Raw genomic sequence first — 82,838 nt, forward strand, 5'->3', positions numbered from 1 at the left:
GCACTCATGCCTCTCCCAACAAGCAAGAACTTTCCGGCCCTGTGCTGACCAATATCCATCAACGCTATGTTGATGGCTTCAAACATCCGATTCCAGATAAGTTTGAACGCCAGAAAATGACTGACGGCAACTAAGGAGCCTCATCATGCGATCTCCCGGGGGGGAATTGAAGTCTCAGCGTGGGGCAATCGGCATCATGGCCGCATTGACCCTGTTCATGGTGATATTGTTTGCAGTTCTGGCAGTTGACAGTGGCCGTCTCTGGCTTGAGCAACGCAGACTACAGAATGTGGCCGACATGGCGGCGATTGAGGCTAGCCAAATTGGTGGATGTAAAGATAATGTAGATATAGCTGCAGCGCGAGAAGCCGCAGAGCGTGCAGCACTGGCGAACGAACCCTCTCTGAACGGTCTGCTGAGTACAGCTAATGCTGTACAGTTAGGCAGCATTGCAACAGTGAGCGGTGAACGAATTTTTACTGCAGGAGGAAGTCCAGAAGCCGTCAAAGTTATTGCCTCTAGAGCTGTACCTGCAAGCCTGGTCGCCGGTGGGTTTTTTGGGCAGAATATTAATCTGCAAGCTGAGGCTGTTGCGCCAATTCGTACTGCTTGGGCTGCGTTTAGTGCCGGTTCTACGACGTTAAATTTAGATACTAATGACTCATGGTTGTTAAATTCTTTGCTGACGAAGGTATTGGGCACATCAATTTCTTTGCCTGTTGCTTCTTGGCAAGGGTTAGCAAACTCCAGTATTAAATTATTGAATTTGGTTAAGGCGAGTGCCTTGATCGGTTCAGTCGATGATTTGCTTGATGCAAATGTTACGGTCGGTGAGTTCCTGACATTGCTGGAAGCAGCTGCCAGAGCAGATGGCAACCAACTGGATGCTGTTAATCAGACTATTGTGCTGGATGGATTATTGAATTTGGCACAAGGAGCAGTAAATAATACGACAATAAAAATTGGTGATGTGTTGAATGTTACCAATCCAGACCCTAATGCAGTGTTGGCTACACAAGTCAATTTGTTGCAATTGATTAATACCGCCGTCATTGTGGCGAATGGGAAAAATTTTATCGACATACCGTTAGGCATTCCTTCGCTGTTAGGTCTTAGCGTGACAACTCGAATTGGTATTATCGAGGCACCACAAATCGCAGTAGGTGGTCCGGGAGAGGTAAATGGTTCCGCCTGTACCGAGGCGAAACCGGCGGCAGTGCGAGTAGTGACTATCTTGGAGGGAGGCTTGCTAGGCCTTGTTGCAAGTACGAAATTACAATTACTTGTAAAAATTGCGCCAGGTTATGCCAAATTACAGGCAATTAAGGTTGGAGAGCAAACTACAGACGTTGAGATTGACGCAAAATCGGGATTGGCTGAAGTATTTCTTACGAGTATAAATCCTAGTTGTAAACCTCTTGGAGCTAATCCAGAGAATTGCGATCGTGGCTCTGAAGATGGGGAAATTATTGTGTTGAATGCGTTGGGGCTTGTTCAAGTGGGCGGTGCAAGAGTACGCCTTGATTTACCAGCTGTTACTTCTGAAGACACACTGGTTTTCCATGTTAACCGCCCAACTACTTATAGCAATACACCAACCAATGAATGTGAAGAGGATGGCATTTTGCCGGATTGCAAGACGACGTATGCCGGACTAGGAAAGAGTTTGCAAGGTGCAACAGAGGGGGCATTAAGAATTAGACTTGTGACTGTATGTGTGTTGGGAGCGTGTATTCTTAGTCCTGTAGATACTGCATTGAATGCAGTTACTGGTGTAGTTAGTGAGGTGTTGTATAAGGTTGTTGTACCATTACTTGCTAATGTGAGCCGGATGGTGCTAGATCCCTTGCTGAAATTACTTGGTATCAATACTGCTGGCCTGACAGTGGTATTAGATGATGTTCAGTCTGCCAACCGGCAGTCTCTGCTGAGGGGTGATAGGCAGCAGCAAGAGTAATATCCAGCCCAAGTTATCTCAATAAAACCCGATCATGTGAGAATACATGATCGGGTTTTTCTTTTTCCACTCCCGCGTAATTCTTGTTACCTTATTGATCTGGTGGGGCGCAGGTTATGTTGCCAGGCGTTGCCGATTCTACCGCTCAGAAACAGCGCTATAGCCTGCCGCTGCTTGTAGATGTTATTGGCTCATTTGTCATCTCAACCCTGACCCAGTGTCGTGTGAATCATGGCTGTGTTGGAACACCGCAAGATACCGGATTACGTCCGGCATGGCATGAGCTGTCAGGCACGTACGTGTGTAGTACGCCAGATGAAAAGAGTTAGCCCAGGCATTTTTCTGCTGCTCAGCTTAATTTGAGCCCGATAATCCCGGCGATGATGAGGCCCAGGCTGACGATGCGCAGCATGGTGGTGGGTTCGTTGAACAGGATGATGCTCATGATGGCGGTACCGACTGCGCCTATGCCTACCCAGACGGCGTAGGCTGTGCCCACAGGCAGGGAACGCATGGCAAAACTCAGCAGGACGACGCTCAGCACCATGGCGATGATGGTGGCGACGCTGGGCCAGAGACGGCTGAAGCCATCGGTATATTTAAGCCCGATTGCCCAGACAACTTCGAGCACGCCTGCGATGGTGAGAATAAGCCAAGCCATGAAATATCCTTGAGTATGCAACGCTATGATTGCTGTTGAGTGTTGTTGTAGGTGAGGATTTTATCGCATTGGTTTACTGTGCGTCTTGAGGATAGAGATTAACAGCGCCTTTTCTTTCAGGCCATTACCTTAAGGCGGGAGGCTGATTGGTTAGGCTCCGTTAACAGTAGCCGCAGCTGGGCTATCACCATACTTTACTTCTTACTTCGATTGAGCCACATCTGCTTCCAGCAGCATCCGTACATAACGGGTATATGGCACGCCTTTACGTTCTGCTTTTGCTTTGATGGTTGTTGGGGTTTTCTGGCATTAACGCCACACGGTACATCTTTGCCTTCTGTCCTGCCCGATAGAAATTCCTACATTGATATCAGGCATCCCTGTCAGATTCTTGTTTTCCCGGGAGGTAGTATGGAGTTCATGCTCACGCTGAAGGCGTGATTTCACATGAATCCTTACCGGAGGAGCCTGTCATGGGAACTTGTAGCTTATGTGGTAATGAATACGATAAGTCTTTCACTATCCAGAAGGGTGGCGAAAGCCGTGTTTTTGACAGTTTTGAGTGTGCGATTCAGGCCATGGCACCTGTCTGTGCGCATTGTCATTGCCGCATTATCGGACATGGTGTTGAGGCTGGCGGGGTGTTCTATTGCTGCGCGCATTGCGCAGGAAAGGCCGGACATCAGGAGATCAGGGATCGGGCGTAGTAGCGTGGTTTATCTTGAAGGAGTTCATCATGCCAGCAAAATCACAGGCACAGCAAAAGGCGGCGGGTGCTGCTTTGGCGGCAAAACGCGGGGATATCAAGAAAAGCGAGCTTCAGGGGGCTTCGCGCTCCATGGAGAAATCAATGACTGAGGAAGAATTGCGCGAGTTGGCCTCCACCTCGCGCAAGGGCAAGCCTGAACATAGCAGCAAGAAATAGGCGGTGTGTGGTTGCTGGCTTCCGTGTTATACCTCGTTGCGCTTCTCAAACCGGCCCAGGTGCAGCATGAGGGTGGGCATGATCAGCAGGTTGAGGATGGTGGAGGTGACCAGGCCACCGACGATGATGGTGGCCATGGGGCCTTCGATTTCGCGGCCTGGTTCTCCGCTGCCGATTGCCAGTGGCAGCAGGCCAAGCCCTGTAACCAGTGCAGTCATGAGGATGGAGGGCAGCCGCTCGGAAGCACCACGGATGGCGGTTTCGAGGTTCCAGGCCAGGCCTTCATGGTCGACCAGGTGCTGGTAGTGGGATAGCAGCATGATGGAGTTGCGCAGGGTGATGCCAAACAGGGTGACGAAGCCGACCATGGAGCCTATGGATATCCAGCCGCCTGCCATGATGACGGCAAAGATGCCGCCTATCAGGGCGAATGGCAGGTTCAGGAAGGTGAGGGCCAGGTTGCGCAGGTTGCCCAGTGCCATATACAGCATGAGGAATACGCCGCCGAATGCCAGCAGGGAATGGATGATGAGTTCCTGGCGCGATTCACCGCCTGCCTGGGCTTCACCGCTGAAGGCCAGGTAGTTGCCGGGTGAGAGGGTGACGTCGGTTTTGATTTTCTGCCGGGCGCGTTCGTAAAATGCTTGTACGTCACCATCCTTCAGGTTGGCTGTGACGGTCTGGATGCGTTTTCCGCCTTGATGCAGAATTTTGGATTGGCCGTTTTCCTGGCGGATATCGGCAATGTCCTTGAGTTGCAACATGCGGCCTTCGATGTTGCGCAGAGGCAGTTTTCCGACTTGCAGGATATTGGCACGTGCTTCCGGTGCCAACACCACGGCGACGCCAATAACGCGATTGCCTTGGTAAACCTGGGTGAGAGGCAGGCTTTCATAGGCAAGGCGGATGGTATCCAGCACATCATTGGGGTGCAGGCCGAATTGTAGTAGTTTTTCCGGCAGCAGGCGGATGACGAGTTGAGGGGCGCCAGGCGGTGACTGGATCATGACATCGGTTGCTCCCGGTGTCTGGGAGAGGGCTGCTGCTACTGCTGTTGCGTCCCGGCTCAGGCTGTCGAGGTCACGCCCGAAAATGTTGATGACCAAGGCAGCGGCATAGCCGGAAATGGTTTCTTCTATACGTTCGGTGAGGAAGGTATTGATGGCAAAATTGACGCCGACAAAGCCAGGGTAACCCGGGCCATCGTCATCTGCGCCGGACAGTTTTTCCCGGATATCTTCGAGAATGCGGCGTTGCTCTGCTCCTGAGGCCGGGCCGAGCTCAATTTCAAATTCGCTATAGTGGGTGCCAAAGGTATCTGCTGCATTGGGCGCGCGACCTACCCATTGGGCGACTGAGCGTATGCCTTCTATGCTTCTCAGGACTTCCGTGACTTTCTGCCCGATACGCAGCGATTCTTTTTCCGAGGTGCCGGGTACGGCGGTCATGTGCATGATGTAATGACCTTCGTACAGGCTGGGAATGAATTCTGTCTTGAACAGCGGCAGTGTGGTCAGCCCAAGTGCGATGAACATCAGGGTGGCGCCCAGCAGCATTTTGTAATGTTGCTCTATGTGCTGCAGGCAGCGTATGTAGTAGCGCTTGATAATGCGAATCAGCGGGGAATCCTCGGTTTTGAGGTTGGCTGATGCTCCCATCATCAGGTAGCAGAGAGCTGGGGTGATGGTCAGGGCAATGACCAGGGAGGCCATGATGGCGGTAATGTAGGCCATGCCTAGCGGGGCAAACAGTTTTCCGGCCACGCCGCCTATGGTCAGTAATGGCACGAATACAAGGGTAACGATAAAGGTGGCGTAGACCACGGAGCTGCGCACTTCCATGGATGCCTTGAACACGACTTCATGCAGTGGGGCAGGGGTCGGCAGCAGGCGGTTCTCGCGGATGCGGCGGAAGATGTTTTCCGAATCGATGATGGCATCATCCACGACTTCACCCAGGGCAATGGCCAGCCCACCCAGCACCATGATGTTGAGACCGATGCCAAAGTGCTGCAGCACGATGATGGCTGCCAGCAGTGACAGGGGAATGGCCGTGGCGGAAATAAAGGCGGCGCGGACATTGAACAGAAACAGGAATAATACGGTAATCACCAGCAGCGAACCGATGAGGATGTCGATCTTGACGCTGGAAATGGCTACCTCGATAAAGTTGGCCGGGCGGAAGAGTTGCGGGTGCAGGATGACTTCCTTGCCATCCAATATGGGGCCAAGTTCTTCCAGTGCTGCTTCGACGGCCTGTGTGACGCCTCTGGTGTTGGCTCCCAGTTGTGATTGTATGGAGAGATAAATGCCGGTTTTGCCATCAATGGCCGCTGCGCTGATGGAAGGGACGGCGCCTTCCACGACATTGCCGATATCGGCAACACGCAAGGTTTGACCAGAGGCATGCAGCAGGGTAGTGCGTGCAAGCTGTTGTGGTGTGGTTGACTGGCCCTCGGTGTTGATGATGATGCGCTGGTTGTTGTTTTCAATAAAGCCTGCACCGCGAATGCCCGTGCTGAGGCTGATGGCGCTGGCGACTTCCTGCAGGGAGAGGTTGTAGCGCACCAGTTTAGCAGGGTCTACCTGGATCTGGAGCTGGCGGACTTCGCCGCCGAATACGTTGACGTCAGCCACGCCTTCCACTGCCATCAAGTGCGGCTTGATGCTCCAGTCCACCAGTGTGCGCAGTTCGTTCAGGGATCTGACATCTGAAGTCAGGCCGATGCCCAGCACAGTGCTGGCAGATGAGGTCAAGGGCGTGATATTGGGGACAATGCCTGCAGGCAGTACGGTGCTTGTGGTGGCGAGGCGTTCTGCAACGACCTGGCGATTGCGGTAGATATCCGTGGATTCGTCGAAAATGACGGTGATGACTGACAGGCCAGGAATGGATTGCGAACGCAGGCTGTTGATCCCTACGGTGCCGGCAATGCTGTGTTCCAGTGGCTGGGTGACCAGCGCTTCCACCAGTTCGGCGGAGAGACCGGGAGATTCTGTCTGGATGACCAGTTGTGTCGGGGCGAACTCCGGGAATACGTCCAGGTGGCTGTGCACGGTTTTATACACGCCGTAGAGGACGATCATGAGCGCGAGGACGATCATGACGCCGCTATGACGGATGGAAAAGCGGATCAGGGCTGACATCATGATTTCAGTTCCTAATCATCGTTTTCATTGGTGATCTGGTATTTCAACTCTTCTGATAACAAGAGCTGGGCGCCATTGATGACAATGGTCTGGCCGATTTTGCCCTTGTCAGGGTCAAACCAGCCATTGTTGCTCTCAAGCTCGGTGCTGATAGGTTCGCGCGTGAATTTTTCACCTTCCTGCTGGCGGTAAACCCAGGCTTTGCCGCCATACCAAACCAGTGCATTGTTGGGCACGAGCACGCCAGTCATGGCTTTGCTTGTATCCAGCTCCTGTGTGCCCAGGCGCATGCCCGCCCGCAGGTTGGCTGATGGGGCCATATAGAAATAGGTTTTGCCTTGTAATAGCGGATCGGCCTGTGGCGATACGGCCAGCAGGCGTGCCGTCACCGGAGGCAACTCGCTGCCGATGGGCGTGACGTTCAGGCTGGATGTGGGTTCTGCCTGCTGTGGCGGCAGCACAATACGCAGTAATACCTGTTTATATTCCAGCAGTGCGGTGATGTCAGGTGTCGGTTGGGGCGTGAGCATCCCGAGGCCCAGACGTTCTCCCCATTGTTGGCGGGCAGTATGGCGCAGGTTTTCCAGCGTGGCTTCGTGGGCTTGCAGTTTTGCCTGGTCGCTTTTATACAAGGCTTCTGCTGCGATCAGCATGCGATCGGAAATATTACGGTCGCTCTGGTTCAGCAACGCAAGACGCTCATAATCATTTTTGCTGTTATTGAGCGCGGCCTTGGCAACTGCCAGCTCGCCCAGGGTGTTCATGTAACGTGTGCGTAAATCCAGCAGGCCATCCAGTGCGACCACGCTGCCCAGCCCTGCCATGGTAGGCAGGTATTTTGATTCAGTCAGGGTTGCGGTACGGATGTCGCTTTGCTGTTGTGTTTCCGCGCTCAGGGTGATGGTGCTGATACCGTCTTCCGTGTTGACGCGCAGCGGGCTTTCAATTTCCTCTTCCTCATTGAATGCTTCAAACTCGTCTTCGCTGAACAGCACCAGCAGCCACAGCAGTATGACGATCAGGCAGGCCTGAATAATGATGATGGCAACGGCTTTTTTATTCATGAAGTGGTTTCCTGAGAGTGCGCAGGCTGACGAGGCGGATTGCTGAGGGGGTCCGGCATCGGTGCGAGGTTTTCCAGAGGCAGTTGCATACTGTCCTCAAGCGCGGCGGCATTGCGTTGTACCTGGTATTCGGCAATAAGCAGGCGTTGGCGGGCGATGACGTTCTCCAGCTGGAAAGTCACCAGTTCCAGGCGGTCCGCGAATCCGTGCTCAAAGCGGGTTTGGGCCTGGGCGGTTTGTGACTGCTGGGTCTCGTATGCCTGCTGTGCCTGGGCAAGTGCTTCCAGGCTGGTGCGATAACGACTTTTGCTGCTGTCCATGGCAGCAATGACGCTGGCTTGCAAGGCCTCGAAGCGGGCAGCCTCGGTTTCGCGCAGTGCTGTTGCTTCGGCCACTGGCCCCTGATTTCTGTGCATGACATTCAGCAGGCTGTTGATGCCCAGTGACCAGATATGGAAGCCCTCTTCATAATTATAGGAAGGGAGGAGGTTGATATCAGGGTACTGCCGGGCAATTTCCAGTCTCAGTTTTGCTTCGCTGGCAGCGTAATTGGCAAGGCTGGCGCGGATATCCACGCGGTTGAGCAGGGCAGCATCCTGCGCGGCAGGGTTGAGGCTATTGCCAATATCCACGCTGTGCGTGGCATTGAGCAATTGTTCTGTTGTGTGCCATTGCAGCCTGAGCTGCCGGAATTTTTCCAGAGAAAGACCGCTGTTGCTGGCCAGTTGAGTTTCCAGTTCACTGACCCGGCCCTGTGTTTCCACCAGGGTTTGTTTCAATTGCTGTGATTGCAGCCTGGCGTTGCTCAGCTCTACGCTGGAAATCATGCCGGCTTGCAGCCTGAGCGAGAGCATGGCGACAATTTCCTCGCGCAAGGTTGATTCCTGCTCCAATGCCAGTAATTGCTGCTGGGCGGCATTAAGTTCAATCCAGCTGGAAAGTAATTGATAGCGCAGGTTCCAGGCTGTCTGGGCAATATGAAGCCTGGCGCTTTCCGACATATTGGTGGCGAGGTCGATTCGTGCCTGACGCTTGCCTGCGGTTTCTATCGGGATGCTGAAGCTGAGGCTGTAGACCTCGGGTACATCAGGCTCATTCCTGCGCCCGGCGCCTGCGGATATGCTGGGGTTGGGGCGTTGTGATGCCGTGGTGATGGTGGCGAGCGCCTGGCCAAGTTGCGCGCGAGCTACATCCAGGGATGGATGAAAATACAGTGCGCACAGCATCAGTTCGCGCCATCCCCATGTATCAGGCAAATCAGCATAACCTTCCTCGCGCATATAGGCGAGAAAGCCAGCATCCCCTGTGTCGTGCGCCCGCAACGAAACCTCTCCCTGCTTTGTTGCTAGCGGGTGAGGCTGATATTGCTGATAGCCGCACCCTGTTACCAACAAACTGCAAAGGATTGCCTTGGTCCATAATCCGGGCGGTTGTTTTATTTTTTTCATCACGCCGCCGTTGTCCACTCCAATGGCAGATACTAACCGGTATAGTCCTGATGAGCAATTGACCCGCCGGAGGAAATCAGCAAAATGCAGTGGAAAGTACTTCCAGAATTGAGCGGGACTGCGCTATAATGCGCACCCTTGGTTGGATATGGCAAGTTTTGCTATCTGTCCGGGAAAGCGAAAGTGGCGGAATTGGTAGACGCACTGGATTTAGGTTCCAGCGCCGCGAGGCGTGAGAGTTCGAGTCTCTCCTTTCGCACCATCTACGGTGGTGTAAAATAGCAATAAAATCAATGAAAACAAGGCGCAATCTATCGGTTGGCGCCTTTTTTTACGTCCTGTTAATGTGGGCTGGTAGTATTACGCGAGAACTGGCACTGGCATAAAGCAAACGCTCCAATAAAACTTTGGACGATTTCTCGTAATACTCTCTACTATCATCATGCACAGATTTTCATCACTTTCATTAAGTGAAATCATCTCCTACATCCATTGCTGAATTCACCCACGCCTGAAACCGGGGATTGCTGACATATTATTCTGCAATCACTCCTTACCATGAAGCTTCGAATTGCTCTCATGTAAAAAGGAGATGGATGATGAAAATCCCTGGATTATTGCTTTCTATGTCGATGATTGTCCTGGCGCCAGCGACTTATGCTGCAGACACAGCCGTTGATGCGCCTCCGGTACATCAGCAAAAACAGGATATGCCTGACTCTACAGAGCATGGCGATTATCTGGAGCCTCAGGATCAAAGCACGCAAGGGGAGGAGAGTTCGCGTGATGGAGCTTCTTCTGGCAATGCGCAGGAAAAAAGCAAACGCTTTGAGCAGGAGCCGGAACAGGGAGGCACCGAGGTTCACCAACAACCGAAGTAGTTGCCGAGGTTCTGTGGCTGGCAGGCGCTGGTGGCCTGCGTTGCTATTGCTTTGCTCTTACAACGGCCTGCGGTAGAGAGCGGAGGTTGTGATGGATGTCGCGTATTCAGCGGCGGACACAACCACCAGTTCGTCGCTGGGGCCAATGTATTGGGCAAAGTATTCGTTGATCTTTTTTGCCGATGGTACCGGGATGTTCAAGCTCCAGATGGCATCGGAAAGTTGTTGCGCTCCGGCCCTGTCCAGTTCGAGCAGTAGGGCGTCATAGGCATGATCTTGTTTCAGATCGAAGTAAAGATAGTATGCAGTCATGATCAAACCTCTCTGAAGTAGGGTGAATCAAAGACTTTCTCTGGCAATGGGATTGCCAACGCTGTTCTGTATCCGAAGGAAGATTTCAACATGAATGCCGGGATATTTCAATTGGGAATTTCTCCCTGATCCCGCATCTGAAGCGTACAGTGCTGTTTCTGGATATGTGCTTGAAAGTGCAGGAAGAATAACTGTGGAAAAGAAGCGATGGCGCAGCGTCAGGCCGCAGAAAACCCGCTATAAGCGGGTCTGGTTTCTAACGGTTTTTATGACTCTGGCTACCCGCTTTCACATGTTGCTCATGAGTGCCGCCACGGGAGCTGCTACCCGCTGACTGAGGTTGGTTTTTGTGGCTTTGACTCCCGGCTTTCACATGCTGCTCATGGGTGCCACCTTGCTTGTGTTGCGTAGTATTTGCCATGCTTGGTCTCCTTTGGAGCCCTGTCCATACCATACGTTGCTGGATGAGTGATTGATATGAAGGCAGGGCCCAGTGGTTGAAAGCAACGTCAGTCCAGCTTATGCCACCCATAGTGAATCATTGATCCGTCATTGACTGAGAATGTTGTCAGACTTTCTATCTGCATAAGCCGGGCCAATATTTGGATTCAATCGGGTCGGATGTTTCTGACATCTAATCAGGATAAATGCGGCATGCCAAAGAGCAGCTGGCGTTCTACCATATACCGGAAGCTCATTGACGACTGGGAGAAACCGGATGTTTAAAGTTGGCTTGGTAGAAATTACAATTGTTTCTTTCGCTTTCTTATGGCTGGCCTATAACTACACATGGTTGTAGGCGGAACCAGGTCTTTAAATCCGAGGCCGCCCCTGGCATGGTGAAACGCTGGATGCCCTCCTGCTGCTTGCTGCATGAATGACCGCACTTATCTTGAGTACAGTCATCCGCATGTCACAATAAGGCGATAGCCTTGCATGATGAACGGACATTTGCTGCCAGGCAGGTTGTATTGATCCCCGCAGGCCCTGTGGGAATTTTCCGTGCTCTCGAAGTCTCTGCTACCTTAAGAATAGTGGCATGGTTGGAAAACCATATCAGCAGTTGGTGATATTTGGGATGGTGCCATCAAATCCTGTTACTATGTCCGCATTCTGGAGGGCTCTGCCATGGGGTACATTTTCAGGTACGAACTGGCTGCGGTGAAAGCTGCCTTATTGGGGTAAATGAACGTTATGCGGGGGAAAATAGACACAAAAAAACCAGCAGTTTCGGGCTTAATGCCGTATCAATGCTGGTTTTCAAGGTGTTTTCTTTGGTGCCCAGAAGAGGACTCGAACCTCCACAGTGTTACCACCACTAGGACCTGAACCTAGCGCGTCTACCAATTCCGCCATCTGGGCTTCGTCGTTTGTTCAACGACAGAAGCCGCGCATTTTATAGGAAAGTTATACTTTGTCAACGAAAAAGAACAAATTAAAAAAAACAAATGTGCAGAAGGCTGCACCAGTGCGTAAAAGCAGGGGGGGGAGGGCTAGCGACCCCCATGCGGCGCGTGAGCAGGAGAAATATGCTAACCCCTTGCCCAGCCGGGAATTTATTCTCGCGGCAATGGAAGAACAAGGCGTGCCAGTGACGGTAGAGCAGCTCTATAAACTGGTGAGCATCAAAAAATCCGAACAGGAAATTTTCTGGCGACGGTTGTCGGCCATGGAGCGTGACGGACAGATTATCCAGAATCGTAAAGGCGCGCTCTGTATTGCGAACAAGGTCAACCTGCTGGCGGGCAAGGTGCAAGGTCACGCGGATGGGTTTGGTTTCTTCATTCCAGATAGTGGCGGCGATGACTTGTTTCTTTCCCCGCGCGAGATGGCGCAGGTGATTCATGGGGATCGGGTCATGGTGCGGCCGGCTGGTGTGGATCGGCGCGGCAGGCCGGAAGGGCGGATTGTTGAAGTACTGGAACGCGGCACCAGAACCTTGGTCGGGCGCGTGATCAGTAGCCATGGCGTGACGATTGTTGCCGCTGAGGATAAGCGGGTGAACCAGGATATCCTGATTCCATACCATATGGATATGGGCGCCAAGGATGGGCAGGTGGTCATGGTCGAGCTGACTGAGCAGCCGTCCCCTCATGCAAAACCGGTTGGTAAGGTGATTGAGGTGCTGGGCAATTATGCGGATTCCGGTATGGAAATCGAGATTGCCTTGCGCAAGCACCACTTGCCTCATGAGTTTTCCGAAGCTGCGCTCAAGCAGGCGAAAAAATACCCTGTGCAAGTGCGGGCATCAGACTGGAAAGGGCGGGTGGATTTACGTGATCTGCCCCTGATTACGATTGATGGCGAGACTGCGCGGGACTTTGATGATGCGGTCTATTGTGAGCCGCAAGGCAAAGGATGGCGCCTGGTGGTGGCGATTGCTGATGTGAGCTTCTATGTCAGGCCCGGGGATGGGCTGGATAAGGACGCTTACGAGCGGGGCAATTCTGTCTATTTTCCGCGTCGCGTGATTCCCATGCTGCCTGAAGCGTTATCCAACGGCCTGTGTTCACTCAACCCGGATGTCGAGCGTCTGTGTATGGTCTGCGATATGCAGGTGAGCAGTACTGGCAGCATCAAGCAATACAAGTTTTATCCCTCCGTGATGCGATCCAAGGCGCGTATGACCTATACCAAGGTCTTTGACATGATCAGCAATCCTGAGGGCGAGTTGGCAGTTGAGTACGCCTGGTTGATGCCGCATGTGCAGCACTTGTACACGCTGTACAAAACTATGCTGGCTGCCCGTGAAAAGCGCGGCGCGATTGAGTTTGAAAGTAATGAAACCCTGATGGTGTTCAATGACAATGGCAAGATAGAGCGCATTGATGCCGTGGTGCGCAATGAGGCACATCGCCTGATTGAGGAGTGCATGCTGGCAGCTAACGTCTGTGCGGCGGATTTTCTCGGCAAGAATGAACATCCTGCCTTGTATCGAATCCATGATGGACCAACCGAGGAAAAACTGGAGGCGCTACGTACTTTCATGGGCGAGTTCGGTTTTGGCCTGGGTGGTGGAGATACACCGCATGCCAAGGATTATGGCAGGCTGCTGGCCCAGATCAAGGGACGGCCTGATGAGCAGTTATTGCAGACTGTCTTGCTGCGCTCCATGCAGCAGGCTGTTTACAGTCCTGACAATATAGGCCACTTCGGCCTGGCTTATGAAGCCTATGCACACTTCACTTCACCGATCCGTCGCTATCCCGATCTGCTGATTCATCGTGCTATCAAGGCCGTACTGAATGGCGAGAAATACAAGGCAGGTGACTGGCAGGAGCTGGGCAAGCATTGCTCCATGACCGAGCGGCGTGCAGATGATGCGACGCGGGATGTGGAAGCTTGGCTCAAGTGTTATTACATGCAGGACAAGATTGGTGAGGAGTTCGACGGCACAGTGGCTGGCGTCACCAGTTTTGGCTTGTTTGTGGCACTGGATGGTGTCTACGTCGAAGGTTTGTTGCATGTGACCGAACTTGGTAATGATTATTTCAATTACGACAAGGTCAGGCATGAAATGCTGGGCGAAAGGACAGGCGTCCGCTATCGCCTGGGTGACCGCTTGCGTGTCAAAGTGAACCGGGTTGACCTGGAAACCAGTCGTGTGGATTTCAGCCTGGTTGCCAGGAAGGGGGAATTGCAGGCATCATCCGCACCTGCCGCGAAATCTGCCGGACGCCGCCCTGTGAAGGAAGAAAAAACAGCGGGGGCTGCGAAAACCACGCGCCGGAAGGTTGCAGTGCAGGAAGAGGTGCCGCAGGAGATATTCGTTGAGCCGGAAGCACGGCCTGCAGTACGCAAGGCAACGGCCAAGCCCGCCAGCAAGACCAAGACTGCAGGCCGGCCGCCGCGTGCCAGTAATGGGAAATCCCGGGCTAAAGTAACAACCAAGGTAAAGAAAGCTAGTTGATTGAATGAGTGACTCACGTATTTTATTTGGCTTTCATGCAGTATTGAGCCGTTTGCGCCAGCATGGTGCCAGCATCCAGGAAATCCTGATCGATAAGGATAGGGTGGATGCGCGTATGAAGGATTTACTGCAGATGGCGGAAAACGCCAATGTGCGCGTGATGCAGGTGGAGCGCACACGCCTGGATGGGATGGCGGGTGGTAATGCGCGTCACCAGGGCGTGATTGCCAGGGTGGTGGATACGCCGATCCCGTACAAGGATATTCATGACATTCTTGAGTCTGACCTCAAGGAACCGCCGTTTTTCCTGGTGCTGGACGGCGTGGAAGACCCGCATAACCTGGGTGCATGCCTGCGTGTTGCAGATGCCATGGGTGTGCATGCCGTGATTGCGCCCAAGGACAGGGCGGCCGGCCTGAATGCCACTGTGCGCAAAGTGGCATGCGGCGCTGCCGAAACCGTGCCGTTTATCGCGGTGACCAACCTGGCACGTACCCTGCGCGAACTGCAGGAAGCTGGTGTGTTCGTGGTGGGGGCTGCTGCAGAGGCACCTGCTGATTTGATCAGTACCGATTTGTCTGGCCCTTTGGCACTGGTGCTGGGAGCTGAAGGTAGTGGCTTGCGCCGCCTGACGCAGGAAACCTGCGATGCCCTGATCAATATTCCCATGTATGGGTCAGTGGAGAGTCTGAACGTCTCTGTGGCCAGCGGAATCTGCCTGTATGAGGCACGCAGGCAGCGCAATACACAATAATCCAGGCTTGGGATTGGACAGGAAACCCGCATGAAGGTGCGGGTTTATTTGTTTTTTGCTGTGTGACGCATCACGGCATTGTCATCAAGCCGGTTTAATCTGAATTTGCAGGATGCATGCAATCATGCAGGTTTACTGTGCATTATTGCGGCTTAGCTTTATTTTAGGCTGCTAAAATGTTATTTTATCGGTCTTTCTGTCGTTGTTTTTATCTTTAAATATCTTTGGAGTCATTATGGCTGTTGAACGTACCCTTTCCATTATCAAACCCGATGCAGTTGCCAAGAACGTAATCGGCAAAATCTACACTCGTTTTGAAGATGCTGGCCTCAAGATCATCGCTTCCAAGCAAGTACAACTGTCTCAGGCTGATGCAGAGGGTTTTTACGCGGTTCACAAAGAGCGTCCTTTCTTCAATGACCTGGTCAAGTTCATGATTTCCGGCCCAGTTGTTGTGCAAGTGCTGGAAGGCGAGAACGCTGTGCTGAAGCACCGTGACCTGATGGGCGCAACTGACCCCAAGAAGGCTGATGCAGGTACTATCCGTGCTGACTTTGCTGACAGCATCGATGCAAACGCTGTGCACGGTTCTGACTCTCTGGAAAATGCTGCGATTGAAATTGCTTATTTCTTCGCGCAATCTAACGTTTACAGCCGCTAAGGTGTAACTGCATGACAGTCAATCTTCTCAATCTCAACCAGGCAGCACTGGCTGAATACTTCCAGAGTATCGGCGAGAAGCCTTTTCGTGCCAAGCAGATGATGCGTTGGATGCATCACTTTGGCGTGAATGAGTTCGGGGAGATGACTGATATTGCCAAGGCGTTGCGTGAAAAGCTCGCCAAGGAGGCCGTGATTGTGCCTCCGTCAGTTCATCTCGAGCAGATATCGGAAGACGGTACGCGCAAGTGGTTGATTGACGTAGGTGCAGGCAATGGCGTTGAAACCGTGTTTATTCCTGAGGATGAGCGTGGCACGCTCTGTGTGTCTTCCCAGGTGGGATGTGCGCTGGACTGTACATTCTGTTCAACAGGTCGTCAAGGGTTCAACCGCAATCTCAGCGTATCCGAGATTATCGGGCAGCTGTGGGTGGCGAATAAGGCGCTCGGGCGTGATCCCAAGGGTGACCGCATCATCAGTAATGTGGTGATGATGGGCATGGGAGAACCGTTAGCCAATTTCGATAATGTGGTCACGGCGATGAATATCATGCTGGATGATTCGGCCTATGGGTTGAGCCGCCGGCGTGTGACTTTGTCTACTTCCGGCATGGTGCCGGCAATGGACAGATTGCGTGAAGAGTGCCCGGTAGCATTGGCGGTTTCCCTGCATGCGCCCAATGATGCGCTGCGCGATGAAATCGTGCCGATCAACCGCAAGTATCCGATTGCAGCACTGATGGCTGCCTGCCAGCGTTATCTGGAAAAGGCGCCACGTGATTTCGTCACTTTTGAATATGTGATGCTGGACGGTGTCAACGACACTGTCGAGCATGCCAGGCAGTTGCTGGACATCGTCAAGGATGTGCCATGCAAGTTCAACCTGATTCCCTTCAATCCTTTCCCTAACAGCGGCTATGATACTTCCAAGCCGGACAATATCCGCCGCTTCCGGGACATTCTCATGCAGGCAGGCTATATCGTGACGACGCGCAAGACGCGCGGGGAAGATATTGATGCTGCATGTGGGCAACTGGCGGGGAAAGTCCAGGATAAAACCAAACGTTCACTGCGCCGCATCAAGGTGGAGGCCATTGCGTGAAAATATGCCTGGTGCTGGTTGCCGGGATATTATTTACTGCCTGTGCTGGTGCAGTTGCCGGGCAGGATGCCAGGGCAGTGCGCATATACAACACTTCAGGTGTCAATAGCCTGGAAGTTGGTCATGACGGTACTTTGCCGTATTCACGTCTGCGTATGCAGGCGGCACAATATTTTCAGCATGTTCTGCAGTCGCAGTCAGATATTCCCCATACGCGTTACCAATTGGCGATGCTTGCCAATGACGGTGAGGGTGATACTACTGCACGTGCCTACGCGTCTTCAGTCGTGGAGGCTTATGCGCCAACTGCAGCCATGTTATGGTTAGGGGTCAAGTCAGCTCATCAGAATGGGAATAATGATGGCGGCGGATTTGGCTATGGAGCGCAGTTGAGGAAGCATCTTCCTCACTCGGAACAGACAGAACGATTATTGTCAGGACAATTACGATGAGTGAGCAATTTCATCCTGATCAGGAATTACAGACGTCACAAACTTATATTGACCGGATCGGACCGGTGCTGGTGGCTGTGCGTGAGCAACATGGATTGACTGTGGAGGACATCTCCCAGCGCTTGCGCCTCAGCATACGCCAGATACTTGCTCTGGAAAGCGATGATTTCGCGGTATTGCCAGAGGCGGTGATTACCCGGGGCTTTATCCGAAATTATGCACGCTTGTTGCAGATTGATGCAGCACCGTTGCTGGAAGTTTACAGCCGGTATACCCCTGCGCAGAATAGCCAGGCGATCAGCATTCCTTCTGCAAATGTGGTGATCTCCACCCAGACTGCCACTTCGTGGCGGCCATTTGCATGGTTTTGTGCCGGATTGGCCTTGCTGCTATGTGGGTGGGCGTTTTATGCGGATCTTTTTTCCCGGCCGGGTGCAGATATTGCAACTGGGCCGGAAACCCAGTTGTCTGCTGACGCGGCAATGGATGCCGGCACGATTGCGCGTGAGCATATATTGCCATCAGCTCCGGATGAGCCGGTAACAGCCCAACAGGGTCTGGATACAGTGCCTGCACCATCTGCCAGCGAAGCTCCTGCCGTAGCGGAATCGAGCGCTCCTGCTCTGCCGGCAGAAAATCCTTCTGCAGTCATGGGGCCGACCTTGAAGTTCTCATCGACAGCAGAAAGCTGGGTGAGTGTCACTGATGCGAGTGGCAAGCAGGTATTGAACAAGATATTGCCGGCCAATAGCGAGGAAACCGTGGAAGGCAAGCCGCCGTTCAGAATCGTGGTTGGCAATGCCAATGCGACCAGACTTGAATACAATAGCAATCCGGTTGACTTGGCACCTTATACCAAGGTCACAGTGGCGCGTTTAACGTTGGAGTAGTACTTGGATTCCCAGAATATCCTTAATCGGCGCAATACACGAACAGTCATGATCGGCCATGTGCCTGTCGGCAGCAGTTCTCATGTGGTGGTGCAGTCGATGACCAATACCGATACTGCTGATGCGGCAGCGACGGTGCAACAGGTTTATGAGCTTTGGAGGGCAGGGTCGGAAGTTGTGCGTATTACTGTCAACTCGCCGGAAGCCGCAGCCCAGGTCAGCACGATCAGGCGCAGGCTTGATGATATGGGATGTAATGCGCCGCTGGTCGGGGATTTCCATTTCAATGGCCATCGCCTGTTGGCGCAATACCCTGATTGTGCAGAAGCACTGGCAAAATACCGTATCAATCCCGGCAATGTAGGCAAAGGCTCGAAGCGGGATGAACAGTTTTCTGCCATGATCAAGGCGGCGATTGACTACAACAAGCCTGTACGTATAGGCGTGAACTGGGGCAGCCTGGATCAGGCCAAGATGGCTCGCATGATGGATGAAAATTCCAAGCGGGCTGCGCCTTTGAGTTCAGAAGCATTGATGCGTGAAATGCTGATCCAGTCAGCGCTGGAAAATGCAGAGGAAGCGGAAGCGCTAGGCTTGCCGGGCGACCGTATCATTATTTCCTGTAAGGTCAGTGCAGTTCAGGACCTGATCAAGGTGTATCGCGATCTTGGCAGCCGTTGCGATTATCCATTGCACCTTGGCCTGACTGAAGCGGGTATGGGCTCCAAGGGGATTGTGGCCTCCACCGCAGCCTTGTCTATCCTGATGCAGGATGGCATCGGCGATACCATCCGGGTTTCCCTGACACCGGAGCCAGGTGAGCCGCGCACCAAGGAAGTGGTGGTAGCACAGGAAATCCTGCAGACCATGGGGATACGCTCCTTTACACCATTGGTAACGGCTTGTCCGGGTTGCGGACGTACAACCTCCACCTTTTTCCAGGAACTGGCACAGAAGATCCAGCATTACCTGCGTGACCAGATGCCGGTATGGCGTAATCAGTATCCCGGTGTAGAGAATATGAGTGTTGCTGTGATGGGCTGTGTAGTGAATGGCCCCGGCGAATCCAAGCTAGCCAATATCGGCATCAGCCTGCCAGGAACAGGAGAAGTCCCGGTTGCGCCTGTCTATGTGGATGGTGAAAAAACCGTGACACTCAAGGGTGAGGCCATCGCTGATGACTTCAAGACCATTGTTGAGGAGTACGTGCGTGTTCATTATGCCGAAGGTGGGCGGCTACGCCAGCAGGATTCTGGCAAAAGCCCGAAAACGATCCCACTCAAAGCCATCTGAAATTTTAATAAGAATTAAATCGTTATGTCTGACAAGTTTCAAAGTATCAAGGGTTTTTACGATATTCTGCCAGTGGATACTGCACTGTGGCAAAGGCTCGAAGATGGCGCCAGGCGTGTGCTGGCCCAATATGGGTACCGCAATATCCGTTTGCCTATCGTAGAGCCGACAGAGTTATTCATCCGCGGCGTGGGAGAGCATACCGATATTGTCGAAAAGGAAATGTATTCCTGGGAAGACAAGCTGAATGGTGATCGCCTGACGCTACGTCCAGAAGGTACGGCAGGATGCGTACGTGCTGTGGTAGAGCACAGCCTGACTTACAATGGTCCGCAACGCCTGTGGTATATGGGGCCGATGTTCCGTCATGAGAATGTGCAGAAAGGACGCCAGCGCCAGTTTCACCAGATCGGGGCTGAAGCATTCGGTTATAACGGCCCGGATGTGGATGCAGAGCAAATTGCCATGCTGGCGCGCTTGTGGCGCGAGCTGGGAGTGGCTGATGCAGTGGAACTGCAACTGAATACAATAGGAGATGCGGCAGAGCGCGCAGAGTACCGCCAGGTGCTGATTGCCTATTTTGAACAGCATGCCAACTTGCTGGACGAAGATGCCAAACGCCGCCTGCACGCTAACCCGTTGCGGATTCTGGATAGTAAGAATCCAACAATGCAGGCCATGATAGAAGCTGCTCCCAAACTGCTGGACAGCCTGGGAGAGGAGAGCCGAGCCCATTTTGATGGTCTGACACGCTTGCTGGACCAGATTGGCGTGCGATGGAAACTGAATACCCGCCTGGTGCGCGGGCTGGATTATTACAACCGTACCGTATTTGAGTGGGTGACTGACAAGCTGGGCAGCCAGGGCACGATAGCCGGTGGTGGTCGTTATGACACGCTGGTGCAGCGTCTGGGTGGCAAGGAAACACCTGCCTGTGGTTTTGGCATCGGTCTGGAGCGCGTGTTCCTGTTGATGCAGGAGTGTGGCGTGAGCGCGGCACAAAGTCCGGATGTTTACCTGGTCAATGTTGGCGATATTGCGGCGGCAGCGGCGTTGCCGATTGCAGAGACACTGCGTGACAGTGGTCTGACAGTAAACCTGCATGCGGGCGGTGGCAGCTTTAAATCCCAGATGAAAAAGGCAGACCAGAGTGGTGCGCCTTATGCCTTGATTCTGGGAGAGGATGAAGTGGCAGCCAATGAAATTTGTCTGAAGCCATTGCGTGAAAATGGGGAGCAAAGCAGAATGTCCCTTTCCCAAGCCATTGAGATATTGCATAGATGACCGAACTCCTGCGCATCGAGAATCTCACCATTACGCCAAAGGCAGAGCCGGGGCGTGCATTGGTCAGCCAGGTTTCGTTTGCGCTGGAGGCAGGCAAGACAACCTGCATCGTCGGTGAATCAGGCAGCGGAAAAAGCCTGACCGCACTGGCAGTGATGGGGCTGTTGTCTGACCAGTTGCAGCTTGGTCAAGGCAATATTGTCTTCAAGGGTTTCAATATTACGCATGCGAGTCATGCCGAGTTGCAGAGAATCCGTGGCAAGGAAATCGGCATGATTTTCCAGGAGCCCATGACCTCGCTCAACCCTGTGCTGACAATTGGATACCAGATAGGGGAAAGCCTGGCACAACACCTGAAGCTGACAGGTGCTGCACTGAAAGCCAGGGTGGCTGATCTGTTGCAGCAGGTTGGTATCCCCCCGGAGCGGGCAGGAAGCTATCCTGATGAGTTGTCAGGTGGGCAACGGCAACGGGTCATGATTGCCATGAGCATTGCCTGCGAACCGGCCATGCTGATTGCGGATGAGCCGACAACTGCACTGGATGTGACGGTGCAGGCGCAGATTCTCAAGCTGCTCGACGATCTCAAGACACGCATGCATATGGGTATGCTGTTCATTACCCACGATTTTGGCGTGGTGACGGATATTGCGGACAACGTGGTGGTCATGTTCCGCGGGGAAATTGTGGAGTCCGGGCCCGTACAGGATGTATTGCTCAATCCTAGGCATCCTTATACTCGTGCCTTGCTGGATTGTGTTCCGGATGCTGATGGCAAGAAGCCATTGAAGCCGATAGATTATGCCTGGTTGAATGCAGGAGCCGCATAAAATGGAGAAAGCAGCAGAGCAGCATATCCTTGTTGCCCGCAACCTGAATAAAACCTACTCCCAACGCAGTGGGAGATTCGGTTTCGGCAGTACCAAGATCAAGGCGCTGGATGATGTGAGCCTGGCATTGCGGGCAGGATCGACCCTGGCTGTGGTGGGAGAGTCCGGTAGTGGTAAATCCACTTTGGCGCGTTGTCTGCTACAATTGCAGCCCCTGGATAGTGGAGAAGTCATTTTTCAGGACAAGAACCTGGCGCGTCTTTCAGTGCATCATTTGCGTATGAAGCGACGTTATTTGCAAATGATTTTCCAGGACCCTTTTGCTTCGTTGAATCCACGCATGAAAGTGTGCGATATTGTAGCGGAAGGATTGGTGATTCATGGGCTCGGGACCGGCCGTGAACAACAGGATAAAGTGGTGCAGATGCTCGAGCGAGTCGGGCTGAGCGCCGCGGATATGAATAAATATCCCCACCAGTTTTCCGGTGGTCAGCGTCAGCGTATCGGTATTGCACGTGCGTTGGTGCTAGAGCCCAAGGTAGTGGTGTGTGATGAACCGGTTTCTGCCTTGGATGTATCTGTCCAGGCACAAATATTGTTGTTGTTGCGAAGTCTGCAGCAGGAAATGGACCTGAGTTATATTTTTATCAGCCATGACTTGCGTGTAGTGCGCCACATCGCAGATGATATTGCGGTGATGTACAAGGGGCGTATTGTGGAGCAGGGGAAGGTTGAGGAAATATACTCCGCCCCGACTCAGGACTATACCCGTAATTTGTTAAATTCTATCCCTGGACGCAAGTCCTTGGCTGCGTAATCTTAGGAAACGAAACGGCATGGCATACGATTTGGAAGAACAGGATCAGCTTGATGCATTCAAGAGCTGGTGGAAGCATAACGGTAATTTTGTAATGGGGATTGCCGCCTTGGCGATCGTGGGTTTTGGCGGCTACGAAGGCTGGAAGTATTATCAATACCAGCAATCAGCTGCTGCCTCTGCGCAATACCAGGCCATGGCAAATACTGATATCAAGGATGCTGCCAAAATCCGTACCTTGTCTGCCGAGCTGATGGATAAATACTCTTCCACACCTTATGCTGCGCGTGCAGCCATTGCCGCAGCCAAGCTGAATTATCAGGAGCAGGATATTGAAAGTGCCAAGGCACAGCTTGGCTGGGCATCGAAAAATGCCAAGGAAGATGCAATCCGTGCAATTGCCCTGCTGCAATTGGCTTCCGTTCAATATGAAGAAAAAGCCTATGATGATGCCTTGAAAACATTGGCTGAAAAGCACGATGAAGGGTATGCAGGCCTGTTTGCTGATCTCAAGGGCGATATCCTGGCTGCCCAGGGCAAGACTGCCGATGCCAAGGCTGCTTACAAGGAAGCACTCGTCAAACTGGATATGCAGGGCGATTATTACAAATATACTGAACACAAGCTGGACGCGTTAGGGAGCTAGGGTTGCGTTTAATTCCATTACTGGTTGCAGCGTCATTTGCCGTAAGCGCTTGCACAACACTGACAGACCTTAAGACTGATATTTCCGAACGCATGTTCGGGCGTGATGAGGCGGATCCTCCTGCAGAGTTGGTGGATTTTAAAGCTACCCTCACCCCCAAGGTTGTCTGGTCTTATAAACTTGGTGAGTCAGGTACTGCTGACTTTATGCCTGCTATTGCAGAGGGTTTTATTTATGCTGCCAGTGGTGACGGGACAATTGCCAGAGTTGACGCGCTCAATGGCAAGCAAGCCTGGAAGATCAACGCTGGTGAGCGGCTCACCGGTGGCGTTGGCCTTGGTGACCAATTAGTGCTCGTTGGTACGCCATCAGGCTACGTGCTGGCATATGATCTGAATGGCAAATTAGTATGGAAGTCCAAGGTCAGCAGTGAAGTGCTGAGTGCGCCTCAGGTAAACAATGGTGTGGTGGTGGTACGTTGCGGAGACAGCCGTATTTTTGGACTGAATGTCAAAGATGGGGCCCGTAAATGGGTGTATGAGCGTACTACGCCAACCCTGGCTCTGCGCAGCAGCGCAGGAGTGACTATTGCGGATGACACGGTGTATGCCGGTTTTGCCGGTGGCAAACTGGTAGCCCTGCGCGCGGATGATGGCAACACATTATGGGAAGCCTCTGTCGCGTTGCCCAAGGGAACCACTGAGCTGGAACGAATTGCCGATATCACTAGCCTGCCAGTCGTGGATGGGCCTTTGGTATATGCTGCTGCCTATCAAGGCCGTGTAGCTGCAGTTGACCGCAAGACAGGGCATGTAGCCTGGACGCGAGATATCTCAAGCTATACCGGATTGGGCGTTGAAGAGGCCCGCGTGTATGTCTCGCATGTCACAGGTGCTGTATTTGCGTTGGATTATTCGAGTGGACGTACTTTCTGGCGTCAGCCAGATCTCAAGAATCGCCAGCTTAGTGCTCCCTTGCCCATGGGGGGTGTCGTCGCTGTAGGTGATGTGGAAGGCTATGTCCATTTTATGGACAGGGAAGAGGGTCAATTCGTTGCCAGACTGCAAACTGGCAAAAGTGCCATCATGCCACAGCCGGTTGCACTGGGTACCAATGGATTCCTGGTTCAAACCCGCAAGGGCGAACTGTACGCTGTTTCAGTAAAGTAATTTATGTTACCCACCATTGCTCTGGTAGGCCGGCCTAATGTCGGCAAATCCACCTTATTCAACCGCCTGACCAAAACACGTGATGCGTTGGTCGCTGATCTGCCGGGGCTGACACGTGACCGGCACTATGGCCGTGGCGTGATAGGAAGTAAACCTTATCTCGTTGTTGACACTGGCGGTTTTGAACCGCTGGTGGATAGTGGCATTCTCAAGGAAATGGCGCGCCAGACTCTGTTGGCAATTGATGAGGCTGATGTGGTTATTTTCCTGGTGGATGGGCGTAATGGCCTGGCACCACAGGATAAAGTCATCGCTGACCGTCTGCGCAAAAGCCAGCGTCCTGTCCTGCTTGCGGTGAATAAGACAGAAGGCATGCAGCGTGCAATTGCCAGTGCTGAGTTTCACGAGCTTGCGCTGGGTGATCCACTCTCAATTTCTTCCGCGCATGGTGAAGGTGTACGTGATCTGGTGGAGCTTGCTCTGGAGCACTTTCCTGAGCCAGAGGACGAAGAAGAAACGAGTGCCGGCAAAACGCCTAAAGTTGCTATTGTCGGGCGGCCTAATGTAGGAAAATCTACCCTGGTCAATGCCTTGCTGGGTGAGGAACGCGTGATTGCGTTTGATCAGCCCGGAACTACACGTGACTCCATTTATCTTGATCTGGAGCGCAATGGCAAGCATTACACCATTATTGATACTGCTGGGGTACGCAAGCGCGGCAAGGTATTTGAGGCAGTGGAGAAGTTCTCTGTCATCAAGACCATGCAGGCAATTGAGGAGGCAAATGTTGCGATTCTTGTGGTTGATGCACAGGAAGGCATCACTGAACAGGATGCGCACGTTTCAGCCTATATTCTCGAGAGCGGACGGGCATTGGTTGTAGCAGTGAATAAATGGGATGGTCTGGAAGAGGATAAGCGGGAATGGGTCAAGCGGGAAATTGACCGTAAACTGCAATTCCTGGATTTTGCCAAATTCCACTATATCTCCGCCTTACGGAAAAAAGGCCTGGGCGAACTGTTCACGTCTGTTGATGGCGCGTACAAGGCCGCCATGGCCAAGCTTTCAACACCGCAGCTTACTAGAGTGCTGGAGGATGCCACCATGCAACACCAGCCGCCAATCAGTAAAGGCATCAGGCCCAAGCTGCGCTACGCACACCAGGGGGGCAGTAATCCTCCCATCGTGGTCATTCATGGCAACCATGTTGATGGCATCAAGGATAGTTACAGGCGTTATCTTGCAGGTGTGTTCCGCAAGGCATTCCAGTTGACTGGTACGCCATTGCGCGTGCAGTTTAACCAGGGAGCTAACCCGTTTGCTGAGCCTGAAGAGCGTAAACAGGGTGAGGGTATCGTGAGCATGCGCCGCCGCAAAACAGCTGAGCGTGCTGTCATGAATGCCCGGCGTAACGAAGAGATGGGCCGCAAGACCAAGAAAACGCCAGGAGTTGTGGCGAGTGCGCGTACGCTGAAAAAAAAGCCGACGCTCAAGAAGTAAATTGAACGTTGGCTTGTTGCCGTATTATTAGCCGGGGATCTGCCCGGCTAAATTTTTTGTAGTTCAGAACAGGCCTTCCCAGATTTTCCACCAGCTGCTTTTATTCTTGGACACATGGTTGCTGAGCATGACGCTGTTCGGGTAGTTTTGTGCGAGGATGCGGTTGGCATCGTCGCGTAAATCTGTCATGCCCATGGCATCGTAGGCGCTGATCAGGATAACCAGGGCTTCTTCGATTTCAGGAGTGTCAGGATAGAATTCCATCACGTATTTGCAGCGGTTTGCAGCGGCCAGATAGGCTTGGCGCTTCATGTAGTAACGTGCAACGTGCAGTTCATGCTGGGCAAGCGAGTTGACCAGGTAACTCATGCGCAGTGTGGCATCTTTGACATAACGGCTATTGGGGTAGCGGTTCACCAGCTCCTTGAGGGCGAGGAAGGATTCGCGCAATGATTTCGGGTCGCGGTCACTGATCTGCTGCTTGGTCAGTTTTTCTACCATGCCGCGCTCGTTGAATGTGGCCAGGCCTTTCATGTAGTAGGCGTAGTCTACATTGGGATGATTCGGGTGTAGTTTGATGAAACGATCCGCGGCTGCCATGGCAGCTGCTGGTTCGCTCTTCTTGTAATGAGCGTAAATTACCTCGAGCTGAGACTGGGTTGCGTAACGACCATGAGGATAGCGGGATTCCAGAATCTGGAAATACTTGAGGGCTTTATCATAGTCGCGGGTTTTCATATTTTCTTCCGCTGCTGCGTAGATACGCTGTACGGGCCAGCCTTTGGTTTCATCCAGTTCAGTAGGCGCACCGAAAATCGCGCAGCCTGTGAGCCAGAGTACTGCAATTAACGCTAAACTATGCTTCATTTACAAAATCCATGATTAAGGTTGTGGATGCCGATTAACAAATGCAACAGCCCTTGCTTCAAGGGCTACATTTTCTGATTATAACCGATGACTAACTCCACAACGCCTATTACTCTCATAATTACCCAAGAGCTTGGAGGTATGCGCCTTGATCAGGCATTGCAACGCCTGATGCCTGAGCATTCACGTTCACGTATTCAGGGCTGGATCAAGGATGGCCTGGTCACTATTGCAGATGAAACCCCGACTGCCAAATTCAAGGTCTGGGGCGGTGAGCAAGTACAGATCATTCCCCAGGCAGCACCAGAAGCGCAGGCTTTTGAGCCGGAAAATATTCCGTTGGATGTGGTGTTCGAGGATGAGCATATTCTTGTCATTAATAAACCTGCAGGCCTTGTGGTTCATCCTGCCGCTGGTAACTGGAGCGGAACCCTGCTGAATGCGTTGCTCTATCACGCGCCGCAGCTCAAGGATGTTCCAAGGGCGGGGATTGTGCATAGACTGGATAAAGACACTAGTGGGTTATTGGTAGTTGCCAAGACGCTTGCTGCACAGACTAATCTGGTGCGTCAGTTGCAGGCAAGGACTGTGAAACGCGAATACCGGACTATCGTCTGGGGGCAAGTCTGGCGGAATGGCAAGGTAGACCAGCCAATCGGACGTCACCCACATGCCAGGACCAAGATGGCGGTCAATCGCATGGGAAAGCCTGCGGTAACGCATTATGAAGTGCTGGATCGTTTTGCTGTGCATACGTATATGCGTTGCCTGCTGGAAACCGGACGTACACATCAGATTCGTGTGCATATGCAGCATCTCAAGGCGCCGATTGCTGGTGATCCGGTATATGGCATTCGCGGTATCCTGCCATTGCGCCATATGTCAGATCACTTGAGGACAGTATTGTTGAATTTCAAGCGCCAGGCATTGCATGCCATCCGGCTGGGGCTCAAGCATCCGGTGACTGGCGTACAAATGGAATGGCAGATTGAGCTGGCAGCAGACATGAAAATACTGCTGGAGGCGATCCGGGCTGAGAACGTGCCGCCAGAGGAAGCAGACGCGTTCTATGTGCACGATGATGATTTTGCATATGAATATGACGACGAGGAAGATGAGGACTGGATAGAGGAAGATGACGATGCTGAGTGAGCAGGATGTTATTATTCCGGACTGGCCTGCACCCTCAAATGTCAGGGCATTGCAGACTACGCGCCATGGTGGCATCAGCCAGTCACCTTACGATAGCCTGAACCTCGGGATGCATGTAAATGATATTGGTGTGAATGTGGCTGCTAACCGCCAGCGCTTGAACCAGTGGGTGCCAACGGAGCCTGTATGGCTCAATCAAGTGCATGGTATTGCTGTCGTGGATGCCAGCGTGGCCAGTTGTGTGCCGGATGCGGATGCTGCCTATGCCGAGACGCGGCATACGGTATGTGCTGTCATGACGGCGGATTGCCTACCTGTCCTGGTCTGTGACAAGGCAGGTACTATCGTGGCAGCTGTGCATGCTGGCTGGCGCAGCCTGCTGGATGGTGTGATTGAAACCACAGTGGCTGCAATGGCGCGGCCTGGCGAGGAGCTACTTGCCTGGCTCGGACCTGCGATAGGGCCAGATGCCTTTGAAGTGGGCGATGAAGTCAGGAGTGCGTTTATGGCACATGATGCACGTGCCGAGCAAGCGTTCCGCTCATCTTCCGCCGCAGGGAAGTGGTTGGGAGATATCTTCATGCTGGGGCGGCAGCGCCTGGAAAGCGTTGGCGTTAACGCTGTGTATGGGGGTGGCATATGTACTTATCAGGATGCCGAGCGTTTCTTTTCCTTTCGTCGTGATGATGTGACTGGCCGTATGGCCAGCCTGATCTGGCTCGAATAAGTCCCGGTTATTGTTCCTCCAAAAGGGGAATGCCTTCACCACCTGCATAAAACACAATCACTACGGCCGGGCTGTCACCTGTGTAACCACGGTGCACGGCATGCACCATTTCGGGGAGCGCCTGGCCTGGGCCAAGGTGCATGGTTTCTCCAGTGCCCTGTTTTTCCACGGTGATTTCTCCGGAAAGAATATAAGCGACATTGGGCACCGGGTTGCTGTGCCATGGCAGGGAAGTGTTGGGCGGAATGGTAAAACGCAGCACGCTCAATTCGGGCTTTCCACCTGGGTAGTTGGCGTAGCTCTTGCCATCCCAGGCTTTGACACTTCTCAGGACAGGCTCAACCTGTAATGATTGTTCAGTCGCTGCAATGGCCGATGTATTGAATACATGCAGTCCGGCGAGACAGCATAATGTCCAGAAGGCTTTCATAAGGCAGCATCCTTTGCTCAGGTCACAATGACATAACGCTTGTTAATCAAGCAAAGAATAGGCCAGGAGCTTCGCTAGATATTCTGGCCGATGCGCCAGAGTACGCCGCTCGGGTCGTTGAAGACAAAATCGCGCATACGCCAGGGTTGGTCAGTCAAGTCGGATATTGTGCTGCCATATTTTTCGACAATGCCGGATTGTTGGATTCGCGCATGCCAGGCATCTGCATCTTCCACCAGCAAATGCATCATGAAGTTCTCGGCATAGGGCTGTACGTAGAAATCCTGTAGAAGAAAAGCACAATGCTCAAAACAAAAATAGGCGACACCACCACCTTCTGAGCGTTTTTCAAAACCGATATCCTGATAGAACTGCTGGGAAAGCCTGAAATCCCTGGCTGGCACAAATGCCTTGATTTCGACGGTTTTAAGGGTGCTCATCTTGATGTCTCCATGGTTCAATGATGACGGCGCGCGGCGATCATGGGTGTGCCGCCATCAGGGTGTTTGAGCAATACGCAAGGCAGGTCAAAACAGGCTTCTACCATGGCGGGTGTCATAATGGTTTCTACTGTATCCACGGCCTGTAAGCGGCCATCACGCAGCAAGGCAATGCGGTCGGCATACTGGGCGGCGAGGTTAAGGTCGTGCACGATGGCGACCACGGTGATATCGCCTTTATTGGCCCAGTTGCGGGCGATGGTGAGCATGCGGTGCTGCTGAAGCGGGTCAAGGGCCGCAGTTGGTTCATCGAGCAACAACAGACGAGGGCCTGCCGTGGCTTCCCATATCTGGGCTAGCACGCGGGCCATGTGTATACGCGCCTGTTCTCCCCCCGATAGCGTGGAATATACCTGATGGGCCAGGTGGATTGCGTCGACTTCCTCCATGGCTGCCATGGCAATGTGATAATCCTGTGTCCGGTGTGCACCTTGATGGTGAGGATGACGTCCCAACAGGATGATTTCCAGAGCGGTATAGGCAAAGCCTACTTCAGCATGTTGCTGCATCAGTGCGCGTTGCCGCGCAAGTTGGAGCAGGTTCCATTGCCTGAGTGGCATGCCTGCCCAGATGATTTCACCAGAGCTGGGTTTCAGTTCGCCACAGAGCAGGCGGATCAGTGAGCTTTTTCCAGCGCCATTGGGGCCGCAGATTGCCAGCAATTCCCCGGGCGAGATCGTCAGGTTGATATCTTCCAGCAGAGTTTTGTCACCTATGGACAGGCTAGTGTTGATAACTTGTAACATACGCCTACAGTCCGATCTTGCGCCGCATGCGGAACAACAGCGCCAGGAAGAAGGGGACCCCCAGCAGGGCAGTGATGATGCCAACCGGCACTTCTGTTGGCGCTGCAATCGTGCGGGCAAGCAGGTCTGACAGCAGTACCAGTATGGCACCGACCAGTGCTGCCGCTGGCATCACCAGTCGTTGATCCGGCCCGACAGCCAATCGTACCAGATGCGGCGCAACCAGACCGATGAAGCCGATGATGCCTGTGACGGAGACCACGGCTCCCACTGCCAGTGCGATTGCGGCAATACAGGTCTGGTTCAAGCGGCGAACCGAGACTCCCAGCAGGCTGGCTTGCACTTCACCCAGCGCCAATGTGTTGAGTGCGCTGGATTGCTTCAGTAACAGGCATATTGCACCGCCGCTCAGGCAGGTCACCATGGTGACCATGGGCCAGGTGGCAGCGCCCAGGCTGCCTAATGACCAGAAATTGAGGGAGCGCATCTGTAAGTCAGAGGCAATAAACGTCATGAGGCCAATCAGGGCGCCACACAGGGCGCCAATGGCAATGCCTGCCAGCAGCATAAGGGCAATGGAAGTCCGGCCTTGGCGTGTAGCGATGGCAAAAATCAGGATGGTAGCAATCAGACTGCCGATAAAGGCAAAGATGGGAAGGGCAAACTCGCCAATCAGCTGTTGTAATGCCAGCATCCAGCTTCCGCCCAGGACGATGGCAAGCGCGGCAAATAGTGCCGCCCCTCCGGACACGCCAACCAGGCTGGGTTCGGCGAGTGGATTACGCAGTAGCGCCTGCATCGCTGCGCCGGAGACGGCCAGCGCCATTCCAGTCAATATTCCGAGTGCCAGGCGGGGCAGGCGGATATTCCACAATACCATGGCCTGCTGTAGATACTCTCCTGACAGATCCTGCCATGCCGCGCTACCAGGAGGAGTCATCAAGAGTTTAATGACGTCGGCAGGTGCAATCCTGACTGCGCCTATGCCTGCCGCCATCACGATGAGGGCACACAATGCGATACCCAGGCCGATCAATATATTGCGGCGCAACTGCAAAGGATGACCAGCGGGATAAAGAGGCTGCATGGTGGAAGTTTGCTGCATTACTTGCGTATGGCCTGTCCCAGCTCCATGGCCGCCGCCGGCAGTCGTGGGGTGAAGCCAAGTAGATACTGTGTGTCCATGCTGATGATGCGCTGGTTCTTGCCTGCAGGTGTCATGCTGATACCCGGTGTCTTGAGGAAGTTCTGCAAGCCGCCGCTGGCTTCCAGCCCTTCACTGGTCGTGATAATGACATCCGGTGCAGCAGCAACCAGAGCCTCAGCTGTGAGTGGGCGATAGTCTTTGTATTGATTGGCCATGACATTGTCGGCACGGGCCAGTTTGATGACCGCTGCTGCTGCCGTTTCATCGCCGGCAACCTGCGCGCCACGGCCAGCGTTATTCATGACGAACAGCACCCGGGGACGGTCAGGGAGGCTATTCAGCTTGGCATCTGCTGCCTGCCAGGCGTGTTCAAAATCCCTGGCTACCTGTTCCGTGGATTCTGCATTCAATTGTTTGCCAATGATGCGTATGTCGGCAGCGATTTGTTGCGGCGTATGGGTGTTGTCCTGCAATTGCAGGACTTTGAGGCCGGCACGATTAACCTGTTCAAGTACATTGCGTGGCCCTGCGCCAGCTTCGGCGATGACCAAGGTGGCTCCGGTGGAAATCAGGCCTTCTGCGGATAATGTGCGCATGTAGCCGATTTTGGGTTTATTGGCAGCGGCTTCCGGGTAATTGCTGGTAATGTCATTGGCAATCACCAGATCACCTTTCCCCAGCGCATAGACAATTTCAGTGACAGAGCCACCAATGGTCAGGAGTTTTTCATCTGCGTGGGCAGCAAGGCTGCTGACTACGAGCCCGATGGAGAGCAGCAGGGTGTGGATCTTCATTGCCAACCCTTTATTGTTGTGCTGGAAGCTGGGACACGATGTGGCGCCAGGTTTCCAGCTCAGGTTTGCCTGGTTTTCGCTCGCCAAAGAACTGCGCCATGATGCTGCCATCGGCTGCGAATACTTCCAGCGATGTCACAATGCCATCATCTGTTGGCTTCTTCACCACCCAGGATTCCGCAATCAAGTCTGTACGTAAATGCAGGTTGAAGGTCTCATCCAGTACATTGATCCATGGCCCCAATGCCTTCACGTTCCTGATCGGACCAGTGTGGATCTGGATATTGCCGGGGTTGCCTACAAAACACATGATGCTGGTGCCATCGGCAGCGGCAGTTTCCAGCATCTGCCTGGTGGCATGGTTATCCACTTTGTAGGCATGACCCTCAGGTGCCAGGCGCAGGCCTTGTGTGCGGCCCACGCTGAACTTGCGTAAGAGTATGAAAAAATCGTGGGTATCTTTCATTGCCAGCCAGGCTGCCTGGAAGCCTGCCTGATCGATTTCATGGTCTGCCTTGAGTGCAGGCGGGGCAGGTGCAGTTTCCACCGTTTGCCCTGGGCTCTGGTCATCGCTGCGGTATTTTTGGACTAACGCATTCCAGCCATCTATATTGCTGTAATCCTTGAGGTGGATCTTGTGGATGGCCGTGCCCGTGGCATCATAGAATTGCAGGCTGCGTTGTGTGCCTTTGTCAGAAACCTCGGTGACGGCATAGCCGTGTTTCCATTGTGAGTAGAAAATACGCAGGTCGATATCCGGCCCTACAACCAGGCCGACATGATCGAAGGATATATTCTGATAAGTGCCGATTTTTTCATGGACGGTACTTTCATTGCGCGTGAGCGCCATGACACGCCCTAGGCTGGGTACTTCCGCGATGATTTCGTGAAAAGGGCCTTTCAGGCGCAAAGCCTCGCGGCCAATCGCATTGGCAATGGCCTGGCCTTCGCTGATACCTATGGCTTCTGCTGCTTCACGGTTGCGCAGTTTCTGTTCTTTCTTTGCCGTGTGGAACGCGTGGTACTGTTGTTCTGAAATAGCCAGCTGATTCATGAGAACTCCTTTACTTATTTCAGTTATCGGGAATCCTTCCAATAACTTTTACTATGGATGATACGCGATATGCAGCTTGTGATGAAAATGATAATTGTTTGCTAATTGGAGCAAGATTTCAATCTCTAAATCACTGCTGGAAATTCACGGCTTTGTTATTTAGGACGGATAAGTCGGCACAAGGTTTCAACAATAAAAAAACGGCTATGGATTAAGCATAGCCGTTGTGTGAGTTAGTTATTGTGCTGCCGTTGCCGGTTTGCTGTCTGGCATCTGCGCGATGATCTGGCAGGCCAGGGTGCTCCAGTAGGGCAGGGATTGCAGGGTCAGCATGGTGACCCAGAGCTGGGCATCCAGGTTATTGAAACCGCGGGCATATAGCATGGTGCCTGCGGCAGTGATCAAGGCCAGCAACAGGAGTACCTCTTCACGGATGGGTGACAATATCCTGAAGATGCTGCCCTTGGCAGCCTTGCCTTTATTGGTGGTCTTGAAAACGCCGCGCTTCTGGATCAGGCCCATCATGATGCCTCTTGCGATGGCATGAGAAAGACCAAGCCCGGCCAGCGAGGCACCGAAAATATCAGCCCACTTGCATTTCATGGTCTTGCGGTAGAGGATGGGTCCCAGGGCGCCTTTCACTACCAGGAAGCACAATACCGGGGTCAGCATGATGGAAACTGGCAGGCTGAATGACTTGGGGAACGTCAGCATTGCCAGTGTCCAGCCAATCGAACTCAAGGTGAAGATCAGTTGCAGGGCATCACCAAGCCAGCCCAGCCATCCGGTGAGGAAGTGATAGCGTTGGCCAAAGCTCAGGGTTGATTTCCCCATCAGCTTGGGCATGTGATGCTTGAGGATCTGCATGGCACCGAATGCCCAGCGGAAGCGCTGGGATTTCAGTGCTTCAAAATTGGCAGGCGTCAGGCCACGGCCAAACACACGGTCAATATAGCGTAGCTCATATCCACCCTCCAGCAGGCGCAGGCCGAGTTCGGTATCTTCGCAGATGCACCATTCAGACCAGCCGCCAAGGTCAACCAGCGACTTCCGGCGTACCAATGTCATGGTGCCGTGCTGGATCAGGGCGTTACGTTCATGGCGATGATGCATGCCGATACGGAAGAAGCCTTCGAACTCCCAGTTGCTCATGCGGCGGAAGAAATTGTTCTCGAACTCGCGATGTGCCTGTGGTGCCTGGACGACGGCTACACCTTGATCGGAGAAGTGGGGGATGAGTACAGAGAGCCAATCGCGTGTAACCACGTAATCAGCATCTACCACCCCGATCACTTCTGCTCTCGGGTCGGTTTCCTGCAAGGCAAAATTCAGAGCGCCAGCCTTGAAGCCCGGCCATTGCGGCAGGTGGTAGAACTTGAAATTGTCCGGCAATCCGGCCATATAGGCTTCGACTGGTTTCCACTTGCTTTCATCCTTGGTGTTGTTGTCGATCACCAGGACTTCAAAATTGGTGTATTCAAGCTGTACCAGGCTTTCGATGGTAGCAATCACCATTTCTGGTGGCTCGTTGTAGCAGGCAAGATGGATGGAGACAAACGCCTCTTTATCGGTAGGAACTGGAGTGGCAGGTTTATATGCGCGTACCCAGTATCCTTTGAACATGACTTCACTGAACTCTATGGCGTAAGACATCAGCACCGCAGAAGTCATGAGCAAAGCCATGATCAGGGCGACAAGAATAATCATGTCACGTAGTGAATAGTAGTAATCCCCCGGCAGGTTCCAGGTCACGACCAGTACAGTAATACAAGCTTGCAGCAGGACGGCCAGGGAGATCTGCGCGCCGGTTCCCCAGCTGCGGAAGCGGACAGCAATGATGAAGATCGGGAGAAAGGCGAGGAGAGAGCCCCAGAGTGCTTTGGATACCCAGCGCAAATCCCTGGGCACTGCGCCGTGCAGCGAGTATTTTTCATGGCGCTCAGCGTCAAACATGCCCCAATAGGGGCCAGCCCAACCTTCAATCTTGACTTTCCAGGGCTGGTCGATGGCTTCCATCAGGTAGTAGTCGTAATTCTCGTGCGCGGTCTTGGCAAGGAATTCACGGACAAAGCGTGCCTGGTTGACATTGGACGCCACAGAAGCATCAAGCGTCGGTCCCTTGCTTGGCCATCCAACTTCGCCGATGACAATTTTCTTGCGGGGATACTTGTCCATGAGCTCGTGATAACGCTCAAGAGCGTAGTCCACAGCTTTTTCTGCAGGCAGGCCTTCATGATACGGCAGCAAATGCACGGTAATGAAATCCACATGCTTGACCAATTGCGGGTAGCGAAGCCAGACATGCCATGGCTCTGCAGTGGAGACGGGAACAGGTGAGGTGCGGCGGGCCTCTTCCAGATAGGAAATCATGTCTTCCACGTTGACATCGGCGCGCAGGATAGCCTCGTTGCCCACGATGATGCGCTCTATGTTCGGGTAGACCGCTGCACGTGCCAGCAGGGCATCCAATTCTCTCTTGTTATCCTCCGCATTAGGGCCCAGCCAGGCACCGGCTGTGACCTTGAGGCCCAGTCGAGCAGCAAGAGCGGTAGTTTCAGGATTTTCCAGGGCGCCGTAGATACGAATACGGTTGGTATATTCCTTCATTAGCTCCAGATCTTTCAGGATTTCACTGGTGCTGGGGTATTTCTGCTCCTGTGGACTCTGGTCAATCTGATAGCCACTGTAAGCGAAACCATTGACGATAGGGGGTGCATCAATGAGAGGCAGGGCGCGGTTGATGATTTCCCATATGCCAAAATGCAGCAAGGCAACTACCAGGGCGATGATCAGGGCTTTGCTGTACGTATTGATAAATTTCATAGCGTGTTATCTTTTTATCCGTTTTCGGGTCTCAGTTCCTGCGCTCTGTAAGTGGCCAGCTTGCATAGGCCAGCAATAGCACGACACCCAGCCATAGGAGAGCATGAGTGTTCAGTGGCTCCAGGATAAGGCAGAGCAGGGCAGCTGCAATGGCGATGATATTCAATCTGCGATAACGTGCAAAAGTCGTACGATGCAGAATACCCAGCAAGGCAAAACCGATGGAAAATTGCAGGGCAGGAAGGGCATACAATGCCAGTGGGAAGTTGCGATAGCGACCGTCCATCATATAGATGAGATATCCAATCATGGGGTGTAGTTCAATATCACGCGGGATAAAGCTCATCTTGGGTATCAACAGGAAACTGGTCACCATGGCTGCCAGCACCAGTATGAACAGCAGGCTGTGTGCCAACCGGTTCTGTCCGCGCGCCAGTAGCGTCGGCATGTTGAGCATGGCCAATACTCCTGTCACGGTGATGCCGATCAGCACCAGCCACTCACTCAAGTCGCGGCAGGCAGCCACGAGATAATCCCATTGTATATAAGCAGTAGCACCAGTCAGCACGCCCAGTGAACCCATGGCGACAAGAGCTGGCAACCTGCGCTCCCGGCGCAGCAGCGTCAGGATGATGAAAACGACGAAACCGGCAAATCCCCAGCACACAGGGGCAAAACCGTCATGACGTTCCGCGACTGGGCCGGTGAACGAGAATTTGCTATTGAGCTCTGTGTCATACAAGCCCCAATAGCCGCCTACCGTGCCTTCCAGGTCGCGCTTCCATGGCTGGTCCACGGCTTCGATCAGGTTGTAGTGCCAGCCTTTGTCGTGGGCAGTCTGTACAAATTGGCGAATATAGCCCGCCTGGTTCACCAGGCTAGGAACAGAGTCATTACGATGCTTGCCGACTGAAGGCCAGCCTGTTTCGCCGATGAACAGCGGTTTGGAGAATGTGGTGCCCAGCTTTTCCATGACGGTCTCGGCATGATGAATCGCCTTGTCCACGCTTTGTGGATTATCCTCCCAATAGGGCAGGATATGCACGGTAATATAGTCTACAGCCTGTTCCAGCTTTGGATGCTTGAGCCAGAATTCCCATACGTCAGCATAGGTGACCGGCACTTCCGTACGGCGTTGGGCTTCTTCCAGGTAAGCCAGCATGACATCTTCAGTCTGCTCCTTGCGGAGTAGTACTTCATTGCCGATGATCAGGCCTTTTACTGTATCCGGATAACGGTTTGCCAGCTCAATGGCGGATTCGAATTCCTTGTCGTTCTCGGGCTTGAGGTAACCGATCCAGGCTCCCAGCAATACTTTCATGCCCAGTGCTTCAGCCACTTCAGGAACATGATTCAGGCCTTGTTTGACAGAATAGGTGCGAACGCAATCGAATCGTTCTGACAATAGGCGCAGGTCTTTTTCTATCCTGGATTTTTCTGCGACGGTGGATGCGATGAAAGGGGTTTCTCCCTTGCCATAATAAGGGGCATAGGAGACACAATGAAGTTTGCCGTTGGCCGGAAGTTCAGGCTCCGCCAATGGCACGGCCTGGTTTTGTTGCCAGAACCAGAGGGCGAGCAGCGCAAGCAGGATAAGGTTGAAAATACTATAACGCCATAGGGCAGCAGGTTTGAGCATAATTGGGTATGAATTGTTATTTGTATGGACTGACATATTGGACACTGCATCACCGGTGCTGGCTGGGATGCAATGATTTTTCGGACAGGCCTAATATTAAAGCACCTATCACCAAATACAAAATCCCATGGATTTCAGGGAAAATGGCCCTCATGCAGATGCTCTTTAGTGAATTCTGCATGAAATTTTCCCCTTGTCTTGTCGAGATGGTGCATATAGGCGTTACAATAGATTGTTATTGCTACAACAATCCGAGTTTCCCCTAATGAAAAAAATAGTTGTTGTTTCGGCCATGCTGGCGTTTTCCAGCCTGGTGCAAGCTAAACCTACGTTTACTGGAGTGAATTACACTGGCCTTTATGAGTGCAAAGGTGAGAACTCTTCAATTGGTGCTTATGACGTGGTGGTGGCATTAAGATTGAACCGTGTCAGCAGCCATGGCAAATTTGGCGCCTATTATTATGAAACTGAAACCGTGAATTCCACGGTATATCACGGGCAGGCTGTTGTGGTGGGTAACCGCATGGCGATCAGCTTCAATATTCGTGATAAAAAGAACAATGTTGACCATAGCACAGGCATTGCTACGATCAAGAAAATAGGCAAGGACAGATGGAGCTTCCGCAAGGAATATTTCGAGCCTGATGATAGCGGCGGCAGTTATGGCACCGAAACCTGCGTCATGAAAGTGCTGACAGCTGAAGAGAAGCAGGCTCTGGAAAAAAAGAACGCAAACCCCAAGCCAGCCGCAGTACCACAGCGCACCAGCAAGACACAATAATGATCAAAGGCCCTTCAGGGCCTTTTTCTTTTGATGGCTACCTTTCAATTGCAAGGTGGCACAATCGATACCCCGAGCTTGAAACCAGTCTCATGACTGGATTTCATGCTGTTTCAATGCCCAGGCTACGTGCTCCCGTACCAGCTCAGAAGGATCATGGCGGCGATCTTCCAGGGCCTGTACCACTTCGGGCGTTGTCCTGGCATTGCCCAGGCCAACAGCGATATTGCGCAACCACTGGACGTGGCCGATGCGGTAGATTGCACTGCCTGCCATCCTGTCCTTGAATGTGGCTTCGTCCCAGCTGAACAGCTCCACCAGGCTGATATTGTCCAGGCCGTGGCGCACCTGGAAATCAGGTTGTTCCGTGAGGTGAGAGAAGCGGTTCCAGGGGCAAGTCAGCTGACAGTCATCACATCCATAAACGCGATTGCCTATCAGGGGGCGCAATTGTTCGGGAATACTATCCTTCAATTCGATGGTGAGATACGAAATACACCGGCGCGCATCCACCTGGTAGGGCGCGACAATGGCCTGGGTCGGGCATATGTCGATGCATGCGGTACACTTGCCGCAATGGCCGGAACTGGGTTCATCCACGGGCAATGGCAGATCAATATAGATTTCGCCGAGAAAAAACCAGGACCCGGCGCTGCGTGACAGCAGCAAGGTATGCTTGCCGCGCCAGCCCAGCCCGGCTTTCTGTGCCAGTTCCACTTCCAGCACAGGCGCACTATCGGTGAAGACACGATAGCCAAACGGGCCTATGGCTTCGGCAATTTTTTCACTGAGCTTCTGCAAGCGATTGCGTAGTACCTTGTGATAATCACGCCCGAGTGCATAGCGAGAGATAAAGGCCAGGTTGGAGTCCTGTATGACTTCTTCGCTGTCGCGTGCTTCGGGCGGCATATAGTCCATGCGTGCAGAGATGATCCGCACTGTGCCGGGTACCAATTCTGCCGGTCGAGTGCGTTTCTCGCCGTGTTTTGCCATATAATCCATGGCGCCGTGGAAACCTTTTTCCAGCCACTCGCGGTGGCGTGGTTCGGCAGCTGAGAGGTCGGTATCAGTGATTCCGATCTGGCCAAAACCAAGTTCCAGCCCCCAGCGTTTGATATCAGCCGCGAGAGTTTGCAAATTGTTTAGAATTTGAGACATATGCCTGACGATTTTACACTGACCTTGCCGGATGAAGCAGCTACACTTGCATTGGGCGCAAAACTGGCTCAAGTACTGGTGCCGGGACTGAACATCTACCTGCACGGTGATCTTGGAGCGGGCAAAACCACGCTGGTGCGGGGGGTGCTGCATGCTCTGGGACACACAGGCCGGGTGAAAAGCCCAACCTATACACTGGTTGAACCTTATGTGGTTTCTACATTAAACTTATATCACTTTGATTTATACAGATTTATTGATCCGGAAGAATGGGATGCTGCCGGATTCAGAGATTATTTCAACCCGGAATCCCTATGTCTGGTCGAATGGCCAGAAAAGGCGCAGTCATTATTACCTGCTCCTGATATTGATATCCACCTGCATGCTGAAGGGCAAGGCAGGCGGGTGCTGATCACTGCCAATACTGATTCAGGAAACCAATGTATCGCTACACTCAATACCGTTTCTTAGCCTGCTTGCTTGCTCTGGTGCTGTTATTCAGCCACTTGTCCGGCAGCGCAGCAGAAACCATACAAGTATCCGCAGTCCGCGTATGGCCGGCTGCGGATTACACACGCATGACCCTGGAAACCAGTAAATCCGTGAACCACCAGATGGTGATGCTGAAGGATCCGTCACGCTTGGTACTGGACCTGGAGAATGTTGAACTGGGCACTGTACTCAAGAGTATCAGCGACAAAATCAGTCCCAATGATCCTTATATCCAACAGGTACGCGTGGGCAACTTCAAACCGGGCGTCGTGCGCATCGTGGTGGACCTCAAGGCTGAAATCAAGCCCCAGGTTTTTACTTTGCCTCCGGCAGGTGATTATCAGCATAGGCTGGTGTTGGATATTTATCCGGTACAAGACCCGGTGATGGCAATGCTGGAACAACGTGACAAGCCAGACAGCATCGCTGCGCCAGTGCCCGAGGTTTCTGTTGTGCCGGAAACATCGACGATGACAGAAGTGGTGCCGGAGTTGCCAGGTACGTCCAACCCCGCTGCGGTTGTGGCGCCATCCGTCAATAAAAAACCAGATGCACGCATGATTACGATCGCGGTGGATGCCGGTCATGGTGGTGAAGACCCAGGCGCGAAGGGCGCGAGAGGGTCATATGAGAAGAATGTCACACTGGCAATCGCCAAGAAGCTCAAGGCTGCGATTGATGCGGAACCGAACCTGCGTGGTGTACTGACCCGTGATGGCGATTATTTTATTCCCTTGCATGGCCGGGTGGTGAAAGCACGTAACCTGAAGGCTGATCTGTTTGTGTCTATCCATGCAGATGCAGCCTTGAGTGCGCAGGCGCGAGGCTCATCCGTATTCGCATTGTCGGAAAACGGTGCTACCAGTGCCATGGCGCGTTTGCTTGCCCAGCGGGAAAATGAATCTGACCTGATCGGGGGCGTCAGTTTCGGGGTGAAGGACCCTTACCTTGCGCGTACCTTGCTTGATTTGTCGCAGACTGCCACGATCAATGACAGCCTCAAAATGGGTAAGCTGGTGCTTGACCATATGGGAACCATCAACCCGTTGCATAAACGCCATGTCGAGCAGGCAGGCTTTGCTGTGCTGAAGTCGCCAGATGTGCCTTCGATTCTGGTGGAAACTGCCTTTATCACCAATCCGGAGGAAGAGCGTAAACTGAATGACAGTGCACATCAGGACAAACTGGTGCGTTCCATATTGTCCGGGATAAAAAAATATCTGGCTGCCAATCCGCCTCTGGCCAAAACTAGGGTTGTCGAGAAGTAGGGCTGGATCAGTGAGTAAAACTTTTTGCTGCAAAAGCACTCAGATATGAGAGTGACAATACAAGAGAAATGGAATATCCATTGTCCCCGGCGATTTACACAAAGTCAGGGCGTGATGGAAATTCCCGGCCAGTAACCCAAGCTGGCATAAAAGGTGCGTACCAAAAGTACGCGAATGCGGTAACCAAGGAAGATAGCAATGAGTAAATATGCGCTGTACATCAAGCTGGAAGCACGTCCGGAAAAACGCCAGGAGCTTGAAAGTTTTCTGAAACAAACCCTGCCTGTGGTCAAGGATGAGGATGAAACCAAAACCTGGTATGCCTTCAAGGCGGCAGAAAACCTCTATGTGATTTTTGATACATTTGGCAGCGAAGCAGGGCGCGATGCACATTTAGAGGGCAAAGCGGTAGAAGCCCTGCGTCAGGTTGCTGATGATTTGCTGGTAGCGCCGCCCGAGTTTGTCCCCGTGGACCTGCTGGCACAAAAAGTCGGTCTTGAGTCAGAGGTGGTGGCCGATACCGATGTCAAGAAATATGGCCTGCGCTTTATTGATGGACTCTAGATTGGCGTAGTATGGCGTGCAGGAGGTAGAATAGGGCGCTTGATAGTCTTCAAGCCCCGGTGCTTCCCAGTATGCCATCCATCAAGCTACTCCCCGATCAGTTAATCAGCCAGATTGCCGCAGGCGAAGTTGTCGAGCGCCCGGCTTCTGCGCTCAAGGAAATCCTGGAAAACAGCCTGGATGCAGGCAGCACGGATATTGCAGTTGTCCTGCAATCTGGCGGAATCAAGCAAATGCGGGTCAGCGACAATGGCTGCGGGATTGCGCGCGAAGAGTTGCAGCTGGCATTGACCCGCCACGCCACCAGCAAGATTGCCAGCCTGGAAGACCTGGAAAGTGTAGCCAGCCTGGGGTTTCGTGGTGAAGCGCTTGCCAGTATCGCAGCGATTTCCCGCGCCCAGCTCATCAGCGCGCACGCCAGTGAGAAGCATGCCTGGCGTATTACTTCTGAAGGATCGTTCATTACAGAAATAGAGCCTGCTGCACTGGATGCAGGCACTCTCGTTGATATCCAGGACCTGTATTTCAACACGCCTGCGCGGCGCAAATTTCTCAAGACTGAAAATACCGAATTCGGGCATTGCGAGGAAACTTTCCGCCGCATCGCGCTTTCACGCCCGGATGTCAGCTTCCTCTTGCAGCATAACGGTCGTGCCACTATGCGCCTGGCAGCAGCAGAAGCGCAAAAACGCTTTGAGGATGTGCTGGGCAAGGAGTTTGCTGCAAAAGCATTTTATCTGGATGAATCGGCAGCAGGGCTGAGATTCTGGGGCATGGCTGCCAAACCCACGTTTTCCCGCCATGCGCGGGATACGCAATATGTCTATGTCAACGGACGTTTTGTTCGAGACAAACTCATCAGTCACGCCATACGCCAGGCATACCAGGATGTATTGCACCACGATCGTCACCCGGTGTTTGTGTTGTTCCTGGAGCTTGATCCGGCGCTGGTGGATGTCAATGTTCATCCCAGCAAGACAGAAGTACGCTTCCGTGATGGGCAATCCGTACACCGTTTCATTTTTCATGCACTGAACAAGGTGCTGGCTGCCCCTGTCGGGATTGCCAGCTCACTGGCACCCGAATTAGCCATGATAAGCGAGACGGAGGCTATCAGTACTGCCGCTAGCTACCCACGCTTCCAGAGCAATATGGATTTACGCGCGAGCGAGTCATCCGGTAGTTTCTACCAGACATTGTTTGGTACTCCAGCCTCATCTCCTGAAGCACTGCGGGCCAATACCGCTGATGTGCTACCTATGCCACCACAGGTTGGTGTATCACCAGCACTGCATGACGCTGGACAGGATTTCCCGCTTGGCTTTGCCGTGGCGCAGATTCATGGTGTTTATATTCTTGCCCAGAATAAGCTGGGCCTGATCGTGGTGGATATGCATGCAGCGCACGAGCGCATCATGTACGAAAAACTCAAGAATGCACTGGATGCCAGCCGCGTTCCTACACAGCCGTTGTTGCTGCCTGTCAGTTTCCATGCGGATCGACTGGAGGTTGCCACTGTGCAGGAGCAACAATCACTGCCGGATAATGGGCTGACGCAACTGGGGTTTGATATTGCCGTGCTGTCCCCGACGACGTTGGCGGTACGCTCGGTGCCGCTGATGCTCAAAGATGCGGATGCAGTTGCATTGGCAAGAGATGTGCTGAATGACTTGCGTCAGTATGGTGCGAGCCGGGCATTGGCGGAGCGGCGCAACGAATTGCTTGGCACCATGGCGTGTCATGCCGCTGTCCGTGCTAATCGTATCCTCGCCATTCCCGAGATGAATGCACTGTTGCGAGATATGGAAGCGACTGAACGTTCAGGACAATGCAATCACGGGCGTCCTACCTGGTTTCAGGTCACCATGGCTGAGCTGGACAAGATGTTCATGCGTGGCAAGTAGGGTAGCCATGTCATCCATATCGAACCCTTTGCCTCTTGCCATTTTCCTCATGGGGCCGACCGCCAGTGGCAAGACCGGCCTCGCGGTAGAGCTGGTGCAATCCCTGCCGCTGGAAATCATCAGTGTGGATTCCGCATTGGTTTACCGGGACATGAATATCGGCACAGCCAAGCCTGAGCCGGAAATATTGCAACGCGCGCCGCACCACCTGATCGATGTGATTGACCCCTTGCAGGCCTATTCCGCCGCGCAGTTCCGTGCCGATGCCTTGTGCCTGATGGCGGAGATTACCGCCCGGGGCAAAGTGCCATTGCTTGTCGGCGGCACCATGCTGTACTTTCGCGCCTTGCAGCAAGGCCTGAGCGGCCTGCCGGAGGCTGATGCCGGCATACGCGCAGCACTGGACAAAGAGGCGGAGCAAATCGGTTGGCCAGCCATGCATGCCAAACTGGCTGCCATCGACCCGGAAACCGCCGCACGTTTGCAGCCAGCAGATTCGCAACGCATACAACGCGCGCTGGAAGTCTATCGGCTGACCGGGCAGACCATGGCCGCCCTGCACCAGCAGCAATCGCTGGAAACCCTGCCTTACCAATTACTCAAGATCGCCCTGCAACCTTCCGAGCGTGCCGTGCTGCATGCTCGCATTGCCGAACGCTTTATCGCCATGATGCAAGGTGGTTTGCTGGAAGAAGTACAAGGCTTATTGAAAAAATATCCCGACCTGCACCCGGATATGACCTCCATGCGCTGCGTGGGTTACCGGCAGACGCTGGAATATATCGCAGGCAATATTGACGCAGATGAATGGCGGGAGCAGGGCATCGCCGCGACAAGGCAGCTTGCCAAACGCCAGCTCACCTGGCTGCGAGGCATGGACGACACCATGATGCTGGATTGCCTGAGTGAGAGCCTATATGCGCAAGCAGGGCGGATGATTGAGGAGTTCCTGATAGCTAGTAAAGCTAGCTGATAGTACAACTCTTGGTATATGAGATCGAACAAATCCGACTCTTTGGCTATGTCGATTAGCTGTAATATCTTTGTCATCCCAGCCCCTGAGCCGGAATCTCGTGGATATGCTGGAATACAGAAAGATGCCGAATCAAGTCCGGCATGACAAGGGTCGCAGGAGAAATTGAGTCTGATCCCATTATTTCACAAGGCTGACAAATAACGAAAACAACGAGACTGGGATGGCCGAACCATCCACGGCTTACTGGAACATGTTCTACATCGCAGGTGTTTCCTAACGTTTGGTTAAGGGGCGGGCTTTAGCCCGTCCCAGCGAGCGAAGCGAGTGATTTGAACCAGTTGTTATGTGCCTTTTAGCAGGCCGGAATAGACAAAAGATAAGCTATTAATCAGCTCGGTAACGAGGCCATCCAGAGCTGAGGCGGCACTTTGAAGTTTCTCAAGTGAGTCAGCTATTACGAGTTCTTTGATGTCGTCGTATGACATTGTGTCTGTAATTTGCTTTATTGAAATAGACTCAATTTTTGAATTTTCAATTGCTTGTAAAATGCATAGATTTTTACTGGAATAACCGGCTTGGTGAGCCACTTTGTTTCTAGGCTCTCGCAGATGGCCTATAGCATCTTCCATGTTTTTTAATATCTCAGAAGAGCTTGGAGAGAAATCCTTTAGCTCTTTATACACTCTCCCATTTCCTCCAAGTCGTTCAATGTTGCTGTTTTCCATGAGCATGGTTGATCCGGCTAATAGGTAGGAGCGGTCTACCACACTAGTTAGCCTAAGTAAAAAATTCTCGACGTGTAGTGCATGATGCTCGGAAAAGCTATATTCGGAATTTGTGTATGTATTTTTACCAAGGTACTCAAGTGTGATATTTATATTTTTAAACGCATTGTCAATTTCTGCAACCCGTCCAAATATATCTTGGGAGTATTTCTCCATGGCCGATGCACTATAAGTACTTTTTCCATTGGCAAGGGCGGATAAGCCTTTAGCAAGTGATGCGGTAACCAGTACAAACAGTTGCTTGATATGTGGGTTCTCGGAATGAATAGCGATACTCCTTTGGCACATAACGTTGGAATTCAGAGGCCGCCGTAGGCGGTCCGCTGCAATGACGGGTTGGGCATCAGGCGCTTGGCGCGTGCCGCTTCGGACCGTGCCACTTGAAAAGAGATAGCAACTCGTGAAGAACAGATTGCAAACGTTGCATTGATTCTGGCGAGACATCAACTTCCCCGTAGTGCCCATCGGCCATAGTGGAACCATATTTGGAGCCATTCAGGCAATTAAGCACAAGTGCGCCTCCTGGAGCATTGATGAGATTGTTTGCAATGGGCTTCAGCTCAAGCGGTTGTGGGTTTCTTCCTGCTCCGAGCCCTCTTGAGCGGTCTTCAAGGTGCTGAGATGTATTACGGACTCCACGAAGATCCGGAAAGTTTGCGGCGATCTGCTCGTGTAGTTCAGCAACCCTCAGGGGGACATCCGGCTCCTTTGCTAGCACGCCAAGAAACTTATCGAATGCATCGAGGGCGTACAGAAACGCGCGCGCATAGATAAACGGCAGGTTGTGTTCAAACTCACGAGGGATGCCACCGTTAGACCACTTTTCCCGCTTGAAGCGGACCTCTGCCTCGAAGTGAATCGCCTCCCAATCTTCATGAGACATGCGACCGCCAAGTTCTTGTTCGACTGCGCGTTGAATCTCTGCACGACGCTGCGAGTCACGCTCCCAAACTTCTCGACCTGCGAAGGAGGGGCGGATCGACTGGACACTGGCGAACAAATTGAGCGCCGCGTTGGCCTCAAAGAACTGAGACTCGAGAGAGCGAAGCTGTCCCTCAACTCGCCAAGCCCAGTCTCTGTCATCCGAGTCGAGCCATGTGCCAGGGATGGTGATCTCAAAAACAAACATGGTCTCTTCCTGATGCCCAACTAAAAGTAGACACCCTAAAAATGCACGAGAAATGCACCTCTGGGGTGTATAAACTGGTTGTTGTTTTGTAAATGATTGATTTCATTATTTTTAAATATTATGGCGCACCCTAATTTTGCAGATAATGACACTACATAATAAATCTCAAAAGTTACTGTAAATCATTAGGAGCGGAGCGAGCTACTCCAGCTCCAGCTTTCTCAAACAGTAAAATTAAACTGCATCATATAACCGTTTCATTTCGTCTGGGGTACTGAATCAAATAGTCAAACTTGATTGATTGCCTACTTTCTATGATTGCAGCATGTGCCGGATACGCTCGGCGGCTTCTACGCATTCTGCCAATGATGCTACCAGCGCAATGCGGACAAATCCTTGTCCTGGATTGACGCCATGTGCTTCACGCGCGAGGAAGCTGCCGGGCAGCACGGTGACGTTATAGTCGCGATACAACTGCAAGGCAAAATCAGTGTCTGACTGGTTGGTGTAGGCCCAGAGGTAGAAGGCAGCATCTGGCAGTTCGACATCCAGCACTTCCTGCAGTATCGGCGTGACGGTGGCGAATTTTTCTGCATACAGGCGGCGGTTTTCCACCACGTGCACTTCGTCCTGCCATGCTGCTGCGCTGGCAGCCTGCACTGCCGGGTTCATGGCGCAGCCGTGATAAGTGCGGTAGAGCAGGAATTTTTCCAGCAGCTGGGCATCGCCTGCGACAAAACCGGAACGCATGCCGGGTACGTTGGAGCGTTTGGAGAGCGAGCTGAATACCACCAGCCGTGTATAGTCGCGGCCGAGCAGGCGGGCGGCCTGCAATGCGCCCAGTGGTGGGTTGGTTTCATCAAAATAGATTTCTGAATAGCATTCATCGGCTGCAATGACAAAGCCATAACGATCAGACAGCGAGAAGATTTCACGCCACTGATCCAGTGTCAGTACTTTGCCGGAAGGGTTGCCGGGGGAGCAGACATACACCAGTTGCGTGCGTTGCAGCACACTTTCCGGGACGGTGTTGAACTCCATGGCAAAGTCGTTGCCAGGCAATGTGTTGAGAAAATAAGGCTCTGCACCGGCAAGAAAGGCTGCACCCTCATAAATCTGGTAGAAAGGGTTGGGGCTGATGACGATGGGTTGTGGACGGCTGCTGTCTATCACTGTCTGGGCAAATGCGAACAGTGCTTCCCGGCTGCCGTTGACTGGGATGATTTCAGTCTCTGCATTCAATGCCGGAATCTGGTAACGCCTGGACAGCCACTGGGCAATGGTGTTGCGCAGGGAGGCTATGCCCAGGGTGGTCGGGTAGCTGGCGAGCCCGGCAAGATTGTCTGCGAGTGCAGAGGAAATCAGCGCTGGTGTCGCATGCTTGGGTTCACCGATGGAGAGATTGATGTGGGCATATTCCGCATTGGGCGTTACGCCTGCAAACAGGTCGCGTAATCGCTGGAAAGGATAGGGCTGTAATTTGTTCAGGTCTGGATTCATGTTGAGTATTATAAACTGTGTCTTTATCCGGTAGTAAGGCTGAATGCCTGGGTTTCAGGTGTTGCAGTGCGCCTGCCACCATGTGCGATAGAGCGTTTCCAGGTCGCGTGTGAAGCCGGGAGTATCAAACAGGGGTGATGAAGTGCGGGCAGCCAGCAGGTGCTGGCGATATTGCTGTAGCAGCGCAGGGGATGAGGCAAGTTTCCGCGCCAGGGCTTCGTAGTCTGCCAGGCTGCTGGTGATGAGTTCCGGCAGGCCTGCAGCGTGCAGCAGGCTGGCTGCCACACGGCTGGCGAATGATGTTCCCTGGCAGGTCAGGAGCGGGACACCCATCCACAAGGCGTCGCTGGCTGTGGTATGGGCGTTATACGGCTGTGTGTCCAGGAACAGATCGGCATGGGCATGGCGTGCAAGGTGCTGATCGAGCGGGATGCGCGGGGCGAATATCAGCCGCCCTGGGTCAATGCCGTGCGATGTCGCTGTCTGGCGCAAGTTTGCACTGGCAGTTGTATTACTCTCCAGCAACCAGAGAACGCTACCAGGCTGGTGGTGCAGCAGGCGCATCCAGCAGGCAAACACTTCGGGCGTGATCTTGAAGCTCTGGTTGAAGCAGCAATAGACAAAACCCTGTTCCGGCAGGCCACAGGCCGCGCGGCTGGGAGTGTCGGCGACTGGTCGTTGGGTGTCGTTGGGCTGGTAGGCGTGCGGCAACAATGCCAGTTTTTCTGCATAGTCTGCTTGTGCTGTGGCTGGCGTCAGTATGGCATCTGAGATCAGGTAATCCACGAAAGTGGCGCCCATAGTACCGGGAAAGCCCAGCCAGGATGCCTGGATGGAAGCCGGACGCAAGGCCAGGATGGCGCTGCGGCTGGCCTGTGTATAACCGGTCAGGTCGATCAGGATGTCTACATGGTCAGCATGGATGCGTTGTGCTGCCTGCTGGATTGATAGCGGGCGGATATCGACAAAATTGTCGACTGCTTGCATCAGGCGCCTACGTGCTGGTGTTCCATCATCTATGCCATAGGAGTAGGCGCTGATACTGAAGTTGTCCCTGTTGTGTCGTTCCAGCATTTCAGTCACAAGCGAGGCCAGCGGGTGCAGGCGGAAATCGCAGGACAGATAGCCGATATGCAGCTTGTCCTTGTTGCGTGTAGTCCTGCTGGAAAGAGGGGGGCTGCCTAACAGTTTGCCATGGCGTGACTGGGTCCATTGTTTGGCACATTGCAATTGTTCCTGTGGGGTAGTCCCGGGCATCGCGAGAAAGGCAAAAGGAGAAACCTGCGCATCGGGAAATTCGCGTACCCAGCGCCTGATTTCGTGGATGTCTTCATCAAGTGTACGCCAGTCACAAGCGTGCTGGCGCTGGTGGAGCAGATGTACTCTGGCATGGAATAGTTCTGGATTGAGTTCAAGCGCGCGTTCATAGCAGGCAATCGCTTCGGGTAGTTGCTGTAATTCCCGCAATACATTGCCCAGATTGTTATGAATATCCGCATCTGCGGGGGCCAGAATTAGGGCCTGGCGGTAGCAGGCGGCGGCCTGCATTGCCTGTCCCTGCTCCCGCCATGCGTTGCCCAGGTTGTAATGCCACGCAGCATTTCCGGGCTCCAGTTGCATCAGCTCCTGAAAGCATTGCGCTGCCTGGGGAAAATTGCCTGATTTCTGGGCATGGTTGCCCAGCGCTTGCAATGCGTGGTGCAGGCCAGTCCTGATGTCTGCATCCTGAGGGGCGCATCGCAGTGCTTCACGATAAGTGAGGAGCGCTGCTTCGGGTTGGTCGGCAGCAAGTTGTGTTGCTGCCAGGTTCTGCCGCAAATCGTTATCATCGGGGGCCAATTTTAGCCCCTGTTGGAATTGATGAATGGCAGCTTCAAGCTGTCCACTGGCACGCAGCGCCAGCCCGAGATTGTTGTGCTGGTCCGGATTGCCGGGCAGCAGGCGGATAGCGGCGCTGATATGTTCAATGGCCTCCTGATATCGTTCGCACTGATGGCAAAGCACACCTAAATAGTGCTGGCCATGGGCATGTTGCGGCATGGCTGCCAGCAACTGACGATAAAGACGTTCTGCCTGGGGGAGCTGACCCTGGCGATGGGCTTCCAGGGCGGAGTGAAATAGCTGGTCTGGGTTCATGGCAGCATTAAACCATAGAAGGGTAGTGCCGGATAAGGCAGTCTAGATTGAGGCATCCTGCTGGCATTCCATGATGTGGGCAGGATAGCAGGCAAGGCCCTGTACCAGGCGTTTCAGCCCATACTGGCGCAGCGCAAAACGGTTGGGGTCCAGGGCAGCCAGCAAAGCTGTATCCACGGGAGCAGGTTCGCCACTGATGGCACAAGCCAGTATCTCGGCTGCGAGAGGGGCTGTGGTCAGGCCCTTGGAGCCATGACCGGTATTGACGTATAAGCCGGGTAGCCAGGGCAGGCTGGAAACGGGGTCGGCTGTGTAGCGCGGCGGCCTGGCTTGCAGTTGCGCATAGTCAAACAGAGGGCCGACCAGGGGCAGGTAGTCGGGGCTGGTGCAGCGTATGGCCGCGCGACCTTGAGGAATCTGCGGCATCAGGCTTGCATACAGCTCAGGCGCAGTGCGTGCCAGCATGGCGAGGTTCAGTTCGTGGTCTGCCGCGCGCACGGATGTGTCATGGTCATCCGGTGTAAAAGTTGCGCCCAGGCAATAGCCATCCGGCAGTAGTGGACCAATATAGCCATCGGAGCAAAGGAGGGTGCGCAGGGGTGGCGTATCGGTCAGCGGCTGTAATTGACTGACCTGGCCGCGTACTGCGGACAAGGGAAGGTGGGCGCTCTGTGAGAAGTCCATGATCTGGTTTGCGTTGGCAAGAATGACGATTTCTGCTTCGGCTAATAGAGTGTGCTGGCTCCAGACTTGCCATCCATCCGGGGTCTGTTGCAGCCTGCTGGCATGGGTCGTGAACATGGTTGTGATGCTGGGGTGGCTGGCCAGGGCCTCGCAATAGGCACGCGGCCTGACCCAAGCTGCTTCGGGGAAATACAGCGCATCATGGAGTAGGGCAGTGCCGGCAAGCTGGCTGGCTTCTTCAGCATTGACGCGGCGCAATAACTCCGGCGTATAACCCTGGGCTGCGATAGTGTCGCAGCGCTCCTGTTCCCGCTCATCATAGGCCAGTTGCAGCATGCCGCAGCGATCATGCTGTCCTTGTTGCTGCAGGCCCAGAAGCTGTAGCAGGCGCAGGCTGTGCAAATAACCGTTGAGCGACAAGCGTCCCAATGGCACATCCTGCCGGGTGAGCTTGGGATAGAGCACGCCTAGTGGGTTGCCGGAGGCTTTTTGACCCACGGTATTTTCCTGCTCCATGAGTGTCACCTGCCAACCGCGTTCAGCCAACGCGCGACTGGTGGCCGTTCCGGCAATGCCGCCACCGATGACGATGGCTCGTCCGGGCTGTGGTGCCAATCTTTTATTTTTCGTGAAGCGTCCGCACAACATTTCGCGCTTGCGGCCATGGCCTGCTACCTTATGCACCTCAAAACCGGCTGCCTGCAAACCTCGCTTGACTATGCCGGCGCTGGTGAAGGTGGCAAAGGTAGTCTCGGCATGTGAATGGGCAGCCATGTTGCTGAATAATGCCGGCTGCCACATGTCGGGATTGCGGGATGGGGCGAAGCCGTCCAGGAACCAGGCATCCGCATGAGCACCCAGTCGCGGTAGGCAGTCCAGCACATCTCCCACAATCAGGATGAGCTGAACCTTGCCTGATGCAAACACCAGCCGCTGCCATCCGGGCACGATCTGCTTGTATTGCGCGAGCAGGGCGTCACGATAACTGCCCAGTGACGGCCATAAAGCCAGGGCGCGTGCCAGGTCTTCATGAGAAAGTGGATATTTTTCCACGCTGACAAAATGCAGGCGTGCATCGGCTGGTGCCGTTTGTTCCCATAATTGCCAGGCGCAAAGAAAATTCAGGCCGGTGCCGAAACCTGTTTCCACAATCGTGAAACAGGGTTGTTGCAGGCATTGCCAGCGTTCTTGCAGCTGGTTATGTTGCAGGAATACATGGCGTGTTTCATCCAGGCCGCTGTCGCGGGAAAAATAGACATCCCCGAAAACCGGGGAATAGGGTTGTCCTTCGCGCCATTCCAGGGTTGCCTGGTGATGAAGGGTATCTGCATGCGTCGACATATTTTCTACTGGTCAGCTTATATATTTTTCGTTATATTTCTTGGTAAATAATGCGGGTGCTGATTATTTAATCATCTCATTTCCATCAAGTGAAAGCATATATCATGAAATCCTTGGCTTTATGCCTGTTATTGTCATTTGGCCTGGTACTGACCCAGGCTGCCCAAGCTGAACCTGCTCGTGTGGCTGCTGCAGCGGATCTCAAGTTTGCACTGGAAGCGTTATCCCAGGTATATGAAAAACAAGGCAATGAAAAACCTGCCATCACGTATGCGGCATCAGGTGCGATTACTACGCAGATCAGCAATGGCGCACCATTTGAGCTGTTCCTCTCTGCTGATGAAGATTATGTGCTCAGGTTGAATTCGGGCGGCTTCACGCAGGATGAGGGGGTATTGTACGCGACAGGGCACCTGGTGATTGTGGCACCTAAGCAGTCATCCCTGGATGTTGATGCTGAACTCAAGGGATTACAGGCAGCCCTGAACGCTGGCAAGCTGCAGCGTTTTGCGATTGCCAATCCCGAGCATGCGCCTTATGGACGCCGTGCCGTAGAAGTACTCAAACATGCCGGCGTGTGGGAGCAGATTCAACCCAGGCTGGTGCTGGGAGAGAATGTGGCCCAAGCGACACAATTTGCCATCAGCGGTTCTACTGACGGTGGTATCGTGGCGCTTTCTCTCGTCAAGTCTCCTCAACTGGCCAATACCGTGAAATATGCAGAAATTCCGGAAAGCTGGCATAGTCCGCAACGTCAGCGCATGGTACTGCTGAAAAACGCCAAGGCTGGTGCCAAGGCATTCTATGAATTCCTGCAGCAGCCAGCTGCACGCGAAGTGTTCCGTCAATACGGTTTTGCGTTGCCGGGAGAGTAGAGCGGCATGGACTGGATTGCCCTCGGACTGTCACTCAAGCTTGGCATCATGACAATTCTGGTGCTGGTGCCATTGGCCCTGCTGGTGGCGCGTTGGTTGGCCTATCGCCAATGTGTGGGCAAACCCGTGATCGAAGCGTTACTTGCTGTGCCGTTGGTGCTGCCACCTACGGTGGTTGGTTATTACCTCCTTGTCGGGCTGGGCAGCCAATCCTGGCTTGGACAATGGCTGATGCAGTGGACTGGCCATTTGCTGGTATTTCATTTTTCCGGACTGTTGGTGGCCTCCATCATTGTCAATATTCCCTTTGCCGTGCAGCCTATCCAGCGGGGGTTTGAATCCATCCCGCAGGAGGTGCGTGATGCCGCTGCATGTTGCGGCATGTCGCCGTTACGCAGCCTGCTGACGGTGGAATTGCCGCTGGCCTGGCCTGGGATTGTGACTGCGATTGTGCTGACGTTTGCCCATACGCTGGGAGAGTTTGGGGTCGTATTGATGGTGGGGGGCAGCCTGCCAGGAGAAACCAAGACTATTGCCATCAGTATTTATGACCGGGTCCAGGCCCTGGATTTTGCAGCAGCAGGCAATATGTCGCTGATGCTGCTGGTGTTCTCCATTATTGTCCTGGCATTGGCCAACAGTCTTTCCCGGCGCTTTGGACGCCGAGGCAGTTATCATGACCTCTGAATTCAGGCTGGATATCAGCCAGGCTCGTCCTTTTGCGCTGGAAGTAGCGTTGGATTGTGTGGCCGGGGAGTTGCTTGCCATTGTCGGGCCATCCGGCTGTGGTAAATCTACACTGCTGCGCATGATTGCAGGTTTACAACATGCGGCTTCGGGTGAAATCAGCCTCAATGGCATGACCTGGTTCAGTGGCAAGACAGCATTGTCTCCACGGCAACGCAGTATCGGCTATGTGCCGCAACACTACGGATTGTTTCCCCACATGACGGCGCTGGATAATGTGCGGGCAGCGCTGCATACATTACCCAGGCAGGAGCAGATCAACCGGGCTGGCGAATGGCTGGAAAAAGTGCAGCTTGCCTCATTGGCCCGGCGCAAACCGTCCGAGCTTTCCGGAGGGCAGCAGCAGCGTGTGGCCCTGGCGCGGGCGCTGGCAGCCCAACCCAGCATTTTGTTGCTGGATGAACCTTTCTCTGCGCTCGACAGTATCACGCGCGAAGGACTGTATCTCACGCTGGCTGAACTCAAGCCACAGCTGGGTATCCCAATGATCCTGGTCACGCATAATCTCGCTGAGGCCAGCTTGCTGGCAGACCGGCTGGCAGTAATGGACAACGGCCGGATATTGCAGCATGGCACGCCAGCAGAAGTATTGCAGTTTCCACGCAATCGCCGCGTGGCTGAGTTCATGGGTGTTCGCAATATATTGACGGGTAGGGTGCTGAGTAGTGCGTCCGGGCAGGCCGTCATTGCGTTGGGGGAGCAGACGTTGTCATTGCCACGCGCGCTTCCTTTGGGCAGCGTGCAGCGTTGGTGCCTGCCACAGACTGCATTGGCACTGCAGCCATCCCAGCAGGCAGACAGTACGCTCAGGGGAACGGTTCACAACCTGATTCGCCTCGGTGATGAGTGGCTGGTGACGGTTGCGTTACCCGGTACAGAAGACATGCTGGCATTGCAATATCCCGCTACCGAGCCGCTGGCAATTCAACAGCCGGTTGGTATCCGCTTGCAGTCCCGCCATATCCATATATTAGAGGATTGAGATGCAGCCTCTTTCACCACCTTCTGCCTGGCTTGTGCAGCATATTCATCATGTCAGGCCGGGAGGGCGGATATTGGATCTTGCCGCAGGGCACGGCCGCAATGCAAGCTGGTTGGCGGGGCAGGGGTACAGTGTGGAAGCGGTAGACCGGGATGCAGATGCCTTACATGCGCTCAAGCAGGCAAGCCCGTCCGTGTGCATCAAGGTTGCTGACCTGGAAACCGGCCAGTGGCCATATCCTGGCCAGCTGTTTGATGCTATTCTGGTTTGTCGTTACCTGCATCGGCCTTTGTTGCCAGTCTTGGCTTCCAGCCTTGCTGAGGGTGGCATCTTGATTTACGAAACCTTTATGCAAGGTCATGAACAGTACGGCCGTCCAGCCAACCCGGATTTCCTGTTGCAGGATAATGAGCTGGTGGAGGTGTTTGCACCCATGCTGAATGTGCTGGCTTATGAAGCTGGCATGCTGCAATTGCCGCCAAATCCGGCAATATTGCAGCGGATTGTGGCAGTCAGGCATGCTGATGTCCCAGGTTGACGGGTAGTTGTCCTGATACTTGTCAGGCGGTTATAGTGCTGATTGAGCTATTCAGTATCAGGAATCAACATGTTATTTACCCGATTTTCTACTAGTGCCATGACAGGTGTCATGATGGCGCTTTGTTCGTGGTCTGCATTGGCGGACGATCAATGGATGATGGCCTCGGAGGGCGAGGCGATCAATATTGGGCAGAGTCTTGGCTTCAGGCTTGTGAAACCCGAGAGTGTTGCGCAATGGCCGGCTACGGTGAAACTTCACCTTGCTGGAAGCGGCGCTTCAGATGAAGTGGAGCTGGTCTTGCAGGAGACTGACAATGCTAGTGCCAGCAGCCGTGTTTATCGAGGTACCCCCAAGCAGGATTTTGCCGGCATAGTGCGCGCCGAGCTGGTGGAGCAGCCTTCCAATACTGTGCTCCTGCTCGCGAGTACAAACTCGGGGACAGCTGCCATCGTGCAATCCAAGGATCTACAGGCAGAAGAATCCCAGCCAGATGATGGCGGCAGCCAGAATGCCGCGCCGCAGGTGGTAATTGCGGCACCGGATGATGAGCCTGCCCTGAGCCCGGAGGAGCCGATTTATTTCCTGTTCGGGCACGGGGATGACCATGGCGCCGACGCGCGCTTCCAGATCAGCTTCAAATACCGGCCATTCGAACCCAAGGGATCAATTGCGCAATATGCGCCTTTCCTCAGTAACCTTTACTTCAGCTATACCCAGACTACGCTATGGGATATTGGGGGCGATTCCAGCCCGTTCCGCGACACCAGTTACCGCCCCGGAATTTTTTACCGCTGGGCTGGCGCATCGCGTGGCGTGTTACCGGATGTATGGCGGATCGGGGTGGAGCATGAGTCCAACGGGCAGGGCGGAGTGGATTCGCGTTCGCTCAATATCGCTTATGTACGTCCAAGCTGGGATATTGACCTTGCCAATGGCAAGCGCCTGACATTTTCTCCCAAGATTTATACGTATCTCGACAAGGATGAGAACCCGGACATTACCCATTATCGCGGCTATGTGGATTGGCAATTGCGTTATGGGCGGGAAGATGGCCTGATGCTGACTGGTCTTTATCGCCAGGGAACACGAGGGTATGCAACAGGACAACTGGATATTTCATACCCATTGAGTGACCGTATTTTGTCACGCACCGGTACTTTTGCACATTTGCAGCTTTTCTCTGGCTATGGCGAAACCTTGCTGGATTACAACAAGGACAGGGATACGCAGATCAGGTTGGGTATTTCGATAACACGGTAAATAAAAAACCCGATGCAGATTGCATCGGGTTTTTTATTTTGGCGTCCCCACGGGGATTCGAACCCCGGTTACCGCCGTGAAAGGGCGATGTCCTAGGCCTCTAGACGATGGGGACTTATCGTCGACACTTGTACAAGTACAAATGTCTTTTTTTGGTGGAGATAAGCGGGATCGAACCGCTGACCTCTTGCATGCCATGCAAGCGCTCTCCCAGCTGAGCTATACCCCCGAAAAAGAGCCGCTATATTAATGATCCGTCTTATGCCTGTCAACGCTTTCCGGACATATTCTCGAAATAAACCTCATTTTTTCTTGAACAGGCGTTTCAGGGCTTTACGGCCAACACGTTTTTTCATGCCTACCTTGAAATCATACAGGTGGAATGGCAAGCGCTGACGCCAGCCGAATTCCAGACCCAGTGCCTTGAGGTATAGGCCTACCAGTTGGTGGCGACTGCTCCAGGGCAGTTTGACGCATACCCGTGTCAGGTCAGAAAGCCGTTGGGCAAGGGGAGTGGCATGATTGTAGAAATGCGCGCGGTTGGTATCAATGAGCGAGAAGTCCAGGGTGCCGTCAGTTTGTTTCGTGACCAGAATGTTGCCACCGGACAGGTCACGGAAAAACACGCCGCGTGTGTGCATGTTCAGCAAGTAATTGGTTAGTGCTGGGTAGATATGCTCTGCAGTGACGCCTTTATAAGAGTTTTGGCCTTCATTGAAGGCACCAAAGATGTCGCGAATGGAAAAATCGGTGTCGACGAATTCGCAGATGTAGTAGTTCTGCAGCAATGTCCTATCTCCATGCTTTTCGAGGTAGGCGACAGGAGGGGCTGCACTGATACCACGTCTCAGCAGCTCATTGGTGCCGTTCCAGCTGCGTTTGGCCTTGGATAGCTTGAATTGGTCAAACAGCTTTTTATGCAGATGCATCTTTACCGGCTGCTTGACGACCAGTTTTTGGGATGGATCGCGCGGATCGGGAATTGTCCAGATGGCATTACGTGCTTTGCGCAGGATGGATTCCTTGGGGGGAGCTCCCAATTGGGAAGGATGCAACGCCTGCTGCAGTAGGGTTACCTCGTTATCACTGCCTGCGACAAAAATACCACGCCATTCGGCATCCTGATAGACATGATGATTGCGGTTTTCTGCATGTCGCTGGATGGACAGATTGGCAAATAGTTTTTTTTCTGTTTTCAAGCTGATTTTCCTTCCCAGGGGCCAGGAGATATAAATCGGGGATTCGCTGGCAAGGCCGGGCTGGCTGGCCAGCAATTCGCCATCACGGCTGGTATATTGCGCAAGCTGCAGGTCTTCCAGATGATAATGATCTGCCAGTACAGCACCCTTGCCGTTAGTGGTCCATACGGCATGCAGCACGGTTTCATTGTTGCTGAATACATGAATTTCCAGTCCGTGCTTGTTGCGCAACAAGCCTGCATAATGCCGCCCCGGGATCAGGTGGGCAAAGGTCTTCATTGCATGGAAACTGGGGCGCGGACGGAAATTTTCCATCTGGCCGGTCACGCTGGCATAGTGCGTGATGCGTTCGAGCGCCGGGTAGCTGTTGCTGCCATCATCGATCAATCCTTCCCGGTAACAGATCAGCGGCCCCCAGAATGCCTGGCGTAATGCCCCGGATGCGGCACAGAGAATCATGTAGCGGGCAAGATAGTCTGCCTGTTTCTGTTCTCCGTCAGGAAGCAGGCGCAGAATGCGGGGCAGGGTCCAGAACGCAGCGGGAGATACCATTTCCTGCACGCCGTGGTCGCGAGTGATCTTGTGCAGCAGGCGGGCTTTCTTGATCAGGTTGAACTTGAGAGCCGTGGCCTTGGGAACTTTGAGGATGCGATGATCGTAGCGTTCAGGTTCTGTCGTACGTTCACAGAACAAGTTGTTGGTATGCACATCCGGCAATTGCTTGCGTTGCTGGAAGATATCCAGCAGGCCGATATTGTATAGCGGTTCAAAATCGCTGATATTGGGGCCGGCAAGCTTGATTTTGTATTTCCTGACTTCCTCATGCGCGATTTCCCAGGCCTTGAGAAAACCCTGAGGGGTATATCCGGCCCAGCGCTTGCGATTGATCGTTGAGCCGATTTCAACCATGGCGATCTGATGGCCATACAGCGCCAGCACTTGTTGCAGGAATGTCCGCCATGTCTCCTGGGCGGCAATGTCCTCCATGTTGATGGCGGCATCAAATGGCTGAACCAGGTGCAACAGGACGTTGAAACCATTTTTCAACAGGGCATCCAGCAAGCGCGCGGCATGATGGTCAATATCAGCATAGCTGAAGTCCAGTCGTACTTGTCGTATGCCGAGTTCAGTGAGGTGTTGCAGGATATAGTGGTCTACCGCAGGATCATCGGAAGCAGCTACGCCAACACCGGCAAAGTCCAGCGGAATATCATGTGCCACCAGCGGTAAATGGCTGTCATGCAGGACCATTTTGCCTTTCAGGATATAGCTCAACCCCTTGCGGATGATCTCCCAGGTCAACATGCGTGGTTGAGGCTGGCGAGTTAGGTTACCGGAAGCATGTGAGGCTTCTCGGCCTGGATTTTTATGATCGATATTCATAGAGCGAGTGGTTATTCTGTGCCTGGTGAGTCTTCGAGAAGATGGTAACGACGCTCTCGGTAAAGCAGGGAAGGCAGAAGCGAGTTGGCCAGTGCCCGGGTTTCAAACTCCAGGTCCTGACTGGCTGGCTCGTGCTGGCTGAAGTGCCTGGCTGCAAGATCCCAGGTGCCATGGGTCGGTGTTTTGCCGGGACGCAATACAACGACCTTATTGCCTTCCATCCAGGCGAAGTTGTTCTCGAACTGCATCATTGCGCGGCCCTGTGTGTCGCCATGCTCTCGGCTCAGGTCTCTCCCAGTCATGGGATGCTGCGCTGTAATCCCCATCAGGGATAATGCCGTGACAGGTAAGTCGATCTGGCTGGCCACTGACTTGATTTTACGTGGTTCTATATCCGCCCCCAGTATCAATGCCGGAATATGGAAATGTTCAATTGGGACCATATTGTGACCGTGGACACGAATGTCATGGTCTGCCACTACAATGAACAGGGTGTCTTTCCAGTAGGCGCTTTTCTGTGCTTTGTCAAAGAACTGTCCCAACGCATAGTCTGCATATTTCACGGCATTGTTGTCTGTTGCCTTGACCGGGTCATATAACTCTATCCGGCCATCCGGGAACTCGAACGGAGCATGGTTGGAGGAGGTAAACACCAGGGTGAAGAATGGCTTGCCACTGGCATGACTGGCACTGATTTCCTCATGGGCTTTGTTGAGCAAGTCTTCATCCGATGCTCCCCAGCTACCGACAAAGACAGGATCGACATAATCCTTCTGCTCCTGCACACGTTGGAAACCATTGCCCATGAAAAAGCCGCTCATGTTGTCGAAATGAGACTCGCCACCGTAGATGAACTCAGTATCGTAGCCGCGTTGCTTCAATAATGACGCCAGGCTGAAAAAGTGCCGTTGGGAGAGCGATAGTTTGACCACACTCTGTGCAGGGGTGGGCTGGAAGCCAGTGACTACGGCTTCAATCCCGCGCACGGAGCGAGTTCCAGTGGCGTAGAGTTGTTCAAACCACCAGCCTTGCTCCTTCAGGCGCTCTAGATTGGGGGTGACCGGTACTCCACCCAGGGATTCTACAAATGTCGCACCAAGGCTTTCTTCGAGGATGATGACGAGGTTAAGCGGGCGTTCTCGCGTACGTGTAGGTGTCAATTGCGCCAAAGTTGGCAAATCTGCATTGGGAACCGGGGTGAAAGCGGGATCAAATTGTGCTCGTGTTTCCCGTACGATGCGATACACATCCTCATCCGGCAACTCGCCATATATTTCGCTGGATTTGTTCTCATGCTTGAGGCTATAGACGGCGTGGATGAGCGACCATGGCGAATCCAGGATCAGGTTATTGACCATGGAGTCTGTCGTCAGCGCAAACATGGCCGGGTTGGCTGGGCGATGACTGATCGTGCCGCGTATCACCAATGCTGCCAGCAGGAAAATGACAGGCCATGTGATCCAGGTCGCGACATTGCTCCAGCGCTGTTCCTGTTTCAGCCATGGACGCATCAGCCACCCCATTGCAAGAATGGCCAGCAGGGTGCCGATCAGGCCGGCAAATAGATGTACGCGGAAGCCTACCCAAAGCATGGACATGACTTCATGGGGATATTTTAAATACTCTATGAACAGGCGGTTGGGCCGGGCATCATATTCTGCAATAAAAGCGGGAGTGGCGATTTCCAGCAGGATGACCAGCCCGGTACATAACACGACCCAGACATAGGTGAAGTTGCGCCAGCTACGCCAGAACCGGCTGTTGGCGAGTAATGGTGCCAATAACAATGGCGGAAGCCACATCAGGCCGAGCTGGATACAGTCAACGCGTAAGCCATTGAACATGATTTCCTGCCAGTTTGAGACGGCTGCAACGCGTTCATGTTGCCAGACGACCAATCCTGCCCGGGATAATGTAAAGGCCAGCAGACTGACCAGGCTCATGACCACCAGAGGTGCATAAGGCCCGAAACTGCGAGCAATGGCCCAGATCAGTTGACGGGCACGGGTTAACAGTCCGGGCATGATGGTGACTTTCGTGAAAGTTGAGGGCAGCTTAACCGCGAATATTCGATTGCGCTGTAAATGTGGACAATTCAACGCGAGGTTGTGGCTGCCAGTCCGGCTGGCGGTGTTCTGCAACTACGTTGGTGAAAATACCACCGCGTACATAGAACTTGGCAGTCAGGCGCATGAATTTGGGATTAGTAGCAGCGACAAGGTCATCCAGGATGCGGTTGGTAACAGCCTCATGGAAACAGCCTTCATCGCGGAAAGACCACATATAGAGCTTGAGGCTTTTGAGTTCAACGCATTTCTGGTCAGGAATGTAATCCAGATACAGGACGGCAAAATCCGGCTGTCCGGTTTTTGGACACAGGCAAGTAAACTCGGGAATCTCCATATGGATATGGAAATCACGGCCTGGGTTGGGGTTGTCGAAGGTTTCCAAGGCTTTACTGGGTTGACTAGTCATAAGGGCTACCGTATAAATCGGGATATCAAAAAAGCGTCATTATAGCCAAGACCTTCTCCAATTGCGCCTGACTCATCTAAAGCTTGCCGGATTTAAATCTTTTGTCGATCCCACCACCCTGCATCTTCATGCCCAGCGGGTCGGTGTTGTCGGACCCAATGGGTGCGGAAAATCCAATGTCATGGAGTCTATACGCTGGGTGCTGGGTGAGTCCAGTGCAAAGGAAATGCGCAGCGAATCCATGTCCGATGTGATTTTCAATGGTTCGGGCAATCGCAAGCTGGCTTCACGGGCCAGTGTCGAGCTGGTTTTCGACAACAGCAGGGGAGAGGCCGCAGGCGAATGGTCGCAATATGCTGAAATAGCAGTCAAGCGCGTCATTGAGCGGGATAAAGGGTCCACTTATTTCATCAATAATACTGTGGTCAGGCGCCGTGATGTTGCTGATCTGTTTCTTGGTACCGGGCTCGGCGGGCGGGCGTATGCCATCATCGGCCAGAATACGATTTCCCGCATTGTAGAAGCAAGGCCTGAAGAAATGCGGGTTTTCCTTGAGGAAGCGGCAGGCGTTTCAAAATACAAGGAGCGTCGCCGGGAAACGGAATCCCGTTTGCGGGATACCCGCGAAAACCTGCTCCGGGTTGAGGATATTCGCCAGGAGATGGGTAAGCAGATTACGCGGCTGGAAGCCCAGGCGGCCATTACACTGCAATATCAGGAACTGCAATCAAGTCTCAAGCTTGCCCAGGGCCAGTTATGGTTCTTGAAACACCGGGAGGCCAGCGTTCGCTGGGAACAGTCACAAGCCCATGTCAGTACTCTCGGTGTGGATCTGGAGTCGCAGATGGCAATGCTGCGACAGAGCGAGAGTGGGCTGGAAATACTGCGGCAACAGCATCATGAGGCTGCAACTGCATTGCAGTCGGCACAGGCGGCTTATTATGAAGCCAATGCTGAAGTGTCCAACCTGGAACAGCAATTGCAGCATACGCAGGAAGCCCGGCATCGCCTGCAAACGCAGTTACAGCAAATCGAGATTCAGGAGCGCAGGCTGGCTGGCCAACAATCCGAATTTTCGGCCAAGCTTGACGAGTTGCAAGTACAACAACAGGTGATGAGCCAGGACGAAACTTCATCCCATGCCAGCCTGCAACAGTTGCGGCAAAAGTTGCCAGAGGCGGAGCGGGCATTCCAGTCTGCATTACATACCCATTCTGCTGCGCAGCGCGCATTACATGAGGCGGAGCAGGCTATCCGCCTGGAAGAGACCAATCTCCGGCATGCGGAGCGCCATCGGGATGAAGCAAAACAGCGGCTGCAGCGATTGCAGCATGAACTCAAACAGCTCAAATTACCGGATGAGACAAGATTACTGAATCTGCAGACCGAGCATGAACAGGCAGCTGCCGAACAATTAAGCGTTGAGCAGCAGTTGCAACAGGCGCGTGAGCAGGAGCAGCTGCAAGTCGATGTGGTCCGGGGGCTGAGAGAGCAGTTGCTGCAACGGGAGCGGGCATGGACCCAGGCCGGGGCTGAGGCCGCTTCATTACGCAAAATACAGAGCAATCTTGGCAAGGAACAGCAACTCGATGGCTGGTTGCAACAGCACGGGTTGCAGGACGGAGCCTGCCTGCGTTTGTGGCAGCAGCTCAGGATTGCTGACGGCTGGGAAACTGCGTTGGAAGCTGTGCTCGGCAGCAGGTTGAATGCCATTGTTACTGTCAATGCCAATATAGAGCGCATGGTGGTGCAACGACCACCGGCGGCAGTCGCGGTGATCCGTGCTGGCAGGGAGGCAATGGCAACCAGGTCCAGCCTGGGTGCTGTTGTTTCTGTACAGGATGCTGCACTGGAAGGTGTGGTGCAGGATTGGCTGGGATCATATTTGATTGCGGAAGATCATCAGCAAGCGGAGATGATATGTGCCACCCTGGAGTATGGGCAGACCGTGGTCACACGAGCTGGTGATCTCTATGACCGGCATGGCATACAACTTTATGCCCAGCATTCAGCCTTGCACGGTGTTCTGGAGCGTCAACGGGAACTGGATGTGCTGGATGCAGTCTTGCCGGGGATGCAGCACGAGGTTCAGGCTGCTCGCGAGGCCTTGCATGAAGCAGATGTTCTGCAGCAGCGTTATCGCCAGTCACAACAGCAATTGCAGCAGCAATTGCGGGATATGGCGCAATCACAGCATCAGCGCGGCTTGCAGATTCAACAGCTGCAACAGGAGTTTCAACATATCGGCCAGCGCCGTCAGGTGCTGGAGCTTGAGATTACACAACTGGACGGACAGTGCGCACAATTAGAGAGCGGCTATCTGCAGCAGCGGCAGGGTTTACAGGTATTACAAGCTTCATTGACTGCGCTGCAGGCTGATCGTCAGACCAGCCAGGCTCGGCGCGCTGAGGCGGAAGGAGCGCTCAACCTGCTGCGTGTGGCAGTGCAGAAAGCTGAGCGTGAAGTACAGGAAAAGACGTTCAACCAGAAATTGCTTGCCAGCAATATTGCAGATGCCAGCAGCCGCCTGAATGCCTTGCAGGAAGAGTTGCAGGCCCTGTTTGTGCGCAGGGATGAGGCAGCGGCCTTGCTGCAGGCGTCGAAGATGGAGCATCTCAAGCAGAACCTTGAGACGGCCATCAATCTCAAGCAACAACGTGAAGCAGCATTGACTGGCGCGCGTGACCACCTGGCAGAAACCGAGAGTGCGCTGCAGTTGCAGGAGCGTACGCGCATGCAGTATGAGCAGTTATTGCATCCATTGCGTGACAAGCTGGAACAATCGCGGCTGGATGAGCAACAGGCGCGACTGTATGTTGAACAGTGCCAGCAGCAACTTGCGGAATGTGGACTGGAGGAAGGAGTACTGGTTCAAGGATTAAGTGCCAATATCAAGGTCAGTGACCTGGAGCGCAGGATACGTGCGCTTGATACCAGTATTGAGGCATTGGGGGCAGTCAATCTCGCGGCGTTGCAGGAGTTGGAAAGCGAACGTGAGCGCAAGCAGTACCTTGATAGCCAGGCAGGAGACCTGGAGCAGGCCATTGCGACGCTGGAGGATGCCATCCGGCGTATAGACCGCGAAACACGCCAGCGCCTGCAACATACCTATGATGAGGTGAACCGCAACTTTGCTGAGCTGTTCGCTGAACTGTTTGGCGGGGGACAGGCCAGGCTGGAAATGCTGGGAGATGAAATTCTGGACACTGGTATGCAGGTATTTGCCCAGCCACCTGGCAAGAAAAACAGTACGATCCATTTGCTGTCCGGAGGCGAAAAAGCATTGACCGCCCTGGCGCTGGTATTCGCATTGTTCAGGTTGAACCCTGCGCCATTCTGCCTGATGGATGAGGTTGATGCGCCACTGGATGACAGTAATACCGAGCGTTTTTGTGCATTAGTGAAAAAAATGTCCGAGCGCACGCAATTTTTATTTGTCAGCCATAATAAAATAACCATGGAAATGGCTCAGCAGCTGATAGGCGTCACCATGCAAGAATCCGGTGTCTCCCGAGTTGTGGAGGTGGATATGGCGACTGCATTGCAAATGCATGAAGTGGCATAAGAGGATTCCGATGTCTGGAGATGTATCGGAGTACCGTGAATAAAACAGGATTATTTATCAGATCAATAAGTGTGGAGTATTAAAATAATGACTGATCTACATTGGGCCTTATTGGGTCTGGGCATACTCATTATCGCTGCAGTGCTCGTATTCAACTGGTGGCAGGAGCGCAAGTTCAAGCAGGAAACCTCCAAGCGTTTTGAGGCACCGCAATATGATGCGCTGATGGAGGAAATGGAAGGCGGTCGTAATGAGGAGTTCCATATCAACCCTGATGTCATTCTGAAAGATGACGAGGGTGAAGTCACGAGTGCAGCTGAACTCACAGGTCAGCAGGTAGAGCAGTATGACGCTGATGCCAGCGCCCTTGAGTCTTCCGAGCCCTCATCGGTGCAGCAGCTCGATGATAATGCAGCATCCTCTCTGGCAGAGGAGTTGCCTATGGCAAGCGAGCCTGCACCATGGGAAGACGAGGAGCAGGCAGCCAGTGCCGTGCCTGAACCAGAAATAGTAAGGCAAGCTGTTTCTGCTGCAGACATTAGCCTGCCTGCTATGGTGAATCCTGCCATTGACCTTGCCGCAGTGCTGGTATTGCCCAAGGCTGTTGCTGGCAATAGGTTGCGGGAGTTCCTGTTGTCCATTACCGACATAGACAAACCTGTGCATGCCTACGGCCTCGCTGATGATAGACAGTGGCATCTGCTGACGCGCGAGCAGGAGTTCTCCATGTTCACTGCCGTTACATGTGCATTGCAGCTGGTGGACCGTGCTGGTGCAGTATCGAGAGGAACGCTGTCGCGCTTTCATCTGGCGATTGAAGACCTGGCACAAACACTTGGCGCCACTGTGGAATGGCGAAGCGAGGATGCGCCTTTGCAGCAGGCTGCCGCACTGGATCAATTCTGCATCGAAGTGGATCAGATGGTGGCTTTTCACCTGGTTGCGGGAGAAGCCGGACTGTTTGCCGGTACCAAGTTCCGTGGCCTGATGGAAACGGCGGGGCTGGTGCTGGGAGATGAGGGTACCTATTACTCAATGCTGGAGAGTGCTGATGGCAGCCGGCAAGTGCTGTTTTCCATCGTGAATCACGACAAGCAGCCATTCAGCCTTGAAATGTTGCGTACTTCCACGATTCGCGGCGTGACATTCCAACTGGATATTCCCCGGGTCCCGGTCCGGGCTGCCGCTTATGACCAGATGGTGAAACTGGCACGCAACCTGGAGCAGAGCCTGGGGGCTCACCTGGTGGATGATAAACAACGCGAACTCAGCGATGTGCAAATCGACAATATCCGCCAGCAGATCAAGGTAATTCATAGCAAGATGCAAGATCGTCATATCGCGCCGGGCGAGGCGTATGCATTGCGCCTGTTCTCTTGAGGACAGTTTGATATGCAGGTCGGCTTATTTTCCGAGCATCATCCTGAAGTGCCAGTGGAAGTGGTTGCGCAAGCTGACCAGTTGCGGGCAAAGATTCGCCAGTATGATCATGAATATTATGTGCTGGATGCCCCCAGTGTGCCCGATAGTGAATATGACCGAGTATTCCGGGCGCTGAAGGCACTTGAAGAAGCGCATCCTGCCCTGATTGTCCCGGATTCACCAACCCAGCGGGTTGGTGGCGCACCGATGGCGACATTGATGCCTGTGCGGCACCACCTGCCTATGCTGTCTATTGAGACTGAAACCGACATCAGTGAGCAGGGTGCATATAACTTTGATGCACGTGTGCGCAAAAAACTCGGATTGCTGGCGGAAGATGGCGATATTGAGTACGCCGCTGAATTGAAGTTTGATGGCCTGGCTCTGAGCCTGCGTTATGAACGTGGTTCACTGGTGCAGGCTGCCACCCGTGGGGATGGCGAGGTGGGTGAAGATGTCACGCATAATATACGCACCATACGCCAGATTCCCTTGCAGCTCCATGCTGGCGCTCCTGATGTGCTGGAGGTACGCGGTGAAGTGTATATGAGCCGCCCGGATTTTGAGCGCTACAATGCCCGGCAGCGCGAACAGGGCAAGCCTACACTGGTCAACCCGCGCAATGGTGCTGCTGGCAGCATACGCCAGCTGGACCCCCGTCTGGCTGCACAACGTCCCTTGTCTTTCTTTGCTTACGGGCTGGGACAAACGTCAGGCTGGCAGGTGCCGGCTACCCATGAACAGGTACTGGATGCCTTGCAGGTGTTCGGTTTTCCGGTGTGCAGAGAGCGCACTGTCGGCCTGGGGGCGGCATCTCTTGCCTCCTTTCACCAGGCCATTGCCGCGAAGCGTGACCAGCTGACCTATGATATTGACGGGGTTGTGTATAAGGTCAACCGCTTGGAGCTGCAACGTGAGTTGGGCTTTCGCTCCCGGGAGCCCAACTGGGCTGTGGCGCATAAATTCCCGGCACAGGAAGAGCTGACGATACTGGATAATATCGAGGTGCAAGTCGGGCGTACCGGTGCGATCACGCCGGTTGCACGCCTGCAGCCGGTATTTGTCGGCGGTGTTACCGTGACCAATGCCACATTGCATAACCAGGATGAAATAGACCGCAAGGATGTGCGTATTGGCGATACGGTCATAGTACGCCGTGCGGGAGATGTGATTCCGGAGGTGGTTTCTGTCGTCATGGAAAGGCGGCCAGTTGACACCCAGCCTTATGTGCTGCTGGAAGCCATCCGCCATCAGTGCCCAGTGTGCGGCTCACATGCAGTGCGCCTGCCGGAAGAGGCTGCGGTACGGTGTACAGGAGGATTGTTCTGCGCTGCCCAGCGCAAACAGGCTATCTTGCATTTTGCGTCCCGCCGCGCCATGGATATCGAAGGCCTGGGCGAGAAACTGGTTGATCAGTTGGTCGATGGACAATGGGTGAAGACGCTTGCCGATATTTACCATCTGGACCTGACCACCCTGTCCGGGCTTGAGCGTATGGCAGAAAAATCTGCCCAGAACCTGCTGGATGCATTGCAGGCCAGCAAGCAGACTACCTTCAACCGGTTTATTTATGCATTGGGTATTCGCAACGTTGGAGAGGCTACGGCAAAAGACCTTGCACGCCACTTCGGAAAACTGGAAGCCTTGCAGGCTGCTGATATTGAGGTCTTGCAGCAAGTTGCGGATGTTGGCCCTGTCGTGGCGCGCTCGATTGCTGAATTCTTTGCTGAGACGCATAACCGTGAAATTATCGCCAGGCTGGTGCAGGCAGGTGTGCAGTGGGAAGAAGCGGAAGGCAGGCAGGCAAGTACTGGTTTGCTGGAAGGCAAGACATTTGTGCTGACAGGCACCTTGCCGACGATGTCGCGAGATGAAGCCAAGGAGCGTATAGAGGCGGCAGGTGGCAAGGTAAGTGGCAGTGTTTCGAAGAAAACCAGCTATGTTGTCGCGGGCAGTGATGCCGGCAGCAAGCTTGGCAAGGCTGAAGAGCTTGGCTTGAGCATACTGGACGAGGCCGGGTTGCTGGGTCTGCTTGCTGGATGAGGAATCAGCTGCTGCCTGCCGTGATACAACTGGCGCATGAAGCGGGCGAGGCGATCATGCAGGTGTATCACGGGAATTTTGCAGTACGACACAAGGAAGACCATTCCCCCGTGACTGAAGCAGATCTGGCTGCTCACCGTGTCATCCAGGCCGGCTTGCAGCGCTTGACACCAGAGTTGCCGCAGATTTCTGAAGAGTGTGAGCTGGCACCATTTTCCCAGCGCCAGCAATGGCAACGTTATTGGCTGATAGACCCACTGGATGGCACCCGTGAATTCGTCAAGCGCAATGACGAATTCAGCGTCAATATTGCCCTGATTGACCAGGGCAGGCCGATACTTGGCGTCGTTTACGCGCCTGCTCTAGGGGTGGGCTATTATGCAGACGGCCAGGCCGCCTATAAACAGCGTGACCACCACGAAGCGGAGCGTATTTATGCCCGCAGCCTGCATCTTGATCATATTACAGTAGCGTCCAGCCGTTCTCATCCTGGCAAGAAAATACAAGCCATGTTGCGCAATATCGGCTCCCGGCACGGAGAGCCGAATATTATCAATATGGGAAGTTCGCTCAAGATATGCCTGGTTGCAGAAGGCCGGGCGGATGTATATCCACGCCTGGGACTCACGTCGGAATGGGATACCGCAGCAGCGCAATGCGTGCTTGAATGTGCGGGCGGGAGGCTGGTTGACCGCCATGGCCTGCCTTTGCAATATAATCGCAAGGACACTATCCTCAACCCGGAATTTTTTGCCCGGGGCGCTACTGTCCATGACTGGAATCAATACCTGGAGTAAACATGCCGTTTCTTAGAGTTCTGATCATCCTGATATTTGCAGGCAATGTAGCGCATGCCCGAGCCAATCCGGCTGAAAGCTGTTTGCACGCACTGAGTGATGGCGATGCAGATACTGCCTTGGCACAGGCAGAGCAAGCGCTTGTGCAGCAGCAGAACCAGCGTGATTTGCTGCTGTGCAAGGGCAGGGCGGAGTTGAATCTGGGACGGGGGGAGGATGCACTCAAAAGTTTTACCGCTGCAGAATTACAAGCCAAGACAGGGAATGAGCGCATGGTGACTGATTTGCTCAAAGGCAATGCCTACAAGGCATTGGGGCAGTTTGCACAAGCCCAGTCCAGCTATGAGGCTGCACTGGCGCTGGCTGTACAGGAAAAGAACCAGAAGTTCCAGGTGATCTCCAACCTGCTGGCGGGTGAGGCAGCGATGCAACAGGAACAGTTGCCGCAGGCGCAGGAATATTATGAGGCTGCACTCCGGCTTGCAGGCAACAATAACGAACGTGCGGATGCCAATGAACACCTGGCTCAGCTCAAGGCAAAACAAGGGTTGTACGATAATGCCATTGAACACCAGGTGAAGGCCCTGGTCATGCAGACAAGTGATGGCAGTTTTGATGCCTATGCCAATGCCGGGTTGGAACTTGGGTATCTTTATATCGGTGCCAAGGATTTCAACAATGCTGAGAGAAGCCTCAATAAAATCATCGACAAGGCCAGGGAGGCCGAAGATGGGTACTGGACAGCCAAGGGTTATTATTATCTGGGACTGAACTTCATTGCTGCCAAACAGGCTGACAAGGCGCGGGACGCATTGAACGAGGCACGGGAAATCGGGGAAGCCATAGGTGCGGAAAAGTTGACTGCAGAAGTGAACTTGCAGTTGCAAAACCTATCACAACATTAGTATCTCCTGCTGTGCCAGCTTGCTTTAAGCTGGTGTTATGGTGCAATTGCTTGAAAGGGCAATCATGTTGATAGGCCGGCCTCCTGACATTGTAAGTTCCGACATTACCCCTGAGCACGTGTTTAGGCAGCGACGTGAGCTGATCAAGGCTGCAGGATTAGGCGGCATACTGGCGTTGGGCGGATGGCGTCACCTTGGGTTTGCAGCCGGAACCGGGCATCAGCCAGCCCTCCAGCATATCCAGAAGACTACATATGGCCGGGAAGAGAAGCTGACTTCCTATCGTGATATCACCAGTTACAACAATTTCTACGAGTTTGGTACAAGCAAAGAACAGCCTGCGGAAAATGCCGGTCGGTTCAAGACTGCTCCATGGACTATTGCGGTTGAAGGAGAGGTGCTCAAGCCGCGCCAGCTGGGAATGGAGGAGCTGATGAAGCTTGCTCCCCTGGAAGAGCGGATTTACCGCATGCGCTGTGTGGAAGGCTGGTCGATGGTGATTCCTTGGGTAGGAATCCCGCTTGCGAGCCTCATTAAACTGGTTCAGCCTACCGCGAATGCAAAGTTCATTGAATTTATCTCTGCTGCAGATGATGCCACCATGCCAGGTGTCCGCGCGCCAATACTGGACTGGCCTTACCGTGAGGCTCTGCGACTGGATGAGGCCAGGCACCCGCTGACCATACTCGCGCTTGGACTGTATGGTGAAATGCTTCCAGGCCAGAATGGTGCGCCGGTACGACTGGTTGTGCCATGGAAATACGGTTTCAAGGGTGGCAAGTCCATTGTGCGCATCCGCTTCGTGGAGAAAATGCCGCAAACTACCTGGATGCGGGCAGCTTCCACGGAATACGGCTTCTACGCCAATGTGAATCCCACGGTCGACCATCCACGCTGGTCTCAGGCCAGTGAACGGCGGATTGGCACGGGTCTTTTCACGAAACGGATTGCCACACAGATGTTCAATGGCTACGCAGAGCAGGTGGGCCAGTTGTATACCGGTATGGATTTGCGCAAGCACTTCTAGGCATGATTTCCAAATCCTTGTTGCCCTGGGTCAAGCGATGCCTGTTTCTTCTGGCCCTGCTGCCGCTAAGCAGGCTGTTCTGGTTAGGGTTTACGGACCAATTGGGTGCAAATCCGGTTGAATTTGTCGAACATTCTACGGGAACATGGGCGCTGGTCATCTTGTTGCTCACGCTTACAGTGACACCCTTGCACCGCGTGCCGGGTTGGGGATGGCTGGTCACGCTGCGGCGCATGCTGGGGCTGTTCATGTGTTTTTATGCCAGTCTGCATGTGCTGGCTTATATCTGGCTGGACCATTGGTTCGAGTGGTCGGCGATTATCCAGGATATTGCCAAACATCCTTATGTGCTGGTGGGGTTTCTTGCCTTCATATGCACCATTCCACTTGCTGTGACATCCACTGATGGCATGATGCGCAGGTTGGGGAAGCGCTGGAAAACATTGCATTCCCTGGTGTATCTGATTGCCATCTTGGCGGTATTGCATTATCTGTGGCTGGTAAAACAGGATATTTCCCAACCGTTGGGTTACACCCTTATCCTGGCAGGACTTTTATTTTTCCGGTTGCACAGAAAACTCAAAAATAAAATTTAAAAATTAATTAATAATTAAATAGTTAAAAAATATTATTAATGTATTAGTTGTAGTTTTAAGGGTTATTTGTTTGCTAACAATCTGTGATTACGAGAAAATAGCCGTCCAATTCTGAACAAACGGGCATTACCGCTCTGGTTCACAAGACCTGGCATATAAAGGTCATTAATAAATAAAGAGGAGTGTGCATATGCAACATCAGATTGATATTTTTCTTACATCTCTGAATGAGTTCTGGACGCAGGTAGCCAACTTTTTCCCCAAGATGCTGGCGGTTATCGTCATTCTGGCATTTGGCTGGGTATGTGCCAAAGTCGCATGCCTGGGGGTGAAGCGCATTCTGGAGTTGGCTCACTTTGACCGGTTCGCTGATAGTTCCGGCCTGGAGGCATTCCTCAAGCATGGCGATTTTGATCTGACCTTGAGCAGCGTTATCAGTCAGGTTATCTATTGGCTGGTCATCCTGTTGTTCGTCATCACGGGTGCCAACACATTAGGCCTGACAGAAGTTGCGCATATGCTGAACAATCTTGCCAATTATCTTCCCAAGATCATTGTGGCGATTCTGGTACTGATCTTCGGCACCTTGCTGGCACGTTTTGTTAATCGCCTGGTATTTGCCTGGCTGCACGGCATGAAATACGATGGTGCTCTCAGAATCAGCACAACCACGGAATATGGTATCCAGGTGTTTGCCTTGTTCGTTGCGCTTGAGCAGCTTGATATCGGAACACAGTTGCTGACTGCATTATTCGTGATCGTATTCGGCGCGATCTTCCTGGCATTGGCCATTGCGTTCGGCCTGGGTGGCAAGGAGCGGGCTGCCCAGTTGATCGAAGAGGTACGATCAAAGCGCAAATAACAGCACAATCCTTAGCATGTATATCAGGCGCCGCTTTTGCGGCGTTTGGTATTTTTGGCACCTATAAGACAGTTCCTACAAATTGATCAGACTTGTCCTATTTATTCCAGTATCAATGGATTTTATAAAGATATCTCGACAGATAACTGGCACGGGGGATGGACATGGCATTCGGTACTGTGAAGTGGTTCAATGATGCAAAGGGCTTTGGATTTATTGCGCCGGACGATGGCGGTGGGGATTTGTTTGCACATTTTTCTGAAATTCAGGCGAGTGGCTATAAAAGCCTGAAAGAGAATGACAGAGTGCAGTTCGACATTACTGAAACTGCCAAAGGCAAACAGGCTTCCAATATCCAGAAAGATTGATCCTGACACATGGGGTATGTACTGCATTACCCCTTCTTCAGATTTTTCATCTCACTGCTTCGCTCACCTGATCCAACACTGCGTTGCGATCGTCTCCATTGGAATAACCTTATCTTTACATCGTTATTTTTATAGACAGCTATGCTAGAATCGCTAGCTAATATTCATATTGGCTCCTGATGCGAAAGCGTTGGAATGGGGCCAAATACTGGTGTAGGGCCGGATTCCGGTTTTGCAATTTTATTTTCAATTACTTGATTTGCGTCACGATTGCCGAATCGTCAAGGTGGCGCATTTGATCAAAATCTCGATTTAAGGAACACAGTAGATGCAAGCAACCGTTGAGACCATCAGCAATCTTGAGCGCAAAATGACGGTGTCTGTTCCAGTACAACCACTGGAAGCAGAAGTGAATGAGCGTATCAATCGTTTGGCACGTACTGCCAAGATGCCTGGTTTTCGCCCTGGCAAGGTGCCATTGAATATTGTGCGTCAACAATATGGTGACCAGGTGCGCAATGAAGTGCTTTCAAATGCTGTAGAACGTAGCTTCAATGATGCTGTTGAGCAGAACAAGCTGCGTGTGGCTGGTTACCCTAACATTGAGCATAAGCCTTATGCGGATGCTGATGAAAAGATTGAGTATGTCGCCACATTCGAAGTGTTTCCTGAAATCAAGATCGGCGATCTCTCCAAAGCGGCAATCGAGCGCCCGGCACTAGAGATTGGCGAGGCTGAAGTAAAGAAAACCATTGATGTGCTGCTGCGTCAACGCGCTACTTTCGAGCCGGTCAAACGGGCCTCCAAGAAGGGCGATAAGTTGAATATCAGCTTGATTGCCTCCATTGATGGTGAAGAAGTGGAGCGCACGGATGAGAACGGCCTGGACCTGGTGATCGGTGAAGGTGGCAGATTCCCGGCTTTTGAAAGCGAACTGTCCGGTAACAAGGCAGGTAGTAACAAGGTATTCGAAATTGCTTATCCCGAAGACCACAAACCGGAACAACTGGCTGGTAAGACTGTCAGCTACGATGTGACATTCAACTCTGTTGAACAAGCAAAACTGCCTGAGTTTGATGCTGATTTTGCCCGTAGTCTTGGCGTGGACGATGGTGATGTGGAAAAAATGCGTGAGGAAATCACTGCCAGCCTCAGGCAGGAAGTGGAAAAGCGTGTACGCGCAAAGCTGAAAGAGCAAGCATTTCAAGTTTTGCTGGACAGTACCGAGCTGGAATTGCCAAAGGCATTCATCAATGCTGAGATCGGCCGCTTGATGCAAACGACACAGAACAACCTGAAACAGCGTGGAGTGGATCTGGCAAACGTCAATCTTGAGCCTGCCTTGTTTGAAGATCAGGCCAAGCGTAATGCGAGTTTACGACTGATACTGTCGGAATTGGTAAATGCAAACAACTTGCAAGCCAATGCTGAACAGATCCGTGCGATGGTGGACGTGTTTGCGCAAAGTTTCGAACGTCCTGATGATGTGGTGACCTGGTACTATGCCGATACCAAGCGTCTGGACGAGCCAGCAGCGTTGGCAACAGAAGAAAATGCGGTTGAATGGGTCTTGCAGTCTGCCAAGGTGACTGACAAGAAAGTCAAGTTTGATGACCTGATGGGAAATAACTAATGATTGATCACTCTGCGATGGCAGAAAGCCAGTTTGAAGCTCACGGCCTTGGGTATATCCCCATGGTGGTTGAGCAGAGTGGTCGGGGTGAGCGTTCCTATGACATTTACTCCCGACTGCTGAAGGAGCGCATTGTCTTTCTGGTTGGTCCAGTAAATGATGTCACAGCCAACCTAGTGGTTGCCCAGTTATTGTTCCTTGAAGCTGAAAATCCAGATAAGGATATCTATTTCTATATCAACTCACCTGGCGGCTCCGTGACAGCTGGCATGGGCATCTACGATACCATGCAGTTCATCAAGCCTGATGTCAGCACTTTATGCGTAGGGCAGGCTGCCAGCATGGGAGCCTTGTTGTTGACCGCTGGGGCGGCAGGCAAGCGTTTCTGTCTGCCTAACTCTCGTGTGATGATTCACCAGCCTCTGGGTGGTTTCCGCGGCCAGGCTTCAGATATTGAGATTCATGCCAAGGAAATCTTGTTCCTGCGTGAAAAGCTGAATCACATCCTGGCGCATCATACCGGCCAGCCTGTGGAAAAAATTGTCCAGGATACGGATCGGGATAATTTCATGAGTGCGGAACAGTCTGTGACTTACGGTCTGGTGGACAAGGTGATTGCCAGTCGTGCTGATGCGGTATAAATAACACCATCTTTAAGTTTATTTTTAGGATAGTTTGATGACTACAAAAGCCGAGGGCGAAAAATTACTGTATTGCTCGTTTTGCGGCAAAAGCCAGCATGAAGTACGCAAGCTGATTGCCGGCCCATCCGTTTTTATCTGTGACGAGTGTGTTGATTTATGCAATGACATCATTCGTGAAGAAATCCAGGATGAGAATGGATTGAAGCCCAAGAGCGGCAAGTTACCGACTCCCAAGGAAATATGTGCCACCCTGGACCAGTATGTGATTGGTCAGACGCAAGCCAAGAAAAATCTGGCAGTTGCTGTCTACAATCATTACAAACGCCTGGAGCAGGGCGCGCAGAAGGATAAGGATGATGTCGAGATCGCGAAGAGCAATATTCTCGTGATCGGTCCGACAGGCTCTGGCAAGACCCTGCTTGCACAAACATTGGCACGGTTGCTGGATGTGCCTTTCGTGATGGCTGATGCGACAACTCTGACCGAAGCAGGCTATGTCGGGGAGGATGTCGAGAACATCATGCAGAAACTGCTGCAGAAATGTGATTACGATGTGGAAAAGGCTCAGCGTGGCATTGTCTATATCGATGAAATCGACAAGATTTCACGCAAGTCTGACAATCCTTCCATTACGCGCGATGTATCCGGTGAAGGTGTGCAGCAGGCTTTGCTCAAGTTGATTGAAGGCACCGTGGCCTCGGTACCTCCGCAAGGTGGGCGCAAACACCCGAACCAGGAGTTCGTGCAGCTTGATACCACGAATATCCTGTTTATCTGCGGTGGTGCATTTGATGGATTGGACAAGGTAATTCGCCGCCGCTCCGAAAAGGGTGGTATTGGTTTCGGCGCTGAAGTCAAAAGCAAAGAAGATGCACGGGCCATTGGTGAAGTCTTGCGCGATGTTGAGCCAGAAGACTTGATCAAGTTCGGACTGATTCCCGAGTTTGTAGGGCGTCTGCCTGCCGTGGCGACACTCGAGTCCCTGGATGAGGCTGCTCTGGTCACTATCCTGGTGGAACCCAAGAATGCGCTGACCAAGCAATACACCAAACTATTCAAGATGGAAGGTGTGGAGCTTGAGTTCAGGGAGGCTGCATTGCACCTGATTGCCAAGAAGGCATTGGAGCGTAAAACCGGTGCCCGTGGGCTGCGTTCCATCATGGAGCACTCCTTGCTGGAAATTATGTATGACCTGCCGTCAATACCGAACCTGAACAAGGTGGTGGTGGACGAAGGCGTCGTCAAGGGAGATACTCCGCCGATTCTCATCTATGCAGATGAGTCGCGGTTGGAGAGCGCAAGTTAAATCAAAATTAAAAGGCTGCTTTGCAGCCTTTTTTATGTGAGAATTTCAGGGCAGGTACTTGAAGCGCGATTGTATGCCCCCATAGATGTAGCAAGAGGCGTTCGGCATGTTGCCTTGCTGCTGACAACATTGAAAGTTTTCTCATGACAGAACAAACACTACCGGTTTTCTCTCCAGACTCTGGATTGCTGCCCCTGTTGCCATTGCGGGATGTGGTGGTCTATCCACACCTTGTCATTCCATTGTTTGTCGGCCGTGAAAAGTCGGTAAAAGCGTTGGAGATGGCTTCTGAGCAGGATAAGCAAATTCTGTTAGTGGCACAGAAGTCACCAAATAAAGACGAGCCGGATGCAGAAGATCTTTACGATGTTGGAACAGTGGCAACAGTATTGCAAATGCTCAAGTTGCCTGATGGCACTGTCAAGGTGCTGGTTGAAGGGTTGCATCGTGTCAAGATCACGGAGTTCGTTGAAACTCAGGAGTGCTTTGCCGCAAAAACAGAAAAGGTTGAAAGTCCTGCTGGCGATGATAGCCAGACCCAGGCCTTGATGCGCACTGTATTTACCCAGTTCGATCAATACGTCAAACTCAATAAGAAAATTCCTCCTGAAATCCTGACTTCTCTTGCTACGATCGATGATGCAGGGCGGTTAGCGGATACGATCACGGCCCATCTGACATTGAAGCTGGAGGAAAAGCAGAAAATTCTGGAAATGTTCAGCGTAGCTGAGCGGCTGGAACATTTGCTGAGCCTGCTGGAAGCTGAAATTGATATCCTGCAGGTGGAAAAACGTATCCGTGGACGTGTCAAACGCCAGATGGAGAAAAGTCAGCGCGAGTATTACCTGAACGAACAGGTAAAGGCGATCCAGAAGGAGCTGGGCGAGCAGGATGAGAATGCAGATATAGAAGAGCTGGAAAAGCGTATTGCTGATGCCCGTATGCCGAAAGATGCATTGGTCAAAGTGAACAGTGAGCTGAAAAAGCTCAAGATGATGTCTCCCATGTCAGCAGAGGCGACAGTGGTACGTAATTACATTGAGACTCTGGTCGGCTTGCCATGGAAAAAGAAAACCAAGATCAGCCGTAATCTTGGCACTGCGGAAGATATCCTGGATGCTGACCATTATGGGCTTGATAAGGTCAAGGAACGTATTGTCGAGTATTTGGCTGTTCAGCAACGGGTAGACAAGCTGAAGGCGCCTATCCTGTGCCTGGTAGGGCCGCCTGGTGTGGGTAAGACTTCATTGGGACAAAGTATTGCAAAGGCAGTAAACCGCAAGTTTGTGCGGGTTGCGCTTGGTGGTGTGCGCGATGAGTCCGAAATTCGTGGACATCGCCGGACCTATATAGGCTCCATGCCAGGCAAGATCCTGCAAAGCATGACCAAGGTCGGTGTGAAAAACCCATTGTTCCTTCTGGATGAAGTTGACAAGATGGGGCAGGATTTCCGCGGTGACCCATCATCAGCCTTGCTGGAAGTGCTGGATCCTGAACAGAACCACACTTTTGTCGATCATTATGTTGAGGTTGAGTACGACCTGTCTGATGTGATGTTTGTGGCAACAGCCAACTCGCTCAACATCCCTGGACCATTGCTTGATCGCATGGAAGTGATACGGCTTGCTGGCTACACTGAGGACGAAAAAGTAAATATTGCGATGCGATATTTGTTGCCTAAGCAATTGAAAACTCAGGGGCTGAAAGAAAATGAAATCAGTGTATCTGAAGCAGCCATTCGCGATGTAGTGCGGTATTACACTCGTGAAGCTGGGGTGCGTAGCCTGGATCGCGAAATTTCCAAGATCTGCCGCAAGGTAGTCAAGGAAATCCTGACCGCTCAACCCAAAGCCGGTACGACGGTACGCAAGATTGCCGTGACGCCGAAGAACCTTGAGAAATATCTGGGAGTGCATCGATTTGATTATGGCGTTGCCGCCAAGGAAAACCAGGTAGGGCAGGTCACAGGCTTGGCCTGGACTGAGGTGGGCGGCGAATTGCTGACAATCGAGTCAGTCTTGCTGCCAGGCAAGGGCAAGGTGATTACCACGGGCAAACTGGGTGAAGTCATGCAGGAATCCATCCAGGCGGCGATGAGTGTGGTGCGCAGTCGTTCCAAGCGCCTGGGATTCGCCGAGGACTTCTACGAGAAGAATGACATTCACATTCACTTGCCTGAGGGCGCGACTCCCAAGGACGGACCAAGCGCAGGGATTGCAATATCAACCGCGCTGGTATCGGTGTTGACCAACATCCCTGTGCGTGCCGATGTTGCCATGACCGGGGAAATCACGCTGCGCGGAGAAGTATTGCCAATCGGTGGCTTGAAGGAAAAGCTGCTTGCAGCCCATCGAGGTGGCATTAAAACCGTGCTGATTCCTGAACAGAACGTCAAGGATCTGAGTGAAATTCCGGCCAATATCAAGAACCACCTGGATATTCATCCAGTGAAGTGGATTGATGAAGTGCTGCAGTTGGCGCTGGAGCGTATGCCTGATGCAGGTGAGCTTAGTGCTGAGGCGGTCGTGGAGGAAGTGGCTAAACCACAACCCAGCAAGCCATCATCTGTGACCAAGCATTGAAAATTATCCTTAACGATGCTTGACATGCTGTTTTCTCACTTGATATAACTCAGGAACAGGGGCCGTATGTCCCTGTTTCTAAAACAACGAGAGGGAATGACAGGTGAATAAGACTGAGTTGATTGATCAAATCGCTAAAGCTGCTGGTATTTCCAAGGCTGCAGCAGGACGTTCTTTAGATGCAACAACTGCTGCAATTACCAATGCATTGAAAAAGGGAGAGGTTGTTACCTTGATTGGCTTCGGTAGTTTTTATGTTGGTAAGCGCGCCGCCCGTAATGGTCGTAATCCGCGCACTGGTGCCACGATAAAGATCAAGGCCGCAAATTCTCCCAAATTTAGGGCTGGCAAGATTCTAAAGGATACTGTAAACTAGCGTCCTTCGTTGGTTGGGCATGGGTGATTAGCTCAGTTGGTAGAGCGTCGCCCTTACAAGGCGAATGTCGGCGGTTCGACCCCGTCATCACCCACCATTCCTACCATCGAAAAGTCGTTGAGTTTTGGAGAAAGCAACGCATAGTCATGGAGCGGTAGTTCAGTTGGTTAGAATACCGGCCTGTCACGCCGGGGGTCGCGGGTTCGAGCCCCGTCCGCTCCGCCAGAAAAAGCGAATCTTCGGATTCGCTTTTTTTATTTCTTGTCCTCTGCCACTTCTATTCCTTTTTACACGGCAAGTTTAATTGAACCTGCTGGAATGTTTCGTTACAAACATGTGTGGTATATTAAAGAGTTAGATTTGCAGTCTGTCCTGATCCAGGCTGATCTTTCCATCAAGATTGAAAATAAAGAAGGCATATTGTTATGTTGGAAGCAATTCGTGATCGTTCCAAGGGAGTGGTGGCCAAAGTTATTCTGGCAGGGATCACCATCCCGTTTGCATTGGTAGGTGTTGACAGTTATTTGCGCGATGCGGGTTCTAGTGTCTCTGTAGCTAAAGTAGGGGGCGATTCCATTACTGCGCAGGAATACAGTAACGCGTTGCAAAACCTGCGTAACCGCTTGCAGAGCGAAGGTAAGGTCGATCAATCAGTGCTGGATGGTCCAGAGGTCAAGCAAGCAGTGATTGATCATCTGATTGAAAATAAGGTATTGGCCGCTGAAATCAAGCGTAAGAACTTTGTTATCAGTGATGAACAGCTCTCTCACTTCATTACCGGCGAAGATATTTTTCAGCAGGATGGCAGGTTTTCTCAGGAATTGTATGACCAGTTTCTGACTGAGCGTCGTCGTACACCTTCACAATTTGAAAATGAAGTGCGCGGAGATCTTCTCGCAATGCAAGCGAAGGATGGGTTGGCTGCGCTGGCATTTGTACCGAATGGTGTGGCTAACAATGCAATTAAAGTAGAACACCAGACTCGTGAAGTGAGTATTGCCGAGTTCAAGACCGCAGATTTTCTCTCTCAGGTAAATGCTTCCGAGGAAGAAGTTAAAGCCTATTACAACGAACATCAGGACAAGTTCAAGGTACCCGAGCAAGTCAAGTTGGAGTTTGTTTTAATGTCGGCAAATGGCCTGATTCCCAGCCAGCAAGTTTCTGAACAAGAGGCGAGGGATTACTATGCGCAGAATGCGGCTCAGTTCCAGGGAGACGAACAGCGTCGCGCCAGTCATATCTTGATTAGTTTCGGTGTTAGCCCGACACCTGAAGCCAAAAAGCAAGCCAAGGAAAAAGCAGAAGAGGTATGGGCTCAGGTCAAAAAAGACCCCGAGCAATTTGAGCAATTGGCTCATCAATATTCCCAAGATCCTGGATCCAAGGATAAAGGAGGGGATCTGGGTCTGTTTGGCCCTGGTGCAATGGTGAAGCCATTTGAAGACGCCGTATTTTCAATGAAGCCAGGCACAATCAGCGACTTGGTGGAAACCGATTTTGGCTACCATATTATCAAGTTGACTGAAATTCAAGGTAGTGGACAGTCATTTGATGCCGTGCAAGGACAGATCCGTGCCGAGCTGATGTATCAGAAGGCGCTGGCCAAGTTTTCAGAGCAGGCAGAAAATTTCAGTAATATGGTGTATGAACAGTCGGATAGTCTTGAGCCAGTTGCCAAGGAATTCGGTGTGCAAGTGCAAACCAGTGCCTGGCTGAGTCGTGATGAAGGTGCAAAGTTCTTCAAGAATGACAAACTGATGGATGCAGTATTCAGTGATGAAGTATTGAAAGAAAAGCGCAATACTGAAGCGATTGAAGTATCTCCGAATAATCTGGTATCAGCCAGAGTTGCTGAATATAAGCCTGCTGCTGCGCGCTCTTACGAAGAGGTAAAAAGTGGAATTGCTGATTTCCTGAAGCAGGAAAAGGCAGCAAAGCTTGCACGAGAGAAGGGTGAAGCTACGCTCGCAGAATTACAGGCTGGTAAATCTCCGGCATTAAGTTGGACTGAGCCAGTTAATGTGAGTCGTCAGGACCCACAAAACCTTACTGATTTATCGGTATCAACAGCATTCAGGGCCGATACAGTAAAATTGCCAGCATACAGTGGCATTGCAGATCGTAATGGTTACTTGGTGGCCAAGGTTTCGAGTATTCATTTTGCAATGGATGGTGAGGATGCGCAGCGTGCCGCAAAAGCAGAACTGCAAAATGCATTGGCTGCGGAATATAGGCATGCTTATATCAATACATTGAAGCAGAAAGAAAAAATTACGGTCAATAGCCAGCTATTGAATTCAGATCAGACAAATCCGTAATACGAGGATTTTCAGTTCTACTGAAAAGCGGTCGAGGCAACTTGGCCGCTTTTTTTATGAGCTGTGAATGATAAAGTTATCTGGTAGCAAGGCAGTAAGACTGCTGTGCGTGCTGGTTTTAAATGTAGGCTGATGAATCCTGGTATCAGGATATAAAAAAATATAATGTAAATTAATTGACATTTTTAATAAGGCTCATAAAATCTGTCAGGCTGTGTAAAGGTTTATCCAATGAATCTTGAAAGGCGCTGAATCAACAATGAGTAATCCAAGAAATTGAGTGGTTTCCTGGATTCTTCAACGTTGACAGCATTTGGTGGGCGCCAGCAATGCTGGCTCTCATTCACATTTGAAGGGGAAAAAAATGTCAACGAAATCCAATAAGCAACTGAACCATGCGGTCAGTTTGGCTGTTATTTGCTCGTCTATTGCATTAGTAGGTTGTGATGGCGGAGGCAGTATGGTCAAGATTGATCCAACTCCAACACCAGTAGTAGTTACGGATGGCACTGATAATACGCTGCTAGATACCGTAGATACTGTAAACGACGCCACGAACGACGTCATCAAACCCATTACAGACGCGCTGGAGCCGATTACGAGTCCAGTAGGCGATGCACTGGAACCTGTTT

71 protein-coding genes and 6 tRNA genes (1 of these 77 running past the window's edge) are annotated in these 82,838 nt (G+C 52.7%); 50 read left to right on the plus strand and 27 right to left on the minus strand.

The window, feature by feature from the left end; genetic code table 11:
• Positions 1-134 carry the 3' portion of a DUF3613 domain-containing protein gene (locus CHB59_RS03305; RefSeq protein ID WP_089374814.1) on the plus strand. The gene continues 181 nt to the left of window position 1, outside the view, so only the last 134 of its 315 coding nucleotides appear in the window; the start codon falls outside the window, past its left edge; the stop codon is at positions 132-134.
• 11 nt (positions 135-145) lie between these two features.
• Complete coding sequence (locus CHB59_RS03310; protein WP_089374815.1) at positions 146-1,957, plus strand: TadG family pilus assembly protein; 1,812 nt, start codon at positions 146-148, stop codon at positions 1,955-1,957.
• Positions 1,958-2,306: 349 nt separating this feature from the next.
• Here the strand turns inward: CHB59_RS03310 and sugE are convergent, their stop codons facing one another.
• Complete coding sequence (gene sugE / locus CHB59_RS03315; protein WP_089374816.1) at positions 2,307-2,618, minus strand: quaternary ammonium compound efflux SMR transporter SugE; 312 nt, start codon at positions 2,616-2,618, stop codon at positions 2,307-2,309.
• 473 nt (positions 2,619-3,091) lie between these two features.
• On the opposite strand from sugE, the gene CHB59_RS03320 reads away from it, so the two are divergent.
• Complete coding sequence (locus CHB59_RS03320; protein ID WP_089374817.1) at positions 3,092-3,325, plus strand: hypothetical protein; 234 nt, start codon at positions 3,092-3,094, stop codon at positions 3,323-3,325.
• A gap of 29 nt (positions 3,326-3,354) precedes the next feature.
• Complete coding sequence (locus CHB59_RS03325) at positions 3,355-3,543, plus strand: DUF3008 family protein (protein ID WP_089374896.1); 189 nt, start codon at positions 3,355-3,357, stop codon at positions 3,541-3,543.
• Between the two features lie 26 nt (positions 3,544-3,569).
• Here the strand turns inward: CHB59_RS03325 and CHB59_RS03330 are convergent, their stop codons facing one another.
• The 3 genes from CHB59_RS03330 to CHB59_RS03340 are packed head-to-tail and all read right to left on the minus strand — an operon-like array spanning position 3,570 to position 9,204.
• Positions 3,570-6,692 carry an efflux RND transporter permease subunit gene (locus CHB59_RS03330; protein ID WP_089374818.1) on the minus strand — a complete coding sequence of 1,041 codons (3,123 nt, stop codon included), beginning with the start codon at positions 6,690-6,692 and terminating at the stop codon, positions 3,570-3,572.
• Positions 6,693-6,703: 11 nt separating this feature from the next.
• On the minus strand, positions 6,704-7,756 hold the full coding sequence (locus CHB59_RS03335; RefSeq protein ID WP_089374819.1) for an efflux RND transporter periplasmic adaptor subunit: 1,053 nt from the start codon (positions 7,754-7,756) through the stop codon (positions 6,704-6,706).
• Positions 7,753-9,204 carry a TolC family protein gene (locus tag CHB59_RS03340; protein WP_143738681.1) on the minus strand — a complete coding sequence of 484 codons (1,452 nt, stop codon included), beginning with the start codon at positions 9,202-9,204 and terminating at the stop codon, positions 7,753-7,755. The genes CHB59_RS03335 and CHB59_RS03340 overlap by 4 nt, the downstream gene beginning before the upstream one ends.
• A gap of 177 nt (positions 9,205-9,381) precedes the next feature.
• On the opposite strand from CHB59_RS03340, the gene CHB59_RS03345 reads away from it, so the two are divergent.
• Positions 9,382-9,466, plus strand: a tRNA-Leu gene (locus CHB59_RS03345).
• Positions 9,467-9,800: 334 nt separating this feature from the next.
• Complete coding sequence (locus tag CHB59_RS03350) at positions 9,801-10,085, plus strand: hypothetical protein (RefSeq protein ID WP_245835018.1); 285 nt, start codon at positions 9,801-9,803, stop codon at positions 10,083-10,085.
• Positions 10,086-10,142: 57 nt separating this feature from the next.
• Here CHB59_RS03350 and CHB59_RS03355 read toward each other — a convergent pair whose 3' ends face one another.
• From CHB59_RS03355 to CHB59_RS03365, 3 genes are all read right to left on the minus strand, one after another.
• Positions 10,143-10,397 carry a hypothetical protein gene (locus CHB59_RS03355; RefSeq protein ID WP_089374821.1) on the minus strand — a complete coding sequence of 85 codons (255 nt, stop codon included), beginning with the start codon at positions 10,395-10,397 and terminating at the stop codon, positions 10,143-10,145.
• Between the two features lie 256 nt (positions 10,398-10,653).
• The gene (locus CHB59_RS11690) at positions 10,654-10,818 is read right to left on the minus strand and encodes a hypothetical protein (protein ID WP_179212055.1); all 165 of its coding nucleotides are present in this window, start codon (positions 10,816-10,818) and stop codon (positions 10,654-10,656) included.
• An 854-nt stretch (positions 10,819-11,672) separates the two neighbouring features.
• Positions 11,673-11,759 (minus strand) — tRNA-Leu (locus tag CHB59_RS03365).
• A gap of 106 nt (positions 11,760-11,865) precedes the next feature.
• On the opposite strand from CHB59_RS03365, the gene rnr reads away from it, so the two are divergent.
• The 13 genes from rnr to der all read left to right on the plus strand — a co-directional run bounded on the left by rnr (position 11,866) and on the right by der (position 25,703).
• A complete protein-coding gene (rnr, locus tag CHB59_RS03370; RefSeq protein ID WP_281252006.1) occupies positions 11,866-14,307 on the plus strand; it encodes a ribonuclease R in 2,442 nt (813 codons plus the stop codon).
• Between the two features lie 4 nt (positions 14,308-14,311).
• Positions 14,312-15,061, plus strand: coding sequence for a 23S rRNA (guanosine(2251)-2'-O)-methyltransferase RlmB (rlmB, locus tag CHB59_RS03375; protein WP_089374824.1), 750 nt, complete (start codon positions 14,312-14,314; stop codon positions 15,059-15,061).
• A gap of 235 nt (positions 15,062-15,296) precedes the next feature.
• Positions 15,297-15,722, plus strand: a complete 426-nt coding sequence (gene ndk, locus CHB59_RS03380; protein ID WP_089374825.1) for a nucleoside-diphosphate kinase — start codon at positions 15,297-15,299, stop codon at positions 15,720-15,722.
• Between the two features lie 11 nt (positions 15,723-15,733).
• A complete protein-coding gene (gene rlmN, locus CHB59_RS03385) occupies positions 15,734-16,822 on the plus strand; it encodes a dual-specificity RNA methyltransferase RlmN (protein ID WP_089374826.1) in 1,089 nt (362 codons plus the stop codon).
• Entirely contained in the window at positions 16,819-17,274 is a 456-nt protein-coding gene (locus tag CHB59_RS03390) for a hypothetical protein (protein WP_089374827.1), read from the plus strand. Before rlmN ends, CHB59_RS03390 begins: the two co-directional genes overlap by 4 nt.
• On the plus strand, positions 17,271-18,164 hold the full coding sequence (locus tag CHB59_RS03395; RefSeq protein WP_089374828.1) for a RodZ domain-containing protein: 894 nt from the start codon (positions 17,271-17,273) through the stop codon (positions 18,162-18,164). Before CHB59_RS03390 ends, CHB59_RS03395 begins: the two co-directional genes overlap by 4 nt.
• Before the next feature lie 3 nt (positions 18,165-18,167).
• A complete protein-coding gene (gene ispG, locus CHB59_RS03400) occupies positions 18,168-19,457 on the plus strand; it encodes a flavodoxin-dependent (E)-4-hydroxy-3-methylbut-2-enyl-diphosphate synthase (protein WP_089374829.1) in 1,290 nt (429 codons plus the stop codon).
• A gap of 24 nt (positions 19,458-19,481) precedes the next feature.
• Positions 19,482-20,741 (plus strand): histidine--tRNA ligase, encoded by a 1,260-nt coding sequence (hisS, locus tag CHB59_RS03405; protein WP_089374830.1) that lies wholly within the window; start codon positions 19,482-19,484, stop codon positions 20,739-20,741.
• Positions 20,738-21,571, plus strand: coding sequence for an ATP-binding cassette domain-containing protein (locus CHB59_RS03410; protein ID WP_089374831.1), 834 nt, complete (start codon positions 20,738-20,740; stop codon positions 21,569-21,571). The genes hisS and CHB59_RS03410 overlap by 4 nt, the downstream gene beginning before the upstream one ends.
• Position 21,572: 1 nt before the next feature.
• The gene (locus CHB59_RS03415; protein WP_089374832.1) at positions 21,573-22,388 is read left to right on the plus strand and encodes an ATP-binding cassette domain-containing protein; all 816 of its coding nucleotides are present in this window, start codon (positions 21,573-21,575) and stop codon (positions 22,386-22,388) included.
• A 19-nt stretch (positions 22,389-22,407) separates the two neighbouring features.
• Positions 22,408-23,034 carry a YfgM family protein gene (locus tag CHB59_RS03420; protein ID WP_089374833.1) on the plus strand — a complete coding sequence of 209 codons (627 nt, stop codon included), beginning with the start codon at positions 22,408-22,410 and terminating at the stop codon, positions 23,032-23,034.
• A 2-nt stretch (positions 23,035-23,036) separates the two neighbouring features.
• A complete protein-coding gene (gene bamB, locus CHB59_RS03425; protein ID WP_089374834.1) occupies positions 23,037-24,203 on the plus strand; it encodes an outer membrane protein assembly factor BamB in 1,167 nt (388 codons plus the stop codon).
• Positions 24,204-24,206: 3 nt separating this feature from the next.
• On the plus strand, positions 24,207-25,703 hold the full coding sequence (gene der, locus CHB59_RS03430; RefSeq protein WP_089374835.1) for a ribosome biogenesis GTPase Der: 1,497 nt from the start codon (positions 24,207-24,209) through the stop codon (positions 25,701-25,703).
• A 63-nt stretch (positions 25,704-25,766) separates the two neighbouring features.
• Here the strand turns inward: der and CHB59_RS03435 are convergent, their stop codons facing one another.
• Complete coding sequence (locus CHB59_RS03435) at positions 25,767-26,570, minus strand: outer membrane protein assembly factor BamD (protein WP_089374836.1); 804 nt, start codon at positions 26,568-26,570, stop codon at positions 25,767-25,769.
• 87 nt (positions 26,571-26,657) lie between these two features.
• Between CHB59_RS03435 and rluD the strand changes: the two genes are divergently transcribed.
• Both rluD and pgeF read left to right on the plus strand, forming a co-directional pair.
• A complete protein-coding gene (rluD, locus tag CHB59_RS03440) occupies positions 26,658-27,722 on the plus strand; it encodes a 23S rRNA pseudouridine(1911/1915/1917) synthase RluD (RefSeq protein WP_089374837.1) in 1,065 nt (354 codons plus the stop codon).
• Positions 27,712-28,449: a peptidoglycan editing factor PgeF gene (gene pgeF, locus CHB59_RS03445; protein WP_089374898.1), complete on the plus strand. Its 738-nt coding sequence runs from the start codon at positions 27,712-27,714 to the stop codon at positions 28,447-28,449. Before rluD ends, pgeF begins: the two co-directional genes overlap by 11 nt.
• Positions 28,450-28,456: 7 nt before the next feature.
• Here pgeF and CHB59_RS03450 read toward each other — a convergent pair whose 3' ends face one another.
• The 8 genes from CHB59_RS03450 to CHB59_RS03485 all read right to left on the minus strand — a co-directional run bounded on the left by CHB59_RS03450 (position 28,457) and on the right by CHB59_RS03485 (position 37,582).
• Positions 28,457-28,879: a cupin domain-containing protein gene (locus CHB59_RS03450; RefSeq protein WP_089374838.1), complete on the minus strand. Its 423-nt coding sequence runs from the start codon at positions 28,877-28,879 to the stop codon at positions 28,457-28,459.
• A gap of 74 nt (positions 28,880-28,953) precedes the next feature.
• Positions 28,954-29,319: a VOC family protein gene (locus CHB59_RS03455; protein WP_089374839.1), complete on the minus strand. Its 366-nt coding sequence runs from the start codon at positions 29,317-29,319 to the stop codon at positions 28,954-28,956.
• 17 nt (positions 29,320-29,336) lie between these two features.
• The gene (locus tag CHB59_RS03460) at positions 29,337-30,245 is read right to left on the minus strand and encodes a heme ABC transporter ATP-binding protein (protein ID WP_425435860.1); all 909 of its coding nucleotides are present in this window, start codon (positions 30,243-30,245) and stop codon (positions 29,337-29,339) included.
• A complete protein-coding gene (locus tag CHB59_RS03465) occupies positions 30,130-31,230 on the minus strand; it encodes a FecCD family ABC transporter permease (protein ID WP_089374841.1) in 1,101 nt (366 codons plus the stop codon). Before CHB59_RS03465 ends, CHB59_RS03460 begins: the two co-directional genes overlap by 116 nt.
• Positions 31,230-32,066, minus strand: a complete 837-nt coding sequence (locus CHB59_RS03470) for a heme/hemin ABC transporter substrate-binding protein (RefSeq protein ID WP_179212056.1) — start codon at positions 32,064-32,066, stop codon at positions 31,230-31,232. Before CHB59_RS03470 ends, CHB59_RS03465 begins: the two co-directional genes overlap by 1 nt.
• 10 nt (positions 32,067-32,076) lie before the next feature.
• A complete protein-coding gene (locus tag CHB59_RS03475) occupies positions 32,077-33,120 on the minus strand; it encodes a hemin-degrading factor (protein ID WP_089374843.1) in 1,044 nt (347 codons plus the stop codon).
• 237 nt (positions 33,121-33,357) lie between these two features.
• Positions 33,358-35,943 (minus strand): glycosyltransferase, encoded by a 2,586-nt coding sequence (locus CHB59_RS03480; RefSeq protein ID WP_089374844.1) that lies wholly within the window; start codon positions 35,941-35,943, stop codon positions 33,358-33,360.
• Between the two features lie 31 nt (positions 35,944-35,974).
• Complete coding sequence (locus CHB59_RS03485; protein ID WP_089374845.1) at positions 35,975-37,582, minus strand: glycoside hydrolase family 17 protein; 1,608 nt, start codon at positions 37,580-37,582, stop codon at positions 35,975-35,977.
• 265 nt (positions 37,583-37,847) lie between these two features.
• Here CHB59_RS03485 and CHB59_RS03490 point away from each other — a divergent pair, with 265 nt between their 5' ends.
• Positions 37,848-38,363 carry a hypothetical protein gene (locus CHB59_RS03490; RefSeq protein ID WP_089374846.1) on the plus strand — a complete coding sequence of 172 codons (516 nt, stop codon included), beginning with the start codon at positions 37,848-37,850 and terminating at the stop codon, positions 38,361-38,363.
• 90 nt (positions 38,364-38,453) lie between these two features.
• On the opposite strand, the gene queG is transcribed toward CHB59_RS03490, so the two are convergent.
• Complete coding sequence (queG, locus tag CHB59_RS03495; RefSeq protein WP_089374847.1) at positions 38,454-39,521, minus strand: tRNA epoxyqueuosine(34) reductase QueG; 1,068 nt, start codon at positions 39,519-39,521, stop codon at positions 38,454-38,456.
• Between queG and tsaE the strand changes: the two genes are divergently transcribed.
• The 5 genes from tsaE (at position 39,522) to miaA (ending at position 44,722) form a co-directional block, all read left to right on the plus strand.
• On the plus strand, positions 39,522-39,992 hold the full coding sequence (gene tsaE / locus CHB59_RS03500) for a tRNA (adenosine(37)-N6)-threonylcarbamoyltransferase complex ATPase subunit type 1 TsaE (RefSeq protein WP_089374848.1): 471 nt from the start codon (positions 39,522-39,524) through the stop codon (positions 39,990-39,992).
• Entirely contained in the window at positions 39,962-41,281 is a 1,320-nt protein-coding gene (locus CHB59_RS03505) for an N-acetylmuramoyl-L-alanine amidase (RefSeq protein ID WP_089374849.1), read from the plus strand. The genes tsaE and CHB59_RS03505 overlap by 31 nt, the downstream gene beginning before the upstream one ends.
• A gap of 198 nt (positions 41,282-41,479) precedes the next feature.
• The gene (locus CHB59_RS03510; RefSeq protein WP_089374850.1) at positions 41,480-41,845 is read left to right on the plus strand and encodes a putative quinol monooxygenase; all 366 of its coding nucleotides are present in this window, start codon (positions 41,480-41,482) and stop codon (positions 41,843-41,845) included.
• Positions 41,846-41,916: 71 nt separating this feature from the next.
• Positions 41,917-43,749, plus strand: coding sequence for a DNA mismatch repair endonuclease MutL (mutL, locus tag CHB59_RS03515; protein ID WP_089374851.1), 1,833 nt, complete (start codon positions 41,917-41,919; stop codon positions 43,747-43,749).
• A 7-nt stretch (positions 43,750-43,756) separates the two neighbouring features.
• Positions 43,757-44,722 carry a tRNA (adenosine(37)-N6)-dimethylallyltransferase MiaA gene (miaA, locus tag CHB59_RS03520; protein ID WP_089374852.1) on the plus strand — a complete coding sequence of 322 codons (966 nt, stop codon included), beginning with the start codon at positions 43,757-43,759 and terminating at the stop codon, positions 44,720-44,722.
• Positions 44,723-45,066: 344 nt separating this feature from the next.
• On the opposite strand, the gene CHB59_RS03525 is transcribed toward miaA, so the two are convergent.
• From CHB59_RS03525 to mnmC, 5 genes are all read right to left on the minus strand, one after another.
• Positions 45,067-45,798 (minus strand): Cthe_2314 family HEPN domain-containing protein, encoded by a 732-nt coding sequence (locus tag CHB59_RS03525; RefSeq protein WP_089374853.1) that lies wholly within the window; start codon positions 45,796-45,798, stop codon positions 45,067-45,069.
• Positions 45,799-45,853: 55 nt separating this feature from the next.
• Positions 45,854-46,639, minus strand: a complete 786-nt coding sequence (locus tag CHB59_RS03530) for a hypothetical protein (RefSeq protein ID WP_089374854.1) — start codon at positions 46,637-46,639, stop codon at positions 45,854-45,856.
• A 312-nt stretch (positions 46,640-46,951) separates the two neighbouring features.
• Complete coding sequence (dapC, locus tag CHB59_RS03535) at positions 46,952-48,139, minus strand: succinyldiaminopimelate transaminase (protein ID WP_089374855.1); 1,188 nt, start codon at positions 48,137-48,139, stop codon at positions 46,952-46,954.
• Between the two features lie 54 nt (positions 48,140-48,193).
• Positions 48,194-50,275: an O-linked N-acetylglucosamine transferase, SPINDLY family protein gene (locus CHB59_RS03540; protein WP_089374856.1), complete on the minus strand. Its 2,082-nt coding sequence runs from the start codon at positions 50,273-50,275 to the stop codon at positions 48,194-48,196.
• Positions 50,276-50,317: 42 nt separating this feature from the next.
• The gene (gene mnmC, locus CHB59_RS03545) at positions 50,318-52,300 is read right to left on the minus strand and encodes a bifunctional tRNA (5-methylaminomethyl-2-thiouridine)(34)-methyltransferase MnmC2/FAD-dependent 5-carboxymethylaminomethyl-2-thiouridine(34) oxidoreductase MnmC1 (protein WP_089374857.1); all 1,983 of its coding nucleotides are present in this window, start codon (positions 52,298-52,300) and stop codon (positions 50,318-50,320) included.
• Between the two features lie 104 nt (positions 52,301-52,404).
• On the opposite strand from mnmC, the gene modA reads away from it, so the two are divergent.
• From modA to CHB59_RS03570, 5 genes are all read left to right on the plus strand, one after another.
• Positions 52,405-53,175, plus strand: coding sequence for a molybdate ABC transporter substrate-binding protein (gene modA, locus CHB59_RS03550; protein WP_089374858.1), 771 nt, complete (start codon positions 52,405-52,407; stop codon positions 53,173-53,175).
• Between the two features lie 6 nt (positions 53,176-53,181).
• Positions 53,182-53,862 carry a molybdate ABC transporter permease subunit gene (gene modB / locus CHB59_RS03555; protein ID WP_089374859.1) on the plus strand — a complete coding sequence of 227 codons (681 nt, stop codon included), beginning with the start codon at positions 53,182-53,184 and terminating at the stop codon, positions 53,860-53,862.
• On the plus strand, positions 53,852-54,904 hold the full coding sequence (locus CHB59_RS03560) for an ABC transporter ATP-binding protein (RefSeq protein WP_179212057.1): 1,053 nt from the start codon (positions 53,852-53,854) through the stop codon (positions 54,902-54,904). Before modB ends, CHB59_RS03560 begins: the two co-directional genes overlap by 11 nt.
• 1 nt (position 54,905) lies before the next feature.
• A complete protein-coding gene (locus CHB59_RS03565; protein ID WP_089374860.1) occupies positions 54,906-55,442 on the plus strand; it encodes a class I SAM-dependent methyltransferase in 537 nt (178 codons plus the stop codon).
• Between the two features lie 69 nt (positions 55,443-55,511).
• The gene (locus CHB59_RS03570; protein ID WP_245835020.1) at positions 55,512-56,705 is read left to right on the plus strand and encodes a phospholipase A; all 1,194 of its coding nucleotides are present in this window, start codon (positions 55,512-55,514) and stop codon (positions 56,703-56,705) included.
• A gap of 39 nt (positions 56,706-56,744) precedes the next feature.
• Here CHB59_RS03570 and CHB59_RS03575 read toward each other — a convergent pair.
• The 5 genes from CHB59_RS03575 to queF all read right to left on the minus strand — a co-directional run bounded on the left by CHB59_RS03575 (position 56,745) and on the right by queF (position 61,762).
• A tRNA-Glu gene (locus CHB59_RS03575) sits at positions 56,745-56,820 on the minus strand.
• A 38-nt stretch (positions 56,821-56,858) separates the two neighbouring features.
• Positions 56,859-56,934 (minus strand) — tRNA-Ala (locus tag CHB59_RS03580).
• A gap of 73 nt (positions 56,935-57,007) precedes the next feature.
• Positions 57,008-59,287, minus strand: coding sequence for a lipopolysaccharide kinase InaA family protein (locus CHB59_RS03585; protein WP_179212058.1), 2,280 nt, complete (start codon positions 59,285-59,287; stop codon positions 57,008-57,010).
• 11 nt (positions 59,288-59,298) lie between these two features.
• On the minus strand, positions 59,299-61,311 hold the full coding sequence (locus CHB59_RS03590; RefSeq protein WP_089374861.1) for an LTA synthase family protein: 2,013 nt from the start codon (positions 61,309-61,311) through the stop codon (positions 59,299-59,301).
• Positions 61,312-61,342: 31 nt separating this feature from the next.
• Positions 61,343-61,762, minus strand: coding sequence for a preQ(1) synthase (gene queF, locus CHB59_RS03595; RefSeq protein ID WP_089374862.1), 420 nt, complete (start codon positions 61,760-61,762; stop codon positions 61,343-61,345).
• Between the two features lie 61 nt (positions 61,763-61,823).
• Here queF and smc point away from each other — a divergent pair, with 61 nt between their 5' ends.
• From smc to CHB59_RS11780, 18 genes are all read left to right on the plus strand, one after another.
• Complete coding sequence (gene smc, locus CHB59_RS03600; RefSeq protein ID WP_089374863.1) at positions 61,824-65,327, plus strand: chromosome segregation protein SMC; 3,504 nt, start codon at positions 61,824-61,826, stop codon at positions 65,325-65,327.
• A gap of 87 nt (positions 65,328-65,414) precedes the next feature.
• The gene (locus tag CHB59_RS03605; RefSeq protein ID WP_089374864.1) at positions 65,415-66,707 is read left to right on the plus strand and encodes a cell division protein ZipA C-terminal FtsZ-binding domain-containing protein; all 1,293 of its coding nucleotides are present in this window, start codon (positions 65,415-65,417) and stop codon (positions 66,705-66,707) included.
• A gap of 12 nt (positions 66,708-66,719) precedes the next feature.
• Positions 66,720-68,792, plus strand: a complete 2,073-nt coding sequence (gene ligA / locus CHB59_RS03610; RefSeq protein WP_089374865.1) for an NAD-dependent DNA ligase LigA — start codon at positions 66,720-66,722, stop codon at positions 68,790-68,792.
• The gene (gene cysQ, locus CHB59_RS03615; RefSeq protein ID WP_089374866.1) at positions 68,789-69,589 is read left to right on the plus strand and encodes a 3'(2'),5'-bisphosphate nucleotidase CysQ; all 801 of its coding nucleotides are present in this window, start codon (positions 68,789-68,791) and stop codon (positions 69,587-69,589) included. The genes ligA and cysQ overlap by 4 nt, the downstream gene beginning before the upstream one ends.
• 2 nt (positions 69,590-69,591) lie before the next feature.
• Positions 69,592-70,494: a tetratricopeptide repeat protein gene (locus CHB59_RS03620; RefSeq protein WP_089374867.1), complete on the plus strand. Its 903-nt coding sequence runs from the start codon at positions 69,592-69,594 to the stop codon at positions 70,492-70,494.
• Positions 70,495-70,558: 64 nt separating this feature from the next.
• Positions 70,559-71,521 (plus strand): protein-methionine-sulfoxide reductase catalytic subunit MsrP, encoded by a 963-nt coding sequence (msrP, locus tag CHB59_RS03625; protein ID WP_089374901.1) that lies wholly within the window; start codon positions 70,559-70,561, stop codon positions 71,519-71,521.
• A gap of 2 nt (positions 71,522-71,523) precedes the next feature.
• Positions 71,524-72,117 (plus strand): protein-methionine-sulfoxide reductase heme-binding subunit MsrQ, encoded by a 594-nt coding sequence (locus tag CHB59_RS03630; protein WP_089374868.1) that lies wholly within the window; start codon positions 71,524-71,526, stop codon positions 72,115-72,117.
• 190 nt (positions 72,118-72,307) lie between these two features.
• A complete protein-coding gene (locus CHB59_RS03635; protein ID WP_089374869.1) occupies positions 72,308-72,979 on the plus strand; it encodes a mechanosensitive ion channel family protein in 672 nt (223 codons plus the stop codon).
• Positions 72,980-73,143: 164 nt separating this feature from the next.
• The gene (locus CHB59_RS03640; protein WP_089374902.1) at positions 73,144-73,347 is read left to right on the plus strand and encodes a cold-shock protein; all 204 of its coding nucleotides are present in this window, start codon (positions 73,144-73,146) and stop codon (positions 73,345-73,347) included.
• A 328-nt stretch (positions 73,348-73,675) separates the two neighbouring features.
• A complete protein-coding gene (gene tig, locus CHB59_RS03645; protein WP_089374870.1) occupies positions 73,676-74,980 on the plus strand; it encodes a trigger factor in 1,305 nt (434 codons plus the stop codon).
• Positions 74,980-75,621: an ATP-dependent Clp endopeptidase proteolytic subunit ClpP gene (gene clpP / locus CHB59_RS03650; protein WP_089374871.1), complete on the plus strand. Its 642-nt coding sequence runs from the start codon at positions 74,980-74,982 to the stop codon at positions 75,619-75,621. The genes tig and clpP overlap by 1 nt, the downstream gene beginning before the upstream one ends.
• A gap of 37 nt (positions 75,622-75,658) precedes the next feature.
• The gene (clpX, locus tag CHB59_RS03655; RefSeq protein WP_089374872.1) at positions 75,659-76,930 is read left to right on the plus strand and encodes an ATP-dependent Clp protease ATP-binding subunit ClpX; all 1,272 of its coding nucleotides are present in this window, start codon (positions 75,659-75,661) and stop codon (positions 76,928-76,930) included.
• 143 nt (positions 76,931-77,073) lie between these two features.
• Entirely contained in the window at positions 77,074-79,512 is a 2,439-nt protein-coding gene (gene lon, locus CHB59_RS03660) for an endopeptidase La (RefSeq protein WP_089374873.1), read from the plus strand.
• A 103-nt stretch (positions 79,513-79,615) separates the two neighbouring features.
• Complete coding sequence (locus tag CHB59_RS03665) at positions 79,616-79,888, plus strand: HU family DNA-binding protein (RefSeq protein WP_089374874.1); 273 nt, start codon at positions 79,616-79,618, stop codon at positions 79,886-79,888.
• 21 nt (positions 79,889-79,909) lie between these two features.
• Positions 79,910-79,985, plus strand: a tRNA-Val gene (locus CHB59_RS03670).
• Positions 79,986-80,036: 51 nt separating this feature from the next.
• Positions 80,037-80,113 (plus strand) — tRNA-Asp (locus tag CHB59_RS03675).
• 200 nt (positions 80,114-80,313) lie between these two features.
• Entirely contained in the window at positions 80,314-82,206 is a 1,893-nt protein-coding gene (locus tag CHB59_RS03680) for a SurA N-terminal domain-containing protein (RefSeq protein WP_089374875.1), read from the plus strand.
• A gap of 364 nt (positions 82,207-82,570) precedes the next feature.
• On the plus strand, positions 82,571-82,838 hold a 268-nt coding region (locus CHB59_RS11780), incomplete at its 3' end, for a hypothetical protein (protein ID WP_218816197.1).

Source organism: Methylobacillus rhizosphaerae (genome assembly GCF_900187985.1).
GTDB classification, from domain to species: Bacteria; Pseudomonadota; Gammaproteobacteria; order Burkholderiales; family Methylophilaceae; genus Methylobacillus; species Methylobacillus rhizosphaerae.

Bases quoted from the DNA above. Each gene is read 5' to 3' on its own strand.
- rlmB (WP_089374824.1), top strand. From the start codon at position 14,312: ATGAGTGACTCACGTATTTTATTTGGCTTTCATGCAGTATTGAGCCGT.
- mnmC (WP_089374857.1), bottom strand. From the start codon at position 52,300: ATGTCGACGCATGCAGATACCCTTCATCACCAGGCAACCCTGGAATGG.
- CHB59_RS03505 (WP_089374849.1), top strand. From the start codon at position 39,962: ATGTATCGCTACACTCAATACCGTTTCTTAGCCTGCTTGCTTGCTCTG.
- CHB59_RS03490 (WP_089374846.1), top strand. From the start codon at position 37,848: ATGAAAAAAATAGTTGTTGTTTCGGCCATGCTGGCGTTTTCCAGCCTG.
- pgeF (WP_089374898.1), top strand. From the start codon at position 27,712: ATGCTGAGTGAGCAGGATGTTATTATTCCGGACTGGCCTGCACCCTCA.
- miaA (WP_089374852.1), top strand. From the start codon at position 43,757: ATGTCATCCATATCGAACCCTTTGCCTCTTGCCATTTTCCTCATGGGG.
- CHB59_RS03640 (WP_089374902.1), top strand. From the start codon at position 73,144: ATGGCATTCGGTACTGTGAAGTGGTTCAATGATGCAAAGGGCTTTGGA.
- CHB59_RS03455 (WP_089374839.1), bottom strand. From the start codon at position 29,319: ATGAGCACCCTTAAAACCGTCGAAATCAAGGCATTTGTGCCAGCCAGG.
- rluD (WP_089374837.1), top strand. From the start codon at position 26,658: ATGACTAACTCCACAACGCCTATTACTCTCATAATTACCCAAGAGCTT.
- mutL (WP_089374851.1), top strand. From the start codon at position 41,917: ATGCCATCCATCAAGCTACTCCCCGATCAGTTAATCAGCCAGATTGCC.
- CHB59_RS03485 (WP_089374845.1), bottom strand. From the start codon at position 37,582: ATGCTCAAACCTGCTGCCCTATGGCGTTATAGTATTTTCAACCTTATC.
- cysQ (WP_089374866.1), top strand. From the start codon at position 68,789: ATGAGGAATCAGCTGCTGCCTGCCGTGATACAACTGGCGCATGAAGCG.
- CHB59_RS03395 (WP_089374828.1), top strand. From the start codon at position 17,271: ATGAGTGAGCAATTTCATCCTGATCAGGAATTACAGACGTCACAAACT.
- CHB59_RS03475 (WP_089374843.1), bottom strand. From the start codon at position 33,120: ATGAATCAGCTGGCTATTTCAGAACAACAGTACCACGCGTTCCACACG.
- lon (WP_089374873.1), top strand. From the start codon at position 77,074: ATGACAGAACAAACACTACCGGTTTTCTCTCCAGACTCTGGATTGCTG.
- tsaE (WP_089374848.1), top strand. From the start codon at position 39,522: ATGCCTGACGATTTTACACTGACCTTGCCGGATGAAGCAGCTACACTT.
- msrP (WP_089374901.1), top strand. From the start codon at position 70,559: ATGTTGATAGGCCGGCCTCCTGACATTGTAAGTTCCGACATTACCCCT.
- CHB59_RS03350 (WP_245835018.1), top strand. From the start codon at position 9,801: ATGATGAAAATCCCTGGATTATTGCTTTCTATGTCGATGATTGTCCTG.
- dapC (WP_089374855.1), bottom strand. From the start codon at position 48,139: ATGAATCCAGACCTGAACAAATTACAGCCCTATCCTTTCCAGCGATTA.
- CHB59_RS03570 (WP_245835020.1), top strand. From the start codon at position 55,512: ATGTTATTTACCCGATTTTCTACTAGTGCCATGACAGGTGTCATGATG.
- rlmN (WP_089374826.1), top strand. From the start codon at position 15,734: ATGACAGTCAATCTTCTCAATCTCAACCAGGCAGCACTGGCTGAATAC.
- clpP (WP_089374871.1), top strand. From the start codon at position 74,980: ATGATTGATCACTCTGCGATGGCAGAAAGCCAGTTTGAAGCTCACGGC.
- CHB59_RS03480 (WP_089374844.1), bottom strand. From the start codon at position 35,943: ATGAAATTTATCAATACGTACAGCAAAGCCCTGATCATCGCCCTGGTA.
- CHB59_RS03335 (WP_089374819.1), bottom strand. From the start codon at position 7,756: ATGAATAAAAAAGCCGTTGCCATCATCATTATTCAGGCCTGCCTGATC.
- der (WP_089374835.1), top strand. From the start codon at position 24,207: ATGTTACCCACCATTGCTCTGGTAGGCCGGCCTAATGTCGGCAAATCC.
- CHB59_RS03620 (WP_089374867.1), top strand. From the start codon at position 69,592: ATGCCGTTTCTTAGAGTTCTGATCATCCTGATATTTGCAGGCAATGTA.
- CHB59_RS03565 (WP_089374860.1), top strand. From the start codon at position 54,906: ATGCAGCCTCTTTCACCACCTTCTGCCTGGCTTGTGCAGCATATTCAT.
- modA (WP_089374858.1), top strand. From the start codon at position 52,405: ATGAAATCCTTGGCTTTATGCCTGTTATTGTCATTTGGCCTGGTACTG.
- CHB59_RS03435 (WP_089374836.1), bottom strand. From the start codon at position 26,570: ATGAAGCATAGTTTAGCGTTAATTGCAGTACTCTGGCTCACAGGCTGC.
- CHB59_RS03635 (WP_089374869.1), top strand. From the start codon at position 72,308: ATGCAACATCAGATTGATATTTTTCTTACATCTCTGAATGAGTTCTGG.
- CHB59_RS03465 (WP_089374841.1), bottom strand. From the start codon at position 31,230: ATGCAGCAAACTTCCACCATGCAGCCTCTTTATCCCGCTGGTCATCCT.
- queF (WP_089374862.1), bottom strand. From the start codon at position 61,762: ATGACTAGTCAACCCAGTAAAGCCTTGGAAACCTTCGACAACCCCAAC.
- CHB59_RS03630 (WP_089374868.1), top strand. From the start codon at position 71,524: ATGATTTCCAAATCCTTGTTGCCCTGGGTCAAGCGATGCCTGTTTCTT.
- queG (WP_089374847.1), bottom strand. From the start codon at position 39,521: ATGTCTCAAATTCTAAACAATTTGCAAACTCTCGCGGCTGATATCAAA.
- CHB59_RS03540 (WP_089374856.1), bottom strand. From the start codon at position 50,275: ATGAACCCAGACCAGCTATTTCACTCCGCCCTGGAAGCCCATCGCCAG.
- CHB59_RS03410 (WP_089374831.1), top strand. From the start codon at position 20,738: ATGACCGAACTCCTGCGCATCGAGAATCTCACCATTACGCCAAAGGCA.
- CHB59_RS03320 (WP_089374817.1), top strand. From the start codon at position 3,092: ATGGGAACTTGTAGCTTATGTGGTAATGAATACGATAAGTCTTTCACT.
- CHB59_RS03355 (WP_089374821.1), bottom strand. From the start codon at position 10,397: ATGACTGCATACTATCTTTACTTCGATCTGAAACAAGATCATGCCTAT.
- tig (WP_089374870.1), top strand. From the start codon at position 73,676: ATGCAAGCAACCGTTGAGACCATCAGCAATCTTGAGCGCAAAATGACG.
- clpX (WP_089374872.1), top strand. From the start codon at position 75,659: ATGACTACAAAAGCCGAGGGCGAAAAATTACTGTATTGCTCGTTTTGC.
- ligA (WP_089374865.1), top strand. From the start codon at position 66,720: ATGCAGGTCGGCTTATTTTCCGAGCATCATCCTGAAGTGCCAGTGGAA.
- CHB59_RS03605 (WP_089374864.1), top strand. From the start codon at position 65,415: ATGACTGATCTACATTGGGCCTTATTGGGTCTGGGCATACTCATTATC.
- CHB59_RS03470 (WP_179212056.1), bottom strand. From the start codon at position 32,066: ATGAAGATCCACACCCTGCTGCTCTCCATCGGGCTCGTAGTCAGCAGC.
- sugE (WP_089374816.1), bottom strand. From the start codon at position 2,618: ATGGCTTGGCTTATTCTCACCATCGCAGGCGTGCTCGAAGTTGTCTGG.
- CHB59_RS03330 (WP_089374818.1), bottom strand. From the start codon at position 6,692: ATGATGTCAGCCCTGATCCGCTTTTCCATCCGTCATAGCGGCGTCATG.
- ndk (WP_089374825.1), top strand. From the start codon at position 15,297: ATGGCTGTTGAACGTACCCTTTCCATTATCAAACCCGATGCAGTTGCC.
- CHB59_RS03680 (WP_089374875.1), top strand. From the start codon at position 80,314: ATGTTGGAAGCAATTCGTGATCGTTCCAAGGGAGTGGTGGCCAAAGTT.
- CHB59_RS03560 (WP_179212057.1), top strand. From the start codon at position 53,852: ATGACCTCTGAATTCAGGCTGGATATCAGCCAGGCTCGTCCTTTTGCG.
- CHB59_RS03340 (WP_143738681.1), bottom strand. From the start codon at position 9,204: ATGAAAAAAATAAAACAACCGCCCGGATTATGGACCAAGGCAATCCTT.
- CHB59_RS03585 (WP_179212058.1), bottom strand. From the start codon at position 59,287: ATGAATATCGATCATAAAAATCCAGGCCGAGAAGCCTCACATGCTTCC.
- CHB59_RS03310 (WP_089374815.1), top strand. From the start codon at position 146: ATGCGATCTCCCGGGGGGGAATTGAAGTCTCAGCGTGGGGCAATCGGC.
- CHB59_RS03415 (WP_089374832.1), top strand. From the start codon at position 21,573: ATGGAGAAAGCAGCAGAGCAGCATATCCTTGTTGCCCGCAACCTGAAT.
- CHB59_RS03325 (WP_089374896.1), top strand. From the start codon at position 3,355: ATGCCAGCAAAATCACAGGCACAGCAAAAGGCGGCGGGTGCTGCTTTG.
- CHB59_RS03450 (WP_089374838.1), bottom strand. From the start codon at position 28,879: ATGAAAGCCTTCTGGACATTATGCTGTCTCGCCGGACTGCATGTATTC.
- CHB59_RS03590 (WP_089374861.1), bottom strand. From the start codon at position 61,311: ATGCCCGGACTGTTAACCCGTGCCCGTCAACTGATCTGGGCCATTGCT.
- hisS (WP_089374830.1), top strand. From the start codon at position 19,482: ATGTCTGACAAGTTTCAAAGTATCAAGGGTTTTTACGATATTCTGCCA.
- CHB59_RS11690 (WP_179212055.1), bottom strand. From the start codon at position 10,818: ATGGCAAATACTACGCAACACAAGCAAGGTGGCACCCATGAGCAGCAT.
- modB (WP_089374859.1), top strand. From the start codon at position 53,182: ATGGACTGGATTGCCCTCGGACTGTCACTCAAGCTTGGCATCATGACA.
- CHB59_RS03525 (WP_089374853.1), bottom strand. From the start codon at position 45,798: ATGTGCCAAAGGAGTATCGCTATTCATTCCGAGAACCCACATATCAAG.
- CHB59_RS03510 (WP_089374850.1), top strand. From the start codon at position 41,480: ATGAGTAAATATGCGCTGTACATCAAGCTGGAAGCACGTCCGGAAAAA.
- CHB59_RS03530 (WP_089374854.1), bottom strand. From the start codon at position 46,639: ATGTTTGTTTTTGAGATCACCATCCCTGGCACATGGCTCGACTCGGAT.
- CHB59_RS03420 (WP_089374833.1), top strand. From the start codon at position 22,408: ATGGCATACGATTTGGAAGAACAGGATCAGCTTGATGCATTCAAGAGC.